91 protein-coding genes and 2 tRNA genes (1 of these 93 running past the window's edge) are annotated in these 115,343 nt (G+C 65.9%); 41 read left to right on the forward strand and 52 right to left on the reverse strand.

Annotated elements, in window-relative coordinates; translation table 11 throughout:
• Positions 1-14 precede the first annotated feature (14 nt).
• Together OIE68_RS26065 and OIE68_RS26070 are read right to left on the reverse strand one after the other, a co-directional pair.
• Positions 15-494, reverse strand: coding sequence for a MaoC/PaaZ C-terminal domain-containing protein (locus OIE68_RS26065; protein WP_327093719.1), 480 nt, complete (start codon positions 492-494; stop codon positions 15-17).
• A gap of 1 nt (position 495) precedes the next feature.
• Complete coding sequence (locus OIE68_RS26070; RefSeq protein ID WP_327093720.1) at positions 496-924, reverse strand: FAS1-like dehydratase domain-containing protein; 429 nt, start codon at positions 922-924, stop codon at positions 496-498.
• 590 nt (positions 925-1,514) lie between these two features.
• On the opposite strand from OIE68_RS26070, the gene OIE68_RS26075 reads away from it, so the two are divergent.
• The 6 genes from OIE68_RS26075 (at position 1,515) to OIE68_RS26100 (ending at position 5,495) form a co-directional block, all read left to right on the forward strand.
• Positions 1,515-1,883 (forward strand): hypothetical protein, encoded by a 369-nt coding sequence (locus OIE68_RS26075; protein WP_327093721.1) that lies wholly within the window; start codon positions 1,515-1,517, stop codon positions 1,881-1,883.
• A complete protein-coding gene (locus OIE68_RS26080; RefSeq protein WP_327093722.1) occupies positions 1,873-2,625 on the forward strand; it encodes a hypothetical protein in 753 nt (250 codons plus the stop codon). Before OIE68_RS26075 ends, OIE68_RS26080 begins: the two co-directional genes overlap by 11 nt.
• Positions 2,622-3,107, forward strand: a complete 486-nt coding sequence (locus OIE68_RS26085) for a roadblock/LC7 domain-containing protein (RefSeq protein WP_327093723.1) — start codon at positions 2,622-2,624, stop codon at positions 3,105-3,107. The genes OIE68_RS26080 and OIE68_RS26085 overlap by 4 nt, the downstream gene beginning before the upstream one ends.
• Positions 3,104-3,475 (forward strand): hypothetical protein, encoded by a 372-nt coding sequence (locus OIE68_RS26090; protein ID WP_327093724.1) that lies wholly within the window; start codon positions 3,104-3,106, stop codon positions 3,473-3,475. The genes OIE68_RS26085 and OIE68_RS26090 overlap by 4 nt, the downstream gene beginning before the upstream one ends.
• Before the next feature lie 151 nt (positions 3,476-3,626).
• Entirely contained in the window at positions 3,627-4,277 is a 651-nt protein-coding gene (locus OIE68_RS26095; protein ID WP_327093725.1) for a TetR/AcrR family transcriptional regulator, read from the forward strand.
• Between the two features lie 354 nt (positions 4,278-4,631).
• Positions 4,632-5,495 (forward strand): hypothetical protein, encoded by an 864-nt coding sequence (locus tag OIE68_RS26100; RefSeq protein WP_327093726.1) that lies wholly within the window; start codon positions 4,632-4,634, stop codon positions 5,493-5,495.
• Between the two features lie 122 nt (positions 5,496-5,617).
• Here the strand turns inward: OIE68_RS26100 and OIE68_RS26105 are convergent, their stop codons facing one another.
• Positions 5,618-6,169 carry a hypothetical protein gene (locus OIE68_RS26105; RefSeq protein WP_327093727.1) on the reverse strand — a complete coding sequence of 184 codons (552 nt, stop codon included), beginning with the start codon at positions 6,167-6,169 and terminating at the stop codon, positions 5,618-5,620.
• A gap of 312 nt (positions 6,170-6,481) precedes the next feature.
• On the opposite strand from OIE68_RS26105, the gene OIE68_RS26110 reads away from it, so the two are divergent.
• The 3 genes from OIE68_RS26110 to OIE68_RS26120 all read left to right on the forward strand — a co-directional run bounded on the left by OIE68_RS26110 (position 6,482) and on the right by OIE68_RS26120 (position 10,636).
• On the forward strand, positions 6,482-7,525 hold the full coding sequence (locus OIE68_RS26110; RefSeq protein ID WP_327093728.1) for a DUF2235 domain-containing protein: 1,044 nt from the start codon (positions 6,482-6,484) through the stop codon (positions 7,523-7,525).
• 62 nt (positions 7,526-7,587) lie between these two features.
• Positions 7,588-9,381 carry a hypothetical protein gene (locus OIE68_RS26115; RefSeq protein ID WP_327093729.1) on the forward strand — a complete coding sequence of 598 codons (1,794 nt, stop codon included), beginning with the start codon at positions 7,588-7,590 and terminating at the stop codon, positions 9,379-9,381.
• 7 nt (positions 9,382-9,388) lie between these two features.
• Positions 9,389-10,636 carry a hypothetical protein gene (locus tag OIE68_RS26120; RefSeq protein ID WP_327093730.1) on the forward strand — a complete coding sequence of 416 codons (1,248 nt, stop codon included), beginning with the start codon at positions 9,389-9,391 and terminating at the stop codon, positions 10,634-10,636.
• Here the strand turns inward: OIE68_RS26120 and OIE68_RS26125 are convergent.
• From OIE68_RS26125 to OIE68_RS47165, 3 genes are all read right to left on the reverse strand, one after another.
• Positions 10,626-11,288, reverse strand: a complete 663-nt coding sequence (locus tag OIE68_RS26125) for an MFS transporter (protein WP_327093731.1) — start codon at positions 11,286-11,288, stop codon at positions 10,626-10,628. The genes OIE68_RS26120 and OIE68_RS26125 overlap by 11 nt on opposite strands.
• A gap of 98 nt (positions 11,289-11,386) precedes the next feature.
• A complete protein-coding gene (locus OIE68_RS26130) occupies positions 11,387-12,622 on the reverse strand; it encodes a hypothetical protein (RefSeq protein ID WP_327093732.1) in 1,236 nt (411 codons plus the stop codon).
• Positions 12,623-12,694: 72 nt separating this feature from the next.
• Entirely contained in the window at positions 12,695-12,874 is a 180-nt protein-coding gene (locus OIE68_RS47165; RefSeq protein ID WP_419150563.1) for an MspA family porin, read from the reverse strand.
• Between OIE68_RS47165 and OIE68_RS47170 the strand changes: the two genes are divergently transcribed.
• Both OIE68_RS47170 and OIE68_RS26140 read left to right on the forward strand, forming a co-directional pair.
• Positions 12,833-13,570 (forward strand): hypothetical protein, encoded by a 738-nt coding sequence (locus OIE68_RS47170; RefSeq protein WP_419150564.1) that lies wholly within the window; start codon positions 12,833-12,835, stop codon positions 13,568-13,570. The genes OIE68_RS47165 and OIE68_RS47170 overlap by 42 nt on opposite strands.
• Before the next feature lie 447 nt (positions 13,571-14,017).
• Positions 14,018-14,698 carry a hypothetical protein gene (locus OIE68_RS26140; protein ID WP_327093734.1) on the forward strand — a complete coding sequence of 227 codons (681 nt, stop codon included), beginning with the start codon at positions 14,018-14,020 and terminating at the stop codon, positions 14,696-14,698.
• Positions 14,699-14,705: 7 nt separating this feature from the next.
• Here the strand turns inward: OIE68_RS26140 and OIE68_RS26145 are convergent, their stop codons facing one another.
• The 3 genes from OIE68_RS26145 to OIE68_RS26155 all read right to left on the reverse strand — a co-directional run bounded on the left by OIE68_RS26145 (position 14,706) and on the right by OIE68_RS26155 (position 34,163).
• A complete protein-coding gene (locus OIE68_RS26145; RefSeq protein WP_419150800.1) occupies positions 14,706-32,807 on the reverse strand; it encodes an amino acid adenylation domain-containing protein in 18,102 nt (6,033 codons plus the stop codon).
• A 130-nt stretch (positions 32,808-32,937) separates the two neighbouring features.
• A complete protein-coding gene (locus OIE68_RS26150; protein ID WP_327093735.1) occupies positions 32,938-33,234 on the reverse strand; it encodes a hypothetical protein in 297 nt (98 codons plus the stop codon).
• A gap of 521 nt (positions 33,235-33,755) precedes the next feature.
• Positions 33,756-34,163, reverse strand: a complete 408-nt coding sequence (locus OIE68_RS26155; protein ID WP_327093736.1) for a PaaI family thioesterase — start codon at positions 34,161-34,163, stop codon at positions 33,756-33,758.
• Between the two features lie 64 nt (positions 34,164-34,227).
• On the opposite strand from OIE68_RS26155, the gene OIE68_RS26160 reads away from it, so the two are divergent.
• Entirely contained in the window at positions 34,228-34,893 is a 666-nt protein-coding gene (locus OIE68_RS26160) for a TetR/AcrR family transcriptional regulator (protein ID WP_327093737.1), read from the forward strand.
• Positions 34,894-34,948: 55 nt separating this feature from the next.
• On the opposite strand, the gene OIE68_RS26165 is transcribed toward OIE68_RS26160, so the two are convergent.
• The 3 genes from OIE68_RS26165 to OIE68_RS26175 form a co-directional block, all read right to left on the reverse strand.
• A tRNA-Leu gene (locus tag OIE68_RS26165) sits at positions 34,949-35,022 on the reverse strand.
• Positions 35,023-35,120: 98 nt separating this feature from the next.
• Complete coding sequence (locus tag OIE68_RS26170; protein ID WP_419150565.1) at positions 35,121-36,644, reverse strand: amino acid permease; 1,524 nt, start codon at positions 36,642-36,644, stop codon at positions 35,121-35,123.
• 34 nt (positions 36,645-36,678) lie between these two features.
• Complete coding sequence (locus OIE68_RS26175; protein WP_327093739.1) at positions 36,679-38,145, reverse strand: peptide MFS transporter; 1,467 nt, start codon at positions 38,143-38,145, stop codon at positions 36,679-36,681.
• Positions 38,146-38,440: 295 nt separating this feature from the next.
• On the opposite strand from OIE68_RS26175, the gene OIE68_RS26180 reads away from it, so the two are divergent.
• Positions 38,441-39,253 carry a neutral zinc metallopeptidase gene (locus OIE68_RS26180; RefSeq protein WP_327093740.1) on the forward strand — a complete coding sequence of 271 codons (813 nt, stop codon included), beginning with the start codon at positions 38,441-38,443 and terminating at the stop codon, positions 39,251-39,253.
• Between the two features lie 6 nt (positions 39,254-39,259).
• On the opposite strand, the gene OIE68_RS26185 is transcribed toward OIE68_RS26180, so the two are convergent.
• The 9 genes from OIE68_RS26185 to OIE68_RS26225 all read right to left on the reverse strand — a co-directional run bounded on the left by OIE68_RS26185 (position 39,260) and on the right by OIE68_RS26225 (position 49,025).
• Positions 39,260-40,207 (reverse strand): Ppx/GppA phosphatase family protein, encoded by a 948-nt coding sequence (locus tag OIE68_RS26185; protein ID WP_327093741.1) that lies wholly within the window; start codon positions 40,205-40,207, stop codon positions 39,260-39,262.
• A 295-nt stretch (positions 40,208-40,502) separates the two neighbouring features.
• Entirely contained in the window at positions 40,503-41,033 is a 531-nt protein-coding gene (locus OIE68_RS26190; RefSeq protein WP_327093742.1) for a DUF501 domain-containing protein, read from the reverse strand.
• Entirely contained in the window at positions 41,030-41,671 is a 642-nt protein-coding gene (locus OIE68_RS26195; protein WP_327093743.1) for a septum formation initiator family protein, read from the reverse strand. Before OIE68_RS26195 ends, OIE68_RS26190 begins: the two co-directional genes overlap by 4 nt.
• A gap of 17 nt (positions 41,672-41,688) precedes the next feature.
• Positions 41,689-42,975 carry a phosphopyruvate hydratase gene (gene eno / locus OIE68_RS26200; protein WP_327093744.1) on the reverse strand — a complete coding sequence of 429 codons (1,287 nt, stop codon included), beginning with the start codon at positions 42,973-42,975 and terminating at the stop codon, positions 41,689-41,691.
• Between the two features lie 157 nt (positions 42,976-43,132).
• Positions 43,133-43,858 carry a lytic transglycosylase domain-containing protein gene (locus tag OIE68_RS26205; RefSeq protein ID WP_419150801.1) on the reverse strand — a complete coding sequence of 242 codons (726 nt, stop codon included), beginning with the start codon at positions 43,856-43,858 and terminating at the stop codon, positions 43,133-43,135.
• A gap of 211 nt (positions 43,859-44,069) precedes the next feature.
• Entirely contained in the window at positions 44,070-45,668 is a 1,599-nt protein-coding gene (locus OIE68_RS26210) for an ABC transporter ATP-binding protein (protein ID WP_327093745.1), read from the reverse strand.
• Complete coding sequence (locus OIE68_RS26215) at positions 45,665-46,540, reverse strand: ABC transporter permease subunit (protein ID WP_327093746.1); 876 nt, start codon at positions 46,538-46,540, stop codon at positions 45,665-45,667. The genes OIE68_RS26210 and OIE68_RS26215 overlap by 4 nt, the downstream gene beginning before the upstream one ends.
• 44 nt (positions 46,541-46,584) lie before the next feature.
• Positions 46,585-47,508, reverse strand: a complete 924-nt coding sequence (locus OIE68_RS26220) for an ABC transporter permease (RefSeq protein WP_040690878.1) — start codon at positions 47,506-47,508, stop codon at positions 46,585-46,587.
• Positions 47,508-49,025, reverse strand: coding sequence for an ABC transporter substrate-binding protein (locus OIE68_RS26225; protein WP_327093747.1), 1,518 nt, complete (start codon positions 49,023-49,025; stop codon positions 47,508-47,510). Before OIE68_RS26225 ends, OIE68_RS26220 begins: the two co-directional genes overlap by 1 nt.
• Before the next feature lie 315 nt (positions 49,026-49,340).
• Between OIE68_RS26225 and OIE68_RS26230 the strand changes: the two genes are divergently transcribed.
• The 6 genes from OIE68_RS26230 to OIE68_RS26255 all read left to right on the forward strand — a co-directional run bounded on the left by OIE68_RS26230 (position 49,341) and on the right by OIE68_RS26255 (position 56,651).
• Positions 49,341-50,534, forward strand: coding sequence for a TauD/TfdA family dioxygenase (locus OIE68_RS26230; protein ID WP_327093748.1), 1,194 nt, complete (start codon positions 49,341-49,343; stop codon positions 50,532-50,534).
• The gene (locus OIE68_RS26235) at positions 50,506-51,516 is read left to right on the forward strand and encodes an ornithine cyclodeaminase family protein (protein WP_327093749.1); all 1,011 of its coding nucleotides are present in this window, start codon (positions 50,506-50,508) and stop codon (positions 51,514-51,516) included. The genes OIE68_RS26230 and OIE68_RS26235 overlap by 29 nt, the downstream gene beginning before the upstream one ends.
• A 149-nt stretch (positions 51,517-51,665) precedes the next feature.
• A complete protein-coding gene (locus OIE68_RS26240) occupies positions 51,666-53,027 on the forward strand; it encodes an alanine racemase (protein ID WP_419150802.1) in 1,362 nt (453 codons plus the stop codon).
• Positions 53,028-53,080: 53 nt separating this feature from the next.
• A complete protein-coding gene (locus tag OIE68_RS26245; RefSeq protein ID WP_327093751.1) occupies positions 53,081-54,112 on the forward strand; it encodes a cysteine synthase family protein in 1,032 nt (343 codons plus the stop codon).
• A 151-nt stretch (positions 54,113-54,263) separates the two neighbouring features.
• Positions 54,264-55,670, forward strand: a complete 1,407-nt coding sequence (locus tag OIE68_RS26250; RefSeq protein ID WP_327093752.1) for an MATE family efflux transporter — start codon at positions 54,264-54,266, stop codon at positions 55,668-55,670.
• Positions 55,671-55,736: 66 nt separating this feature from the next.
• Positions 55,737-56,651, forward strand: a complete 915-nt coding sequence (locus OIE68_RS26255; RefSeq protein ID WP_327093753.1) for a putative PEP-binding protein — start codon at positions 55,737-55,739, stop codon at positions 56,649-56,651.
• Here the strand turns inward: OIE68_RS26255 and OIE68_RS26260 are convergent.
• The gene (locus tag OIE68_RS26260) at positions 56,633-57,208 is read right to left on the reverse strand and encodes a TerD family protein (RefSeq protein ID WP_327093754.1); all 576 of its coding nucleotides are present in this window, start codon (positions 57,206-57,208) and stop codon (positions 56,633-56,635) included. The genes OIE68_RS26255 and OIE68_RS26260 overlap by 19 nt on opposite strands.
• A 119-nt stretch (positions 57,209-57,327) precedes the next feature.
• Positions 57,328-57,804, reverse strand: a complete 477-nt coding sequence (locus OIE68_RS26265) for a hypothetical protein (RefSeq protein WP_327093755.1) — start codon at positions 57,802-57,804, stop codon at positions 57,328-57,330.
• 669 nt (positions 57,805-58,473) lie between these two features.
• Here OIE68_RS26265 and OIE68_RS26270 point away from each other — a divergent pair.
• Positions 58,474-59,925, forward strand: coding sequence for a stealth family protein (locus tag OIE68_RS26270; protein ID WP_419150803.1), 1,452 nt, complete (start codon positions 58,474-58,476; stop codon positions 59,923-59,925).
• Here OIE68_RS26270 and OIE68_RS26275 read toward each other — a convergent pair.
• The 6 genes from OIE68_RS26275 to OIE68_RS26300 form a co-directional block, all read right to left on the reverse strand.
• Positions 59,876-60,826 (reverse strand): phosphodiesterase, encoded by a 951-nt coding sequence (locus tag OIE68_RS26275; protein WP_327093756.1) that lies wholly within the window; start codon positions 60,824-60,826, stop codon positions 59,876-59,878. The genes OIE68_RS26270 and OIE68_RS26275 overlap by 50 nt on opposite strands.
• Before the next feature lie 255 nt (positions 60,827-61,081).
• Positions 61,082-62,173 carry a glycerol dehydrogenase gene (locus OIE68_RS26280; RefSeq protein WP_327093757.1) on the reverse strand — a complete coding sequence of 364 codons (1,092 nt, stop codon included), beginning with the start codon at positions 62,171-62,173 and terminating at the stop codon, positions 61,082-61,084.
• A gap of 131 nt (positions 62,174-62,304) precedes the next feature.
• Positions 62,305-62,937 carry a MazG family protein gene (locus OIE68_RS26285; protein WP_327101812.1) on the reverse strand — a complete coding sequence of 211 codons (633 nt, stop codon included), beginning with the start codon at positions 62,935-62,937 and terminating at the stop codon, positions 62,305-62,307.
• Between the two features lie 188 nt (positions 62,938-63,125).
• Positions 63,126-66,740: a transcription-repair coupling factor gene (gene mfd, locus OIE68_RS26290; protein WP_327093758.1), complete on the reverse strand. Its 3,615-nt coding sequence runs from the start codon at positions 66,738-66,740 to the stop codon at positions 63,126-63,128.
• A gap of 216 nt (positions 66,741-66,956) precedes the next feature.
• Entirely contained in the window at positions 66,957-67,604 is a 648-nt protein-coding gene (locus OIE68_RS26295; RefSeq protein WP_040695316.1) for a TetR/AcrR family transcriptional regulator, read from the reverse strand.
• 181 nt (positions 67,605-67,785) lie between these two features.
• Complete coding sequence (locus OIE68_RS26300) at positions 67,786-68,400, reverse strand: TetR/AcrR family transcriptional regulator (RefSeq protein ID WP_327101813.1); 615 nt, start codon at positions 68,398-68,400, stop codon at positions 67,786-67,788.
• A gap of 420 nt (positions 68,401-68,820) precedes the next feature.
• On the opposite strand from OIE68_RS26300, the gene OIE68_RS26305 reads away from it, so the two are divergent.
• From OIE68_RS26305 to OIE68_RS26335, 7 genes are all read left to right on the forward strand, one after another.
• Positions 68,821-68,891: transfer RNA gene (locus OIE68_RS26305), tRNA-Gln, on the forward strand.
• A 94-nt stretch (positions 68,892-68,985) separates the two neighbouring features.
• Positions 68,986-70,476, forward strand: coding sequence for a bifunctional UDP-N-acetylglucosamine diphosphorylase/glucosamine-1-phosphate N-acetyltransferase GlmU (gene glmU / locus OIE68_RS26310; protein ID WP_327093759.1), 1,491 nt, complete (start codon positions 68,986-68,988; stop codon positions 70,474-70,476).
• The gene (locus tag OIE68_RS26315; RefSeq protein ID WP_327093760.1) at positions 70,473-71,453 is read left to right on the forward strand and encodes a ribose-phosphate diphosphokinase; all 981 of its coding nucleotides are present in this window, start codon (positions 70,473-70,475) and stop codon (positions 71,451-71,453) included. The genes glmU and OIE68_RS26315 overlap by 4 nt, the downstream gene beginning before the upstream one ends.
• Positions 71,454-71,567: 114 nt before the next feature.
• Positions 71,568-72,143: a hypothetical protein gene (locus tag OIE68_RS26320; protein ID WP_327093761.1), complete on the forward strand. Its 576-nt coding sequence runs from the start codon at positions 71,568-71,570 to the stop codon at positions 72,141-72,143.
• A 57-nt stretch (positions 72,144-72,200) separates the two neighbouring features.
• The gene (locus OIE68_RS26325) at positions 72,201-72,461 is read left to right on the forward strand and encodes a hypothetical protein (protein ID WP_327093762.1); all 261 of its coding nucleotides are present in this window, start codon (positions 72,201-72,203) and stop codon (positions 72,459-72,461) included.
• Positions 72,462-72,488: 27 nt separating this feature from the next.
• Positions 72,489-73,097 carry a hypothetical protein gene (locus tag OIE68_RS26330; RefSeq protein ID WP_327093763.1) on the forward strand — a complete coding sequence of 203 codons (609 nt, stop codon included), beginning with the start codon at positions 72,489-72,491 and terminating at the stop codon, positions 73,095-73,097.
• A gap of 91 nt (positions 73,098-73,188) precedes the next feature.
• Positions 73,189-73,839 (forward strand): DUF2461 domain-containing protein, encoded by a 651-nt coding sequence (locus OIE68_RS26335; RefSeq protein ID WP_327093764.1) that lies wholly within the window; start codon positions 73,189-73,191, stop codon positions 73,837-73,839.
• On the opposite strand, the gene egtD is transcribed toward OIE68_RS26335, so the two are convergent.
• From egtD to egtA, 4 genes are read right to left on the reverse strand one after another with little or no spacing between them, the layout of a single operon-like run.
• Complete coding sequence (gene egtD, locus OIE68_RS26340; RefSeq protein ID WP_327093765.1) at positions 73,836-74,807, reverse strand: L-histidine N(alpha)-methyltransferase; 972 nt, start codon at positions 74,805-74,807, stop codon at positions 73,836-73,838. The two genes, OIE68_RS26335 and egtD, sit on opposite strands and share 4 nt — an antisense overlap.
• Positions 74,804-75,637, reverse strand: coding sequence for an ergothioneine biosynthesis protein EgtC (gene egtC, locus OIE68_RS26345; RefSeq protein WP_327093766.1), 834 nt, complete (start codon positions 75,635-75,637; stop codon positions 74,804-74,806). The genes egtD and egtC overlap by 4 nt, the downstream gene beginning before the upstream one ends.
• Before the next feature lie 28 nt (positions 75,638-75,665).
• Positions 75,666-77,006, reverse strand: coding sequence for an ergothioneine biosynthesis protein EgtB (gene egtB, locus OIE68_RS26350; RefSeq protein WP_327093767.1), 1,341 nt, complete (start codon positions 77,004-77,006; stop codon positions 75,666-75,668).
• A 55-nt stretch (positions 77,007-77,061) separates the two neighbouring features.
• Positions 77,062-78,393 carry an ergothioneine biosynthesis glutamate--cysteine ligase EgtA gene (gene egtA / locus OIE68_RS26355; protein WP_327093768.1) on the reverse strand — a complete coding sequence of 444 codons (1,332 nt, stop codon included), beginning with the start codon at positions 78,391-78,393 and terminating at the stop codon, positions 77,062-77,064.
• A gap of 268 nt (positions 78,394-78,661) precedes the next feature.
• Between egtA and OIE68_RS26360 the strand changes: the two genes are divergently transcribed.
• Together OIE68_RS26360 and OIE68_RS26365 are read left to right on the forward strand one after the other, a co-directional pair.
• Positions 78,662-79,840, forward strand: a complete 1,179-nt coding sequence (locus OIE68_RS26360) for an aminotransferase class V-fold PLP-dependent enzyme (protein ID WP_327093769.1) — start codon at positions 78,662-78,664, stop codon at positions 79,838-79,840.
• Positions 79,840-80,757 (forward strand): ribonuclease Z, encoded by a 918-nt coding sequence (locus OIE68_RS26365; protein ID WP_327093770.1) that lies wholly within the window; start codon positions 79,840-79,842, stop codon positions 80,755-80,757. The genes OIE68_RS26360 and OIE68_RS26365 overlap by 1 nt, the downstream gene beginning before the upstream one ends.
• A gap of 82 nt (positions 80,758-80,839) precedes the next feature.
• On the opposite strand, the gene OIE68_RS26370 is transcribed toward OIE68_RS26365, so the two are convergent.
• The gene (locus OIE68_RS26370) at positions 80,840-81,427 is read right to left on the reverse strand and encodes a TetR/AcrR family transcriptional regulator (RefSeq protein ID WP_327093771.1); all 588 of its coding nucleotides are present in this window, start codon (positions 81,425-81,427) and stop codon (positions 80,840-80,842) included.
• Between the two features lie 83 nt (positions 81,428-81,510).
• On the opposite strand from OIE68_RS26370, the gene OIE68_RS26375 reads away from it, so the two are divergent.
• Positions 81,511-82,221: a lysophospholipid acyltransferase family protein gene (locus OIE68_RS26375; RefSeq protein ID WP_327093772.1), complete on the forward strand. Its 711-nt coding sequence runs from the start codon at positions 81,511-81,513 to the stop codon at positions 82,219-82,221.
• Positions 82,222-82,344: 123 nt separating this feature from the next.
• Positions 82,345-83,982: a fatty acyl-AMP ligase gene (locus tag OIE68_RS26380; protein ID WP_327093773.1), complete on the forward strand. Its 1,638-nt coding sequence runs from the start codon at positions 82,345-82,347 to the stop codon at positions 83,980-83,982.
• 18 nt (positions 83,983-84,000) lie between these two features.
• Here the strand turns inward: OIE68_RS26380 and pth are convergent, their stop codons facing one another.
• Both pth and OIE68_RS26390 read right to left on the reverse strand, forming a co-directional pair.
• Positions 84,001-84,582, reverse strand: coding sequence for an aminoacyl-tRNA hydrolase (gene pth, locus OIE68_RS26385; RefSeq protein WP_327093774.1), 582 nt, complete (start codon positions 84,580-84,582; stop codon positions 84,001-84,003).
• Between the two features lie 24 nt (positions 84,583-84,606).
• Complete coding sequence (locus OIE68_RS26390; RefSeq protein ID WP_327093775.1) at positions 84,607-85,212, reverse strand: 50S ribosomal protein L25/general stress protein Ctc; 606 nt, start codon at positions 85,210-85,212, stop codon at positions 84,607-84,609.
• 301 nt (positions 85,213-85,513) lie between these two features.
• On the opposite strand from OIE68_RS26390, the gene OIE68_RS26395 reads away from it, so the two are divergent.
• Entirely contained in the window at positions 85,514-87,157 is a 1,644-nt protein-coding gene (locus OIE68_RS26395; RefSeq protein ID WP_419150566.1) for a peptide chain release factor 3, read from the forward strand.
• 10 nt (positions 87,158-87,167) lie between these two features.
• Here OIE68_RS26395 and OIE68_RS26400 read toward each other — a convergent pair whose 3' ends face one another.
• Together OIE68_RS26400 and OIE68_RS26405 are read right to left on the reverse strand one after the other, a co-directional pair.
• Positions 87,168-87,722 carry a nuclear transport factor 2 family protein gene (locus OIE68_RS26400; RefSeq protein WP_327093776.1) on the reverse strand — a complete coding sequence of 185 codons (555 nt, stop codon included), beginning with the start codon at positions 87,720-87,722 and terminating at the stop codon, positions 87,168-87,170.
• A 100-nt stretch (positions 87,723-87,822) separates the two neighbouring features.
• Positions 87,823-88,701: an Abi-alpha family protein gene (locus OIE68_RS26405; RefSeq protein WP_327093777.1), complete on the reverse strand. Its 879-nt coding sequence runs from the start codon at positions 88,699-88,701 to the stop codon at positions 87,823-87,825.
• Between the two features lie 331 nt (positions 88,702-89,032).
• On the opposite strand from OIE68_RS26405, the gene OIE68_RS26410 reads away from it, so the two are divergent.
• Together OIE68_RS26410 and OIE68_RS26415 are read left to right on the forward strand one after the other, a co-directional pair.
• Positions 89,033-90,355, forward strand: coding sequence for a hypothetical protein (locus OIE68_RS26410; RefSeq protein ID WP_327093778.1), 1,323 nt, complete (start codon positions 89,033-89,035; stop codon positions 90,353-90,355).
• On the forward strand, positions 90,352-91,275 hold the full coding sequence (locus OIE68_RS26415; protein ID WP_327093779.1) for an Abi-alpha family protein: 924 nt from the start codon (positions 90,352-90,354) through the stop codon (positions 91,273-91,275). The genes OIE68_RS26410 and OIE68_RS26415 overlap by 4 nt, the downstream gene beginning before the upstream one ends.
• A 134-nt stretch (positions 91,276-91,409) precedes the next feature.
• On the opposite strand, the gene OIE68_RS26420 is transcribed toward OIE68_RS26415, so the two are convergent.
• Positions 91,410-93,257 (reverse strand): ABC-F family ATP-binding cassette domain-containing protein, encoded by a 1,848-nt coding sequence (locus OIE68_RS26420; protein WP_327093780.1) that lies wholly within the window; start codon positions 93,255-93,257, stop codon positions 91,410-91,412.
• Positions 93,258-93,641: 384 nt separating this feature from the next.
• On the opposite strand from OIE68_RS26420, the gene OIE68_RS26425 reads away from it, so the two are divergent.
• The gene (locus OIE68_RS26425; RefSeq protein ID WP_327093781.1) at positions 93,642-94,490 is read left to right on the forward strand and encodes an LLM class flavin-dependent oxidoreductase; all 849 of its coding nucleotides are present in this window, start codon (positions 93,642-93,644) and stop codon (positions 94,488-94,490) included.
• An 11-nt stretch (positions 94,491-94,501) separates the two neighbouring features.
• On the opposite strand, the gene OIE68_RS26430 is transcribed toward OIE68_RS26425, so the two are convergent.
• Together OIE68_RS26430 and OIE68_RS26435 are read right to left on the reverse strand one after the other, a co-directional pair.
• Positions 94,502-95,437 (reverse strand): 4-(cytidine 5'-diphospho)-2-C-methyl-D-erythritol kinase, encoded by a 936-nt coding sequence (locus OIE68_RS26430; RefSeq protein WP_327093782.1) that lies wholly within the window; start codon positions 95,435-95,437, stop codon positions 94,502-94,504.
• Positions 95,438-95,513: 76 nt separating this feature from the next.
• Positions 95,514-96,284: an SDR family oxidoreductase gene (locus OIE68_RS26435; RefSeq protein ID WP_327093783.1), complete on the reverse strand. Its 771-nt coding sequence runs from the start codon at positions 96,282-96,284 to the stop codon at positions 95,514-95,516.
• A gap of 76 nt (positions 96,285-96,360) precedes the next feature.
• Here OIE68_RS26435 and OIE68_RS26440 point away from each other — a divergent pair, with 76 nt between their 5' ends.
• The 3 genes from OIE68_RS26440 to OIE68_RS26450 all read left to right on the forward strand — a co-directional run bounded on the left by OIE68_RS26440 (position 96,361) and on the right by OIE68_RS26450 (position 98,216).
• Positions 96,361-96,966 (forward strand): TetR/AcrR family transcriptional regulator, encoded by a 606-nt coding sequence (locus tag OIE68_RS26440; protein WP_327093784.1) that lies wholly within the window; start codon positions 96,361-96,363, stop codon positions 96,964-96,966.
• 147 nt (positions 96,967-97,113) lie between these two features.
• Positions 97,114-97,320 carry a copper ion binding protein gene (locus OIE68_RS26445; protein ID WP_327093785.1) on the forward strand — a complete coding sequence of 69 codons (207 nt, stop codon included), beginning with the start codon at positions 97,114-97,116 and terminating at the stop codon, positions 97,318-97,320.
• Entirely contained in the window at positions 97,320-98,216 is an 897-nt protein-coding gene (locus OIE68_RS26450; RefSeq protein WP_327093786.1) for a hypothetical protein, read from the forward strand. The genes OIE68_RS26445 and OIE68_RS26450 overlap by 1 nt, the downstream gene beginning before the upstream one ends.
• A gap of 424 nt (positions 98,217-98,640) precedes the next feature.
• On the opposite strand, the gene rsmA is transcribed toward OIE68_RS26450, so the two are convergent.
• From rsmA to OIE68_RS26465, 3 genes are all read right to left on the reverse strand, one after another.
• The gene (rsmA, locus tag OIE68_RS26455; RefSeq protein WP_327093787.1) at positions 98,641-99,522 is read right to left on the reverse strand and encodes a 16S rRNA (adenine(1518)-N(6)/adenine(1519)-N(6))-dimethyltransferase RsmA; all 882 of its coding nucleotides are present in this window, start codon (positions 99,520-99,522) and stop codon (positions 98,641-98,643) included.
• Positions 99,523-99,553: 31 nt separating this feature from the next.
• Complete coding sequence (locus tag OIE68_RS26460; protein WP_327093788.1) at positions 99,554-100,681, reverse strand: transglycosylase family protein; 1,128 nt, start codon at positions 100,679-100,681, stop codon at positions 99,554-99,556.
• Between the two features lie 205 nt (positions 100,682-100,886).
• Positions 100,887-101,732, reverse strand: coding sequence for a TatD family hydrolase (locus OIE68_RS26465; RefSeq protein WP_327093789.1), 846 nt, complete (start codon positions 101,730-101,732; stop codon positions 100,887-100,889).
• Positions 101,733-101,809: 77 nt separating this feature from the next.
• On the opposite strand from OIE68_RS26465, the gene metG reads away from it, so the two are divergent.
• Entirely contained in the window at positions 101,810-103,396 is a 1,587-nt protein-coding gene (gene metG / locus OIE68_RS26470) for a methionine--tRNA ligase (protein ID WP_327101815.1), read from the forward strand.
• 93 nt (positions 103,397-103,489) lie between these two features.
• Here metG and OIE68_RS26475 read toward each other — a convergent pair whose 3' ends face one another.
• Complete coding sequence (locus OIE68_RS26475) at positions 103,490-104,242, reverse strand: isocitrate lyase/phosphoenolpyruvate mutase family protein (protein WP_327093790.1); 753 nt, start codon at positions 104,240-104,242, stop codon at positions 103,490-103,492.
• 87 nt (positions 104,243-104,329) lie between these two features.
• Positions 104,330-105,187 carry a 16S rRNA (cytidine(1402)-2'-O)-methyltransferase gene (gene rsmI / locus OIE68_RS26480; RefSeq protein ID WP_327093791.1) on the reverse strand — a complete coding sequence of 286 codons (858 nt, stop codon included), beginning with the start codon at positions 105,185-105,187 and terminating at the stop codon, positions 104,330-104,332.
• A 308-nt stretch (positions 105,188-105,495) separates the two neighbouring features.
• Between rsmI and OIE68_RS26485 the strand changes: the two genes are divergently transcribed.
• On the forward strand, positions 105,496-107,097 hold the full coding sequence (locus OIE68_RS26485; RefSeq protein WP_327093792.1) for a dolichyl-phosphate-mannose--protein mannosyltransferase: 1,602 nt from the start codon (positions 105,496-105,498) through the stop codon (positions 107,095-107,097).
• A gap of 3 nt (positions 107,098-107,100) precedes the next feature.
• On the opposite strand, the gene OIE68_RS26490 is transcribed toward OIE68_RS26485, so the two are convergent.
• Positions 107,101-107,460 carry a GntR family transcriptional regulator gene (locus OIE68_RS26490; protein ID WP_040695379.1) on the reverse strand — a complete coding sequence of 120 codons (360 nt, stop codon included), beginning with the start codon at positions 107,458-107,460 and terminating at the stop codon, positions 107,101-107,103.
• A gap of 7 nt (positions 107,461-107,467) precedes the next feature.
• A complete protein-coding gene (gene arcA, locus OIE68_RS26495; protein ID WP_327093793.1) occupies positions 107,468-108,784 on the reverse strand; it encodes an arginine deiminase in 1,317 nt (438 codons plus the stop codon).
• Positions 108,785-108,893: 109 nt separating this feature from the next.
• On the opposite strand from arcA, the gene soxR reads away from it, so the two are divergent.
• A complete protein-coding gene (soxR, locus tag OIE68_RS26500) occupies positions 108,894-109,379 on the forward strand; it encodes a redox-sensitive transcriptional activator SoxR (protein ID WP_327093794.1) in 486 nt (161 codons plus the stop codon).
• On the opposite strand, the gene OIE68_RS26505 is transcribed toward soxR, so the two are convergent.
• The 4 genes from OIE68_RS26505 to OIE68_RS26520 all read right to left on the reverse strand — a co-directional run.
• On the reverse strand, positions 109,348-110,226 hold the full coding sequence (locus OIE68_RS26505; RefSeq protein WP_327093795.1) for an SDR family oxidoreductase: 879 nt from the start codon (positions 110,224-110,226) through the stop codon (positions 109,348-109,350). The two genes, soxR and OIE68_RS26505, sit on opposite strands and share 32 nt — an antisense overlap.
• A 103-nt stretch (positions 110,227-110,329) precedes the next feature.
• On the reverse strand, positions 110,330-111,457 hold the full coding sequence (locus OIE68_RS26510; RefSeq protein ID WP_327093796.1) for a glycosyltransferase: 1,128 nt from the start codon (positions 111,455-111,457) through the stop codon (positions 110,330-110,332).
• Between the two features lie 227 nt (positions 111,458-111,684).
• Positions 111,685-113,502 carry a putative bifunctional diguanylate cyclase/phosphodiesterase gene (locus OIE68_RS26515; protein WP_327101816.1) on the reverse strand — a complete coding sequence of 606 codons (1,818 nt, stop codon included), beginning with the start codon at positions 113,500-113,502 and terminating at the stop codon, positions 111,685-111,687.
• A 67-nt stretch (positions 113,503-113,569) separates the two neighbouring features.
• Positions 113,570-115,343: the 3' portion of an Rv1355c family protein gene (locus tag OIE68_RS26520; RefSeq protein WP_327093797.1), read on the reverse strand. The gene runs 374 nt beyond the window's last position; the window shows 1,774 of its 2,148 coding nt (coding positions 375-2,148); its start codon lies beyond the right edge, outside the window — the gene reads right to left on this strand; its stop codon occupies positions 113,570-113,572.

Below are 115,343 nucleotides of genomic sequence, written 5' to 3' on the forward strand. Positions count from 1 at the left end.
AATGCACTTGTGGCTCAGGCGAGTTGCACGATCGTCTTCGCATGACTGAGCACCTTGACGCCCTCGGAGGTCACGGTGAAATCCACCCGCACCCGTCGTTGCGGCAGCTGTGCCGCGACCACCGCGGCCACCACGATCCGTGCTCCGGCATCGTCATCGGGGACGAACACCGCGTCACGGCACCGGACGCTGGCCTCCAGTACCGCGCCCGGATCCCCGAGCCAGTCGGTGAGCACGCGGTTGGCCAGCCCCATGGTCAGCGCGCCCTGCATGATGACCTGCGGCAAACCACCCAGTCGCGCATACCGGTCGCTCCAGTGGATCGGATTGAAGTCACCGGACGCGCCCGCGTACCGGACCAGATCCGCACGAGTGACCGCAATCTCCCGTGGACCGATCTCGAAGCCGACCGGGATGTCATCGAACGACGGCACCGCGGTGGGCCGACGATCGGAGAGCGAATCGAAAAGCCAAGTGCTGGCTACCAATGCCATCTCAGGCCACCTCCGCGACTGCCGGCGTCTCGGCCCGCTGCACGAACGACGACGTCGCCACACATACCAATTCGTCATCGGCGGAATGTATTTCGGTGCGGAAACCGAAGACGCCGTGCCCGCCGAGATCGTCGACCTGGGTAACCGTCTGGGCGAGGGTCAGTGCGTCACCGGCATGGACCGGTCGCAGATGGGTGAAGTTGAGGTCGCGGTGCATCAGCCGGGCCCGCGCCAGCCCGAACTCCGGATCGGACATGGCCCGGTCGTCGGCCATCAGGGTCAAGGTGACCAGGAAGGTCGGAGGTGCGACAAGATCCGGATGGCCGAGCGCGCGTGCCGCGGCCACATCGTGATAGGCCGGATTGTCGTCACCGAGCGCCGAGGCGAATTCGCGAATCTTCTCGCGACTCACCTGGTATGCCCGGGTCACCGGGTAGACCCGGCCACCTCACACTCGCCGAACATCTGCACGAGCCCAGGACCGTCGAGGGTGCGACGGTCATGCCGCGACTGATCGCGCTGGCCCTGCAAAGCCTCGCGCCGCACTGAGTTTCGGCCTCCTCGCCGGAGCCGCCCCACCACCCCGACATCCGCGCGCCGGCTGCGCCCCGAATGCCGCCCGGGCTTCGTCGTCTCCCGGACAGCTCGGCCGCCTGGGTCGAGCGTTCGCCAGTCAGTAGCTATGCTGGACATATACGTTTGCTGATCGAAATGCCGGTTCCCCACCGCCGCAGCGACTCTCGCCAACTCGACACCAACAGTCGTTAATACCGAACGGTATTCGGCCGTCGGCAGCCGAGAAGTGAGGATTCCGTGCCACATTCACCTCGGCCGACATTTTGGATACCGAAAGGTATTGATACCGAAAGGTATTCTTATCCGCGTATCCGGCGGAAATGCCGCGCTCGGCCATAAATCTGAAGAATTCGCCTTCCATCACCTGTCCGCAGTGTGTAGCGTCTGGACCGCTGGAATCCCCGAAATGACAGGCCGGGCGCGGTGATCGGTATCGACGACTGCTTGAAACGCATCATGGACATTCCCGGTGCGCGCAGCGTGACGATGGTGGACAGCGCGAGCGGTCTGGCGATCGCCGCGGCAGGTCGGCACGACCACGTCGATCAACACGAGGACGCTGCTACCACGACTGATGTGGTCCGCACGGTGCTCGGCTGTCCGGCGCTGGCGACCGATCACGAGGACGACCTCACCGAGATCATCGTGTGCGGCACCCGCGGCTATCACCTGTTGAATCTGGTGCACGGCGACTTCGACGGTCGCCTTTTCGTACACGTGCTATTCGACGAGGACACCGGAAATCTGGCCATCGCGAGATTTCGACTCCACACAATTCTCGGCGAATTTGTCGAGGACGCTAATGGTCGTTGACGTCGCGACCGAACTGCGGCGACTGGAAAAGCAAAGATGCACCGGGGTACTGTGCGCGGGCGATGGCGCATTTCACCTCGCGGACGGTGCGATAACCGCGGCCGACTGCCTGCGCACCACCGATCTGGAACGGCTCGCGATCGCGGCCGGTGTAGCGACCGCAGCGGAATGGCAACGGGCTGTGTCCGGCGATCCAGGCCGTGTGCCGGTCCTACCACGACTGGAAACCCTGGCGTTGCTGTCGGTCTTCGACGCCGCCTACTTTCTACTCGCCACGCCGGTCGTTCCAGAATTCCGATCGGCGCCGCCGCACTGGTTGGCCCCGGTCTGCCAGATCCCGCCGCGGGTGCTGCTGCACGAATGCGCCCGGCGGGGTGATCCGGAGGCCGAACCATGGCCCGCGGAGCTGGTCGACCGCGCTCCCGTCGTGCCGGTGCGCCGTGTCCGGCGCAGACGCGTCGCACTCAGCGGCGGCCAGACCGAAGTACTCGCCGCCGTCGACAGCAGGCGCAGCATCACCGGCATCGCCCGCGACCTGGGCCGCACCAGCTACGGCGCGCTGGTCGCCGTGCGTGAGCTGACCGCGGCGGGCCTGATCGAGCCGCCCGATCTGGGCACCGAGCCGCGGCAATTTCTCCCGCGCCGGGTGCGCCGGGCCCCGGTCGCACACCCGCAGAGCTGGGAGCCGGTCGATCGCGATGTGCTCATCCGCCTCCGTGCGGCGTTGGAGGAGCTTGCGTGACCGCGCGGAAGAAACTGCTCGGCGAGTTGATGGGAAGGTTGACGAAGGTGGCGATGTCCGGACCCGAACCGAATGCGGCGGTGCTGGCGGAACTGAAGGCGCTACGTAATCGTCTGCCTCATCTGACCGGCACGCTCGTCGCCTCCAGCGACGGACTGCTCGTCGCACACGATCTGCCACCCGATATCGAGCCGACCCGCATGGCCGCGCTGGCCTCGGCCCATCTGTCGCTGTCGTATCAGCTGGCCGCCACCGCGTACGGCGGCGGATTCCACGAGGTCGTGGTGCACGGCACCGGCGGGCACGCGGTGATCTACGCGGCGGGCTGGGCCTCGCTGATGGTGCTCGCCGGACCCGAGGTGAATGTCGGCCGCCTGCACCTGGAATCGCGCCCGGTCGCTCGCAACATCGCCGATCACCTGACAGCCACCGACTCCGGAAAAGACCGGACCTGGAAAACCGATCGAAAGGAACCGATATGACGAATATGGATCTGGCGCTGAAGGACATGATGGGGATAGACGGCGCGATCGGCGCCGCCGTCGTCGACTACAGCAGCGGCATGGCCCTCGGCATGCTCGGCAGTTCCAAGGCGCTGGATCTGCAGGTCGCCGCGGCGGGTAATACCGAGGTGGTGCGCGCCAAGCTGCGGACCATCGAGCAGCTCCAGATCAAGGAGGATATCGAGGATGTCCTCATCACGCTGACCGGCCAGTACCACATCATCCGCCCGATGACCGGCCGCAAGTCCAAGGGGCTGTTCCTCTATATCGCCCTGGACCGTGGCCGGGCGAACCTCGCGCTGGCTAGGCACCGCCTCAAGTCCATCGAAGAGGACCTCGAGGTGTGACCTTGCGGTGCAACACCTTTCGCAGCCGGGCGGTGTGGACATCGACCGCACCGCCCGGCGTCGAGGTGAATCGCGTTGCGGGCAACGGAAACTAGCGCCGCAAGTTTTATCCGGCTGCTGCAAGAATGCGAGCACCGAGAGGAGGCGATACATGGCTCGACCCCGCCGACCGCTGCTCACCCACGAGCGCATCATCGAGACCGCATTGACCCTCGTCGATGCGGATGGGCTGGCTGCGGTTTCGACCCGCCGTCTCGCCGCCGAACTCGGCGTGCAGGGACCGTCGCTGTACAACCACGTCGGCACCAAGGACGAAATCATCGATGCGGTGGTCGATTCCGTGCTCGGCGAGGTGGATACCTCGATGTTCGGCGAGCTGTCGGCCGATAATCCGGACTGGCGATCGGCGCTGCGCCGCTGGGCCCATTCCTATCGGAGCGCGGTCGCCGCGCATCCCAATATCGTCCCGGCACTGGCCGGCGGACCCGGCCTCCGGCCCAATGCATTACGCATGGCCGATGCTGTATTCGGCGGTTTGGTCGCGGCGAATTGGCCGCGCCGGGAAGCCACGACCGTGGGCACGCTGATGCGCTACTTCCTCACCGGATCGTCGCTCGGTTCGTTCGTCGCAGGCTTTCCCGCCGACGCCGAGGTTTATGCCGAGGAGTACCCGCACCTGAACGAGGCACATCTGCTCGCCGAGCGGCAGCAGCGGATCGATCAGGACGCATTCGAGGTCGGTCTCGAATCGCTGCTGGATGGGCTCGAGGGGCGCTACCGGTTGCTGCCGCGCACTCGTTAGTTCGATCCCGGTGCGCTGGTAGGCATCCCGAGGCGGCTGTCTATCGGGTCACAGTCGGCGCGGTTGTCGGTACCGCACCGGCGCGGCTGCCCGTGCAATTTGCCGACCGCGAAAACACCTACAAGAGAGCAAGTTTCATCGAATTCATCCTCCTCAGCGGCGCTCGTATCACGGCCGTTTCACAAGTTTCGTGTGCATGGGGTCACGTTGCCCCGCCGACCACAGAGTCCTAACGTAACTTCTTGTTAACAGACGATGTCGTCTGTACCAATTCCTATTATTCGTCCCAGGAGGACATGCCCCGCAGCGTCCGCTTCCTCGAAACCGGAAGTGGCACAGCAGGTGTGGTTAGAAATGGCACACACAACGCCTTGGCAAGAAAACAATGTTCAGCTCGGTCGCCCCGAGAACGATGACGATCTCATCGGCGAGGTGACCGTACAGCGTTTCGATCTACGGTCCGACTGGGGTTATCTGTGTGCCCCGGGTCTGGGTCTGGTCACCTTCCTACTGCTTTTCCAGCCCTGGATTTCGGCAACCGGACCCAACGGCACCGTCACCTCCAATGCATTCGGCCGGATCGACGGATTCACCACCGGCTCATTCCAATCCGTGGTGAGCATCAGCAGCACCTGGGCCGTCCTCACCACCCTGGCGGTCGCCGGTGCGGTCGTCGCGACCGTAATGTATTTCCGGCTCCGTAGTCGGCTGCTTTCATATCTGGTGCTTGGCTGCAGCATTGCCGCCGCCCTTTTCGTACTCGCCGCCTTGTCCTACCTCAACGGCAAAGCGCCGGAGTTACGCGAAATCACCGAATCCGCAAACCAGACCGGACTTTTCGGCTGGCTCTTCGGTAACAATTCGGCGACCGACCTCGGGGGTGAGCACCGAATCGCCAGCGCCGGTCTCGATTCCGCCGCCACGCTCAGCGCCGTCACCGCATGCGGTGCCGCACTGGCCGCCGGTGCCATGAGCCTGCGCAAGCAAGGCTTCACAGTTCGACTGATCTCGGCTCCCCAGCCGAATGTCGCTGCGGCGGAAAGCACGCCGGAGCAGTCCGCCCAGAAAGCATCGGACACCAACGTATTCCTCTGGGAACAGCTGGCTTTCGACGATGACCTGGCCGTTTACGACCCCCAGGTCCGCCGCCGGATGGTTCGTCGAACCAAGACAGCCGATCGCCGCCCGCCCGCGCGCGAAACGGCACTGTCCAGGTAACGCCCGCAACGAAAGACCCGCATATCGGTGCCGATATGCGGGTCTTGGCAAAAGAGGGCCGGGCGGCCGATAGGCGCCCGGCCCGCTTGCATTGTGTTCGATTACCTCCGATGCGTGACCTATCACGGGAACGGCGAGAAGAAGCCGATCGCCGCACCGATCGCTGCGCCGATCGCGCATCCGAAGATCGCGCCGACCAGGAAGAACCAGATACCGATCGCGACGCCGACCAAGCAACCGATGGTTGCGCCGACAGCGATCGAAATCGGTCCCCAGGCCTGGTGCACGCCGGGCATATTCTGGGAGTTGACGGCCTCAGTTGTCGGTCCGCCGACCGGCGTGAGGGTCAATTGCGTGCTGGTCCTGTCCAGCGACGGTGTCACCGCGAGGCTCTGTCCGGCTTCGGTACGCAGGGTTGTCGGGATGCTGCCGACTACCGCACCATTGTCCGCGAGGACCGTGACGGCATCGGGTGTGACGACGAATCTGCCGGAGGCCAGGCTCACCAGAGCACTTGTGTGATCGGCTGCGAGAGTCGTTGTGTAGGCGATCGGGCCGTCCGCGGCGTTGAGGCTGACATCGGTCAGCATCCCCTCACCATGTGCGGTGGCAGTGGCTATGCCGGTCGCCGCGACGGCCATAAAGGCGGTCGCTATCAATTTCTTGAAGAACATTGGACTTCCAATCATTTCCGCTTTCTCTTGACGTTCCCCGACAAACGGCACCGGATAGCTATAATGATGCTCCGCGTATTTGATTGAGTCGACAACTTATTTGCGGAATGACAGTCGGTTTTGCTCCCCTAGGGGATAGGAAATCGGATTCCGATCGAATAACATCGAGAGGTCGATTCGATTTCTCCGCCGAGCGCATCGTCGAACTACGCACAGCGCCACCGAACGCGGAAAGTCGATCGCCGATCGGGGGCGAAATTCGGGTACCGCACTACTCGATACTTCGCGGCTCGACGGGCCCACACTCATTGCGTGTCCACCGGTAAGAACATCGTCATCTGTCTCGACGGAACAGGCAATCAGGTCCGCGCCAGCGGTAGCACCAATGTGGTCCGCCTGTTCGAGATGCTGGACCTGAGCGATGCCACGAAACAGATCGCCTACTACGACCCGGGTGTCGGTACCTTCAGCTCTCAGGGCGCATGGACGCCACCGGCCCGGTGGTTCTCGCGAGTGCTGGGCCTGGCGGTCGGCCGCGGGCTGCGTTCGAATCTCGCCGAGGCATACTCCTACTTGATAGCGCACTGGCAGGCGGGCGACCGGGTGTTCATATTCGGATTCAGCCGCGGCGCGTATACCGCGCGAGCGCTGGCTGGATTACTGCATGAGCCCGGCCTGCTGCGTCCGGGTAGTGAGAATCTCGTCCAGTACGTCGTCAGCGCCTACACCCGCAAGACCACGAACTGGCCGGAACTTCGCCGATACGCGCGCACCTTCTGCTCGAAGTCCTCGGACGGCGACTTCTCGATTCCCATCGAATTCCTCGGCGTATGGGACACGGTCAAAGCGGCCGGGCTGCTGCGCTGGGAACTGAAATGGCCCTACACCAGGCAGGTGCCCAATGTGGTGAAGGCACACCACGCTGTTTCGATCGATGAGAAGCGCCGTCCGTACGAGGAATATCTGGTCACTCCGAAGGGAAACCGGCCGGTGCTCACCGAGGCCTGGTTCGCCGGTGTCCACTCCGACGTCGGCGGTACCTTCGAGGACGATCCGAAGCTGGCCGAAATCGCGCTCAAGTGGATCACCGACGCTGCGCTCGAGGCCGGATTGCTGCTGCGCGCCGGGACGTACGTGGACGCCTGCGCGATAAGCCCCGAGCATGCGAATGGCAGCGTGCACCGAATGGGCTGGATCTGGGCGCTGCTCACCTACCGCCGACGGAAGGTTCCGGCGGGTGCTCGGGTGCACGCGAGCGTGCGCTCACGGTGCGAGAGCGACACGACGTATGGAAAACGAATCCCCCCGGATGTCATGTGGGAAGACGAGCAATGGACGAAACTGCGAATTCAGTAGAGTACGCGAGCGGAATCTGTCCACCGGCCCGGCGCAGACTGCGTACCTTCGCATTCGACCCGATGTCGACGCGGCTGTCCGGCCAGTTCCTCACACTGGATATCCCGTTCGAACACATCCGGGGACCGGGCCCCGACGGCGCACTCGTGCAGGTGGTCGACTTCGACGCCAGCCGCAATGCCTGGTACGAGCCGGTCGACCTCGACGATCCATTTGTCTTGGCGCAGGACGGAATTCGACCGACAGAAACCGATCCCCGTGCGCATCAACAGATCGTCTATGCGGTCGCGATGAGCGTCATCGAGCGATTCGAACGGTTCATGGGACGTCGATTCCGGTGGCACCGAGACCAGATCCTGCGTCTGGTCCCGCACGCTTTCGAGGGGCAGAACGCCTATTTCGATCCGCGGCGCCGCGCCTTGCTGTTCGGCTATTACCAAGCCGATGCCGAGAATCCGGGCGCCAATCTCCCCGGACAGGTCATCTTCACCTGCCTGTCGAGCGACATTATCGCGCACGAAGTGACACATGCGATCGTGCATCGAATCCGGCGGCTGTACAACGAATCCACAAACCGGGATGTCTTTGCCTGGCACGAGTCCGTCGCCGACTTGATCGCGCTGTTCCAGCATTTCGCCCACCGAGACCTAGTGCTCGACGCAATCGCGACCACGTCGGGAGTACTCGAGAAAAGCGCCGGGCTGCTGGACCTGGCCAGGGAGTTCGGTGAGTCCACCGGACGCGGCGCGGCCTTGCGTTCAGCGATAAAGGACCGCAGCCGCACACCCGAACGATTTCGCGCGGCACAGGAGCCGCACGAACGCGGTGCGTGTTTCGTGGCGGCGGTATTCGACGCGTACTTGGACGCCTACCAAAGCGCGATCGCGGATCTGCTGCGGATCGCCAGTGGCGGCACCGGAGTGCTGCCGCCCGGTCGCCTGCACCCGGATCTGGTATCTCGGATCGCCGACGAGGCGGTCAAGACCGCGGACCGAATGCTCGGGATGGTCGTTCGGAGTTTCGACTATCTCCCGGTATTGGACGTCACATTCGGCGATGTCGTCCGGGCGATCGTCACCGCGGATCGCGGTCTTTATCCGGAGGATCGGCAACACCTGCGCAGCACGCTCGTGGAGGCGCTGCGGCGGCGCGGCATCTGGCCGGTAAGCGTCACTTCGCTGACCGATGAAGCGCTGGTCTGGCAGCGGCCGGACACCCGGCTGAACCTCGGCGACGGCGATCACCCGGTGGATTTGTCCCGGGTCATCCTGTCCGCATCGAAGGATCTCGACCCGATCGGTACTCCGGGTGAATTGCGTACACCCGCCGTACCCGACGGCAACGGCACCTCCGGTCTGGACAGTTCTTCGACCCGACATTCCGTTTTCGAGCAGGTGGCCCAGGAGCTCATCGGATGGGCCAACGCGAACGCCGCCCGAATCGGACTGGATCCGAACTTCAAAATCAGCTGCGAGGGAATCCACGTCTCGTACCGAATGGCGGGTGATCGGTTGCCGCGTCCCGAATTGGCCATCCAGTTGCTGCAGCGTCGCGCGGATCTCGAAGATGCGGGGCAAGGGAAGCAACAACCGGTGATCCGCGCCGGTACCGCGCTCGTCGTCAGCGCCGACGGGAGCGTGGACTATGTGATCGCCAAGCCGCTGCCGTTCAGCGACGAGTCGTCGGCGGCTGACGACACTTCCATCGCGTTCCACCGGGCGGGCAAGCTGCGGCTGGCCGCGATGCGGGAATGGTTCGACCGACTGGAAGCCGACGACGCGCTGAGCGCATGGACGGCCGAGCACGCAATCCACCGCCTCGACTTCGCGGCGATCCACGCGCTAACAGCTGAGTAGGTACGAAATGTCAACGCCGACAACGATTGCCGTCCGGATGTACAACGTCGGATTCGGCGACGCGTTCACCGTGACGGTGCGGCGCAAGAACGAAACCTGGCGCATGTTGGTCGACTGCGGCGTACACAGCCAGGGCCGGGCACGCCCGATCCGCGACTCCGTACAGGCCATCATCGCCGACCTCACCGAGGCCGATCCGCACCACCGACCGCACCTTGACATCGTGGTCGCCACCCATCACCACGCCGATCACATCACCGGATTCGCCTGCCGGGAATGGGAACAGGTGACCGTGGACGAGGTGTGGGTGCCATTCGTCGAGGACGCCGACGACGAAGACGCACGACGGATCCGCAGCGGGCAGGTCGATGCCGCGAACGGTCTGCTCGCGCTGATCGAGCGGCGCGGCAACGGGCGTCGCATGTCGGCGACCGTCGAACAGGCACAGGCATTCGCGGTGAACTCGCAGGGCAATGCCGCCGCGACCGATCGACTCCTCGGCCGCAATTTCAGCGGATTCGCCGCACCCCACCGGGTGCGGTACCTGCCGAGCAAGGACGAAACCGAGAATACGATCGCCGTGGATCGCGTCGGGCTCGTCGCACATATCCTCGGGCCGCCGCGCGATGCCCGATTCCTGAAGCGCATGGATCCGCCTGCGAAGCAATCGTGGCCCTTGGTGCGCGCGAGCGCGTCCGCGGAGAGCGACGGCAGGCCGACGCCGCTGTTCAATCGGCGCTATATCGCGCGGAATACCCTGCCGGACCGCCTGCTTCAGGCGAAGGCGGATCTGGACCTGGACGAACTCGTCGACGATGACGATCGACTGCTGCGCGCCGCCTCGATTCTCGAGAACGCGGTCAACAACACCAGCGTCTTCTTCGTGCTGGATATCGCCGGAACCCGGTTGCTATTTCCGGGAGACGCGCAGCAGGGTGCATGGGAGCACGTCCTGTCCGATCCGCGGAATGTCGATCTCGTGTCCCGCCTGGCCTTCTACAAGGTCGGACATCACGGTTCGCACAATGCCACACCCCGGCGTTTCGTCGAAAAAGATTGGCAGACAGAAGGTTACGCAATGATTCCGTTCGGACTCGTCAAGCGCTGGGCGAAGACCATTCCGAAGAAATCGCTGGTCGATTCGCTGGTGAGTCACGATCACACCGTCATCCGAGCCGACACGGCTCCCGATGTCGTCCCCGGCAAGATTGCCGTGAACGGTGACCTGTGGTCCGAGGTAACGCTCACCGCCTGATCCTCATCCCTGATAGCTGATCGCATCCTCGAGATCGCGGATACGAGTGATGCGAGCAGCGATCAGCCAGCACGGCCAAGGGTGCCGTCAGCAGCTGGACGAGCCAACCGGCCAGGGCCGGACCCGCTACCTGTGACACCGATTGGCTCGCCTCCATCGCCGCCTGACCGGCTGTCAGTCGACCGCGCGGCACGACCATGGGTACCAGCGACAACATGGCGATATCGGCGAAAACCGCGAATGCCCCGGTCACGAACGCCACCGCCGACAACAGCGCGAACGTCAGCAGGCCCATCGCATCGGCCAACGGCACCACCGACAGCGTCAATGCCTGACCGATGGCACAGACCAGGCAAACCTGCCGCCGCGGCAGCCGGTCGATCCACACCCCGGCGGGCAGCCCCACGAACAGGTAGGGCGCACGGCCATAAGCGACCAGCACTCCCATCTGCCATGCACTCGCCCCCAGCGTGATCACGGCGATCAGCGGAAGCGCGAGAATAGTGACCTGCGAGCCGACCAATGAGACGCTGTGGCCCGACCAGAGCAGCACAAAAAATCGGTTCCGCCGTAGCGGCGTCTCGCTGCTATCGGTCAACGCGGCGACGCCGGTCGAGCGTGGATCGCCAGGGGCCGAACCGTCATCGCGCACCACCGACACCGTAGTGCCGCGAGCGGTGCCGATAAGAGCGATGGGGTTCCGACCGATTCAGCCAGACTTGGCGAGATGAGGCGTTGCGGTCGCCGGCGTTAGCCGCCGCGCAGCCAGCGTTCCTTCAACATCCAGTGGTTGGCCCACCAGGCGCGTACGACTTCGGGATCTGCGTTCAGCGGTGGTGGTGGGGACTCACCGGGAAAGAGCCAGTTGCCGTCCGGCGCGCCGACGGTGGTCGGAGTCGGTGCGGTCGATGTCGGCGCTTCGGTCGTGGTCGAGCCGGGTTCGGTCAGGGGTGCTGAGCCGGGCGTCGTCTCCGTTGCGGGTGCGGCGCCGGGTTCGGTCGTCCGCGTTGTCGGTGCGGAGGCGGTTGCGGGCGGGGTGCGGCGTGCCGGTGGCCGTGTGGGTGCGATCGGCGAGATCTGTTGCGGCGGCGGTTCGATGGCGATCGGGGTAGTGCGCGGTGCGGATTCGATGGTGATCGGCGCGGATGGGATGGCGGCTGCGGGCGTGCTCGGTAGCAGCGATTCGGCTGCTCGGCCGATGGCCTCGCTCGAGGGGTCGTCGAGGATCTGCGCCACAGCGATGCCAGACGCACCCAGTACCGTCGCAACGGCGGCGGCGCCCAGCAGTAGTCGTCGTTTCCGACGGCCGTTGCTCGGCACCGCCACCGGTAGCTCACGCAGCCGCTCGGCGGCAATCAGTGCCGCCCCGCGGGCCGCGCCATCGGCGTGATCCGGAACCACGATCACCGGCGCCTCGAATCCGAGTTGCAGCACGGGCGCGATATCGGGATCGCCCGCCCCCGAACCGCAGACAGCGACGGCGTCCACGTCGACAGATTCCAGGATCGGCAATATCCGGCCGATCATGTGGCCCGCGGAATCGGCGTCGACTGTGCCGGAAGTCCAAGAGTCGGCTGCCGATACCGCGTCGCGCGCCGGACCGACGATCACGAACGATATCTGGCCGTCCACAAGCTCCAACATGAGCACAGTGCCGAATTCGTCGAGTCCGCGCTCCTCCCTGGCCAGCACAGCCAGCGCCGAACGATCCGAGACCAGCGACGACGACGCCCACTTCCCGGCCGCCAGCTGCGATACGATCGCCCGCCGCTCGGCCACCGACCGGTACACGATGGCAACGTCCTCGACCCCGGTTTCGTCACCCAACTCCTCGGCCACACCGTCCAGCACACCGCTGATCGCAGCACCGACCGCACCCCCGCGCAGACGTCGCTGTATTGAACGCAAAACAACCCCCGGCGGCCCCGCCGCCAGCACAACCCCGCGCACCACCGACTGCTCCACCGATATACCGACTGTGGCCATACCGAACACCCCTACTCGGAGACAACTCTCCTCTGTCATTCGCGACCGACACGTCAACCGATTTGAATCGGATCAGAAGATGAACTGGCTGCCGTAGGCGGTGGTCTGCGCAATTCCCACCGGAGTACCCACCGAGGCGGTGATGAAGGGGACGGCCGATACCGGTGAGGCACACTGGCCGACGTTCAACGCGGCGTTGTTGAAAATGAAGTGGTACGGGAACACGGTCTTTTCGTCCAGGTTGGCCGTCACTGTCGTGACGGTGGTGATCTGGCCCGGTGCCAAAGTGGCTTCCAGGAGCTCTGTCAGGCCCAGGGTCCCGCCGACAGTCGGTCCGAGGCTCGCGCTGGGCGGGCTGGCCGAGGCACTCGGGGATGTGGTTTCGATACTCGGCGAGGTGGTGGCGGCGCTTTCGGAAGTGGTGGCAGCGCTTTCGGAAGTGGTAGCAGCACTTTGGGAAGTGGTAGCAGCACTTTGCGAAGTGGTAGCAGCACTTTGCGAAGTGGTAGCAGCACTTTGCGAAGTGGTAGCAGCACTTTGCGAAGTGGTAGCAGCACTTTGCGAAGTGGTAGCAGCACTTTGCGAAGTGGTGGCGGGACTCCGGGAAGTGGTGGCGGCACTAGGTGTTGTGGGCACCGGCGCGGACGTCACACTTGGCAGGCGGGCGGCAACGTTCGACTGGCTGAATTCGGGGGAAATGCTGGCCAACAACCCCTGATTGGGATCTATTCCGACGGTGAAGCCATTATCCAGACTGATCGCGCAGCCGACGACGAACCCCGCGACGGCCTGGCCGGACGTCACCCCACCGCCCTCCACGCTCAGCGAGTAGTCGCCGGACAACTGCGCGGCATGCGCGAATGTCATGAGGTAGTTCGGAGTCCGGTCGCCGGCCGGGTCCACTCTGACGTCGTGCACCGCTGCCGTCAGATGAATCCCGGCACCTGATACGTCCGCACCGGGCGGCGGTTGGGCTCGGCTCAGCTCGATGCCACCGGGCCGCAGCACCACGACAGCCAGGACGGTCGCGACCACACCGGTCGCGACAACGATGAATGGAGGTCGCATACCTGATCCTGTTTCGAATCGGATGTACACCAATGGCGGCGAAATCGCTTGAACAGACCCACTTGGCTAACGACTGGCAAGCATAGCGGGATTGCGGCCCGGCACATTGAGATAGAGGGCGTGTCGCGCATCCGCAGCGCGCAGCCACAGATTTGCTGGATGATTCGAAAATTAACCCGACCCGGCCGTGCGCGCCGCTTAAGCTAACTGCGCCGCAACATGCGACAAACACTCAGGTCGACAAAATCTACGTGGTAGACGTCCAGGAGGTACGGAATGCCGAAAGCCGGTCATTGGCGTGGATCACGACCGATATTGATTGCGAGCATGTTGCCGCTTGCGGTCGTTCTCGGAACCGGAGTAGCGAACGCATCCCCGGATGACACCGCGCTGGCGCCTGCCATCCCATCGACGACAGCGGACTGGCTATCCCTGACGCAGCATGAGCCGGGGCACGGTCCTTCCCCGTTGCCGAGCCTGTTCGCTCTACTCGGCCGGTCGCCGGTCGACCTCGTACCTCCGCTCGACAGCCGCCGCGGCGATCGAGCTGTCGGCCCAGCGAATCCGCTCGTCGCCGACAGTTGGACCCGAGTCGAGACGGTGGACGCGCCGGAAACGCCGCCGGCCGTGGATCAGCAGCCGATCCAGGCCTTCTGCGAGCGCGTCCCGGTAGATCCCGACAGATGCACCGTCACCGCCGTCGACGCGGGCGTCGGTGCGGCGATCGGTGCAGGCATCGCCGCGGGAGTGTCCGCGCCCGTCGCGATAGCCGCCGGAATGGTCGGCGCGGCCGCCGGGTTCGTCGCCGGTATCCCGTTCATGCCGACCGGCTTGGTTGTCGGCCCGCTCCTCGGCGCGGCCGTCGGCGTCGCCGTCGTAGCCGGACCTGCCGCCCTGCTCGGCGCGGCGCTCGGGGCGTCGGTCGGGGCGATAGTGGGCATCACCACGCCTCTCCCGCAAGACGGCCGAACCGATGGATCCGGCGCGGCCACCACCTCGCCGAGATAAAACGCGGTCATCGATCCAGTTGTGCGTTGAGGATCCGGGCGATCTGGGCAACCGCACCCGGTTCGGTCATTGCGAGGTGGGCCGCATCGATGTCGAAAGTCGAAATCTGCCCGCGGACCACCTGCGCCCATCCCTCGTGACCCGCAGCATCGGATCGCCTTTCACGTGTCGCGGTGAAGTAGAGCATGTCGCTGTCGAATACCGCGGGCCGCCAGACGCCGGCCGCCCGGATCGCCAGGTTGTAGGCGTCGGTCAGGCGCTCGATCGTTGCGGCGTCGATGCCGAGGCTGTCCCCCAGGTGCCGTTCGATCAGGTCGGCGGCCTCCTCGGCGGTCGCATCGGGGCGCACGAAATCGACGCCCATGACCGGGCCGAGATTGCTGATCAGTTCGCCGGCCGTGACGGCGGAGAGCGTCGACTCGTCGACACCGCCCACCTCGGCGTCCAACAGTGCCAGTAGCGCAACCTGTTCACCGGCGGCGCGCATCTCGACGGCAATGGCATGGGCGATCACACCACCCAGCGACCAGCCGAGGAGGTGATAGGGGCCGTGTGGCTGAACCGCGCGAATCTCGTCGAAGTAGCGTTCGGCCATTTCTTCGATCGACGTCGGACCGGGCACCTCGCCGCCGATTTGTGGCGCCTGAAGGCCGTAGATCGGTCGACCGTCGGAGAGGTAACGGTCGAGTGTGCGGTAACACCACGACAGGCCGACGGCCGGGTGGATACAGAACAGTGGTGGTCGTTCACCGCCGGTCCGGATCGGCAGCAGCACGTCGAAGCCGACAGTCCGGTCGACGGTGGGCCCGGAGCGCATTCCGGATTCGATCCGCTTTGCCAGGTCGGCCGGGCAGGGATCCGACAGCATCCAGCTGATCGGAACCTCGTAGTCGAGTTCTTTGCGCAACTCGCTCACCACTTGCACCGACTTCAGCGAGTTACCACCCAATGTGTAGAAGTCGTCGTCGGCGCCCACCCGATCCATGCCGAGTACCGCTCCGAAGGCCCGTGCAACCTCCGCCTCCAGCCACGACGAGGGCTCCCTGAATTCCCTTAGCGCGAGCACCGGCTCCGGTAACCGCGTGCGGTCCAGCTTGCCCGACGCGGTGAGGGGCACCGTATCGAGCACCATCACCGTGGTGGGCACCATGTAGTCGGGCAGTTCGGTTGCCGCGTGCGCCATGACCACCGCGGTGTCGACAGTGGCGCCGGCGGCAGGCACCAGGTAGCCGACGAGGTGGTCCACCGCACCGGTGGAGTGCACCACAGCGATCGCCCGGGCGACGCTCGGGTGCTCGGCGAGCACTGCCTCGACTTCACCGAGTTCGATACGCAGGCCGCGCAGCTTCACCTGGAAATCGGTGCGTCCCAGGTATTCCAATTCGCCGGTGTGGCGCCAGCGCACCAAGTCGCCGGTGCGGTACAGGCGCCTGCCGTCACCGTACGGGTCGGGCACGAACCGTTCCGCGGTCAGGCCCGGACGTGACCGATAGCCGCGCGCGAGCTGGGCGCCCGCCAAGTACAGCTCCCCGGCAACACCGGGCGGTACCGGATGTAGCCGGTTGTCGAGCACATACGCCCGCGAGTTCCATACCGGTGTGCCTATCGGCATGCTCCCGCTGTCGGCCTCGGTCACCCGATGCGCGGTCGCGCACACGGTGAACTCGGTCGGCCCGTACAGATTGTGCAACTCGATCCCGGGCACTATTCGCTCCACCGCGGCCACCACCTCGGGGCCGAATGCCTCACCGCCCACCAGGAGCGTCCGCATCGACTCCAGCGACTCCGCAGGCACCGCGTCCGCAAGAACCGCCAGCATCGACGGAACGAACGCGGCGATCGTGACCCGTTGGGTGGCAATGGTTTCGGCGAGATAGGCCGGGTCGGTATGCCCGTCGGCTCGGGCGATCACCATCCGCGCCCCCATCGCCAGTGTCGCGAACAGCTCCCACACCGACATGTCGAACGTGGCCGGGGACTTCTGCAGCACCACGTCATTCGGCGTCAGTGCGTAGCTCTCGTTGACCCACCGCAGCTGGTTCACCACCGAACTATGCAATACCGCAACACCTTTCGGTCGCCCGGTCGACCCCGAAGTGAAGAGCACGTACGCGATGTTGTGCGGTCGCAGCGGTGCGAGCCGATCGGCGTCGGTGACCGGCGCGTCATCGAATCCGGACAGCTCCAGCCCATCGAGGGACGACAGCTCCAGCACCGGCGCGGCGACCGACAGCAGGTACGCGATGCGGTCGGCCGGAAGGTCCGGATCGATCGGCACGTACCCACCGCCGGCAGCGTGCACTGCGTACATGGCGGTGACTTGGTCCAGTGAACGCCGCATCCGCAGCGCCACCAACGACTCCGGCCCCACTCCACGGGAGATCAACCACCGCGCCAACCGGTATACGCGAGACGCGAATTCCGCATAGGTCAGCGACTGTTCGCCGAATGTCACCGCGGGCCGGTCCGCATGCGCCTGCACGGAGTGGGCGAAGACCGAGGCGAGCGTCTCGCCGGGAGGGAGCCCGCGATCGGTCGAATTCCACTGCACCAGAACGGCTTCCCGCTCATCGGCACCGAGCAGATCCACCTCGTGCACCGGCTGTGCCGCATCGGTGACCAGTGCGCCGAGCAACCGCAGCAGGCGATCGACGATCGTGGTCACCGTCGTCGCGTCGAAGAGGTCGCTCGCATAGGTCACCGCGCCGCTGATGCCGGCCGGGGCACCGGCGGAGTCGTAGGAATCCGATACCGCGATCTGCAGATCGAACAGTGCGGTGTCGGTGTCGGCCGTCATTGCCGACACCGAGAGCCCCGGAAGTTCGAACTGGGCCCCGCCGATGTTCTGGAATGCCAGCATCACCTGGAACAGTGGATGGTGGGCGTGCGACCGCACCGGGTTCAGCTCCTGCACCAGCCGCTCGAACGGAACATCGGCGTGCCCGAACGCGGCCAGATCGGTTCCGCGCACATGCTCGAGCAGCTGGGTGAACGTCATCCCCGGGGTCAACCGGGTCCGCAACACCAGGGTGTTGACGAACATCCCGACCAGATCGTCGAGCTCCGGCTCGCCGCGTCCCGCATACGGAGTGCCGATCGCGATGTCGTCGGTATCGGCCAGCCGGGCCAACGTGGCCGCCAGCGCGGCGTGGAAGACCATAAACAGTGTCGTGTTGTGTGCCCGCGCGACCCGCTGCAATCCCGCGTGCAGATCGGCGCCGACGGTTATCGGTACGCTCGCGCCCGTGTGGGTCTGCACGGGCGGGCGCGGTCGGTCGGTCGGCAGCTCGAGCAAAACCGGAAGTTCCGCCAATTCGACTGTCCAGTAGTCGATCTGGGCGCGTAGCAGCGAGTCGGGATCGTCTTCGGTCCCCAGCACGGTCCGCTGCCAGATCGCGTAGTCGGCGTACTGCACCGGCAGCGGCGGCCGGCTCGGTGTCTCCCCGACAAGGTGTGCCGTGTACGCGGCCATCATGTCCTGTGCCAGCGGGCCGAGCGATGCCCCGTCGCAGGAGATGTGATGCACCACCACGGCCAGGATCCACTCGTTCGGCCCGAGCTCGAACAACCGGAGTCGCACCGGCGCCTCGACAGTCACATCGAACACTGTCGAGACGAACGCCGACAACGCTTCGGCCAGTTCATATTCCGCGACCGAAGTCACGGTCACCGGCGCGATCGCCTCGGCGGTGGGAAGGACAACCTGCGACGGCTCGCCCTCCCCATACGGGTATACGGTCCGCAGTACCTCGTGCCGGGTCAGCACATCCTCGACGGCCGCGCGCAGCGCGTCGAGATTCAGCTTTCCGGACAGCCGTAGCACGATCGGAATGCTGTAGGCCGCCGAGCCGGGGTCGAGCCGGTTCAGGAACCACATTCGCTGCTGTGCGTACGACAGGGGAATTCGCTGCGTCCGTTGCTGTGCGGTCAGCGCCACCCGACCGGTGTCGGCCCGCGATTCGGCGCGCGCGGCCAACCGCGCGACCGTCGGCGCCTCGAAAATCATCGACGCCGGGATGGTCGCGTCGAGGGCGGCACCGATCCGCGCGGCTAGGCGGGTGGCCACCAGGCTGTTGCCGCCCAGTTCGAAGAAGTCGTCGTCGGCGCCTACCGGACTATCGATGCCGAGGACCTCGGCGAATACGCCGGCCACTATTTCCTGCACCGGCGATGCCGGGGCCCGGAATCGCTTGGCCTCGACGACGGGTGCGGGCAGGGCCGCGCGGTCGAGTTTTCCATTCGGCGACAGGGGGATCGTGTCCAGGATCATCACCGCGGCGGGCACCAGGTACGACGGCAACACCTCGGCCAACGACGCCCGCAATTGTTCGCCCGACAAGCTCACCCCCGCTTCCGGCACCGCATAGGACACCAATAGCACCGAACCGGTGTCCTCCCGCCGCGCCACGGTGACCGCGTATGCGACATCCGCCCGCGCGCTCAACACCGCGTCGATCTCGCCGAGCTCGATACGGTAACCGCGGATCTTTACCTGGGAATCGTTGCGCCCCAAAAATTCCAGGGCACCGTCGGTATTCCAGCGCACCACATCACCCGTGCGATACATGCGATGTCCCGGTTCCCCGAACGGGTGCGCCACGAACCGCGCCGCGTTCGTCGCAGCCCTGTTCAGGTACCCGCGCGCCAGCGCAGGACCCGCCAGATACAGCTCTCCGGCCACCCCCACCGGCGTCGGCTGCAACCGGGCATCCAAAACCAGCGTCTGTACTCCCGGCAGCGGGGTACCGATCGTCGGCCGGTCGGCCGGTCGCAGCGCACCCGTCGCCGTGGCGGCGATCGTGGCCTCGGTCGGCCCGTACAGCACCTGGAACTTCCTGGCGCCCGCGATGTCGGTGCCCGCCCATCGGCTCACCAGATCCGCCGGGACCTCCTCACCACCGGACATCACCAGCCGCAAGTCGTCCAGCCCGGCCGGATCCACCGAGGCGAGCGCGGCCGGGGTCAGAAAGGCGTGGGTGACTCGCTGTACGCGCATGAGCTCGGCCAGCTCGCCGCCGCCGTAGATCCCTGTCGGCGCCACGACCAGTACAGCGGCCCGGCTGACCGCGATCAGGATCTCCATCAGTGCGGCGTCGAACGACGGCGACGCGAAGTGCAAGACCCTGGACGTGTGCCGAAGCTCGCGGTCGGCGCGCCACGCCGAGACGAAGTCCGCGATGCCGGAATGTGTGACGGCGACGCCCTTCGGCACGCCGGTCGATCCGGAGGTGAAGATCACGTAAGCGACATCTGAGGCCCGCAGTGGCCGCGGCCGCTCGTCATCGCCGATCGGGCCGCTGGCCGACGCGTCGATCCGCGCGGCGACGGCCGGGTCGTCGAGCACGATCCAGTTCACCGAATTGGGCACCTTGGCACGCGCCGACGACACCGTAATTCCCAGCGTCGCATCGGAATCCGAGACCATCTGCTCGATCCGGCTCGCGGGATAGCCCGGGTCCACCGGCACGTACGCCGCGCCCGTCTTGACCACCGCCCACCACGCGACGACGGATTCCAGCGACCGCGCTGCCGCCACCAGCACCGGATGTTCCGGTCCGGCGCCACGGCGGATCAGTACCCTCGCCAGCCGGCTGGACCGCTCGTCCAGCTGCGCGTACGACAACGTGACATCCCCCGCGACGACGGCGATACCGTCGCCACTGTCCCGCACGGCCGAGGCGAACACGTCCGGCAGCAATCCGGAGGGCTCCCGCGCCGCCACGGTATGCGCGCCCACCCGCGACGTGAGCGCCGAGCGCTCGTCGGCTTCCAGCCAGTCGATATCCCCGATCACTACGGCCGGATCGTCGGCGACGGCTTCCAGCACCCGCACCAACCGTCGGACGATCGCCGCCGCGGTCGCCTCGTCGAACAGATCCCGCGCATAGGTCATCGTTCCCGAGATGCCCTGCACCACACCGGCATTGCCGTACGAATCGGACAGCACCAGTTGCAGATCGAACTGGGTCGCCCCGGTATCCACATCCACTCGGGTGACCCGGACACCGGGCAGCGTGATATCGGCCGTCGACACGTTCTGGAACGCGAGGGCCACTTGGAACAACGGATGCCGCGCCGCCGATCGTTCCGGGCTCAACGCCTCCACGACCTGCTCGAACGGCACGTCCGTGTGCTCGAACGCAAGCAGGTCCGTCTCGCGAGTGCGCATCAGCAACTCGGCGAACGGCTCGCCCGTATCCACCCGGGTCCGCAATGCGAGGGTGTTCACGAACATGCCCACCAGATCGTCCAGAGCGGGCTCGCCGCGCCCTGCGACCGGCGTGCCGATCACTACATCATCGCTGTCACCGAGACGCCCCAATACCGTTGCCAGCGCCGCATGCATCACCATGAACAGCGACGACCCGCGCGACCGTGCCACCGCGAGCAACCGCTCGTGCAGCCTGGCATCGATCTCCACCGGAACCCGGCTTCCCGACAGCGATGCGACGGCCGGGCGTGATCGGTCCGCGGGCAGTTCCAGCCGGTCCGGTGCACCCGCGAGTGTCGAGCGCCAGAACTCCAGCTGCGCGGACATCAACGACTCCGGATCGTCCTCGGTCCCCAGCATCTGCCGTTGCCACCACGCGAAATCCGCGTACTGCACGGCGAGCGGCTCCCATTCCGGCGCACGCCCGGCCAGTCGCGCGGCATACGCCGCCATCACGTCACGGGCCAGCGGCCGCATCGACTGACCATCGCCTGCGATGTGATGGACCACCAGCACCAGCAGGAATTCTCCTGTGTCACCGTCGAGCTCGAACAATCCCACTCGCATCGGCACTGCGGCCGTCACATCGAATCCGCGCCGCACGAACTCACCCACCACATCCGGGACCGAATCCGCGGGCACCCGCACCGGCTCGACCGGCACCGCGGGCTCGTCGAGGACGACCTGCCGCGGCTCACCGGAGACTTCCGGATATATCGTCCGCAGTACCTCGTGACGTGTCATCACATCCGCGAGTGCGGCCGCCAGCGCCGTGGTGTCCAGCCGTCCCGACAGCCGCAGCATCACCGGGATGTTGTATGCCGCAGAGTCCGGCTCGAACCGGTTCAGGAACCACATCCGCTGCTGTGCCAGCGACAGCGGCACGGGGTCGGGGTGCACTCCGGGCAGCAGGGGCAACCGGCCCCCACCGCTGAGTGTCCTCGCGAGCGCGGCCAATTCGCCGACGGTCGGCGCCTCGAACACCGACCGCACCGGCACGCGCACGTCCATGGCCGCACCTATGCGTGCCACCACCAGCGAGGCGCTCAGCGAATCGCCGCCCAGCGCGAAGAAGTCGTCGTCGACTCCCACCTGGTCCACGTCGAGTACCTGCTCGAATGTCCGCGCGACCAACTCTTCCAACCCCGGCGATGGCGCCCGGAATTCGCGGGCGACCGCAACCGGTTCGGGCAACCGCTCGCGATCCAGCTTCCCGTTGGCGGTCAGCGGCACCTCGTCCAGCACCACCACCGCGGACGGCACCATGTACCGGGGCAACGCCTCGGCCAGCGCCGCACGCAACTCCTCGCCCGATACCTCCGCCCCGGGCGCGGGCACGACATAGGACACCAGCAGCACCGGTCGTCCCTCATCGCTCCGCGGCACGGTGACGGCGTATGCCACATCCGCACGCGCACCCAGCACCGCGTCGATCTCCCCCAGCTCGATCCTGGTGCCGCGCACCTTCACCTGAAAATCGTTGCGCCCCAAGAACTCCATCTCACCATCAGCTGTGCGACGCACCATGTCACCGGTCGCGTACATGCGCTGACCCGGCTCCCCGAACGGGCATGCAACGAACCGCGCCGCAGTCAACCCCATCCTGGCGACGTACCCATGGGCCAGGCCGGGGCCGAACAGGTACAGCTCGCCCGCGACACCGGCTGGGACGGGCCGCAACCAGGTATCCAGGACCACGGCCGCGACCGGGCCGACCGGCCTGCCGATCGTGATCGCGGAACCCGGTGCCAGAGCGTCGGAGGTAGCCCAGATAGTGCATTCCGTCGGCCCGTAGACATTGACCATGGCGCGATGCGGCGCCCACCGCTCGACCAGTTCCGGTCCGACCGGCTCGCCGGCCGCTGCCAGCACGCGCAGCCCGTCGAGACCATCGCACGGGACTGTCGCCAGCGCTGACGGGGTCACTATGGCATGCGAAATACCTTCTCGCCGGATCAGATTCGCCAGCTCGGGACCGGCGTAGACATCGGCAGGCGAGACGACGAGCCGACCGCCCGAGCCGTGCGCCATCAACAGCTCGAACACCGAGGCGTCGAAGCTGGGCGAGGCGACCTGCAGCACCACCGACGTCGGGTCGACGCCGAGTACTCGCCGCTGAGCCGCGACGATATCGACCAAGCCGCGATGGCTGACGAGAACGCCTTTGGGCGTTCCGGTCGACCCGGAGGTGTAACTCACGTACGCGGTCTGATCCCGCCGAATCGGCCCGCCGCGTTCGGCATCGGTGATCGGCGCGGCAGGGACCGAGTCCAGGGCGCCGAGCGTCTGCTCCGTGTCGAGGATCAGCCAGTCGGTGCCATCCGGAAGGTGCTTCCTGGTGGACGTATCGGTAAGCCCGAGGATGGTTTTCGAGTCCGATAGCAGAAATTCGATGCGGTCCGATGGCAGGGCCGGATCAATCGGCAGGAAGGCGGCGCCCGTCTTGGCCACGGCCCACAGTGCCACCGTCGCCGCAAGGGATCGCGGAAGCACAGATGCGACGACCTGTCCCCGCCGGGCGCCGTGCCGCAGCAGGACCCGAGCCAGACGTGCAGAGCGCTCGTCGAGCTGCCGGTAGGTCATGGCGGCCGTACCGCACCGCACCGCGATCGCGTCGAGTTCGGCGGCAGCGGACGCGGTGAGTATGCGGTCCAACGTGTCCGGAATCGCAACTTCCGCGACCGAATCCGGCCACAACGGCCCCGGTTCCTCGTCGAGCGGCAGCTCGCCCAGCCGCACATCCGCGTTCGCGGCGATCCGGCACAGCAACTCGACGAAGCGGTCGAGGATGCGACGCGCCGAGGCGGTGTCGAATGCACGCTCGTGGAATCGGAGGATGATCCGCAGCCCCTGTGCCTCGCCGTCCTCGGACTGCTTCGGTTCCACAGCCAGGATCAGCGGGTACGGCGTCGCGTCCACACCACTGAGTTCGTCCACCCGCAGGCCCGCCGAATCGACGAGTTCCTGCAGCGCCGTCCGGTCGACGGGGAACGACTGGAAAGTGATCGCGGTATCGAAGAGTTCGGGCAGGCCGACGCTGCGGTGAATCTCGGGCAGGCCGATATGGTGATGCTCCAGCATGCGCGCGTGCCGCGCTTGAATGCCGGTCAGCAACTCACGCACCGTCATGGTGGGTTCGAGCGGGACTCGCACCGGAACCGTGGTCAGGAACATGCCGAGCGTCTGATCGACTTGCGGCAACTCCGGGGGCCGGCCCGACACCGCGGCGCCGAAGATCACATCGGTCTCACCGGTCGATACGCGCAGATTCAAGGCCCAGGCCGCGGCCACCGCCGTATTGATGGTGACGGCCGCTTCCGCCGCCACTCGACGGAGTTCTGCGAAACGATCCGCGGTGAGTTCGGCCGCGACCTCGGCGGCGGATACGGAGCCCGCCGCAGCGGCTTCGCGGGACACCCGGGTGGGTGCGTCGACATCCGAAAAGGCTTGCGCCCATGCCGCTTTGGACGCAGCGCTGTCCTGTCGACCCAGCCAGGACAGATATTCGCGGTAGGAGGGAGCGGGCCCGGCGGAGTCGATATGTGCGGGAGATCCGTAGTAGTCGAGCAGTTCTCGCATCAGCAACGGCATCGACCAGCCATCCAGGATCACATGGTGATTCGTCACGAGCAGCCGGAAAGAGCCCGCATCGAGGCGGATCAGCGTCAAGCGCAGGAGCGGAGGAGCCGACAGGTCGAATCCCGCCGCCGCGTCCGCTGCCGCAATGGATCCCGGGTCGGCGGGGGATTCCGGATCGCCACCACCGGCGAGATCGATCTCCCGGAACGGGATTTCGGCATGGTCCAGCACGATCTGGCACGGCCCTGCGGCCGTCTCCACAAAGGCGGCCCGCAGGATATCGTGCCGGTCGACCACGGCCTGGGCAGCACGTCGCAGGCGCTTACCGTCGACCGCGCCGGATAATCTGATCATCGTCTGGACGGTGTAGTTGTCCCCGGCATCCGGGTCGAACGTCGAGTCGAAGTGCATCCCGGATTGCATGGGCGACAACGGCCAAATGTCGGACAGGCCGCCGTACTGCCGTTCGAGCCGATCGATCTCCTGTTCTGTCAGCGCGACGAGCGGATAATCCGAGGTGCGATCCGTCGTCGGGCGTCGCGGGGGTTCCTCGATGGTCACCGGAGCCGTATCGCGGCCCGCCAGTGCGGCGAGGGCGGCAACCGTCTTGCCTTCGAACACATCTCGCGGCGTGAACGTGAGCCCGGCGGATCTCGCCAGCGCCACCAGCCGCATCGAGACGATGCTGTCCCCGCCGAGCGCGAAGAAGTTGCTGTCGGCGGACACCGTGTCGAGATGGAGCACATCGGCGAAGAGTTGCGCCACGACCTGCTCCGTAGGCGTCGACGGTGGCCTGCCGCCCGCGGCGTCGAGATCGAAGGTGCGCTGCCGCAATGCTTTCCGATCGATCTTTCCCGTTGGCGTGCACGGCATCTCCTCGAGCTGCACGATCGCCGCGGGATTCAGATAACGGGGTAGCCTGCCCGCGAGATCGCCACCGAGTGCCGCCACATCCACGGCAGCGCCCGGCGCGGCGACGACATAGGACACCAGAACCGGTTCGCCCGCAGGCCCTTGCACCGCAACGGTGGCGGCGCTCGCCACGTCCGGGTGCCGGGCCAGGAGGGCATCGATTTCCCCCGGCTCGATCCGCAGGCCGTGAATCTTGACCTGTTGATCGCAGCGGCCCAGGTATTCCAATGCCAACCCGGCGCGTCCGCGCACCCAGCGCACGGAATCACCGGTGCGGTAGATCCGCTCGCCACGGGTGGATCGCGGATCCGCAACGAAGCGCGACGCGGTCACGCCCGGTCGATCTATGTACCCGCGGGCAAGTCCGGGCCCACCGATATAGAGTTCGCCCGCGACACCGATCGGAACCGGTCGCAGCCACGTGTCGAGAACCATCGCGGACGCGCCTCGGATCGGGCCACCGATCGTCACCGGCTCGCCGGATGCGAGGGCATCCGACCCCGTCGCCCAGATCGTGCACTCGGTCGGTCCGTAATGATTCATCAGCCGTCGCCCAGGGGCCCACCGGTGCACGGTGTCCGGCCCGGTCGCTTCGCCGACGACCGCGAGCGTTGTCAACGACGGCGTCCGGGACGGATCCATGGTGTTCAACACGGACGGGGTGATGATCGCGTGCGAAACCTGCTGCGACCGAATCAATTCCTCGAGGTCGGTCCCCGCGTACACCTCTGGTGGCGCCACCACGAGACATGCGCCGCTGCTGTGCGCCAACAGCAACTCCGACAGGCAGGCGTCGAATCCTGGCGACGCGACCTGCAACACCACCGAATCCGTACCCACACCGAAGGCGTCGACTTGCGCCGCGACCAGGTCGGCCATGCCTCGATGGCTGAGGTGGACCGCCTTCGGTTTGCCGGTCGATCCGGACGTGTAGATCACGTATGCCGCATTGTCGGCCGACAGCCTGTCGGCCCCGGCCGGACGAGGTAGACCCGCATGAGCGTCCGAAGCCGAAGCGTCCAGCATCAACCAGTCGACAGTGTCCGGAAGCTGCGGCGCCACAGCGCTGGTCGTCACGCCCAGGGTGGTCCGCGAGTCGGACAACAACTCCCCGATCCGCGCGGCGGGATTGCCGGGATCCAACGGCAGGAAGGCGGCGCCTGTTTTCGCCACCGCCCAGATCGCGACGACCAGTTCGGCCGAACGGGGAACGGCCAACGCGACGATCGACTCGGCGCGAGCACCATGGCCGGCCAGCAGGCGAGCGAACCCGTCGGCGCGACGCTCCAACTCGCGATAGGTCCACGTGGTGTCACCGCACCGGACAGCAACGGCATCCGGATACCTGCGCGCGGTCCCCGACAGGATGTCGCGCAGCACGAGCTCCGCGGACGGCTCCTCGCTGACGACCGAAAGCAGTTCCGCGCGTTCGGAATCCCGGCAAGCGGAGATCTCGGCGACCTTCCGGGCGGGATCCATGACGATCTGCGTGAGCAGCAGTTCGAATCGTTCGAGCAGCGTGCGGGCATCGTCCGAATCGAATCGGTCGGTGGCGAATTTCAGCGTCACCGTGTAGGTGCCGGGCTCGTCGGCGTCCGGTCTCCCGCCGCGACTCGACCGCGGCGGGGTCACTTGCAAACTCAGCGGATATGGCGTCGCATCGTGTGCGTCGATCTCGACGAGCCGCAATCCGGCGTCGGAGAGATTGCGTGCCAACAGTTCCCGGTCGAGCGGATAGGACTCGAGCACCGTCGCGGTGTCGAACATATCGGTGATACCGGTGGCCCGTTGCAGCTCCGCCAAGCCGATGTGCTGGTGATCCAGCATTGCGGCCTGCTCGGATTGCACGCGGACGAGCAGGTCGCCGACGGTTTCGTCGGGTTCGAGCCGGACTCGGACCGGCAGCGTGTTGACGAGGAGCCCGACCAGGCGCTCGACATCCGGAATCTGCGGCGGGCGGTGCGAGAGCGTATTGCCGAACACCACGTCCGACCGTCCGGTCAAGACGGCCACCAGCAATGCCCACGCCGCTTGCAGGGCTGTGTTGGCAGTGACGCCGTGCGAACGGCCCAGATCGAGAATCGCGGCGGTGGTCGCGGCGTCCAGGTTCAGGCCGACTTCGCCCGCGTGCGCGATGACGGTCCGACCCGGCCCGCTCGTGACCCGCGTCGGACTGTCGATTCCGGCGAGCATCTCCCGCCACGCGGCGGTTGCGGCGTCGCGATCCTGAGCCTGTAGCCACTGCAGATACTCGCGGTACGAACGAGGGAGCGCGAGCTCGGCGGTATCGCAATCGGATATATACAACGAGAGCAACTCGTGGATCAGCAGGGGCATCGACCAGCCGTCCAGCACGAGGTGGTGGTTGGTGACCAGCAACTGGAACATATCGACGCCGGTGCGCACGAGGTGGAAACGCACCAGCGGCGGTCGGGCGGGGTCGAACGGAGCCGCAGCCGCCGTCGCGAGTCGACGAAGTGCTTCTGCCTGCCGGCCGGCATCGGTGATACTCGACTCGTCCCAATCGACCTCGGTGTCGCGCAACACGATCTGACGTGGCCCGTCGGCAGTCTCGACGAACGCGGTACGCAGGCTGTCGTGCCGGTCGATGAGCACCTGCGCGGCCCGCCGCATCCGCTCCCCGTCCACCTGCCCGGCAAACGTCAGCGCCGCCTGCACGATGTAGCCGTCGTTGCCGTCCCGGTCGTAGATCGTGTGGAACAGCAGCCCGGACTGCAGGGCGGTGAGTGGCCACACATCGGTCATCGACGGGTATTCCCGCAGCCAGTGGTCGACATCGTCCTGCGATACCGCGATGAGCGGGAAGTCGGATGGGGTGAAGCCGGGTGTGGTGTCGGATCGGACGTGATCGGCGAGCGCCCCCAGGGCTCGAGCCCACAGCCCGGCGAGTTCGTCGACCTCCTCGTCACTCAACACCTGCGAAGCGAACTCCCAGGTCGCGTCGAGTTCGAGCCCGTCGCGACCTTCCTCGGCGATCGCATTGATATCGAGCACGGCGGACAGCGCCATCTCTGGATCGCTCGTCGCGGTCAGTGCGGTGAATTCGGTGGTGGGTGCCCAGGGCCCCGAGCGTTCACCGACACCCACCCGCCCGAGGTAGTTGAAACTGATCTGAGGTTCGGGCAGGTCTGCGAGCTCGGCGCTTCCCCGGGAATCGAGATAACGCAGCATCTGATAGCCGATGCCGTTGCCGGGCACCGCGCGCAGTTGCTCCTTCACCTGCTTTATCGCCAGTCCCGCACCCTTGCCGCCGGCCAGCGCATCATCGAGGTCGACATTCTCCCATTCGATCCGGACCGGAAAGCGTGTGGTGAACCAGCCCACGGTGCCGCTGAGATCGGCGCCGGGTACGGCCCGCTCCTCGCGGCCGTGCCCCTCCAGCGAGATCAACTCTCCGGCGGCCGCCGCACTACCGCGCCTGCGCCGCCACTCACCGAGTGCCAGTACCAGGGCCGCCAGCAGCGGATCGTTGGCACTGCAGTGAAAGCGGTCCGGAATGGTGGTGAGAACCGCCTCGGCAACCGCTGCCGGAATGCGCTGATGTACCCGGCCCGCCGTGGCCCCGACGTCCCGACCCGGGACCAGGCGGCGCGATCCGAGTAGCTGATCGCCGGGCTCGAGTACGTCTTTCCACAGGTCGAGCTCCGCCGAGCACCTGCCCGGCGCCTGTTCGACCAAGCCGTGCACCCATCGCCGGAACGAGGTGGTGACCGGGCCGAAGTGCGGTTCGCCGCCGTCGGAAACCTGCGACCAGGCCTGTGCGAGGTCGGCGAGAATGATGCGCCACGAGACCGCGTCGACGGCGAGATGGTGGATCACCAGCCACATCAGGTCGGGCCCGGAGCCATTGCGATCCTGAATCCAGACGGCCTGAACGAGCACACCGTTGCCCGGGTCCAAGCGATCCGCGGCTTTGTGCAGGTGCCGGTCGACTTCGGCAGCGTCACGTCGATCGAACCGAACATCGACGAGCGCGGCGTCCGGGTCGACCGCTTCCCGATCGAGTACTTCGACGTGCCACCGATCAGCCGAATCGCCACCGTGCAGTACCGCACGCAGCATGTCGTGGCGGTCCAGCAGGGATCGCAGCGCGCGCACAAGACCCGCTCGATCGACCCCGTCGGGCAGCTGAACGAGCGCGGCCTGCGCAAATCGGTCGTAATGACCCCGATCGAGCATTGCGCGCATGATCGGCGACAACGGCATCGGCCCTGTGCCGTCACCGGGCAACTCGGCCAACTCGGGGGTATCGCCGGCTTCCGTCGCCGTGGCCGCCAAGCCCGCGACGGTCTTGTGCACGAACACATCCTGTGTGGAGAAACTCAGGCCCTCGGCCTTGGCACGCGCCACCAGCCGGATCGACAGAATGCTGTCGCCGCCGAGGGCAAAGAAGCTGTCGTCCGCCCCGACGCGAGGCACGCCGAGCACCTCGGCGAACAGCCTTGCGACCGTCTCCTCCCGGCCTGTTTCCGGCGCCCGGCCGACCGGCGCGGTCCCGAATTCGGGCTTCGGCAATGCGCGGCGATCGAGCTTGCCGAAGGCGTTCACCGGGAGGCTGTCCAACGCGAGGACCACCGCCGGGACCATATGCGGCGGCAACGAATCGCGGGCGAAGCGCTGGAGCTCGAACGGATCGATCCGACGGCCACTGACCGGGACTACATAGGACGCCAGCACGGTCGTACCGGCATTGTTCTGCACCGGCACCGTGACGGAAAGATCCACGTCCTCGTGTGTGGAGAGCGCGGCGTCGATTTCACCCGGTTCGATCCGGTATCCGCGGATCTTGACCTGGAAGTCGCTGCGCCCCAGCATTTCCAGCGTCATTTCGCCGTTGTCGCCGGTCCAGCGCGCGTTGTCACCGGTGCGGTACATCCGCTCGCCGACATCGCCGTACGGATCGGCGACGAACCGGGCGGCGGTTTCGACGGACAGATGGCTGTATCCACGGGCCAATCCCGGCCCGGCGAGATACAACTCGCCCGCTGTGCCCTTGGGCACCGGTTGGAGCGTTCGGTCCAGCACCATCGCCGAGAAGCCACGGATGGGGCCACCGACCGTATGCGCACGGCCGGGTCGCAGCATGGCACCGACGGCGGTCACGGTGGTTTCGGTGGGACCGTATTCGTTGTACATGGACAACGACGGTGTCCACCGCTCGATGACGTGCGGTGGGCATACGTCACCACCGACCACGACCACCCGCAAGTCGGTCATCGGACGCGGGTCCACAGTTGCCAGCATCGCGGGCGTCAACGTCAGGTGGGTCACATGCTCGTCGGCCAGCAGTTGCGTGAGCGGCTCACCGCCGGTCACCTCGGGCGGCACGATCACCAGCGTGGATCCGTTCGCGAAGCAGGTCAGAAACTGCTCCAGGGAGGCGTCGAAACTGGGCGAGAGGGCATAGGACACGCGGGATGTCGTGTCGATGCCATACGTGGCGGCGCGGTCGGCAACGAGATTCGCGAGGCCGGTGTGGGTGACCTGGACACCTTTCGGCGTTCCGGTGGATCCCGAGGTGTAGGTCATATAGGCGACATGGGATGGCCGTAGTGGTCGGATCCGGTCATCGTCGGAAATCGGCCCGCCCGCGGCCTCTGATTCCCACCGGGTCGCGGGGCCGTCGAGAACCACATGGTGTATCTCCTGCGGGAGCCGCCCGCGCAGGGCATCGACCGTGATCGCCACAGCTGCGCCGCTGTCGGCGACCATATGTGTTATCCGCTTCGACGGGTACTCGGGGGCCAACTGGACAAACGCGGCCCCGCATTTCGCGACCGCCCACGTCGCCACGACCGATTCGACCGAGCGTCGCAGCATGATCGCCACCGCCGTGTCCGGCCCACAGCCCAGCGTGATCAGATGCCGGGCCAGCTGGGAAGATCTGGTGTCGAGCTCGCCATACGTCATCGTCTGCCCGGCCGAAGCGATCGCGCACGCACTTCGATTCCGGCGCGCGCTCTCGCTCAGCATCTCCGGAAGCAGCCGTGTTTCGACCCCGCTGGGCCCCCGCACCGGCAGCAGCGCAGATCGTTCCTGTACTTCGAGCAGCGGCAGTCTACTGACCGGACATCCCGCTCCCCCGGCGAGGAACTCGTGCAGAAACATGAGGAACCGGCGGTGGTGCCCGCCGAGTTCCTCAGGGCTGTAGGCATTCGGATTCCCCTGGAAGTCGATATGTGTACTGGCCTTGCCCGCGCCCGGGTAGATATTGACGAAAAGGTCGGCGGTAGGGCCTGAGGTGAGGACGTGCAGGCGGCCTGTCGTGTTGCCCAGCACAACCTCGTTCTCGATCATCATGAGGTTCACGGCCGGTCCGAAGGATGCCGCCTCGTCGCGCGCAATCCCCATATCGTGGAATAGGTCTTCTTGGCGGTAGCGCTGCCGCCGAAGGGCACTCGTCAACTCGCCCTGCACAGCGGCGATCAGTTCACCGACGGTGCGGCCCGCGACCTGCACTCGCAGCGGGACCACATTTGCCACCATCCCCCCGGAACGGCGCAGCACGGCAGAGTGCCGACCCGAAACCGGCAGGCTCAGCAATACTTCATCGCTTCCGGTCATCCGCGCGAGATACGCGGCAAACGCCGCGACGATGGTCGCAGTCGCGCTCTGGCCATGCTCGGGCGCGACACTGCCCAGCAGCTGCGCGGTGGCGTCCGGCAGCTCTGTGCTGACCAGCGCCGGATGAATGGTGGGCTTGCCCACCCGCCCGGCCAGGCTGACGACCGGAGGCGCGCCTGCCAGGTGCTCCAGCCAGTATCCGCGGTCGTTGTCGAAACGCGCCGAACCCTGGTACGCCAGATCCTGCTCGACGACGGCCCTCAGATCCTGCGCCGCGCACGGTGCCGGTACCTCGGACTTCAGCCAAGCGTTGTACAACTCCGTTATCCGGTGCAGCATTGTTACCGCGGCAAATCCGTCGAGCGCAATATGGTGCGCGCGCTGATACCACAGGAAATGGTCCGCGCCGACCTGGAACACAGTGCTCGTCATGAGGTTGTCGTTCATCAAGTCCAGCGGAGCAGAATAATCCTGAACCATAATTCTGTGCGCAGTCGCAACCGGATCGGAGTGCCGGCGCAAGTCCATAACCGACACCTGAGCGCCATGTTCCTCGTCGACGAACTGGCATGGCTCTCCGTCGACCTCGATCAGGCGCATATGTCCGGATCCGAACTCGCGACTGGCGGTTCTGCATGCCTCGGCAAGCAATTCCGCGTCCAACTCGCCTTCGATCTCGACGTATTGGGCCACGGATATCGGCGACGACTCCGCGAGATGCTGGGCAAACCAGATTCCCCGCTGCGCCGCGGTCAGCGGAAGAATGTCGAATGACGACGGCCGCGCGTCTCCATTACTGTTGGCGCGCGCGCCGGAACCGATACCAGAATCCGGGTTTCCGGAAGAGCGGAATGGGCCGGTTTGCAACGATTCAGACCGGTTCGGACTGCTATCGGTACCACTCTTCGACTGGTCCACTTCGACCTCCGCTTATATCGTTCGTTTCAGGAACTCAATAAGCGCGAGCACCGGCTGCCGATACGGTGTCGCGCGCCGGACCGACGAACAAGAACAAGGTCTGGCCGTCCACGATCTCCAACACGCGCACGGTCTCGAATAGTTCGAGTCCGCGCTCCTCCCTGGCCAGCGCAGCCAGCTCCGAACGATCCGAGACCTGCGACGACGACGCCCACTTCCCCGCCGTCAGCTGCGATACGATCGCCCGCCGCTCGGATACCGCCTGGTACACGATGGCATCGTCGCCGCCCCCGACATCGTTACCCGATTCGTCGGCCACACCGTCCAGCACACCGGTGATCGCAGCGCCGACCGCACCCCCGCACGGAGGTCGCTGTAACGAATGCAAAACAATCCCCGGCGGCCCCGCCGCCAGAACAACCCCCCGAACTGCCGATATACCGACTGTGGACATACCGGACATCCCCTACTCGAAAACAACTTGTCCTGTGGGATTCGCAACGGACACGTCAACCGATTGCATCCCGACCGATTTGCCGCAGTTGTGAGCAAAGCGTTCGCACCGCATATGGCGGCAAATGCGTTGTCGGGTTCAGCGTGAATTCAGGGTATAAGCACTCAACGAGCTCGCGGATGCGTTTTTCATCGAGGGGCGCTCGTCCGATCGAGGCAAGGGCGAGATACCCCACGATGCGATAGACAATCGTCCCCGACGATACGCGCACTGCCAGATCACCGGTGCCATGCGCGGAATACAGCGGAATACAGCGGAATACAGACGTTCGATGATCAGCCGATTGACCGGATCGGTAAGGATGCGATTCCCCGGGCCGGCCACGATGTTCCGGTGTCTCACCCAGCAGCGGCCGGACCGCGTGTCTGCACCGTTTGGATCACATGGACGCACAGCTCGCCGGATTCGTCGACGATCTTTACCTCGACCACCACAGCGGTGCGGCTGGCGCGCATCGGCTCGGCGACCGCGTGCGCCAGCCCGTGGATCGGACGCAGGAAGTGCGTTGTCGAATCGGTCGTCGCGGGCAGTGCTCCCGGCGCGGCGTTGAGAACCGCGCACACCGCGGCCGCGGCATCGGCCAACCCCATCAGTGCGCCGCCGTGCAAACCTCCCCCGGTTGTCGACAGCTCGACGGCGTGGTGCAGGCGGGCAGCTACCACAGCCGATGTGAGTTCGGTGAACTCCACGCCGAGGGTACGCACGAACGGAGCAAGTTTGTAAACGTCTTCGGAAGTGATGGTCATGGTCGCTCTCTCATCATTGTAGAGATCTCACTCTACAATTTTCTAGAGAGTAATCTCTACACCCGTGGTGAGATTCGTACATGACACCGCGGCGATTCTCGACGCCGCAGCGCGACTGCTGGCTGCCGATGGCGTGGCCGGCGTCACGATGGCTGGCGTGATCCGGGAATCGGGCGCGCCGAGCGGATCGGTATACCACCGCTTTCCCGACCGTCCCTCCTTGCTGGCTGCCCTGTGGAACAGGGCCGTCGGGCGCTTGCACCACGACGCTTACGTCTTGTTCGGCGAGGACGATCCCGTCGAGGCCGCAGCCGCGGTCGCCGGCCATGTCGTGACGTGGTGCCGGAGCAATCCACTCGATGCGCAGGTGCTGCTGGCAGGAGTCCACAGCTTTGCTCACCAGAGCTGGCCCGGCGCTGCCTGCGAGGAGCGCGACAACGAATCCGCTCGGTGGGACACCGCGATCCGCGGGCTCGTCCACGCGTTACGTGCCGAAACCGGACTGTCCACGGCCACGATCGCCCTCGCCGTGATCGACCTGCCCTATGCCGCGGTGCGGCGATATCTTACGACCAGCCGGCCGATACCCGCCGAACTCGACGACCAGGTGCCCAGCATCGTGCGCACGTTGCTGCACAGCTTGCCGACCGCAGACGAGGACCGCTCCACTGACCCCGCCCTGTCCGGACAGCCGCCCGCAAGCAAGCGGCATCCCGGCCCCGCACGGTAGCCTCAGCGCTGCATGAGGTCGCGAATGCCAGCAGCTCGCCAAGAGATGCTGTACGTGCCCCCAGTCGGACTCGAACCGACACTTTGCAGATTTTAAGTCTGCTGCCTCTGCCAATTGGGCTATAGGGGCGCCCGGTCAGCGTACCGACTCGTACTGCCGTACCGGAATTCTGTTCTGCAGGCTAGTGCATCTCCGGTGGTGGCCAGAGTAATGCCGCCATTGCGCAGTCAGGTGCCGTCGTGGGCGGCTACCGATGCGGTGCCGTCGGAGGAATTCGCATCTGGCCGGTTGGCGAGGACGGAGTGGCGGCGGCCGTAGGCGAAGTAGACGATCAGGCCGAGGGCCATCCAGACGAGGAAGCGCAGCCAGGTTTCCACCGAGAGGTTGAGCATCAGCCATAGGCAGGCGAGGACGGCGAGGACGGGGACGAGCGGGACCAAGGGCACGCGGAAGCCGCGCGGGAGTTCGGGGCGGGTGCGGCGCAGGATGAGGACGCCGATGGCGACCAGGACGAAGGCGAAGAGGGTGCCGATATTGACCATCTCCTCGAGGGTGCCGAAATCCACGAAACCGGCGAGCGCGGCGCAGACGACGCCGACCACGATGGTCAGCCGAACCGGAGTGCCGTTCTTGCCGGTGTGTGCGAGCTGACGCGGCATCAGTCCGTCGCGCGACATGGCGAACAGCACGCGGGTCTGTCCGAGGAACATCACCATGACGACCGTGGTGAGTCCGGCGAGCGCGCCGACGGAGATGATGTTCTTGGTCCAGGTGGCGCCGTGCTGCGCGAAAGCCGTTGCGAGCGTTGCGCGGTCACCGGACAGCGCGGTGTAGGGCACCATTCCGGTGAGGATCAGCGATACCGCGACATAGAGAATCGTGACGATCACCAGCGAGCCGAGAATGCCGCGCGGCACCGAGCGCTGCGGATCCTTCGTCTCCTCCGCCGTGGTCGCGACGACATCGAAACCGATGAACGCGAAGAACACCAGACTGGCCGCGGCGAGCAGGCCGTACCAGCCGAAAGTGCTGTGACCGGCACCGGTGAAGTAGGAGAACAGCGACTGGTGCAGCCCCTCCCCTTCCGCGCCGGACTGCGACGGCGGGATGTAGGGCGTCAGGTTCGACTTGTCGAAATAGGTGGCGCCGACAACGAGAACCACCGCGATAACGCTCAGCTTGATGGCGACGGCCACCGCCGAAACCCGCGACGACACCTTGGTGCCGACCGCCAGCAGCACACCCAGAACCGAGATGAGAAGTACCGCACCCCAGTCGAAGTCGATCGGACCCAGATGCACGATCGGCGAATGCGATCCCATCACCTCTCCGAGGTATTGCGACCACCCCTTGGCGACCACCGACACCGCGAGCGCGAACTCCAGGATCAGATCCCAGCCGATGATCCACGCGACGAGCTCGCCGAAGGTGGCGTAGGAGAACGTGTACGCGCTGCCGGCAACCGGAACCGTCGAGGCGAATTCGGCGTAGCACAGCGCGGTCAGCCCGCAGGCGATGGCGGCGAAGACGAAGGCGAGGGAAACCGAAGGTCCGGCAACATTGCCCGCCGTCCGTGCGGTGAGCGTGAAGATGCCCGCACCGACGACCACGGCGACACCGAAGACGGTGAGATCCCAGGCGGTCAGCTCCTTACGCAGTTTCGAATCGGGTTCGTCGGTGTCCCGGATGGACTGCTCGACCGATTTGGTGCGGAACAGACCGCCCCATCGAGTTCCTGGGGTCGCCAACACTGTCTCCTTGCCGTCGTCGACGGGTTCTCCGTCTCTAGTGCACACCGGCCATATGTCGGCTCACCCATGGTGTGAGTGCGACGACGATCAGACCGGCACAGATCGCTACTGCTCCGGTGATGCCGAAGTACGCGAATTCGTGGTCCGCGTCATAGAACCGAGCCAAAGTACCGGACATCGAGGTTCCAATGCCAACGGAGAAGAAGTACAGCGCCATCATCTGAGCCCGGAACGCCTCGGGCGCCAACTGCGTGGTGACCGAGAGGCCGATCGGGGAAAGCAGCAGTTCGGAGACCGCGAATGCGCCCATGATGAGCAGTACCGCCAGCGCAGGCACCGATTTGCCGCTGCTCCCCGAGAACAGCACGAATAACCAGAACGCCAGCCCCATGCCGATGACGCCGAGGGCGAATTTGCGCGGTGTGCTCGGCGCGCGATTGCCCAGCTTGGTCCACATCAGCGCGAACAGCGGCGACAGGCAGATGATCCACACCGGCTCGACCGAACCGATCCAGTTCGACGGCGCGGTCCAGCCGAAGATGGTCCACCGCATCCGCTCATCGGAGTACACCGCGAGGACGGTGAAAATCTGCTGGAACAGCGACCAGAAAACCGCATTCGCGATGAACAGCGGAATGAAGGCGCGGACCCGGCTGCGCTCGACGGGCGTCACCTTGGCGCTGGTCAGCATGAGTACGAAGTAGGCGAGCGAGGCCGCGATGATGACGACGGTGGTGACCTCGGAGAGGTTGTCCAGATTCACCAGGCCGGTGATCAATGCCAGCGCGACCACGATGGCCGCACCGGCCACGATGCCGAGGATCGGCCCGGCGGCGTTGCGCGGCAACGGGTTGGGCACATGCCTGCCCGCGGTACCGAGGTTGCGCCGGAACACCACGTACTGCGTCAGCCCCAGCGCCATGCCGACGGCGGCCGCACCGAAACCGTAGTGAAAGCCCCAATTCCGTTGCAGCAGACCGGTGAGCAGCGGACCGACGAACGCACCGAGGTTGATGCCCAGATAGAACAGCGTGAAGCCGCCGTCGAAGCGCGGATCACCCGGCCGGTAGAGGGTGCCGAGCAGCGAGGACGCATTGGCCTTCAGTCCGCCGCTGCCGAGCGCGACCAGCACCAGGCCAACTCCGACACCACTCAGTCCGGGCAGAATCGCCAGCGCGATATGCCCGGCCACCACCACGACGCCGCCGTAGAAGACGGTGCGCTCCATGCCGATCAACCGGTCTGCGATCCACCCGCCGAGCACCGTGGACAGATACACCAGCCCGCCGTACGCGCCGACGATCCCGACGCCGGTGCTCTGCGATAGACCAAGTCCGCCCTCGGTCGTCGAGTAATAGAGGTAGTACCCGAGGATGGTGAGCATTCCGTAGAACGAGAAGCGCTCCCAGAGTTCGACTCCGAAGAGGTTGGCCAACCCGATGGGATGACCGAACAGGCTCGGCTCCCGAACCGGTTGCTCCGCCATTGCTGCGTCGGACATGCTCAGACCATCCCATATAGGCAGGGAATTCCCGGCATCCTGAACAAAGTTTCCCTGCTCAAGGCCTATATACCTGGGCATGCCAGAGCGGCCGCAGGAGCAATCCACCAACCGGCACGTCCATCTTGGAAATACTGCTTCAGTGCGCCTCGCCAGCGAATTCGAGGCAACGTCGAATATTCGTCGACCGCGATCGGTGACGCACAGCACTCGACAAGAAAACCGGAGAATTCCCCGGTAAAGTTCGCCTCGCTGGACGGGGAAACCTCGTTTGTTGGCTGGACGGGGGAACCTGATGAAGCGCTCGAGCGCCCATGCGGCGCTGCTGCTCGCCGTGATCGGCGCGCTGGTGTCGCTGCTCGGCACCGGGTGCGCGTCGGTATCCGCGGTGGACGCCGAGCCCGTCGTCGGCGCGCTGCAGGAACCTCCGCTGACGGCCAATACGCTGCACGCCGAGCTGCGCCTGCCCCTGCTGCGGTGTCAGCTGCCGGCGATCGAGATGAGCGCGGCGGGCCAGCGGCAATTCGTGCAGACCGAGCTGGACTGCCTGACCAAGGCCTGGGATCCTGCCCTGCGCGCCGCGGGTATGAGCCTCGCGCCGCTGCAACTCGTCGTGGTCGACAACGTGACGACCGGCTGCTCGAAACAGGTCCAGTCCACGGATCCCGCGTTCTATTGCGGCGGCAATGTGTACTGGCCGACCGACGATCCGATCCATCGGGGTTGGGGTTCGCAACTCGGGCAGTACCTGATGTTCGTAGTGATGCACGAATACGGCCACCACCTGCAGTCCTCCACCGGCATCCTGCGTAGCGCCGATCGGGATATCGATACCGCGGGCGAGAAGTCGCCGCTCGGACTGGAACTCAGCCGACGCATCGAACTCCAGGCCCAGTGCCTGGCCGGAGTGATGCTGGCGGCAGCGCAGGCCGGCGGCATGCTGACCCCGGCCGAGGCCGTGGATCTGATCGATATCCAATCCGATACCGAGGAGGATCCGACCCATGGCACCGGCGTGAACAGCCGACGCTGGGTCGAAGCCGGTTACCGCGGCGCTTCGACGTCATCGTGCAATACCTGGGCTGCCGCGCTCGACGAGGTGGAGTGACCAGCCTCAGGCTATGGACAGGGCGATGCCGTCGAGGATGTCGTGTTCGCTGACGATGAGGGCGGAAATGTCGGCGCGGCGGGACAGTTCGTAGGCGAGTACCTCGGTGATGACGGCGCCGCCGCCGATCACATCGACGCGGCCGGGATGCATGGGACCGAGTGCGGCGCGTTCGTCGTGGTTCATGCCGATCAGGCGATCGCAGACCTCGCGTACCTGGTCCAGGGTGAGGCTGGTGAGATGGACTCGCGCCGAATCGTATTCGGGCAGATCGAGGGCGACGGCGGCGATCGTGGTCATGGTGCCCGCAACGCCGACCCAGGTGTGCGCGCCGTCGACGGGAACCTTGGCGAAGGCCTCATCCAGTCGTTCGGTGGCGAATTCCCGTGCGGCGGCGACCTGTTCGGCGGTCGGCGGATTGCCGGGCAGGCACCGTTCGGTAATGCGGACGCAGCCGATATCGGCGGAGAATGCGGCCCGCACACCATTGCTGTCGCCGACGACTAGTTCGGTGGAACCGCCGCCGAGATCGACGACAACGAAAGGCCCTGCCTCGCTGGCCAATTCGCCGACCGCACCGGCGAAGGACAGCCGCGCCTCCTCGTCACCGGTGATCACCTCGGCCTCCGCACCCGCCACCACGGTGCCGAGTTCGGCACGGGCCATGGCGAAGAAATCCTCGCGGTTGGCGGCATCGCGCGTCGCGGAGGTCGCGACCATCCGCACCCGACCTACCCCCGCCTCCCGCATCAGCGCGACATAATCGGCGAGCGCAACCCTGGTGCGCTCGATCGCCTCCGGCGCAAGCGCCCCCGTCGCATCCACCCCCTGCCCCAGCCGCACAATGCGCATCTCCCGATGCAGATCCGCCAACCTCCCGTCGCCGAGCACCTCGGCGATCAATAGTCGAATCGAATTCGTCCCGCAATCAACAGCCGCTACCCGATCATTCATGCTCAGCTCCGCTCATCTCAGCCCCGGCCAATTTCCCACTCACGCTCACCGGCGCGCCCGGTCATCCCAGTTCCTACGCCGCCCGCAGCGCCCCCGCGCATTTCGGCACCACGCTCATTCCAGCGCCCACGCTCATCTCAGCGCCCACGCTCATTCCAGCGCCCACGCTCATTCCAGCGCCCACGCTCATTTCAGCGCCCATGCTCATCCGCCTGCGCTCATCTCAGCGCCCGCACTCAACCCAGCGCGCACGTTCTCCCCAGCGCCCGTGATCAATTCAAGCGCCGCGCGCACGTCATTGCCCGTCGGTCGGAGCGAGCGGCGGCTCGTATTTCGGCCAGTCGGCGGGGATTGCGGTGCCGCGGAGGCCGTGGTCGGCGGCCATGGCTACTGCTTCGTCGCCGAAGGGGTTGACGCCTGGGCCCTTGGCGAGGGCGTGGGCGATCAGGACGTGCAGGCATTTCACTCGTTCGGGCATGCCGCCGCCGGTGAAATCGGTGCCGAGCGATTCGATTTCATTGCGCTCGGCCAGATAGCTCTCGTGGGCGGCGCGGTAGGCGGCGGCCAATTCCGGGTCGGTGGCGAGGCGTTCGGTCATTTCCCGCATGACGCCCGCGGATTCCTGCCTGCTCGCCTCTGCGGTGAGGCGGGGATCGGTCAGGTAGTAGAGGGTCGGGAAGGGGGTGCCGTCGGGCAGCCGCGGCGCGGTCTTGACCACCGCGGGCAGCCCGTCCGGGGTGCGGTAAGCGACGGCGAGTACGCCGCGCGGTTCGCGTCCCAGCTGCTTGGCGATGATCTCGAGATCGCGGTCGTTCGGTGCGGTCACCTGGGTCCTTCCGGTGCTGGCTGCGGCGCGGCGGGCGGCCCGGCCGGTGCGGCCGCCGGGGCCTGCTGCGGTTGCGAAATACTGCGCCACAGTTCGGTGTACCAGGGCTCGGGCGCCTTCGACTGGGTCGGTGCGGCGGGCGGCGCGGGAGCTTCGATACCCGGCACCTGGACGATATAGGGCGTCTCACCCGGCATGACCAGCCGCAACCGGTCCCTGGCCTCGGAGCGGACGTAGGCCGGATCCTGTTGCTGCGCACGGCGATCCCGCAACTTGGCGAGATCGGCCTCGAGTTCGATGCGCTCCTGCGCCAGGTGCGCGGCCTCGGCGCGCTGGGTGAAATAGGTGCGCAGCGGCACGGCCAGCGTCAGCGCGAGTGCGCCCACGACAATGGCCAGGATGACCGCTTTACCAGTGGACAGGCCCAGGATCGTGCGATCATGCCTGTCCTCGTGCCCGCCGGAGCGCAGCCCAATCTTCTGTGACTTGGCCTTCTCTGCGGATTCGGACCGCCTGCGGGTCGTCCGCTTCGGTGCGGCCGCCGGCGATTCGGCGGCCGGGCGCGATCTGGCAGAGCGCGACGTGCGGCGGTTCCCGCGTCCGGCCGGACTGGATCCACGCGCACGTCGCTCTGTCATACCGCTCCCCTAGCTGACTAGCCTTCGAACGCGAACCGCGGGAACGCGACGTCACCCGCGTACCGTGCGGAATCGCCGAGCGCATCCTCGATGCGCAGCAGCTGGTTGTACTTGGCGACACGCTCGCTGCGCGCCGGGGCGCCGGTCTTGATCTGACCGCTGCCGACCGCGACAGCCAGGTCGGCGATAGTGGTGTCCTCGGTCTCGCCGGAGCGGTGGCTCATCATCGTCTTGTAGCCGTTGCGGTGTGCGAGCTCGACGGCATCCAAAGTCTCGGTGAGCGTGCCGATCTGGTTGACCTTCACCAGCAGCGCATTGGCTGCGCCCTTGGTGATGCCCTCCTCCAGGCGCTCCGGGTTGGTGACGAACAGGTCGTCGCCGACCAGCTGCACCTTGTCGCCGATCTGGTCGGTCAGCGCGACCCAGCCGTCCCAGTCGTCCTCCGACAGCGGGTCCTCGATGGAGACCAGCGGGTAGGCGGTGAGCAGTTCGGCGTAGAACTGCGCCATGTCGGCGGCCGAGCGGACGCCACCCTCGAACTTGTAACCACTGCCCGCGGTGTAGAACTCGGTGGCCGCGACATCGAGCGCGAGCGCGACATCGGTGCCCAGCTTCAGGCCGGTCTTCGCGATGGCGACACCGATCAGGTCGAGCGCTTCCTTGGTGCCCGCGACGGACGGCGCGAAACCACCCTCGTCGCCGAGACCGGTGGACAGGCCCTTGGACTTCAGCACCGACTTCAGCGCGTGGTACACCTCGGTGCCCCAGCGCAGCGACTCCTTGAAGGTGGTCGCGCCGATCGGGGCGACCATGAACTCCTGGACATCGACGCCGCTGTCCGCGTGTGCGCCACCGTTGAGGATGTTCATCATCGGCACCGGGAGCACATGTGCGTTCGGACCGCCCAGGTACCGGAACAGCTCCAGGCCCGAGGATTCGGCGGCGGCGCGGGCCACCGCGAGCGAGACGCCGAGCAGGGCGTTCGCACCGAGGCGGGACTTGTCCGGAGTGCCGTCCAGATCCAGCAGGACCTGGTCGACGGTGCGCTGCTCGACCGCGTCCAGGCCGATGACGGCGGGCGCGATCTCGTCGAGCACACCCTCGACGGCCTTCTGCACACCCTTGCCGCCGTAGCGCTCGCCACCGTCGCGCAGTTCGACGGCCTCGTGTTCACCGGTGGAGGCACCGGAGGGCACGGCAGCACGGGTCAGGGTGCCGTCGTCGAGGGCGATCTCGACCTCGACAGTGGGGTTTCCGCGGGAATCCAGGATCTCGCGAGCTCCGACCTGTTCGATGATGGCCACGAAAACGACACTCCTTCGGCTGTTGGCACGGTAGGTCTGACGGGAAGGGCCGTGCGTCTGCGAGCCTAGCGTCCTCGCGCATTCCGCAGTAACCGGCACTCCGACGAATCGCTTCGCACTGTCGCGGTAAGCACCCGTTGTTTCCTCCGAGGGGTGCTCATGCCCGACGCCCGACGCTGTACGCAGCGGCGCGATCGCGGACGGTCAATAGATAGGCATTCGACTGGTTGTAGGTCAACAGAGCCTGCTGCCAGCCGCGCTCGGAGGTCAGATCGCCGCCGCTCGCGCACAGGTAGCGGGCCGCGGTGAGAGCGGCGTCATCGATATTCTGCGGATCGGCGACGCCGTCGCCATTGGCGTCGACACCCCAGCGCTTCCAGGTCTCCGGAATGAATTGCAGTGGGCCCAGCGCCCTGTCGAACTCCGGGTCGCCGTCGAGCTTGCCGCCGTCGGTGTCCTTGACCAGTGCCACGCCCGGCGCACCGTCCAGCGGGATGCCGATGATCGGCGGGCGCACGGTGCCATCCGCATCGACCTCCGAACCGCGATGGGTCCCGTGCTTACTCTCCACACTGGCGATCCCCGCGATGGTGGTCCAGGCGATCCCGCAGTCCGGCCGAGACCGGCCCAGGATCGCCGCGGCATAGCCGTACGCCTCCAGCGAGACACTCGGAATGCCGAGTTTGTCGGATTGCTCGTCGGCCCAGTCGCGTAATTGCACGGCGGTGCGGCCGGGCGCATCCAGATCGATCAGCGGTAGCGGAGTACCGGGACCGGGCGGGATGCCCTCGGGAATGGGCGGAAGATTACGTTCGGTGCCGCAACCGGCGAGTACAAGGATCACCATTGCGGCGACCAACACGCCGGTCAGCTTCGCGAGCATTCCGTCATCATCCAGATCCGAACGACCACCCACGCGATGCACGCGTCGCGGCAAACCCAGCGCCATGTGTCCCTCCCCCTGCAGACCCCGCATGCCTGGTGGTCACGCGCTCCGTGTTCCGAGATTACCGAGCAGATCGCCGATAACGCAGCCGCCGATTCGTCCGCACAGAACTACCGTGCGTCACGCACAAGCTGTGTGCGGGAAACGCCTAGCCGAGAAGTTCGCGGGTCGCGGTGTGCGCCGGGGCGGTGAGGACCGCTGTCGCCGAGCCGGATTCGACAATGCGGCCGTGGTCGAGGACGACGAGTTGGGAGCAGTGTCCGGTGACCAGCGTCATGTCGTGGGTGATGACGAGCAGACCGGTGTCGTGTTCGGCGCGGATGCGGTCCAGCAGGGTCATGATCGAGACGGCGGTGTTGTGGTCCAGGGCCGAGGTGATCTCGTCACAGACCAGCACGGCTGGTTCGGCCGCGAGCGCTCTGGCGAGTGCCACCCGCTGGCGTTGGCCGCCGGAGAGTTCGTGCGGGTAGCGGACGGCGAGCTCCGATGCGAGTTCGACCGAGTGGAGTAAGTCGGTAATGCCCTGCGCCAGTTGTCGTTTCGGTACACCGCCGATTCGGCGCAGCGGACGGCCGAGCGTCTGGGCGACGGTACGACGGGGATTGAGCGCGGACCGCGGGTTCTGCGTGACCAACTGAATACCATTGCGGCCGTTGCGGGCTCGTCGACGGGGGCCGATCGGGATCGACTCACTTCGCAGTTCCAGCGATCCGGTCGCTTCCCGGTGCAGACCGGCGATAACCCGCGCGAGAGTGGTCTTTCCAGCTCCTGACGCCCCCACTATGGCCAGTGCCGCGCCGCCCGGCAGCACGAAATCGATATCCGCCAATACCTCGTGCCCGTCGATCGAGGCACCGATGTCCTGGCCGCGCAGGACGGGTTCCGCGACCGGCTCGACCGTCCTGGAGCGCACAGCTACCGCACCCTGTCCTTCGATGGGCTGCAGAGCCGAGTCCCCGGTGTCGGCCGCTCGGCCGAGTGGCATCTCCGGAGCCATCGCCACCCGCACGATCGACGCGGCACCCCCGTTCGATCGCGGTGAATTCGATATACCCGAAAGAGTCGGCACAGGTGTGCGGCTGATTACATCGGTATGCACCGCACCCAACTCGACCACATCATCGGCGATCGCATGAATAGTCGCGGTGTCGTGCCCGGACAGCAAGATTGCGGCAGAGCGCTGCGCGGCGATATCGGCCAGCAGACGGGCGATATCGGTGCGGAGGGAACCGTGCAGCCCGGCGAGGGGCTCGTCGAGAATGAGGATCCCGGTGTGACGAACCAGCGCACGCGCAAGGGCCACTCGGCGCTGTTGACCGCCGGAGAGTTCGCCGGGTCGGCGGCGCAGGTGTTCGTCGGATAGGCCGACCAGCTCCAGGGCTTCGGGCACGGCGGTGGCGGGGTGGCGAACCTCGTTCAGCAGGGAACGCACACGCATCAACGGATTGAGGGCCGAACCAGGATCCTGTCCGACATAGGCGATGTGGTCCCGCCGGAACCGTTGCAGTGCGCCAGGATTCAACGCGAATACGTCCTGCCCCGCAACCACGGCCGAACCCGCGGATCGCCGGGCTCCCGTTGGCAGATGCCCGAGCAGTGCCCGCATCAACGTGGTCTTGCCCGACCCCGACGGACCGGTCAGGGCGGTGACCTTACCCGCCGCGACGCTGAAACTGGTGGGCTCGAACAACTCCTGACCATTCGATCCGCACACGGTCAGCGCATCGACGACTACAGACGCATTCATCCCCGCTCCTCCAACGCATTGCCTGCGACCGGCGACTCCGCGCCGGCCGGTCCCAGCGGCTCGGAACCGCGCGCCCTTCGTACAGCCCAGCGGCGCGGACGGTGCTGATCGAACGAGGTCACCGCGAGATTCACACTGACCGCGACCACCGCGATCGCCAGGCTCGGAGCCAGCACGGACCAGGGGTTGAGAAGCATGCCGGAGGAGTTCTCGCGCACCATGACCGCCCAGTTGCTCGCGCCGAGCGTGGTCGGCAGTTGGAGGAACGATGCGGTGCTGACCACATACACGCCCTCTACGAAGCGAAGACCGAGTTGCGCGGCCAAGACCTCGCGCAGATTCGGAATCACCTCACGGAATACCAAGTGCGGCAGAGTTTCGCCGCTCGCTTGGGCGGCCTCGACATAGCCGCTCGCAGCGACTCCCGCCGCGGCCGCCGCGAAAACTCGTGCACAGTACGGAGTTCCGAAGAGCAGAGCCACCACAACGAGCCCGTAGACGCCCGCATCCGGCCAGGCCGTCAGCACCAGCAGGATCCCGAGTACGGCCGGAAGCAGGATCGCGAAATCGGCGACGCCCTCGATCATCGCACCGACCCGAGGACGCAGTGCCGCGATCGCGCCGAGCACGCACGACAACCCGGTCACCGCGACCGCGATCACACCCGCCAGCAACAGCAGACCCCAACCGCCGTAGAGCAGTTGAGCCAGCACATCCCGTCCGAGTCGGTCCGTGCCCAATAAGGTGTCCGCGCCCGGCCGCCCGAATGGTATCCCGGCCGCCTCCTCAGCAGGCCGAGTCGCCGAACTCGGCCCGAGCGCGGCAGCGATAACCACCACCAGCGCAGGCAATACCGTGAGGAATCTCTTCACCTGCGACCTTCCGATCCGAGCCGCCGGATTCCGCTGCACATCGGTCATATTCGCCCCCGCAATGCCCAGGCCCGAATCCCGTCCGCCATGGCCAGCATGGCCATGATGACGATTCCGGTCAGCGCGACCACCGCGGCGATCAAGGAGGTGTCCCGATCGGCGACCGACCCCGCGAGCACCGCACCGAGTCCCGGGTAGTTGAAGATGGTCTCCACCACCAGCGCACCACCGAGCAGCATGCCGACCGTGGTCGCGAAACTCGCCACAATCGTCGGCAGCGCGAACGGCAGCACATGCCTGGTCAGCACCGTGGTGGTCGAAAGTCCGTCCAGCACCGCACTTTCCACATGCGGCGAGCGCGCGGAGTCGAGCAGGGCCGCGCGCACCACCCGGGTGTTCCAGCCGGTCTGCGGTATCGCCAGTGCGAGTACGGGCAGCACCAGCATGTCCGGACTGGCCGGAAATCCGGAGCGCCCGGTAATGGTGACGGCGGGTAACCAACCGGCGCCCAAGGAGAACACCAGGATCAACAAGGTCGCGATGACGAACTCCGGAATCGCCGCCGCCGCAGTGGTAGTCGGCTGCAGGAACCGAGTAGCCGCACCCCGCCGTGTCGCCCACCAGCCGCCGAGCAGCAGCGACGCGACCACGGTCACCAGGAAGGCGAGCCCGCCGAGCAGCAGCGTCGGCGGAAACTTGTCGGCCAGCAGCTCATTGATCGATCGCCCACGCGCGGTGCGGCCGAAATCACCGGTCGCCACACCGGATATCCACTCGACGAACCGCACCGGCAGCGGCCGGTCCAGGCCCAGTTCGTGTTCCTTCGCCGCGATCTGCTCCGCGGTGGCGTCGCGGCCGAGCACCGCGCGGGCGGAATTGCCCGGCAGCAGATCGACGGCCGCGAACACCGTCGCCAGCAGCGCGACCAGCAGGAGGACGCGCCGGATGAGGAGTCGGGCGAAGGACATCACTCCGCGAGCCAGGCCCGTTCCAACTGCACCCTGGCGAAGCCGCCCAGGGTCGGCACATCGCGCACCCGGGATGTCGCGATATCGATACCGTCGGCCATGCCCCACACCAGGTAGCCGCCGCGGGCGTACTGGATCCGCTGTACGTCACGGCAGGCCGCCGCGTATTCCGAGTCACCGGGCGCGGCAAGGGCTTTCGCGGTGGCCGCATCGAATTCGGCATCCTTGAAGGCGGTTTCGTTGCGATTCGATGTCGAGGACATCAGCTTGGTCGCGAAGAACAGCGCGGAATCATTGGTGCCCCAGGAGACCGTGTAAAACGGCGCCTTCAACCAGGTCTGGTCGTAGAAGGTATTCGACTCCTGCGTCACGACATCGAGGCGCAGCCCGATATCGGCCAGCTGGGTGGCGATCACCTTCGCCGATTCGACCTCGCCAGGGGCCTCGGCCTTGGTGAGGAACTGGTAGCTGCGCCCGGTATCGAATCCGGCATCGCGCAGCAGCGTCTTCGCCCGGTCCACATCGCGGGTGCGCTGCGCAATGGTGTTGTCGTACAACGGATCACCGGTACCGAGGATGTCGTTCGCGACGGTGCCGTACCCCGAATGCACCTGATTCACCAGGGCCTTGCGATCGATGCCCAACCGGATAGCCCCGCGCACCCGCACATCGGCGAACGGTCCGTCGGAGGTCCGCATCGCGACCCCGACCATGGTGTCGTTCGACCGCCGCACCACCCGCAGATCACCGCGCCCCTCGGCGGTACGTCCCGCGATCGCACCGACATTCGAGGCCAGGTCGATCTGCCCGCCGAGCACCGCATTGCCCAATGCCGTCACGCTGTCGAACATGGTGACCTCGATGGCATCCAGCAGTGGCGCCGGACCGTACCACCGATCGTTGCGCACCAGCCGGGCATTGCCACCCTGATAGGACTCCAACCGGAACGGCCCGGTGCCGATGGCCTTTGTGAAATCGGTGGTGTCCTTCTTGACGGTGAAGGTCATCAACCGAACCAGTAGCGGTAGTTGCGAATTCGGTTCGGGCAGCGCGATCACCACCCGGTTCGGACCGTCCGGGGTGATGTCCTCAACGGCGGCAGGCATTTTCGACGCACCGCCGACGGTCCGCAGGCGACGCAGCGACCACACCACATCATCGGAGGTGACCGGGGTTCCGTCGTGGAAGGTCGCGCCGTCGGCGATGGTGAAACTCCAGCGGCGCCGCTGAGCGTCGGCTTCCCACCGACTGGAAAGGCGCGCAGCAACATTCGGGTTCGCGCCCGGTACCGTGAGCGCGTCGTACACCAGCGAGGTGATGAGGAAGTCGCTGTCATTGCTGAGATTCGCATGCGGATCGCGTTCGATTCGCGCCGCACTGCCGAGCGCACCGACCCGCAGGGTGCCACCGCGCCGAGCCGGGCCGTCCGAATTGCCGCCGTCCGAACATGCGGCGACCAACAGCACCGCGCCGACACCGAGTCCCGATCGCAGGAGTTGTCGTCGATTCCATTCCATGATGCTGCCTTCCTCGAGCCTTAACGAGTTACCCACGCGCGACCGCGAACCCTAGCGAATCTAGCTAGGACAGGCTAGCCTAATAGGGTTCCGGCCGTTGAGTTTTGCCGCACCACAGCTACCAGTCACCACCCCGAAGGCAATGCCGCAGATTAGCTACAGCTAGCTGCGGCAGGCTTCGACCCCAGTCATACGCGCTCGTTATTTTTATGACTCGCTTAGGTAAGCCTTGCTTAACGCGGCCGGACCCACTAGCTTCGCAGATCGAATCGTCATACCCCCGCTTTTCGACCCGATGCGAAGAAGGGACTCCTGGTGAAAGGCGTTCTCTCCGAATGTAAGACGCTTCACCCACTAGATATCGAACGGCGCGAGCTGCCGACCACCGCCGGTCATGCGGTGCGTACTCTCGCCCATGAGATATGTGTCACAGTCGATGCCCGGCCGGATGGCACCGCCGATATCGCGCGCACGCTGACCGATCCGGCATTGCTCGAGCAAATCGATGCCCGCGTCGGCGAGTTGCCCGACGCGGTACGCGTCGCCCTGCGACCGCCCGCCACCGCGGCCGGTGCCACCATCGTCGGCAAACTGCCTTTGACCGATGCCGAATTCGGCCCGACCCCGCCGAGCTGGGTCGAGGCGGCCCGCTGGAGTGGTGAAATCGACCGCCGCGCGAGCTCATTCGAACTCGATATCGCAATGCTGCTGCTCGCCCGCAGCGCGGGTGAGCCGTTCGGCTGGCAGGGCCAGCAGGGCGGGCGACTGGTCAACAACATCGTGCCCTCGCCCGGTCACGAACACGAACAGTCAGGCGCGAGTAGCAAAACCCTGCTCAGCCCGCATACCGAGGACGCCTTCCACCCGGACCGGGCAAACCTGTTGTTGTTGGCGTGTCTGCGCAATCCGGACGGCGTCGGCACCACCGTGTCCTCGGTGCGTCGGACCGAGCTCTCCGATGACGAGCGCCGACTGCTGGGCACGCCGACCCTGCCGATCCTGCCCGACGTCTCCTACGGCACCGGTCACGAGCGCTATTCCGCACTTCCGTTGCCGACGCTGTGGAGCGCCGAATCAGCTGGCGACACAGCAGATTTGACGCTTCGTTACGATCCGGCATACACCCCGCTCGACGATGCCGGTACCGAATTCCGGCTGGCATACGCGCGCCTCACCACGGAGCTCGAACGCGTCTGCATCACCGCCGCACTGGCCCCCGGCGAGCTATTGCTGGTGGACAATGACGTGGCCGTGCACGGTCGGGTACCGTTCACCGCGCGCTACGACGGCACCGACCGCTGGCTCAAGCGCGTCAATGTCCGCCTGCCCGAACGCCGACGGCGGGCCGCCGAGGCCGACGAAAATGGTTATGGGCAACGGATCGTCGCCCCGTTCCGAGCGACAAGCAACCCGCTCGCGATCGACGGTGCACCGGCCCGGGCTACCACCCGGACCGCAGTAAGGCTGGATACGACACAACATGATCGAGGAACCGTTGAGCACTCGTGACCGGAGCACACCACTGCGTGTGCTGAGCCGCAGCGATCTCGCCGACGTGCCAATCACGCCCGCCGATGTGGTGCGCGCGGTAGAGGAAGCGTATCTCGCCTTCGCCGCGGGTGATTCGGATAATCCGCGCAAACTCAGCGTCGCGAATCCGGACGGCTGGTCGGTGGCTTACGCCATGCTCGGGCGCGACGGCCGTCGCCGGGTGGTCGCGATGAAGACCTCCTACAAATTCGATCCCGGCCACGACCGCAGCACCAAGCGCTACTACACGACCATCACGCTCTACGACGACAGCACCGGCGCGCCGATCGCCATGATGGACTGCGCCAGGGTCGGCGCGCTGCGCACCCCGGCGGTGTCGGCGCTGCTGGTGCGCGAGACCGCACGGCGCGGCGCGGAGAGCGTGCTGCTGATCGGCACCGGCACCCAGGGCCGAAATGCCCTGCCGCACTTGCTTGCCGCCAATCCGCAGCTGCGCAAGTTGATGCTGTACGGCACCCATCCGGAGGGTCTGGCGGCGGTGCGCGACTACCTCGCCGAATACAACCCGCACGCATTGCTGGAGACCGTCGACGATCCGCGCGCGGCCGCCGGTACCGCCGATGTGGTGTTGGCGACGGCCGGACCGGGTACCGAGGTCGGGATCGAATCCGAGGATCTCGCACCGGGATCCACCGTGGTGCTCGTCGGCTACGGTTTGGCGCCGTCCACGCTGGTCGACGCCGATCGCGTAATCGCAACCAGCGCCGAGCAAATGGCGCTGACCGGCACCGATATGGCCGGTCCCGACGGCAGACTGCGGACCGTCGATGCCGAACTGCCACAGATCCTGAGCCGTCGCGCGATCGCCAGGCGCTCCGACGACGAGCGGATCTTCGTCTACAACAGCGGGTTGGTGCTGACCGATATCGCCGTCGCGCACGCACTCGCCGAACGAGCCATTGCCGAGGGCCGCGGCACGGAGGTGCCCCTGTGGGACTAGACATCGGCGCCGTCGAGTTCGACAAGAAGGCGCCCGCCCCCGGCACCGCCGAACCCGACGGCACGCTGCTGTTCGACGATGGCTCGACCCGCGACAAGGTCAAACTCGGCGATCATCGGTCGAGTACCGAAACTGCCCCCGATCCCGCTGTGCTGGCGGCAGTGCAGGGGCTGCTGAGCATCTGCGCGCCTGCCCTGCCCGCTCACACCGACGACTGGGAGCGCAGGCTCCTCGCCGATCCGAATCTGCTCGGCGATATCGCCTTTGCGATCGGCGGGCCGTTCCATGTGATGTATCCGTCACGGGTCGCGGTGAATATCAATGGATTTCAGCGGGCGTTCGAGCAGGCCGGTGTGGATGGGGTTGTCTACTTCGGCAAGAAGGCCAACAAGGCGGCCTGCGTTGCTCGTGCCTGCGCCGAAAATGGTGCGGGCGTCGATGTTTCCAGTGTGGGCGAGCTGAATGCCGCACTGTCACAGGGTGTCCGCGGTGACGAGCTGATGGTCACCGGTCCCGCCAAATCCGACGATCTCCTTTGGCTTGCCGTGCGGCACCGCGCACTGATCGCCGTGGACAGTCTCGACGAGCTCGACCGATTGGCCGCATTCACCACCCCGGCCGCCGCGGCCCGCGTACTACTTCGCGTGCTGCCCAACGGATCCGCGAGCCGATTCGGCATGACCGCCGGGGAATTGGACCGCGCGATTTCGGTGATCGGCGCATCCGGCACGGTCGGTCACGAATCGATTCGATTGCACGGCTTCAGCTTCCACCTGTCCGGCTACGATGCCGTCGCGCGCGCCGAACAGGCTGACAAATTGATCACCCGCTGCCTGGATGCGCGCACACTGGGCCATCCGGCCGGCACCATCTCCATCGGCGGTGGATTCGGCGTCGACTATGTGCCCGCGAGCGCCTGGTCGGAGTTCAGCGATCACGCGAACGGTCAGTGGTTCCACGCCGGGAAGTCCTTCGATTCGTACTACCCCTACCACTTCCCGGCACCCGGCCCGGCCATGCTCACGACCGTCCTCGAGCACAACGCCCTAGCGGAACGGTTGCGCGACAACGATATCCGGCTCGCCGTCGAACCCGGCCGGGCACTGCTCGACCGCGCCGGATCCAGCGTCTTCCGGGTGCAGGGCAGCAAGACCCGCCATATCGACGGTCACCCCTACCGACTGCTCACCGTCGACGGCACCAGCCTGAGCCTGTCCGAGCAGTGGTTCGACAGTGAATACCTCCCCGATCCGATGCTGTGGCCGCCGCGCCCCGGCGAGCTCACCCCGACCTGCGTCGGTGCGGCCAGCTGTCTGGAGTCCGACATGCTCAGCTGGCGGCGCATCCCGTTACCGAGACGGGCCGAGGTCGGCGATCTGCTGATCTATCCGAATACCGCCGGTTACCAAATGGATTCGAACGAATCAGCCTTTCACGAACTGCCGATTCCGCCGAAGGTGGTGCTGCACGACACCGGTGATCGACTCCGCTGGACGCTCGACGCCGGATGATCCGGCACCCCTATCGACCAATACCCCTTACGGCCCCGAACGAGGAGACCTCCATGCCGCTCGTCACGCGCGTGACGGATCTGATCGGTCGCACCCCGCTATTCGAACTGGCGACCACTGCGACCGGCACCCGGCTGCTGCTCAAACTCGAGCAGTTCAATCCGACGGGTGCGGCCAAGATCAGGATGGCGCGCGCGATGATCGACGATGCGGAGCGTCGGGGTTTGCTGCGCGATGGCGGGCATATTATCGAGTCGACATCCGGGAATACCGGGCTCGGCCTCGCGGTAGTAGCTGCCGAACGTGGGTATCGCTTCACCGCAGTGGTCGATCACCACGCATGTAAGGACAAGCTGCGCGCGATGCGAGCAATGGGTGCGGAATTGGTATTCGTCGCCGATGACGGTGACGACAACCTGGCCACCTCGGCGCGGGAAGACCTGGCCGAGGCGATGGCGGCCGGACAGTCGGACGCATACTTCACCGAACAGCACAACAACGACGCGAACGCGGTCGGCTACTACGCCGTGGCCGAAGAATTGCTGGAAGACGTGGAGCGCGTCGATATCCTGCTCTCCGCGGTGGGCACCGGCGGTTCGCTGTTCGGCACCGCGACCCGACTGCGCCAACTCGGCTGCACGCCACGGGTCATCGGCGTGGAGCCCGTCGGATCGATCGCCTTCGGCGGGCCGGGCGGCCCGTACTGGCAGTCCGGTACCGGCACCCCGCCCGGTGCCACCATCGGCACCGCCGTGGACTATTCGCTGCTCGATGAGGGCGTCAAGGTTTCCGATGTCGCGGCCTTCGCCGCCGCTCGCGCGGTCGCGGCCAAGCTGGGCCTGATGATCGGCGGCTCCGCGGGCGGCTCGGTACACGCCGCGCTCACCCGCCTCGAGGAATTCCCGCCCGGCTCGACCGTGGTCACCCTCGTCTGTGATGGCGGCGAGAAGTATCTCGATACGGTCTTCGACGACGAGTGGATGCGCGAACGCGATCTTCTCGACGCCGCCACCGAACGCGATGTGCACGCCATGCTCGACCGCTACGCTCCCACCCGACGTGACCAACTCGTGGAAGCGCGATGAAGCACGCGCGCGCTTTCGATCACCGTTGCGCGACACCTCATATGTCTGAAATGATCACCTCGTTAGGGTTGCCTAACCCATATGAAGCTCAGCGACGAGTTGGGACGAGGCTCATGGCGATCGATTTCGGGATTCGACCGGTGGAGGTGCGATGGTGAATCTGTCCACCTTCCGTGCCGATGGCCGACAGCTCACCGCGCTGGCGGCACCGATCGCACTCACCCAACTCGCACAGATCGCGGTATCCACTACCAATATCGCCCTGATGGGCACGCTCGGTGTACGCGAGGTCGCCGCGGGCGGGCTGGCGATGGTGCTGTTCAACCAGATTCGCACCATGTGCGTCGGGCTGATCACCGGGACCGGGAATCAGATCGCTTCCTCGGTGAGTGCGGCAGATAAACGTGGTGAGTCCGCGGCCGGGGAGGTCCGCGATATCGTCCGCTCGAGTTTCCTGATCGCCACCTTCGCCGGAATCATCGGCGGCGCAGTGCTGATCGGACTCGGCTGGGCCCTGCAATGGCTCGGCCAGGACGCGGGCGTACTCGCCGACGCGCGACCGCTCATGCTCGCCCTCGCGCCCGGACTGCTGCCCTGCCTGTGGTTCCAAGTACTGCGGCAGTACACCGTCGGTATGCAGCGTCCGCAGGCCCTGCTGCTGGTCACCCTCGGCTCGGTGGCGCTGAATCTCGTACTGGCCCTTACCTTCATGCACGGCTGGGTCGGACTGCCCGTACTGGGACTGACCGGCGTCGGCGTCGCGACCTCACTGGTCTTCCTGATCACCTTCGGCGTCTTCTTCGCGATGGTGCGCGCCGATGCGGCACTCGGCGCCACTCTGCCGCTGCGTCCGTGGCCGGTGCACATGCCGACCATCCGAGCCGAGCTCAAACTCGGTGCGCCGATCGCGCTCACCTATGGTTCGGAAGCGGGCATGTTTTCCGTGCTCGCCCTGGTGATGGGCAGTATCGGACCGGCCGCGCTGGCCGCGCACAATGTGGTCTACCAGATCATCTACATCGTCTTCCAGGTCGCGATCGGCCTGTCGCACGGCGCGTCCATCCTGGTCAGCCATGCCGTCGCGCGTGACGAATACGGCCACGCCCGTGCGCTGGCCTGGTTGGCGCTGCAGCATGCGGGCATCGTTGCCGCGGTCACCGGCGTGGTTTATGTCGCCGCGCCGAAACTCGTGCTGAGCCCCTTCCTCGAACCGGGCGACACCGCGACGATCGAACTGGCCCGCTCGCTGCTGCTCATCGGCATCGTGCTCCAATTCTTCGATGCCGCACAGAACATCGGCACCGGCCTGCTGCGTGGTCTGAAGGAAACCAAGGCGGGCTTCCGCCTGTCCCTGGTCGGCTACTGGCTCGTCGGCCTGCCCACAGCCTTGCTGCTGGCCTTCCCGCTCGGCCTAGGCGCCGCGGGCGTCTGGTGGGGTCTTACCGCGGGTCTGGCCAGCACGGCCGTTCTCATGCTCCGCCGCTACTTCGCCCTGCTCGACGCCGCCGCCTCCACCCACCCCCATCCCCTCCCACAATCCCTACCCACCCCTTCCTGACCTCGTAAAATCCGGACCTAATGGGCGGCGGAAAGTGTTGTGCAGCAACCTGATAGCGTGCGGGGAATGCGGCAGAGCCTGGCATTGAGTTGTGAGCGGATCTCCGCTGAACTGCTCGACCACTTCGACGGGGTCGGGATGGTGCGCGGCGAGTACGTGTTCCGCGCGGCCGGGAAATATCCGACACCCGAATCGGTTTCGGGTTATCTCGTGCCATATCTGCGCCATATTGCGAAGCGGGCCGGCGGAACGATCTGGTATCGCACCATGGAAGCCGATACCGCCGAATGCAATATCCTCGACGGCGTCGAAGAGATCATCGACGAGCCGCATAAACTGCTCGGCCTGCGCGGTATTCGACGAGCGCGTCGCTTTCCCGACGCATTCGTCGCCGAACTCGAGGGCATTGCGCAGGTGCGTGACGAGGGCGCGGATATCGGCGTGCTTTTCCCGTTCGTCACCTATGTCGACGAATTGCAGTGGGCCATCGAGCAAACCAGGGCAGTGATCGGCGACTGCCCGATCGCAACCATGATCGAGATCCCGTCGCTGCTGCTCGAGGTCGACCGGGTCGTGACCACCGGGGTGTCACGGGTGGTGATCGGCTGCAACGATCTGTCCTCGCTGCTGCTCGGCCAGGCGCGCGCCAGCCTACGCCCGGTTCGCCCGGTTCCGCCGCTGCTGCGCGCGATCGAGCGCGTCACCATGGTGGCCGCCGCCGCGGGCGTGCGGACCGCGGTCGCGGGTTATCTGCATCCGGACCTGCTCGCGGCGTGTGCGAACCTCGGCGTCGACGAATGCGTGCTGCACTACTCCGATCTGCCCGAAGTGCTGGGTGAGCAGTTCGCGGACCTGCCGGATCTCGATGTGCTGCAAGCGATCAAGCGTAAGACGCGTGCCGCGATCGCGATATACGAGGCAGAGCGGGCGGCCGGGTCCGATCCCGACCACCCGCACGCCCATCAGACGTTGACGCCGTAATCGCGGGCGATACCCGCGAGCCCGGAGGCATAGCCCTGACCGATGGCACGGAACTTCCATTCGTTGCCGTACCGGTACAACTCCCCGAACACCATGGCGGTCTCGGTCGACGCATCCTCGGTGAGGTCATAACGGGCCAGCTCGGCGCCCGTGGTCGCGTCGACCACGCGGATGTAGGCGTTGCGGATCTGGCCGAACGACTGTCCGCGCGCATCGGCATCGTGAATGGAGACCGGGAAGAAGATATTGGTGATCGTCGGCGGCGTCGCCGCCAGATCGACATTGATCACCTCGTCATCGCCTTCGCCCTCACCGGTGAGATTGTCACCGGTATGTTCGATCGTGCCCTCGGGCGAGCGCAGATTGTTGTAGAACACGAAGTGCTGATCGGACAGCACGCGCTGATTCGTCCCGGTGGCGAGCGCACTCGCATCGAGGTCGTAATCGGCCCCGGTGGTCGTTCGCACATCCCAACCGAGCCCCACCGCAACCTTGGTGAGGTTGGCGGCCTGCTTCGACAGCGAGACATTTCCGCCTTTGGCCAATGTGACGCTCATGATCCCCTTCCATTCGACGCGTTCGCGCCGCCTTTCATCACGATTATTACTCTGTACCGGACAGCTTGTGCCGGTTCAGTTCTCGATGCCGACCTTTTCGAGCGACCTGCAAGCAGTCGCTAGCGGCTCCACGCGCGCAGTGTCTGCACGCGCCCTTCGAGCGCATGCAATTCGCTCGCGTCGAGGACGGTGCGCTCGATTCCGTGCGCCACCGCGAAGGCCGACTGCCGGTGGTCATCGATGACTTCGACATCGATCTGGACCGCGACATAGTCTGTCGCACCGGGCATTTCCTCGGCGATAACCCTCGCCTGCCCGCGCGCACACAGCGCGACATTGCCACCGCCGAGAATCAGCAGTGCGACATCGGGCCGTTCGCGCAAGCGGGCCAGCGAACCGCGATCGAATTTCAGGCTGAGCAGAATCCGCCGATCATCCGCGCGCACCGGCCAGGACACCGGAATCGCATGCGGCGCTGGGTCGGTGGTGACCAGCACCGCGATCGTCTCCTGGGGCCATTCCGGGAGTACGTCCAGTTCGGGATGATCGGCCGTAGAGTGGTCTTGACGTTGCACGGGGCTCGCTCCGGCTGCCATGTTCGTCACCTCTTGATCGCTGCAACGCGGCGGGCTGTGCCACGTTGCCTGCAAGTCTAAGGTGCTGTGGCCCTTGTTCGCTGGCGCTGCGACCTTTGTCCGAAGTGCTCACAGGCACCTCTCAGGACACCGATACGGCGTCGCTGGTGATGGGCGGCGCTCTGGCCGAGTCGCGGGCCATCTCCTCGCTCGGGCATTATGCGGTAAGGCTACCCTTATTTCAATCGGACAAGTTGGCGAATCTCCTGTCCGGGACACCCCTCGGCTGTCCGGATTGACGGGTCGGCACAGTCGATGCATCATTGCTGATAGCACCCTGCTCAGCAGGGCTTCTCCATTCGCCGGCCGATGTCTGTCCGGCCCGCGTGCTGCTCTCGGTACCGCTCGGCCGCCGCGCCTTGCCGCGCCGACAGCACTACCCCAAGAAGACGCGCTGGCGTCCGGCCGTGAGTGAGGTGAGAACGATGATGTACCGATCGTCTGAGACCCGGCTGATCACTTCGTTCCTGCACTACGGCATCGTCCCGAATTTCTGAATTCAGCCGCGCCGGGCACGGCAACCGCAGACGACGTCCGTCGACGTCGTCCGCGGCGGTGCCCGGGTTGTAGCGCGGCACCACGGGACATTTCGGCACACATACGGACGTGGGGAGCAGACACATGGTTGATATGCGGGCAAGGAATTCCGGCGCGGTCGATATGGTGGCGTGGCCGACGGCAGGCAATCTCGTCGTCTCGGCCGCGATACTGGACGACCTGGGCTATCTGCGCGGCGAGTTGGCGGCCGCGGAGGTGCCGTTCCTACTGATTCGCGATGGCGGACATCGGCTGGCACTGGCCGCGGATGCCGCGCACCAGACGATGGTGCGTCGGGTGACTGCCACCGTGATTGCCGCGGGTTTCGCATGTGCCGAGGTGCAACACAATGTTTTTCGGCTGAGTCGCGATGCCGATCCGGCGCATTACGTGGATCTGGAGCTCTGGGAGTACCACGGCGACATCGTCGAATGCCCGCGGCCGAATGCGTTCACCCGCAATGTCTTCGACCTCGCCGATGTCGAGCACACGGAAGTTCGCCTGTTCGACCGCAATTGGCCGACATTGACGGATATGTTCGCGCCACAGCCGACCGATGTCGGCTTCGATATCGATCTGGTGTTCTCCTGGGTCGATGGCACCGATCCCGAATTCCGTGCCCGCCGTGCGGGAATGCTGGCCCAGGTCGTGGTCGGCGAGGGCGATGACGCGGATGCTCGGATCCGCCAAATCGACGAACTGAAGTACGCACTGCGCTCGGTGGACAAGAACGCGCCGTGGATTCGGCGGATCTTCATCGCGACCGATTCCGCGGTGCCGGAATGGCTCGACGAACATCCGCGGGTGACGGTGGTGCGCGCGGTCGATCACTTCAGCGATATCAGCGGGCTGCCCACCTTCAATTCCCATGCGGTGGAATGCCAACTGCAACATATCGATGGGCTCAGCGAGCATTTCCTGTACTCGAACGACGATATGTTCTTCGCCCGGCCGGTGCGTCCGTCGATGTTCTTCAGCCCGGCCGGGGTCAGCCGGTTCATCGAGGCAGGCACCCGGATCGGACCGGGTCGAAATAACGAGCGGCGCAGTGGTTTCGAGAATGCGGCGCGGGTGAACCGGGAATTGCTGGCCGGGCGGTTCGGACATGTCATCACCCGGCATCTGGAACACACCCCGGTTCCGTTGCGGCGCAGCGTATTACTCGAGATGGAGCAGGAGTTCGCGACCGACTTCGCACGGACCAGGGCGAGCAGATTCCGTGCGGCCACCGATATTTCGGTGACGAATTCGCTGTACCACTACTACGCCATGCTCACCGGACGCGCGGTGCCGCAGGAGATGGCGCGGATGCGCTATGTCGACACCACGAGTCAACGCGGGCTCGCACTGCTCGACGTCCTCGCCGTACATCGTGATGTCGACTTCTTCTGCCTGAACGACGGCAGTTTCCCCGAGGTCGCGGAGGCCGACCGGGTGCGCGCGGTGTCGGAGTTCCTGTCCGCCTACTTCCCGGACCGCGCGCCATGGGAGCGGATCAGTGCACGGCCTCGTCATCTTCCGGAGTCTGCGCCGGGCGCCGCATGACCCGTGGGATGCGCGCGGCGGGCGGGATCACTATGCCCTCCTCGGCCAGCACGCGCGCCGCCTCTTCCGGGGTGGACGGAGCGCCGACGGTCGGGCCGCGATCGATCGGGACCACCGAGTGGACGATGGTGTCCGGATAGATGTGCACGTAGTTGAAGGCCTGCGCGCCGTCGCGGCCGCGCAGGCCGCCCTCGGCGACGGCCAGATCCTGGCTGTAGCAGGTCGCCGAGGCGACCGAGACCGGGATGCCCGCGAAGGTGGCGCTGGTCGAAAAGTGCAGGTGCCCAGCAAGAATCGCGCGCACGTCGGTGCCGTCGAGCACATCGGCCAGCCTGCGCTGATCACGCAGTTCGACGGTCACCGCGAGATCGAGCACGCACGGCACCGGCGGGTGGTGCATCGCCAGAATCGTGCCGAACGGGGCGGGTTCGGCGAGTACCGATCGCAGCCAGGCCAGCTGTTCGTCGCGGATTTCGCCGTAGTGGTGGCCGGGGACGCTGGTGTCCAGGGCGATGATGCGCAGGCCGTCGATCATGTGCACCCGATCCAGTGGCTTCGTCGACGGGCGCTCGCCGAGCAGCGTCCGGCGCAGTTCGCCGCGATCGTCGTGATTGCCGGTGACCCATACGATCGGCGCGCGCAATCGGCGCGCGAACGGCTCCACCATGGCGCGGAGCTTCTCGTATGCGTCCGGCTCGCCCCTATCGGTGAGGTCACCGGTGAAGACGATCGCCGTCGGGCGGATGCCGCTGGCCGCGGCCTGGTCGAGCAACTGTCGAAGACGCAGATCCGCGTCCACGTCGCCGTACAACTCGCCGTCGCCAGCGATCAAATGGGTATCGCTGAAATGGAACAGCACATGATTCGGTCGCGGGTGCTCCGCGACTCTGCTGGTGGGCACCGGACCGAACGTCCTCCCCGGCGGATTCGCCCGCCATTGGCTTCGGGTTCCATCGCCAGGATAGCGAAGCCGTATTGACAGACTGCCTGCCCCACGGTGACAAACTGCTTGCGGGTAGGTGAGAGTTCGGTGTCATCGGAGTTTCGTCGTCGATCACTGGGATTCATCGGCACGCTCGAGGCCGAACCGGATCCAGCCCTGCCATACCAAACTGCTTCCGCGAGCCTGCACCGTCGCCGCCAGGAGACTTCGCGCTCACTTCGTACCGAGGGCGTCGGCGGTGCGGAGGGCGTCGAGGACCATGGGGGTGTCGACGGTGAAGGGTTCGTTGTGGATTGTTTCGCCGGGGGCGGTGGCGCGTTCGGCGATGGCGATCAGGGTTCGGTTGTCGGGGTCGGTCAGCCCGAGTGCGGCGAAGGTAGTCGGTAGGCCGACCGACGTGCAGAACTCGAGGACCGTTGAAATCTCTTCGGTGGGAGCGCCTTCCAGTACCAGCTGGGTGAGGACGCCGAAGGCTACCTTTTCGCCGTGCAGGTATGGGTGGGTTCGGGGAGCGGCGGTCAGGCCGTTGTGGATGGCGTGGGCGGCGGCGAGACCGGAGGATTCGAAGCCTAAACCGGACAGCAGGGTGTTGGCTTCGACGATGCGTTCGAGGGCCGGGGTGACGGTGTGGTTGCGGACTGCGGCGAGGGCGTGGGTTCCGTCGGCAAGCAGGGTGTTGTAGCAGAGTTCGGCCAATGCGGTGGCACTGCGGGTGGAGGCGCCGCCGCGCATATTCCGGACCCGCGCGACACTGCAGGTCCGAGCCTCGAACCAGGTCGCGAGCGCATCGCCCATCCCCGCGGTGAGCAGCCGCGCCGGAGCCTGCGCGATAGCGGACGTATCGACCAGCACCAACGCCGGATTCCGCCGCACCAGCTGATAGGCCTCGAATTCCCCGGCGTCCGTATAGATCACCGACAACGCACTGCACGGCGCGTCACTGGACGCCGTCGTAGGACAACTGATCATCGGCAGTTCCAGATCATCGGCCACCGCCCGAGCCGTATCGAGCACCTTGCCGCCACCGGCCCCCAACACCACCGTGCTCCCGCTCTCCTGCACAGCCGCGGTCACCCGCCCGATCTCCGCCCGGCTGCACTCACCCCCGGACCGATGCACCGAATACTCGATCTTCGCCTCGGTAAGCGACTCCTGCCACGTCTGCGCCAACAACCGATGCGCACTGGCCCCCGCCACAATCATCACCGGCCCCGCGATCCCCAACCGCGTCATCTCCGCCCCGAGCGCCCCCGTCGCATCCCGCCCCTGCACATAATGCCCCGGCGAAGAAAACACACTCAGCATCTGCCACCTCCCGATCGCGGGCACCGCCGATGCGCCCAAACCACCGCTACCCGACCGCCGACTCCGTATCGCAAACGCTACGCGCCCCCGAGTGAGCCATCAGGTTTATTCGAAGCTTGCCGAACGCCCGGCTACTGCGGCCAGTACTTGCGCCAATCGGCGGCCGATAACGGGACACGTTCGCCGCGGGCGGCTTCGGCGGCGTCTTCGGTGGCGCGGATTTCCGATGCGAAGGACAAGGTGGCCTTGCGGAGGCTTTCTTCGGCGCTATCTTCGCCGCCCAGGTGGACGGTGCGGAGGGTGTCGGGGATCAGGTCTTCGGGCAGGCCTGCTCTGAGGCTGCGGGAGCGGATCTTCTCGGCCAGGGCTAGGGCGGGTTGGGCCATGGCTATGCCGTCGAGGCAGGAGCGGCGGGACTTTTCGGCGGATTTGCGTTCCTCCCAGGCTTTTTCCTGGGCGGCGATCTTTTCCGCGACGGTGGCCGACGGGTCGATGGGTTCGTCGGCGAGGTGCGGGCTGCGGTTGACGAGTTTGGCGACCAGTGCGGCGGCTACCTCGTCGACGGTGAATTCGCCTGCGGCCTGGGCGATTCGGGAGTGGAACAGTACCTGCAGCAGCAGGTCGCCGAGTTCTTCCTTGATGGTTTCGGCGTCGTTGTGCTGGATGGCGTCGAGGAGTTCGTAGGTTTCCTCCAGCAGATAGGGACGCAGCGAGTCGTGGGTTTGCGTCACCTCCCAGCCGCCGAAGTTCCACAGCCGGTCCATCACCTCGACGGCGTCGGCTAACCCCGCCGCCACCAGGGCGGCATCGGTTCGGCTGGATTCGCCCGCGGCCCGCCCAGGATCATCGGCGATCGCTTCGGGCACCGCGTGATCGTGGGCACCATTGGCCCGCCCCGCCTCCGCTGCCGCATGCCTGGCGGCTCGCAGAACGGCTTCGTCGCGGTCCGAACTCATCGAGCCGCCGTGGCTTCTGTGGCGACCCGCAGCTCTACGAAGCCCTTCGGCTTGCCATCCAACTGCAGCAACAGGTCGGCAACGAATTGCAACAGGACGACGTCGCGCACCCGGTCGGCGCCGACACTGTCCTCCACCCGGGGCAGCGGCAGTTGCACCACCCCACTCGCCGCGCGATAGCCCGCGCTCGGGTACAGGCGCTTCAACCGCGTCTGCTTGGAATCGGGCAGGCTCATCGGCGAAACCTTCAATGTGGTTCCGGTGACCGCGATTTCGGTGACATCGTATTCGCGAGCCAGCAGGCGCAGTTTCGCCACCGACACCAACCTGCCGACCTCGACGGGCAGCGGCCCGTACCGGTCGACCAGCTCCTCGACAACCGATTCCAACCCCGGACCATCTTGCGCCGCAGCAAGTTTGCGGTAGGCCTCCAACCGGAGCCGATCGCTGGTGATGTAGTCGGGCGGAATATGCGCGTCCACCGGGAGGTCGATACGGACCTCCTTGGCCTCCTCGGTCGTAATCGGCTTACCGTCGGCGGCGGCCCGATACGCCTCCACCGCCTCACCGACCAGCCGCACATACAGGTCGAAGCCGACACCGGCCACGTGCCCGGACTGCTCGGCACCCAGCACATTTCCGGCACCACGGATCTCGAGGTCCTTCATGGCCACCGCCATACCCGCACCGAGATCCGAATTCTGCGAAATGGTGGCGAGCCGGTCGTAGGCCGTCTCGGTGAGCGGCTTCTCCGGCGGGTAGAGGAAGTACGCGTACCCGCGTTCACGACTACGGCCGACGCGTCCACGCAACTGGTGCAGCTGCGAAAGACCGAGAGCGTCCGCGCGTTCCACGATCAACGTATTCGCATTGGAAATATCGAGCCCGGTCTCGATGATGGTGGTACAGACCAGCACATCGAATTCACGCTCCCAGAATCCCTGCACGGTCTGCTCGAGCATGTCCTCGTGCATCTGACCGTGCGCGACCACCACCCGCGCCTCGGGCACCAGATCCCGAATCCGCTTGGCGGCCTTATCGATCGACGAAACCCGGTTGTGCACGTAGAAGACCTGGCCGTCGCGCAGCAGCTCACGCCGAATGGCCGCGGTGACCTGCTTGTCGTTGTACCCGCCGACATAGGTGAGCACGGGATGCCGCTCCTCCGGCGGCGTGAGGATGGTCGACATCTCGCGAATGCCCGCCAGGCTCATCTCCAAGGTGCGCGGAATCGGCGTCGCGGACATGGTCAACACGTCGACGTGCGTGCGCAGCGCCTTGATGTGCTCCTTGTGTTCGACACCGAAACGCTGTTCCTCGTCCACGACGACCAGGCCCAGGTCTTTCCACCGCACACCGGTCTGCAGCAGCCGGTGCGTACCGACCACGATATCGACGGCGCCGTCCGCCATCCCCTCCAGCACGGCGCGGGATTCGGCCGGATCGGTGAAGCGGGACAGCCCCTTCACGGTCACCGGGAATCCGCCGACGCGCTCGGTGAAGGTCTGCAGATGCTGTTGCGCCAGCAGGGTTGTCGGCACCAGCACAACGACCTGTTTACCGTCCTGCACCGCCTTGAACGCAGCGCGCACGGCGATCTCGGTCTTGCCGTAGCCGACATCACCACAGACCACGCGGTCCATCGGGACCGCCTTCTCCATATCGGCCTTCACCTCGGCGATGGCGGTCATCTGGTCGACGGTCTCGGTGAACGCGAACGCGTCCTCCATCTCCTTCTGCCACGGACTGTCCGGACCGAACGCATGTCCGGGCGCGGCCTGGCGCGCCGCGTACAGCTGCACCAGCTCACCGGCGATCTCGCGAACCGCCTTGCGCGCCTTGCGTTTCGTATTCGCCCAGTCGGATCCGCCGAGCTTGGACAGACTCGGCATCTCACCGCCGACATAGCGCGAGAGCTGATCCAGCGACTCCATCGGCACGAACAGCCGGTCGCCTGGCTGACCGCGCTTACCGGGCGCATATTCGATGACCAGGTATTCCCGCCGCGCCCCGCCGACGGTGCGTTCGATCATCTCGACGAACCGGCCGATGCCGTGTTGATCGTGCACCACCATATCGCCGGCGTTCAGCGCCAGCGGGTCGACTTGGTTGCGGCGCTTTGCCGGTAGCCGCTTCCCCTCCGCCGGTGCGGTGACCCGGTTGCCGGTGAGGTCGGATTCGGCGACGACCACCAGACCGGCGTCATCGAAGACCAACCCGTCGTGCAGCGAACCGCACAGCACACCGACCAGTCCGGGCGTCGGCTCGGCACCGGCTGTCAAAGCAGCTGCGGGCACTTCGGCATCCGAGAGCCGTTCCAGAATGCGTTGCGCCGTACCGTGACCAGCCACGACCACGACCGCACGTCCACCGGTCAGCACATGCGCGCGCAGCGACGCGAATATCGTCGCCACCAGCTCATCGGATCCACGCGCCACCGGACCGGCCAGCACCGGCAGCACGACCTCGGCGGGATCACCGGAGGTCAGCGGGCTCAAACTCCACCACGGCAGACCGTGTGCATTTGCGCTGTCATGGATTTCGGGCAGCGCGCGGTAACCGGAGGCGGCCAGATCGAGTCCGTGTCCGCCCAGCGGCGCGGCACCGCCGAACGAGGCGGCGGTCCACGATGCCTCCAGGAACTCCTCGCCGGTGCGCACCAGATCGGCTGCGCGCGTGCGGATCTTCTCCGGATCGCACAGCAGCAATTGGGTGCCCTCCGGCAAAACCTCGGTGAGCAGCCGCAATTCGCCGGGCTGCAGCACCGGCAGCAGCGCCTCCATCCCCTCGACCGGAATGCCCTCGGCGAGCTTCTCCAACATCTCGACCAGCGCCGCATCGGCGGCGTTCGCCACCGCGACCTCGGCGGCGCGCTCGCGAACAGCCTGGGTGAGCAACAGTTCTCGACACGGCGTCGCGACGACGACATCCGCCGTCAGATCGGTCAGCGAGCGCTGGTCGGCGACCGCGAAGGGCCGCAGCTCGGTCACCTCGTCGCCCCAGAACTCCACGCGCACCGGATGATCGGCGGTCGGCGGGAACAGATCGAGGATGCCGCCGCGCACCGCGAACTCACCGCGTTTGCCGACCATATCGACGCGGGTGTAGGCGAATTCGATCAGGCGCAAGAGCAATTCGTCGAAATCGAACTCGGCGCCGACGCGCAGCACGATCGGTTCGATATCGCCGAGGCTCGCAGCCATCGGCTGCATCAGGGAGCGAACGGTCGTCACCACGACCCGCAGCGGTTCCGGGAATACCGGATCTTCCGGATGCGCCAGCCGCCGCAGCACCTCGAGCCTGCGCCCCACGGTGTCGGCACCCGGCGACAGCCGCTCATGCGGCAGCGTCTCCCAGGACGGGAACTGTGCGATCGCCGCGCCGAGGATTTCCTCCAGCTCGACCGTCAGATCGTCGGCTTCGCGCCCAGTCGCCGTCACCACCACCAGCGGCCGCTGGGCGGCGATCGTCGCCGCGACGAACGGCCGCACCGCCGACGGCCCGACCAACTCGACCGGCGACTTCCCGACCAGGTCAGCGACGGTCCGCAAGGCCGAATCGGCCCCGGCCACCGCGGCCAGTCCGGCAAGAGGTGGACGGTGGGTGGACATCGAACACTCCTGAGCTCAGGCGGGGTTTAGGACGGCCAACCGAGTCTAGGCTCCCCCGCCACCCCGAGTCATTTGCCGGTCGTCAGGTGCCACCACACAGTCGTAGCGGGCCGGCGGCCGAGCGGGAGGTCGAGTTCTGGGCGTACCCGATGAGTTACCCATGTGCTCACGAGATCAGTCGACACGTCACAACCTACCAACGCGCTGTGACACGTTTTACGGCACGTAGCGGCGTAGGCGGCGGGCGGCGAATTCCCGGAAGTACGAGAGCTTCTCCGGGGGCACGATCGCCGGGAGCAGGAAGTACCAGGCCCGTTCCATCCGGGTCGCCATCTGATCGATCGAATCGGTGCCGACCGCCGTGATATGCACGCCCGCGGTCATTTCCTGCAGTAGCAGACCGATCACCTCGGCGTCCAGATCGGCCTCGAGGTCGCCCTGGGCGATGGCCCGCTCGGATAGTACGCGGTAGGTATCGCCCCAGGTCTTGGCGATATTGTCGCCCTGGGCGCCGCGGTAGTCGCCGATCTGATGGGTCAGCTTGAGCATCGCGCCGACCATCGGATCGTTCATGGATAGGTCCGCGACGACATAGGTGATCCCGATACATGCCTCGAGCGCGGGCACTCTCGGATCGAAGAAACCCTGGCACGAACTGACCAGACGTTCATTGCCCTGGTCGACCACGGCGCGCGCTAGCTCTTCCTTCGAACCGAAGTGAAAGTACAAGGCGCCCTTGGTCACGTTCGACTGCGCGATGATCTCGCTCAGGCTCGCATTCGCATATCCCAAGCGCAGAAAGACATCGGCAGCGCCCGCCAGAACGGAATCGCGGGTGATCTCCGCGCGCGCTTGCCTAGCCATCAGATCCGCCTGTCATCCTTAAAACCAGCCATCCTGAAGTAGACCGACATCCCGAAGTAGACCGACTTACCGCTCGAACAGCACCCTGAGGATGGGTGAACCGTACCACCAGGTGAGCGCGCGCCAGCGAATTCGAGCATTCGGACGGGCATACTGCGCAATTTGCTGGCTACCACTGCGGTCAATCCCCCCGACCGGCGCGCCATTCCGAGCTCAGCTGCGGTTCGGCTTCCAAATGACTGAGGCCATTCCAGCACAGGTTCACCAGATGTGCCGCCACAACCTCTTTCGACGGTGTGCGTTCGTCCAGCCACCAGGTCGCGGCGGTCGAGACCATGCCCACCAATGCCTGCGCGTACAAACCGGTCAGACTGGTATCGAAGCCGCGGCGCTCGAAATCGCCGCCGAGAATATGCGCGACCTGGTTGGTGGCCTCGTTGAGCAGGCTCGAGTAGCGGCCCTCCGCGGTAGCTGCGGGCTGGTCGCGCACCAGGATTCGAAATCCGTCGGTGCGTTCCTCGATATAGGTCAGCAGTGCGAGCGCGACCTGTTCGAGCCGAATTCTGGACCGATTCTGGGTGAGCGAGGAGGTGATCATATCCAGCAGCATCGACATCTCGCGGTCCACGACCACGGCGTAGAGCCCCTCCTTGCCGCCGAAGTGTTCGTACACCACGGGTTTGGAGACCTGGGCCCGCTGTGCGATCTCCTCGATCGAGGTCGCGTCGTAGCCGCGCTCGGCGAATATTGCGCGACCGATCTCGATCAACTGCTGCCGCCGCTGAGTACCCGTCATCCGCGGCCGGGACACCCTGGGCGGCTCACCCGAAGACACCGTCCCGCCTCCTCGCGCATGCCAATAGTCGTCGGCCCCAACTGTTCCAGACAGCTCTAGCTCCCCTACCGTCACCCCTGTCCGGCCAGAGCGACAACTGATCTCGGACGCACATGGGTAACTCGTCGGGTACGCCCAGAATCCAGCCCCGACCTGGCCGCCAGCCCGCGACGGAAGCGGTCGAAGCACCCAACGGCCGGCAAAGGTTCCGGGGAGGCGGGGGAGTATTTGCCCAGATAATGCGAACGGTGCGGACAGATCGGGGCGATGGGTACCCCCTAATTCGGCGAAGCAGTTCGACGAACGGGAGGTCTTCATGCGAGGATTCATGCCGTGCCGCTGGCGCAGTGGCGGGTTTCGCAGATCCCGCCGGTGTGACAATCCGCCGTAGTGTAATGGCAGCACCTCTGATTTTGGTTCAGATAGTTCAGGTTCGAGTCCTGGCGGCGGAGCACATCGGCACGATGGCTTATCGTTGGCCGCGCACATCGCTGACCAAGCACGACGACAGCCCCAAGCACGATGACAGGCAGCCGAGGGAGATCCATGCCACAGCAGACCGCCGTCGTCGTTCTCGCAGCCGGTGCCGGGACGCGAATGCGGTCGAAGACTCCTAAAGTGCTGCATTCGCTGGCCGGTCGAAGCATGCTCGCGCACGCGCTGCATGCGGCCAACGAGATCGACCCCGCGTTCCTCATCACCGTGGTAGGACACGATCGGGAACAAGTCGGCGCCGCGGTCGCCGCCGTCGCCGCCGACCTCGGCCGCGACATCACCACCGCCATTCAGGAAGAACAGCTCGGAACCGGCCACGCGGTGCAATGCGCGCTCGCGGCGGTTCCCGAGGATTTCACCGGTGACCTGCTGGTCACCTCCGCGGACGTGCCGCTGCTGGACGGGCACACCCTGTCCGCACTGCTCGACGAACACCGCAGCTACGCCGAACGTTCCGCGGTCACGGTGCTGACCTTCGAACCGGACGACCCGAACGGCTACGGCCGCATCGTCCGCAATGCCGACGGCCAGGTCACCGAAATCGTCGAACATGCCGATGCCACCCCGGTGCAATCGGCGATCACCGAGGTCAACTCGGGTGTCTACGCTTTCGACGCGACCGTGCTGCGCACCATGATCGGGCGCCTGTCCACCGCCAACGCCCAGCACGAGCTGTACCTGACCGACGTGCTGCGGCTGGCTCGCGAGGCCGGACATCCGGTGCACGGCGCACGGCTGCTCGACTCGGCCAAGGTCACCGGCGTCAACGACCGGGTGCAAATGTCCGAGGCCGCGCGCACCCTCAACCGCTACATCCTCGAGCGGCATATGCGCGCCGGGGTCACGATCATCGATCCCGCGACCACCTGGGTGGACGCGAACGTGAAAATCGCCAGGGACGCCGAAATCCGGCCGGGTGTGCAGTTACTCGGCGGCACCGTCATCGGTGAGGACGCCGTGATCGGACCGGATTCCACGCTCACCGATGTCATCGTCGGCAACGGCGCGCACGTCGTTCGCACCCACGGTGATCAGGCCGTGATCGGTTCCGGTGCGAATATCGGGCCGTTCAGCTATCTGCGCCCCGGCACCGTTGTCGGCGATTCCGGAAAGCTGGGCGCATTCGTCGAAACCAAGAACGCATCGATCGGCGCGCACTCCAAAGTGCCGCACCTCACTTATGTCGGCGATGCCACCATCGGTGAGCACAGCAACATCGGCGCCTCCAGCGTTTTCGTCAATTACGACGGTGTGAAAAAGCACCACACCGTGGTCGGCTCGCATGTGCGGACCGGCAGCGACACCATGTTCGTCGCGCCGGTGACGGTGGGTGACGGCGCTTATACGGCGGCGGGTACTGTGCTGCGTAGAAGCGTTCCGCCGGGGGCACTCGCGGTTTCAGGTGGGCCACAGAAAAACATTGAGGGCTGGGTGCAGCGCAACCGTCCGGGGACGGACGCGGCACGGGCGGCGGCGGAAGCCATCGCGAGCAAAGAGATGTCGGGTCAGGCAATCGAGCAAAAGGATGGCAAACAGCAGTGACCGCGTCATGGATCGACAACCAGAAGAACCTGATGCTCTTCTCGGGACGCGCCCATCCTGAGCTGGCCGAGCAGGTGGCCAAGGAACTCGACGTCCACGTCACCCCGCAGACTGCGCGCGACTTCGCCAACGGCGAGATCTTCGTCCGGTTCGAGGAGTCCGTGCGCGGATCGGATGCCTTTGTGCTGCAGAGCTTTCCGGCTCCGCTGAACCAATGGCTGATGGAACAGCTCATCATGATCGACGCGCTCAAGCGCGGTTCGGCCAAGCGGATCACCGCGGTGCTGCCGTTCTACCCGTACGCCCGTCAGGACAAGAAGCACCGCGGCCGCGAGCCCATCTCCGCCCGCCTGGTCGCCGACCTGCTCAAGACCGCAGGCGCGGACCGCATCATCACCGTCGACCTGCACACCGATCAGATCCAGGGCTTCTTCGACGGCCCGGTCGATCACATGCACGCCCAGCTGCAGCTGGCCGAGTACGTGCGCAACAACTACAGCCTCGAGCACATCACCGTGGTCTCCCCTGATTCCGGTCGCGTGCGCGTCGCGGAGAAGTGGGCCGACTCGCTGGGCGGCTCGCCGCTGGCGTTCATCCACAAGACCCGCGACCCGCTGGTGCCGAACCAGATCAAGGCCAACCGTGTGGTCGGTGAGGTCGAGGGCCGCACCTGCATCCTGATCGACGACATGATCGACACCGGCGGCACCATCGCGGGCGCGGTCAAGGTGCTCAAGGAGGCCGGCGCCGGTGATGTGGTCATCGCCGCGACCCACGGCGTGCTCAGCGATCCGGCTGCAGAGCGCCTGGCCAATTGTGGTGCCAAGGAGGTCGTGGTCACCAATACGCTGCCGCTCAGCGAGGACAGGAAGTTCCCGCAGCTGACCGTGCTGTCGATCGCGCCGCTGCTGGCTCGCACGATTCGCGAGGTCTTCGAGAACGGTTCGGTCACCGGACTTTTCAACGGCAACGCGTAGCGCTGACACTTCGTCGCGGCTCGGACTCGGGTCCGGGCCGCGACATTTCTGTTTGTAAGGCTCGCTTCGGCGTGGTACCCATGGCGGGTAAGGATGACAAACAGGGGGCGCGCCATGTCGGATTCGGAACCGAATATCAATCTCGGGAAGTCGCAGGCCCCACCGCCTGCCGAGCCGCCGCAGGACAACGTGGACGCGACCAAGGTCTGGTCACCGGAGCCGGGTGTCGATCCGACGATGGCTTATCAACCGGGACAACAGTTTTCGCCGGAAACCGCCCCACCGTACACCCCGCCCGCGGGTTATCAGCAGCCCACCGCATATCCGCCGCCACCATATCCGCCGAGCTACCCGCAAGCCGGTCCGTACGTCGGACAACCCGGCTATCCGCAAGCGCCCGGCGCTTATCCCGGTTACCCGTACCAGCCCTATACGCCACCTCGGCAATCCGATGTCCCGATCTTCTCGATCATCAGCTTCTCCTGCCTGGCGGCGACCGCACTGTCGGTGGTGATGTTCTGTGGCCTGCCCATCGTGATCACCGGACCGGCGGGCATCGTCCTGGGCATCATCGGCCACAACAAAGGCGAATCGCTCGGCAAATGGGCGGCCATCGCCAACGGCGCGGTACTGGCGATCGCGGTCGTCCTGGTCATCGCCTTAGTCGGGTTCCTCGGGGCCTTCAGCTGACGGATTCGCACGCGTCGGATCCCGTTTGCCCCTGATGCCGAGGGGGATACTGGGAGTATGGACCGTGACCCGCTTGATATGGACATGGGGGACGACAAGCAGGAAGACGAGATCCGCGCATACCGGCGAAATGTCGAGGATCCGCCAACTGACCTGCGCATTCGCTATCGCGAAAATGAGGATGACGGCCGACTCGGCATCGGCGAAGAACTCGAACAGGAGTGGACCCGTCATCGTAAGGCCGCCGAACTCGCCGAGGAGGACGAGCGCCCCGCCGAGGTCGCCGCGATGGAGATCGTCAACGATACCGACCTATAGCCCGCTCCCCGCCGACAGGAGAGTTCGATGAGCACGCCGCAGCAGGGACCCGAGCGAGGCGATACGTCGCCCGAGAAACCGGTCGGCGAATCCGAGTCGGCCGAATCCTCGGATGCGGCTCGGGCCACTCCGGCCGCCGACGGAACGTCGGAGTCGCAACCCGTCGAGCCCGCCGCGCAGACACCGGCCCAGCGAGCGGCCGCCGAAACGGCACCGGATCTCGTCGCACAACCGCAGCCGTCGCCGGAGTCCGCGCAACCGGAATCGTGGAATGCCACCGCCGCGGGACGCTACGACCAAGACCGGCCCGGCACCGTCTATCCGCCGATCACCGACGCCACCCCGGAAACCCCATACGGTGGCTCTCCCGGCTATACCCCACGGCCGTACACCACGCCGGGACCGCCGTCGGGTTCGCAGACGCTGTCGATCATCGGCTTCGTCTGTGCGGGCATCTCATTGCTGTTCTGCCCCTACCTATTCGGCCCGGTCGGCATCATTCTCGGCATCATCGGCCACAAAAAGGGCGAATCCCTCGGCAAATGGGCCGCCCTCGTATCCGCCATTTCCCTGGTCATCGGGCTCATCCTGGTCTATGCCGTCTTCAGCGGCAGCATGATCCCGGACTCCAACTGACCGTGCGCTGGACTCGCGTCGTCGGGTGGGTGAGTCTAGGGGGATGGCAGCCGGCGGAGCTGGCGGGGTGGGTAAGGCTAGCGTGGTCAGCATGAGTCGATTCGGTGGTTTCCCACTCGCGGGGCTGGACTTTTACGAGGATTTGGAAGCCGATAACTCGAAGGCCTTCTGGACCGCGCACAAGGATGTCTACGAGGAGTCGGTCAAGGCGCCGATGGTCGCGCTGACCGCGGAGTTGGAGGCGGACTTCGGGACCGCCAAGATTTTCCGGCCGTACCGGGACGTGCGTTTCTCCAAGGACAAGGTGCCCTACAAGACGGCGCAGGGCGCGGTGGTCAGCGTTGCGCCGGGTACGGGCTGGTATGTGCAGATCAGCGCGGCCGGACTCTTCGTCGGCGGCGGATTCTATGCGGGCTCCCCCGCGCAGATCGCCCAGTTGCGCACAACCATCGATGACCAGGTCCGCGGCCCGGAGCTGGAGGCCATCCTGGCGAAGCTCACCAAGGCCGGATTCACCATCGGCGGCGAGCGGCTCAAGACCAAGCCGAAGGGGTACGACGCCGACCATCCGCGCATCGATCTGCTGCGGCACAAATCGCTGACCTGCAGTAAGGAATACGGCGCACCGGCCTGGTTGGACAAACCCCGCGCCGCGAAGGAGGTCCGCACCGCCTGGGAGACGATGCGGCCCTTCATCGAATGGCTGGGCGCGGTGGTCAGTGGTGCGCCGGCTCGGACCTAACAGCGAGCGGCGAGGACGAGGGCGAAGCGGTTGTCCGGATCGGTCCAGACCTGTTCGGTCTCGAATCCCGCTGCGGCCAGTTCGGCGTCCAATCCGTCGATACGGAATTTGGCCGAGATTTCGGTGCGCATCTGCTCGCCGCGCGTGAACTGGAGGGTGAGGTCCAGTTCACGGACCGTCACGGTCATGTCTTCGGTGGCCTCCAGCCGCATTTCGATCCACTCGTCTTCGGTTTCCCAAGTGGCGACGTGGGCGAACTTATCCGGCTCGAAGTCGGCGTCGAGGCGACTGTTCAAGACATGCAAGACATTTCGGTTGAATTCGGCGGTGACACCGGCCGCGTCGTCATAGGCGGGGACCAGTACGGCGGGGTCGATCACCAGGCCCGCGCCAAGTAGCAGCTGCTCCCCCGGCTCCAGCACCTCGCGGATGCTGGACAGGAATTCGGCCCGTTCGGCGGGGACCAGGTTGCCGATGGTGCCGCCGAGGAAGGCGATCATGCGGCGGCCGCCGCGCGGCAGATTGTGCAGGGTGTCGGTGAAATCGCTGACCACGCCGTGCACCGCGAGGCCCGGGAACTCGGTAGCGATCTCCGCGGCGGCGGCCCGCAGCGCCGAGGACGAGACATCCTGCGGAACATAGGTTTTCAGCGGTCCCTCGGCGGTCAGTGCGGACAGCAGCAGCCTGGTCTTCGCGGCCGATCCCGCTCCGAGTTCGACCAGGACCTCGGCCTGCGCGGTGCGGGCGATCTCGCCGACTACCCGCTCCAGCAGCGCGCGTTCGGTGCGAGTCGGGTAGTACTCGGGGAGTTCGGTGATCTGCTCGAACAGTTCACTGCCGCGGGCGTCGTAGAACCACTTGGGTGGCAACCACTTCGGGTCCGCGGTGAGGCCGAGTCTGGCATCCGCGCGCAACGCCGAGGTGAGGTCGTCATCGGATAGGTAGATCTCCAGCGTCGGTGCGGTCATAGGAGCGAGCCTTTCGTGCTTGGAACGTCTACTAGCGGTGTGACGGACAGCGCGCCTGGGCGGGCGCTGACCAGCTGGCGATCCGGAATCGGCTGCCAGCGCGGGTCGTCGTCGAAGGGTTCCGAGGACAGGATGGCGAAATCATCGGTCACCAGGGCGGATAGCGAGTGGTAGACGGTGGTCGCCCACAGCTGCCTGCCATCACCGAGCAGGAAATTCAGTCGGGCGCCCGGGGATTGGGCCAGCACGGCCGAGACCAGCAGACTCAATGCCGCCGGCGCCGCCGCCCACGAACCGTCGGGAGTGTCGGTCGAGAGCAGACTGCGCAGCATCACCCAGAGCGTCGCCGCATCGGTCGCGGATTCGGCCTCCAGCAACTGCACCGGCTCGAACAGCGGCCCCGCGCCCAGTTCGGTTGCGGTGGAGCCGAATTCTTCGGCGACCGCGCTGAGGGCCCGCCGCCAATCGGGCACCATGCCGTTATGGCTGAACGCCCACCGGCCATGTGTGAACGGTGCACAGGCATTCCGCTCGACCGGCATACCCACAGTCGCCGAGCGAACCGCCGCCAATACCGCCCACGACTCCAGTTGCGGCAGGACCTCTTCCACCGCCGGATCGGTCCAGATGGGCGCCGAGTTGCGATACCGACTGACGGTCACGCCGTCGTCGTCACGCCACCAGGCCACCCCGAACCCATCCGCATTGATCGTCCCGCCTCCGCGCATATCCTTGGGCGCCCACGCCTGGGTCCGCAGGGAATGCGAACCGAGCGTCAACATGTCGCCCACGCGTACCGGCGGACCGACGTAACCGAGTTGACGACACATCAGCGCCGCCCTTCCGCCGTCGAGACCCTCACTCGCCCTCGCCTTTTCGCAGGTCGCGGGCCAGGCGGAAGCCAGCGAAGATCTGGCGGCGGACGGGGTGGTCCCAGTTGCGGAAGGTGCCGCGGCAAGCGACCGGATCGGTGCCGAAGGAGCCGCCGCGCAGGACTCGGTAGTCACCGCCGAAGAACACATCGGAGTATTCGGCGTAAGGGAAGGCGCGGAAGCCCGGATAAGCCTCGAAACCCGAGGCGGTCCACTCCCATACGTCGCCGATGAGCTGATGCACACCGGCCGGGGAGACACCGGCCGGATATGCGCCGACCTCAGCGGGTTCCAGGTGCCGCTGACCGAGATTGGCGGTGACGGAATCGGGTTCGGCATCACCCCACGGGTAGCGGCGGGACGTGCCGGTCTCCGGATCGAAACGCGCCGCCTTCTCCCATTCGGCCTCGGTGGGTAGACGCTTACCAGCCCAAGCGGCATACGCCTCGGCCTCGAACCAGCAGACGTGCACCACCGGCTGCTGCGGGCGCACCGGCGTCATCACGCCGAATCCCCGGCGCCACCAGTGCCCGGCCGGATCGCACTCCCAGAACTGCGGCGCCACCAGACCCGCCTCCTGCCGGTGCGCCCAACCGCGTTCGGACCACAGCTCGGGCCGCTCGTAGCCGCCGTCGGCAATGAAGGCCTGGTACTGCGCGTTGGTGATCGGTGCGACGTCGATGGCGAAGGCGGGCACATGCACCGGATGCGCCGGACGCTCATTGTCCAGTGCCCACGCGTCGGTCGACGCGCCCATGACGAATTCGCCTGCGGGAATGACGACTTCGCCACCGACAGGAGCAGTCGCCGTCGGTGCGGCGGGTGCGGACAGCACGACCGGGCCGGTGCGCAATTGATGGGTGGCGAGCATGGTTTCGTCGTGCTGCTGCTCGTGCTGGGCGATCATGCCGAATGCGAAGCCGCCGTCGACCAGTGGATCACCATGTAAAGCGCTGGTTTCCAACACATCCCACACCTTGTCGCGCACGGTGCCGACATAGCCGCGGGCCTGGGTGGGGTTGAGCAGGGGCAGTTCGGGGCGATTGGCGCGGGCGTGTTTGAAGGCGTCGTACAGCTCGTCGATATCGGCGCGCACCGCGTCGCGTCGGCCGACATCGCGCACCAGCCAGAGCTCTTCCTGATTGCCGATATGGGCGAGATCCCAGACGAGCGGGCTCATCAGTCGCGAATGCTGGGCGACCAGCTCCGCTTCATCGAGCGTGGTGAGGCCGGTGGTGCGATCCCTTGCGCGGGTGAGCACTTCGGCGATCCGGTCACGCAATTGTTCGGTGCCGGAATTATCCGTTGCGGGGTACTGAATGGTCACGATGGGTATCTCCCGAACTCGTTCTGGTCGGCGACTCGAGGCTGCGGCGCCACGGTCACGAATGCTCCTCGGGCTGATCCGCACTGCGCGAAACGAGTTCATCGGTCGGGGTGCGACCGCTGCGACATCGTTCGGCGGCGGATTCGATCTCGCGCGCCGCCGCCGGACTCGCCGCATGTGCCGCGGCCAGGATCAGCAACTCGACCGCGACGCCACGGATCTCCGGATCGACCAACCCGCAGCGCGCCGCGTCGAGCCAACGGCCCGCGAGTGGCGCGGCGAGCGCCGTCGCCTCGGCGACAACCGCCGGAGTCGACAGCAGGGCGTCGAAGACATGGATCGGGACGGTCCAGTCGTTATCGGGCTGCGCATCCAGATAGCGGACCTCGAGATGTCCGGAGGCTCGTACCGGTGGGAACAGCGTGGTCAGGTGATAGTCGAGATCGCCGACATCGGGACGTCGGCCGATCTCGTCGTCCAACGCACCGGACAACCAGTCCGCAAAGGTCGCCTCCGGCGGCGCTGACCAGCCGATATCGCCGCCGTTGCCGGATACGCCATCGGGGCGGCGAACGCACAGCAGCGGGACATCCAGGGCCCAACGCGCATAGCCGGCGATCGGGTCGGGCCAGGCCTCCACCGCGGGACGGGTACGAGCGTGGTCGAGACGCAACCAGGTCCGCATGCGCTGGGATGCCCACACGCCCACCGGTGCACCGTGTAATTCGGGCGAGCAGGCGAAGGCCGCGAGTAGCGCGGGACCGATTGTGTACAGCGCATTCCACCGTGCGGTGACCTCGTCGCGGTCCGCACCGGCATCGACGCTGACCTGCGTAGCGGCGGTATTGCACATCATCAATTTGCCGAAGGGGCCGATACCGCTGAAGGACTCTTCCATGGCGCGATAGCGCGGTAACCGCAGGACCCGTTTCGGGCGGCGGTCCGCATCGGCGGCGGCGGAGACGGTGCGGATGGATCGGGATCCGAGTAGATCCCGCAGCATCCGAGCATCGGCGTGCAAACCCTCGCACAACTGCGCGGCAGCGGCGAACGGGGCACTGGAGAGTTCGATCTGACCGCCGGGTTCGATGGTGACCCGGCTACCCCCTGGCAGCGGAAGTGCCGGTGAATCGGGGGCGATGGACCGCGGTGCATAGGGTCCGAGTGCATCTGCGAATGCAGCCAGTTGCGGGCGGGGGGCGGCCGATGGGCCGGACGACGAACACTCACCCTGCACGGTGAGCCATTCCAGTTCGGCGCCGATGAGCGTTGGTGGCCCCAGCTTGAAACAGATTTTTTCGAGATACGCCTCGGCCGCGGCCCGCGAGGAGAGCTCGCCATTTTCCAGCGCAATGACCCGCTTCGGATGCTCGAGCGTGACCGCCATACCAACCTCCACCATGTGAAACCAGGTAACCGTGGCTGTGCCGCGTGTGTGCTGCCGACAGTTGTTCAGGTAGTTCTGTATCGCATCGGGCGCCGTTCGTATTCCGGTGCGCCGACCCAAACCAGCGTAGCGAGGGGCACCGACAAGAAATGTGACAAGAATCTGAATTCGTGGTCATGCACAGCGGGGCGCCCGCGCACGGTGGCCCGGACCTGCGTCGACTCGTGCGACGGCCCAATGCCACGATTTCGGCGATACTGTCGAGGCCATGCTCGACGAGAATCGCGTACGCGCCGACATACCGGCCTACGGCGCCGGATCCGATCTGGTCTTCCTCGACAGCGCGGGCTCCTCGTTACCGCCCCGAGTCGTCGTCGATACCGTTGTGGCGCATCTGCGACGCGAGGCCGAAATCGGCGGCTATCGCGCGGCGAACGAGCGACTCGACGATCTCGCCGCGGTGAAAACCGATATCGGCCGACTCATCAACGCCGATCCGACCGGCATCGCGCTCAGCGATAGCGCGACCCGCGCGTGGGCCGACTTCTTCTATTCGGTCCCACTCGCTCCCGGCGACCGCATCCTCATCTCCGGCGCCGACTATGCGAGCAATGCCATTGCGGCGCTGCAGCGGGCCAAGGCGACCGGCGCAGTGGTCGAACAGATTCCCAGCGACGGCAGCGGCCAGCTCGACCTCGACGCGCTCGCCGACATGGTCGACGAACGGGTCCAGCTGGTGTCGGTGCTCCACGCCCCGACCAATGGCGGTCTGGTCAACCCGGCCGCCGACGCCACGCGGATCGCGCATTCGGTCGGCGCGCTGGTACTGCTCGATGCCTGCCAGTCGGCCGGACAGCTGCCGATCGATGTGGCCGAACTCGACGTCGACGCGCTCTCGGTCACCGGGCGCAAATGGCTGCGCGGACCGCGTGGTACCGGATTCCTTTATGTGCGACCAGGATTGGCAGCGTCGATGGAGCCACAGCGGCTGGATCTACACAGCGCGCAGTGGACCGGCCCTCAGGAGTACGCCCTGGTGCCCGATGCGAGGCGCTTCGAATTCTGGGAATGCGATGTCGCGGCCCGACTCGGTCTCGGTGCGGCTGTGCGGTATCTGCTCGAACTGGGGCCCGATGACGTCTACGACGCCATCGCGGTCCGGGCGGAACATCTGCGCAAATCGCTGCCGGAAATCGACGGAGTCACGGTGCGCGACATCGGGATTCGACACAGCGGCATCGTTTCGTTCACCGTCGAAGGGAAATCCGCCGTCGAGGTGCGCGATCGCCTTGCGGCGCAGAATATTACGGTGACGGCCAGCCATGCCAGTTCTACGCTGCTGGATATGACCGCCCGTGGCCTGGATTCGGTGGTGCGCGCCTCGCCGCACTGCTTCGTGAGTTTCGAGGAGCTGGACCGGTTCGTCGGCGCGGTCGCGACGCTCTGATGTCACCTCGCGAACTGGTCGTCCTCGGCACCGCGAGTCAGGTTCCGACCAAGCAGCGCAACCACAATGGGTATCTGCTGCGCTGGGGCGACGAGGGCATCCTCTTCGATCCGGGCGAGGGCACCCAGCGGCAGATGACGTACGCGGGCGTGTCGGTCACCGACATCACCCGGATCGCGGTGACGCATTTCCACGGCGACCACTGCCTCGGACTACCCGGCATCATCCAGCGGATCAATCTGGACAAGGTCGCCCATCCGGTCGATGTGTACTACCCCGCCTCTGGTGAGGCGTTCTTCGATCGGCTGAGCAATGCCAGCTCGTTCTATCGCACCGTCGAGCTCCGGGCGCATCCGATCGCCGATCCGGGTGCGCTGGACGCGCCTGGTGCACCGTTCGTCCTCGAAGCGGTCGCGCTATCGCATCCGGTCGACACCTTCGGCTACCGCCTCACCGAACCGAGCGGTGTGCGCATCCTGCCGGAGCGGCTCGCCGTATTCGGCCTGCACGGCCCGGCGGTCGGACAACTGCAGCGCACGGGCAGTATCGAATTAGCCGGGCGCACAATCACGCTGGCCGATGTCAGCGAGCCGAGGCCGGGCCAGAGCTTCGCATTCGTGATGGACACCCGCCTATGCCCGGGCGTGCTGTCCCTCGCCTCGGGCGTGGACATGCTGGTGATCGAGGCGACCTTCCTGGACGTCGATGCGCAGCTCGCCGAGGAATACGGCCACCTGACCGCGGGCCAAGCCGCCCGAGTCGCCGCCGAAGCCGGTGTGCGCACCCTGGTTCTGACCCACTTCTCCCAGCGCTACCGCGACCTCGACGCCCACCTCGCCGAGGCAGCCCTGCACTTCACGGGCGAGATCGTCATCGCCACAGACCTCGCGAGAATCCCCCTCCCGCCCCGCCACTGAGCACCACCCGAACGGCCGCATAAGTAGTGGCTATGTCGCACAAGGTCATTCGGTCGGCGAGGTAGTCAGAGGTCGTGCTCGGTCAGCCGATGTGTAGGTCGATTGCGTGGGTTGCGAGGGTGCGGGCGTTGGCGGTGGGAGCCACCAGGCGGAGGCTGCGGTTGACCTGGAGGGCGGCGATGCCATGGAGGCTGGTCCACAGGGCGATCGCGCGCTTTTCTGGGCCGGCCGATGGTGGGGCGGCTTCGCGAACCAGCGCCGCAAAGCGCTCGAAGAGCGGCAGGGTGATCCCGCGGAGATTCTCGCCGGAGCCCTCGAGTAGGTCGTGGCGGAACATCAGCGTGAACATCTCCGGGCGCTCGCCGGCGAATTCGACGTACTCGGCGGCCATCCGTTCCAGATGTTCCCTCGGCGTGCTCGCGCCTACCTCCACCTTCGCGAACCGCTCGATGAGATCGGCGAAACCGCGCGCGGCGATGGCGGCCAAGAGTGCGCGGTGCGTCGGAAAGTGCCTGCGTGGCGCACCGTGGGACACCCCGGCCGCGCGGGTAATCGCACGCAGGCCCAACTGGGCCGCGCCGACCTCCTCGAGCATGTCGACCCCGGCGCCGACCAATCGTTCCCGCAACGGTTCGCTTCCGACCATGAAGACATTGTCTACGGCGCTCATCGAATCACTCCCTCCGACTTCGTCACATAAGTAGAAATCCGCTACCGATGATCGTAGACAGTGTCTACGATCATTGGTAGACATTGTCTACGGCAACTTTCTCGGAGGCTCATGTGTGGTACCGGTTGTTCAAGTACGTCCTGCTCGGCCCCCTGCTGCGGCTGCTCGGCCGCCCCGAGGTGGAAGGGCTGCGGCACGTACCCCGCACCGGACCGGTGATCATCGCGGCCAACCATCTCGCGATGCTCGACTCGATGTATCTCGCGCTGGCCCTGCCGCGCCGGGTCACCTTCCTGGCCAAGCAGGAGTACTTCACCGGGACCGGATTCAAGGGCCGGTTCCAACGCTGGTTCTTCACCGTCGCGGGTCAGGTCCCGGTGAACCGCACCGGCGGCACCGCCGCCGCGGACGCACTGACCGCCGCAACGAAAATCCTCGAATCCGGCGACGTCTGGGCCATCCATCCGGAGGGCACCCGCTCCCCGGACGGCCGCATCTATCGCGGCCGCACCGGCGCATTGCGCGTCGCCATGGCCACCGGCGCTCCGGTCATCCCGGTCGTGCTGGCGGGCACCGACAAGGTGAATCCGCGCGGCCATCGGCTGCCGCGCTTCGGCAAGGTGCACATCAGCTTCGGCACGCCGCGCTACTACCCACAGCTCACTCCGACCCACCCGGCACCGGACACCTGTCAGGTCCGCGCCGCGACCGACGAACTGATGCGGGAATTGGCCGCCCGATCCGGCCGGCGCTACGTCGATCGCTACGCGGCAACTTTCTCGAATCGCCCATAACGCCACCGCGACACGGGCATGTCCTCGGAATGGTTAACGCGGGGACGAATTGGCGGGATAGTTGGGGAGCAGGCCGTTCACCCATGTCCGGCCACCGCATCGGGGTGACAAGGGAGTTGGACTTTGAGCAGGTTCACCGACGAGATGTACGCAACGGCACAAACCTCGAGTCGCGGATTGGTGACCGGGGAGCCCAACGCGCCGTTTCGGCAAACCTGGGGTGAGATCCATCGAATCGCACGACAGATGGCGGGCGGACTCGCCGAAGCCGGCATCAGACACGGTGACGCGGTCGGCGTGCTGGCCGGGATGCCGGTCGATATCGCACCGGCCTGTCAGGGCATCTGGATGCGCGGCGCGTCGATCACCATGTTGCACCAGCCGACGCCGCGCACGGATCTGGTGGTCTGGGCCCGCGATACCGAGACCGTGCTGTCGATGATCGAGGCGCGCGCGGTGGTACTCGGCGCGCCCTTCGAGGCCGCCGAACCACTGCTGCGCGAGCGCGGCATCAGCGTGGTGCGCATCGATCAGCTGCGCGAGAGCCCGGAGACCGATCCGGTGCCGACCGTCGAGACGGATATCGCGTTGCAGCAGTTGACATCCGGTTCGACCGGATCGCCGAAGGCGGTGCGGATCACGCACGGGAACTTCTATACCAACGCCTACGCCATGTTCGACCGGGTGAAGTTCCAGCTCGACGACGATGTGATGATCAGCTGGCTGCCCCTGTTCCACGATATGGGGATGGTCGGATTCCTCAGCGTCCCGATGCAATTCGGCGCCGAAGTCGTCTGTGTGACGCCGATCGACTTCCTGATGCGTCCACTGCTGTGGGCCGAGCTGATCGATAAGTACCGTGGCACCGTCACGGCGGCACCGAATTTCGCGTACTCACTGCTGGCTCGCCGGCTCAAGCAGGCCGAGGACGGCGCCTACGATCTCAGCAGCGTCCGATACATGTGGAACGGCGCCGAACCCGTCGATCCAGACACCATGGAGAACCTCGCCGCGGCCGGCAAACGCTTCCGACTCAATCCGATGGCGCTCACCCCGGTCTACGGCATGGCCGAAACCACACTGGCCGTATCGGTTCCGGATCCCGGACACGGACAGGTCCTCGACATCATCGATGCCGATCTACTCGAAGCGATCGGCAAGGCCGTGCCGGCCCACGATCACCACGGCAATGTCCGCCGCATGCCCACGCTCGGCTATCTGGTCGACAATCTCGAGGGTCGGGTCGTCGACGCGGAGCGCCAGTCGCTGCCGACCCGTTCCGTCGGCGTGATCGAACTCCGCGGTCCCGCGGTCACTTCGGGCTATGTCACGGTCAACGGGTTCCGCCCGGCACAGGATGCGGACGGCTGGCTCGATACCGGCGATATCGGCTACTTCACCGATGAGGGCCTGATCGTGGTGTGCGGCCGGATCAAGGACGTCATCATCATGGGCGGTCGCAATATCTACCCGACCGATATCGAGCGTGCCGCCATGCGCGTGCCGGGGGTGCGTCCCGGGAATGCCGTCGCGGTCCGCCTGGACGCGGGCGAGAAACGCGAAAGCTTCGCCGTTGTGGTGGAAAGCAACGACCATCAGAACGCCGACGAGGTCAAGCGCATCGAACGCGAAATCGTGCATGCGGTGTTCTCCGAAGTCGGCGCTCGCCCGCGCACCGTCGCCGTGCTCGGCCCCGGTGCCCTCCCGAAAACCTCCTCGGGCAAACTGCGCCGCTCCGCCACCGCGATCCACCTGCGCTGAGCCGCAGTCGAACTCGGCCTAGTGCAGTTGGTTCTGGGCCGGTTCGAGCCCGACGCGCAGTAGCAGTTCGACCGCGTCCGCGGCCTGTTCGACGATCACCGGCACTTCCTTGCGCTCCATCGACGAAAACGGTTTGAGCACGTAGTCCGCCGGGTCCTGGCGACCCGGCGGGCGGCCGATGCCGATGCGGGCGCGCAGATAGTCCTTGGTGGTCAGGGCATTGGAAACCGAACGCAATCCGTTGTGCCCGCCCTCACCGCCGCCGCGCTTGAGCCGGACCTGACCGAACGGCAGATCCAATTCGTCGTGCACGACGATCACCTCGGTCGGCGGCACCGAGAAGAATTTCGCCAACGCCGCGACCGGGCGCCCGGACAGATTCATGAACGAGCGCGGCTTGGCGATCAATACCTGACGCCCGTCCAGCCTGGCCTGCAACAGATCCGCACCGGACTTCTTGTGCACAGCAAAACGGCCGCCGACGCGCTGCGCGAGCACGTCGGCGACCAGAAAGCCGATATTGTGCCGGGTGCGCTCGTACTCGGAACCTGGGTTGCCAAGTCCGACCACGAGCGCGGGCCCGGTCGAGGATTCGGTCATTCGGATAACCGACCCGGGGAGTTCTTACTCGGCGCTCTCGGACTCCACGGCGGCCGCGGCAGCCTCTTCGGTCTCCTGCGCGGAAGCCGGGGCCGCGATGATGTTGACGATCAGGGCCTCCGGGTCACCGGCCAGGGTGACACCCTTCGGCAGCTCGATCTCGCCCGCGGTGATCTGGGTGCCCGCCTCGACGCCTTCGATCGAGACCTCGATGGACTCCGGAATGTTCAGCGCGTCGGCCTCGATGGACAGCGTGGTGACGTCCTGGGTGACCAGGGTGGCCGCGGCGGCCTCACCGATCAGCGCGATGTTCACATCGGCGGTGACCTTCTCGCCGCGCTTGACGATCAGCAGATCGGCGTGCTCGATGTAACGGCGAATCGGGTGCACCACAACGGATTTGGTCAGCGCAAGCTGCTTCTTGCCATCGATGACGAGGTTCAGCACCGCATTGGTGCCGTGCTCGCGCAGGATGGCGGCGAAGGCTTGAGCGTTGAGCGAGAGGTGCTGCGGGTCGGCGGCGTGGCCGTACAGCACGGCGGGAACGTTGCCCGCGCGACGGGTGCGGCGGGCGGCGCCCTTGCCGAACTCCGTGCGGACGGCGGCTTCGAGAAGGTTGGCGTCAGACATGACTGGATCTACTCCCTACGGCTCTTCCGGGCTGTCAACAGTGCGCCAGGGACTGTTATCCCCCCTGGCAAAGGTTGGTCTACTCGTCGGGCGAAGACCGAACGAGGACGGCCGAGAGCCGAGCCGCGTCGATCACGGTGAACGCATTACGTCTGCGGTCACCCTCGCCGAGACAACCCGAACACCATAGCGCAAGTGTTTATGTCCAGCTGAATCGGGTGGTCGGACTGGCCGGATTGTCGTCACCCCGGTCGCGTACGCTGGAGCGGTTGCCGATCGGCCGTCTGAAAGGTTGTTGCAGTTGACCGCCTCCACTGAGGGTGTCGTCACGCCCGCCCCGCGTGGGTTGCCCGCCGAGGTCGCCCGGCGACGCACATTCGCGGTGATCTCCCACCCCGACGCGGGCAAGTCGACGCTCACCGAGGCGCTGGCGTTGCACGCCAGGATGATCTCCGAGGCGGGCGCCATCCACGGCAAGGCCGGACGCAAGTCCACCGTGTCGGACTGGATGGAGATGGAGAAGGCGCGCGGCATCTCGGTGAGTTCGACCGCGCTGCAATTCAACTACCGCGCCGCGGGCTCCGATATCGATAACGTCATCAACCTGGTCGACACCCCCGGCCACTCGGATTTCTCCGAGGACACCTACCGCGTGCTCACCGCCGTCGACGCCGCCGTCATGCTCATCGACGCCGCCAAGGGTTTGGAGCCGCAGACACTGAAGTTGTTCCAGGTGTGTCGCCATCGCGGTATCCCGGTCGTCACCGTGATCAACAAGTGGGACCGTCCGGGCCGCGCGCCGCTGGAACTGCTCGACGAGATCAGCGAGCGGATCGGCCTCACCCCGACGCCGCTGTTCCTGCCGGTCGGCATCGCTGGTGACTTCCGCGGTCTGCTACGGCGCGGCCCCGAGGGCGCGGCCGTCGAATACATCCACTTCACTCGGACCGCGGGTGGCGCGACCATCGCGCCGGAGGAATCGATAGATCCGAAATCGGCCGAGACCCGCGAGGGTGAGGCGTGGACGACCGCCGCCGAGGAGAGCGAACTGCTCTCGGCCACCGGGCAGGACCACGATCAGGAAATGTTCCTGGCCGGGCAGACCTCCCCTGTCATCTACGCCTCCGCGATGCTGAATTTCGGTGTGCGGCAACTGTTGGAGACCCTGGTCGCGCTGGCACCGGCGCCCGGCTCGCGCGCCGATGTCGGCGGCACGCCGCGCGACACCACCGATCCGTTCAGCGCGGTCGTATTCAAGGTGCAGGCCGGAATGGATGCGGCACACCGGGATCGGCTCGCATTCATGCGGATCGTGTCCGGCGAATTCGAGCGCGGGATGGTCGTCACGCACGCGCAGACCGGTCGGCCGTTCGCGACCAAATACGCGCTCACCGTTTTCGGGCGGGAGCGCTCGACCGTCGACACGGCCTACCCGGGCGACGTGGTCGGCCTCGTGAATGCCACCGCACTGGCGCCGGGGCACACACTGTTCGTGGACAAGAAGGTCGAGTTCCCGCCGATCCCGTCCTTCGCGCCGGAGCATTTCGCGGTGCTGCGGGCGCAGAGCGCGGGTAAGTACAAGCAGTTCCGCAAAGCCATCGACCAGCTCGATTCCGAAGGCGTGGTGCAGGTCCTGCGCAATGACGCGCGCGGTGATGCCTCACCCGTGCTCGCGGCGGTCGGTCCGATGCAGTTCGAAGTGGTCACAGCGCGGATGCTCGCGGAGTTCAATGTCGAGACGCATATGGAGCACCTGCCCTACACGCTTGCCCGGCGCACCGATGCGGAGTCGATGGCCGAACTCGATCGGCAGCGCGGGGTCGAGGTGTTCACCCGCTCCGACGGGGCGTTGCTGGCATTGTTCAGCGATAAGTGGCGGTTGCAGTACATCGAGAAGGAGCATCCGAAGCTCACGCTCGAGCCGCTGGTCGCCGCGGCGGATTAGGAATTGCCGTTCACCCGGCCTCAGGCTCCGCCGCCTCCGGCGCGGTCTCCCGCCGCAGCGGGGTGGCGCCGGGCTCGCGCTCGACCGACGCGATGCCGTCCTCGCGCGTGATCAGCCCCCATCGACTCGATGTCAGGCGCAGGCTCGGCAGATCGCTGAGCGAGAGCACCACCTCATAGGTGCGCTCATATCCGGTATGCGCGATGCGCCAGCGACCGTCATTGCAGCGGACGTAGCGATCGGTGTAGAACGCCGCGCCGCGCAACAGCATGTTGTGCGCCGGTATCAGCACCGTATCGGCGAGATACCAAGTGCCGGTAGCGGTGTCGCCGTCGACATCGATCTCCGGATGGTCGCATCGATGCTCGGTGATGACGTGCGGACCGAGGGTGTTGCGCATGAACGCCAGGAACGCATCCCGCGACTCGAACTGCAGGTATTCGCTGTAGGTAGCGGTCGCCTCCGGGATCATGGTGTCCGCAAATTCGTCCCACGACTTGGTGTCGAGGGTGCGCAGATACCTGAACTTCAGGCGACTGATCGCTGACACAGCATCCTGGTCCATAACTCAACAATCCCATTCGAAGTCGCCGCGCTACGGAGATTGGGAGATTTGTATCAGATTGCTATCAGTTCGAGCTGAAATCGGCGGTCTACCGCACGGGTCAGTTCCCGATGGTGAAGCAGGTGTTGCAGAAATCGCTGCCGAATTCGGTCAGCCGCAGACTCTTGCGCACGATCTTGGGGGCGCGTCCGGCCTTCTTCAGCGCCGCCTCGACCACGGGCTGCACCTCGAGCACCATGTACCGGCTGAGCACCACCGGGTCATCGGAAACCTGGGTCAGGCCGAGACGGTTGAGGTTGATCAGATAGGTGCGGGCACGGTCCGGATAACGGACACCGGCCTGTTCCGGAACCGAGGTGAGATCACCGGTTACCAACTCCGAGCCGATGCCGAGCGGACGGTTGGTGCGCACATCGACCGACGGCTGCGGACCGTTCAATGCCATGAACCGCAGAATGCGCGCCTCGTCCGGAGCCAACTCGTCGAGGATCCGGTCATAGGCGGGGTGTACGTCGTCGGTGAAGTAGACATCGGCCGAGCGGGCGAGCAGCGCATCGCCGCGGCGGCGTAACTCTTCGCTGCTCGCCGAGCGCAGCGGCGCGCCGATACCGACCGGCGCCGGCTGCGGCGCACCGTTGGAAGTCGGTACGTAGCTGACGATTTCGCGCACCGACCCCTCGGTGACGCCGAGCGCGCTGCGCGCGATGGAGCGCAATGCATTACCGGTGCGCTCGGCGATATCCGCCGACGACTCACCGTCGAGCGCGGCCTGGGTGATCTCCTTGGTCACCTCATAGGTCGTCTCGACGGCCCACTGGCTGCCGCGCACCATGGTGCCCGCCGCGAGCCCGGCCGCTCGGAACACACCGCGAATCAGCCGCGCCTCATTGCTGATCTGCCGCTGTTCGACATCCGAGCTGCGTTCCACCGAGCGGGAACCGGCCCGGGCTACGTCCTGTCCGGTCCTGTCGTCTGTCACGTTCTCTCCGATGTATTGCCAAGTGAACGAATACGCCCACAGATTATTGCCCGCCAGCCTTCCAGGTATGCCTTACCGCGAGCCGAGTGGGCCAGCAAACACGCCGACCCCTGCTGTCGGACGCGTGATCGTCGCCATTGTCTCCGCCGCCGGTTGACACTACGACATTCTGGACACACAGTGTGACTGATGTCTCAGACAATCTGCTGTGGCCCGGGACACTCGCGATGGACCGGCGTCTCGAACTCACAGTAGGGTCCGTCTGCCGACTGGGTGCTAGTTTGGGTTGCCGGTGAGGCGGCGGTCACCGGTATATCGGCAGGAGGGTGTCGTGTTGGAGAGTGTTTTCGGGGTGCATCCGACGGTCCTCCTGGAGTTAGTGACTATCCCCCTTTTCACTGGCATCATCGGATACATCACCAACTGGACCGGCATCCTGATGTTGTTCAAGCCGGTCGCCTTCCACGGTATTCGTTTACCCGGATTGCGCGCACTGTTTCCCTTCCTGCCCAAGCGAATTCAGGTGCTGCCGCTGCTGAGCTACGACGGCCGAATCGGCTGGCAGGGCATTGTGCCCTCGCGCGCGGACAAAATGGCGAGCATCGCGGTCGACAAGGGGCTGGCGAAACTCGGTAGCGTCGCCGACTTCTACCGCGAGCTGGAGCCGGACAAGCTCGCCGAACATCTCGCCACTATCGCCGACGCGCAGATCAAGGACATAGTCGAAGAAATCCTGCGCCGCGAACATCCGCAACTCTGGTACAACCTGCCGACCGGGGTGCGCGACATGATTCACGCGCGGGTCCGCCAGCAGCTGCCCGATATTCTGCGCGAGTTGACCGAGGAATTGGGCGCCAATATCGATCAGCTGCTGGACGTCAAGCAGATGGTCATCCGTTATTTCCAGGCGCGTCCACATCTGCTCAACACCCTTTTCCAGGTGCTCGGCGCCAAGGAACTGCGCTTCATGCAGAACTTCGGTTTCTACTTCGGCGCGCCGATGGGTGTGGTGCTGGTCGCCGTATTGCATGTGACCGGCTGGTCGTCGCTGGTGGTGCTGCCGATCGGCGGTGTCGTCATCGGCTGGGTGGTCAACTGGATCGGCCTGAATATGATCTTCGCGCCCGCGTACCCGAAGTGGTGGTGCCCGTGGCGGCAGGGTCTGCTGATCAAGCGGCAGCTCGAAATCACCGACGGCTACGCGGAATTGGTGTCCAGTCAGGTGATGACCGTCGCCAACATCGGTGACGAGTTGCTGAACGGCCCGCGCTCGGACCGGACCATGCAGATGCTCGAGGACACGCTGCGCCCGGCCGCGGACCGGGCGCTCGGACCTGCCCGACCGGCGGTGAAGTTCATGCTCGGCAGCCGGGAGTACGACTCGCTGCAGTCGACGCTGACCACCGAGGCGATGACCATCGCGCCGATCGCCTTCGCGGATCCGGACTTCAACATCCAGCAGGGTAGACAAATCAACGACTACATCGCCAAACAGATGTCGGCGCTATCGCCCCCCGACTTCGTGGATATGCTGCGAGCGGCCATCAAACAGGACGAATGGCTCCTTTTTCTGCATGGCGGCGTGTTGGGGCTCTTCGCCGGATACGCTCACATCCTGATCTTCGGAACGGGAGTGGCGACAACATGGCTATGACGGAAGCTGGCGGCGACGATCTGCGGGCCACCGGGCAGGGCTCCGAGCGAACAGAGCAGTCCGAAGTGGCCGAAACCGCAAGAACTTCCGAGTCGTCGACCTCCGGGCAATCGACGGAGATCGCGCGCCTGCCCGTTGGCGCGGTCGAGCCGAAACAGCAGGTCAGCTCGGTGCGGAAGACCGTTCGCGCGACCACCGGGGTTGCCAGGGTCGCGGTGAGCGCGGCGGCCGAGGTGACCGCGTGGGGCATCGACACCGCCCTCGGTGTCGGGGCCACCGTGGTGCGCGGCAGTATCGCGGGAACTCCCCCGCGTGAGGTGCTCGCGGAGGCGGAGGCCGAGGTTCGTGACGCGGTGCGGCGTGCGTTGCGTCTGCCCGCCACGCCCGAACAGCCCACGTCCGATGCCGTTCCCACTTTGCGTGAGCAGGGGGCCGCGCTGCTGCGGCTGTCGGCGAGCACGCAGGGCGAACACCACGAAACCCACCCGGCCTTCGCGCGCATGCTCGAGGAGCTGACCCCCGATGAGGCGCGCATCCTGCGCTTCCTGCACCTCGACGGCCCGCAGCCCTCGATCGATATCCGCGCAGGACGGCCGCGCGGGATCGGTGTCGAGCGAATCATCTCCGGACTCAACCTGATCGGTGAGCACGCGGGCCTGCGCTTCCCCAACCGGATCCAGCAGTACCTGCCGAACCTGCGCCGCCTCGGCCTGATCGAATTCGTCAAGGAACCGGTGGGCAATCCGAACCGCTACCAACTCCTCGAAGCCCAATCCCCGGTCCGAGAAGTGTTGAAGCGCTCTGGTTTCGGTACCAAGGTCTACTACCGCAGCATCGCACTCACCGGCTTCGGCGCGGACTTCGTGCAAACCTGCCTGCCGGTCGTGGTCCAGGACGGGCGCGTCTCCGGCACCAGCTAGACCGGCGCCGTCGAGGCGAGTCGAACTCACCTCGACTGGCTGTGGTTGCGTTCTCGAGAGTTGTCGAGGGTAGTCGAACGGTGGTTGTGGGTGGTGCGTGGAGCGACCATTCGACTACCACCGATGGGCGGGGATCAGGTGGTGTCGGCCAGTTCCAGCCAGCGTTCCTCGGCGGATTCTTTTTCGGCCAGGACCTGTTTCAGTTCGGTGCCCAGGGTGATGAGTTTATCGGGGTTGGTGGCGGCGTCGGCGAGAGCGGTGTGGAGGCGCTGTTCGCGTTCGGTGAGTTTGTCGATGGCACGCTCTAGTTTGGCCAATTCCTTGCGGGCGGCGCGGTAGGCGGCCGAGTCGGTGGAGGGAGCTTCAGCAGACTTGGAGTCGGTGGCTCGCGTTGCGGCCGAACTCGATGCGGCGCGCTTTTTCAGGTATTCGTCGATGCCGCCGGGCAGATTGGTGAGTTTTCCATCGCCGAACAGGGCCCAGGTGGAGTCGCAGATGCGCTCGATCAAATAGCGGTCGTGGCTGATCACGACCAGCGTGCCCGCCCAATTGTCGAGCAGGTCTTCCAGTTGTTGCAGGGTGTCGATGTCCAGGTCGTTGGTCGGCTCGTCGAGGAGCAGAACATTCGGTTCGGCCATCAGGATCCGGGTGAGTTGTAGCCTGCGGCGCTCGCCACCGGATAGGTCACCGACCGGGGTGCGCTGACGGGCCGGGGTGAAGCCCAGGCGCTCGGCCAGCTGGCCCGCGGAAATTTCCTTATCGCCCAGCATGATTCGCTGCGCGATCTGCTGTACCGCCTCCAGCACCCGCAGATCGGTCGGTAGGTCGTCGAGTTCCTGACGTAGCCAACCGATCTGAACCGTCTGGCCCTGAATGCGTTTGCCCGCGGCGGGTTCGGCGGCACCGGCCAGCGTGCGTAGCAGGGTCGTCTTGCCGGAGCCGTTCACACCGACCAGGCCGACTCGCTCCCCCGGCGCCAGGCGCCAGGTCAGGTCGCGCACCAACTCGCGGCCGTCCGGGGTGGTGAGGGTGGTGTCCTCGAGTTCGATGACGACGCGGCCCAGGCGCTTTCGCGCGAATGCGGCCAGCGAGACGCTGTCGCGCGGCGGCGGCACATCGGCGATCAGTACCTCGGCCGCCTCCACCCGATAGCGTGGCTTGGAGGTGCGGGCCTTCGCACCGCGCCGCAACCAGGCCAACTCCTTGCGCGCCAGATTCGCGCGCCTGGCCTCGGAGGCATCGGCCTGCCGCGCCCGCTCGGCGCGCGCGAAAATCCAGTCGCCGTAACCGCCTTCATAGCTTTCGACCTTGCCGCCGACGACCTCCCAGGTGTCGGTGGCGACGGTGTCGAGGAACCAGCGATCGTGGGTCACGACCACCAGCGCGCTGCGACGCTCCAGCAGATGTTGCGCCAGCCACTGCACGCCCTCGACATCGAGGTGGTTGGTCGGCTCGTCGAGGACGAGCAGATCGAGGTCGCGGACCAGCGCGGCGGCCAGTGCGACGCGACGGCGCTCGCCACCGGAGAGATTGTCGACGGAAGTATCCAGACCGAGGCCCTCGATCCCGATACCCTCCATCACCGAACGGATGCGCGGATTCGAGGCCCATTCGTGTTCGGCCATGCCGTATTGATCTCGGCGCTCCTCGGGCCCTCCGTGGTCACGCAAGCTGCCGCCTCCGTGCCCGTTCATCGCGTCATCGGCCAGTCCCGCCAGCACCACGGATCCGACGGTCGCGCCCACGGGAAGTACACCGCGCTGGGTCACCACCGCCATGCGCAGCCCGCCGACCCGGCTCACGCGGCCGCTGTCGGGCGGCTCGAGACCGGTCAGCACCTCCAACAGGGTGGTCTTGCCGCCGCCGTTCAGTCCGACGACACCGATCCGCTCGCCCGCGTGGATACCGAGTGAAACATTGTCCAGGAGCGGTTTGATACCGAAACTCTTGGAGACCTGTTCGAGATTGATCAGGTTGGACATGGATCCTTCCGAGTCATGCGCGGGGCGAGTACTCGCCCCGCGCAAGCGTACCGAGCATCCCGAACCACCCGCCGCCCCACCGACCGCCCCAGCGTCCATCCTGGTGTCGCGGCCCGGGACCACTGCACGCCGCCTGGTTCTCCGCTCCGACGGCCTCGTCCGATCCTGATCAGCGCAGTCGTCCGCGACGGTGCCACCCTCGGTAACTGTCGGGTTTCGCCAGACTTGCGCGACGAACGGCGTTCGTTTAGAGTCAGCTGTAGCGAACAGCGTTCGTTACGAACGATGTTACGGCGCTCCTGAGACACAGCCGCAGAATGGGAGCCCCGCCTCGAGATCGAGGTGAGTGGGGCGGCACGGTTTCAACTACCCCTGGAGGTTTTCATGCACGTCGGACTCGGGCTGCCCATTTCCGATCCCGCCGCCCTGCTCGACTGGGCCCGCCGCGCCGATGCGGGTCCGTTCTCCACGCTTGGTCTGCTCGACCGGCTCGTCTATGACAATCCCGAACCACTGGTCGCCCTCGGCATGATCGCCGGTGCCACCAGCCGCATCAAGGTACAGACCGAGGTGCTCATCGCACCGCTGCGCGAGCCGACACTGCTCGCCAAGCAGGCCGCCACCCTCGACCGCATGTCCGGCGGCCGCCTGGTGCTCGGCCTCGGCGTCGGCGGTCGCGAGGACGATCACATCGCCTCCGGCACCGAGCTGCGCTCCCGCGGCCGTCGCCTGGACGAACAACTCGAGATCATGCGCCGCCTGTGGTCCGGCCGGCCGTACGGCACCGACTGCGGACCGATCGGTCCCGCGCCGCTGCGTCCCGAGGGACCCGAACTGCTCTTCGGCGGGTTCCAGCCCGCCGCTATCGATCGCGTCGGCCGTTGGGGTGGCGGCTTTCTCGCCGCCGCCGCACCGTCGTGGGCCGGTGGCCTGTTCGACACCGCCCGCCGCTCGTGGAAGGAACACGGCCGCGACGGCAAGCCTCGCATTGTCGCCCAGGTCAATGTCGCGCTCGGCGCACCCGATCTGATCGAAGACGCCCGCACCTCGATGGGCGCCTACTACGAATTCAGCGGTCGCGCCGACTTCATGCTCGCCGGAATGCTCACCACACCTGACGAGATCCGCACGGCTATCAGCCAATTCGAGGATCTCGGCGCAGATGAGGTCATGCTCTACTGCTACGGTCGCGACGCCGACCAAGTGGACCGGCTCGCCGACGTCATCGCATAACAAGCGAAACGTCAGCGCTTGCCTGGCGTGTCGCTGCTGATCACGCGAGCGCCGGGCACCGGTCCGCTGGCCGTGCGCACGCTACGGCACACACCGGCCCCCGCGAGCTCGGCCGCGACCGCCACCGCGCTGTCCTCGCTGTCACACAGGAATGCGCAGGTCGGGCCGGAGCCCGAGACCAGCCCGGCAAGCGCCCCGGCACCGACGCCGGCGCGCAACGTCCGTCGCAACTCGGGCTTCAGTGACAGCGCGGCGGCCTGCAGATCGTTACCCAGCAGGGGCGCAAGCTGTTTCGGGTCACCGGAGGCCAATGCCTGCATCAGCGCCTGCGGCTCGCCGAGCCGGGGCGGGGTGCCGTTCTCGCGTAGTCGGTCGAGTTCGGTGAAGACCGCGGGTGTCGACAATCCCCCCTTGGCCAGGGCAAGCACCCAGTGAAAGGTATTGCGGGACAACACCGGAAGCAGCCGCTCGCCTCGACCGGTGCCGAGCGCCGTTCCGCCGTGCAACGCGAACGGCACATCGCTGCCGAGTTCGGTTGCCACCGCGAACAATTCATCGCGAGTCAGCCCGACATCCCAAAGTTCGTTCAGGCCCACCAGCGCCGCGGCCGCATCCGCGCTGCCGCCCGCCATTCCACCCGCCACCGGAATGCCCTTGTTGATGGCGATTTCCACCAGTGGTGCGCGGCCGGCCAGATGGGCGACGCGCACGGCGGCTTTCCACACCAGATTGGTGCGATCGGTCGGCACATCGTCGGCGCCCTCGCCGCTGACCCGCACGGTCAGCGAGGCGGCGGGTGCGAGTTCCAGATCGTCGCTGAGCGAGAGGGCTTGGAACACCGTGGTCAGATCGTGATAGCCGTCCGCGCGCACGTCACCGACGCCTAGGTGGAGGTTCACCTTGGACGGCGCGCGCACGATGACCGGACTTGGCACAACTGACAACACGGTGCTCAAGCCTATCCCGTGGGTACGACAGGTGCTCAGCTCGAGATGAGACATTCACCGCCCATGTGTCGGACGGTTACAACAGCGCCCCGCCGGTGGCATCGATCCACTGTCCGGTGACCCACCGCGAATCATCCGAGGCGAGGAATGCGGTGATATCCGCGATATCACCGGGCTGGCCGACTCGATTCAACGGCGACCATCCGGCCACCAACGCCTCGGTCTCGGCATTGCGCAACCAGTTCGCGTTCATATCGGTATCGATCACACCCGGCGCGACGGCATTCACCGTGATGCCGCGGGCGCCGAGTTCCTTTGCCAGCGTTTGGGTGAAGGTATCGATCGCACCCTTGGTCATCGTGTAGGCGATCAGCTGCGGCATTCTCGACCCGTGCGTGAGGCCGGTGGAGACGTTGACGATGCGGCCGCCGTCGCGCAGCCGATTCAGCCCGAGCTTGGTGACGAAGAACGGCGCCTTCGCATTGACGGCGAAGACTCGGTCGAAGGCGGCCTCATCGGTGGCGCCGATCGGTTCGCGGATGCCATCGATGCCCGCGTTGTTGACGATGACGTCCACGCCGTCGGCATGTGCGTCGAATGCGGACCACAGCGCCGCGGCATCTCCGGGTACGCCGAGTTCGGCCTTGATCGCGAAGGCCGAACCGCCCGCCGCCTCGATGGCGACGACGGTTTCCTTCGCCGCCTGCTCATTGCCGTTGTAGTGCACGGCGACCCGCGCCCCCTCCCGGCCGAGCCGCTCCGCGATGGCCCGGCCGATGCCGCGGCTCGCGCCGGTGACCAGCGCGGTCTTGCCGTCTAGCCGGCCGGTTTGCAGCGGTGCACCCATGACGGGTTCCTTTCTCTAGCGGTCACTACAGAAAGGACGTTAGCACATTCTCTAGCGATCGCTATAAAATGCAGACATGAGTGCACCGACCAGGGGACGCCCCCGCTCGTTCGATCGGGACGCCGCACTGGAAAAGGCGTTGCGGCTGTTCTGGGCGCGCGGTTACGAGGCCACCTCGATCGGCGATCTGACCGCGGCGATGGGCATCGGCGCGCCGAGCCTGTACGCCGCATTCGGCGATAAGGCGACGCTGTTCAACGAGGTGGTGCAGGTCTTCGGCGCGCGCTACGGCAGCTTCATCCCGCGCGCCCTCGCCGAGGAGCCGACCGCCGAGGCGTTGGTGCGCCGCATCCTGCGCGAGGCGGCGACGGAGTACACCCGACCCGATCGCCCGCACGGCTGCCTGGTGATCAGCGCCGGACTCAATACCACCAGCACCGAGATCGCCGACATGCTGCGCGCGCTTCGCAACCGAAATGTGGAGGCCTTCGCCGCGCGCATCCAGACGGATATCGATGCGGGTCTATTGCCGCCGAAGGCCGATGCGGCCACGCTCGCGCGGTATGTCGGCACCGTCATGCAGGGCATGTCGCAGGCGGCCCGGGATGGCGCGAGCGCCGCGGAACTGGAGCGGGTCGCCGAAATGGCCATGCACGGTTGGTCTTCCGCCGTTCAAGGCTGATTCGGGAACTATCCAGACCTCTGCAGCGACTAATCGACGGAACCTCGGCGTAACCCACCCTTGCGTTCAATACCCTCCGGGGGTATGTTGATTTGCGTCGGGGATACCCCCGCACCGTATGATCGAATGTGAGCGAAGGAGTCGGAAATGGCCACGAGCACCTACACCGTCACGGGGATGACCTGCGGACATTGCGTCAGCTCGGTCAAGACGGAGATCGGCAAGATCGATGGCGTGACCAGCGTGGACGTCGACCTCGCCAGCGGTGCGGTCCGGGTGGACAGCACCGCACCGCTCGCCGACGCCGATATCGCCGCCGCCGTTGACGAGGCGGGATACGAGGTCGCCGTCTGATGCAGGCCCGGCTGAGATTCGCCGCGGTCGGCGGCGGTCTCGTCGCGCTGTTCGGTGTCGCACTCGGTATCGGCGCCCTCGTGGGAGATCCGACCGGGTCGACACCGGACCACGGCGCGATGGCACACACCGAACAGGACACCGGGCTGTCGGATTCGCGATCCGGCTACGCCCTGACCGACCTGAGCGCACCCGCTGACCCGAATCGAGCCGGGGCCCTGCGTTTTCGGATCACCGGACCGGACGGAGTTCCGGTCACGAGATTCACCACCCAGCACGACAAGAAGCTGCACCTGATCGTGGTCCGCTCGGATACCACCGGATATCGGCACGTGCACCCGACCATGGACGACACGGGCACCTGGTCGATCGATTGGAATTGGACAGCGCCCGGCACCTATCGCGTCTTCGCCGATTTCGTTCCCGAGCAGGGGCCCGGCGATCTGGTCCTGAGCCGCACCGTCACGGTCGCGGGACCGGCTGAGCTCCAGCCACTTCCACCCGAGTCCCGGTCGGCAACGGTGGACGGTTACCAGATCCGCATGGCGGGCGATCTGAGCACCGCGGGCAGCGAACTTCGTTTCACCGTGACCCGCGACGGCGTCCCGGTGACAGACCTCGAGCCGTATCTCGGCGCGTACGCGCATCTAGTGGTCCTGCGCGCCAATGACCTTGCCTACCTGCACGTCCATCCGCAGGGCGAAATCGGCCGCACCCCAGCGGGTCCGGAGGTCGGCTTCCATGCCCAGACCCCGAGTGCGGGCGCATTTCGGTTGTATCTAGACTTCTCCCACGGCGGTGTCGTACATACCGCCGAGTTCACCGCGCGCGTCGAATCATCCACAGCGCCATCCACATCCGATGGTGGACACCATTCGGGTGGCGGTCACCCCTGACCGCATGCGCTGACCACCGCGTGCTCGAGCTGACATTCAGCGCGATGACCTGCGCTTTCCGTACGGCACGCGGAGTGTGGCGACACGCGTGAATTGATTGCCGCGGGGCATGAATCCGGTTTCGCGACCAACAAGGCAAAAGTTGGTTATCCACAATCTGTTTCGCTTGTGGCGATGCCCCAGCAAGCGAGCCGAGTGGATAACGCGGCGCATTGTCCGCCTCACCTGTCACAGAAACCGACCAGTCCGGCATAACAGCAGATCATCCACCGCGGCGGGACAGGCCGATATCCGATGGCAGCCAGGCGACACTCGTCCGGACGAAGTTACGCCGGGTAGCAAGCAATCCGCGGTGTAGAGATCACCGCGGCGGGTCGATATCCGATACCAACCAGGCGAAATCACGCGGCGCCGCCGACGCGGGTTACGCCTGGGCGGCGAGGCGGACGAAGGCTGCGGTGTCCAGGGTTTCGCCGCGGGCGGTCGGGTTGATACCAGCGGCGACCAGGCGGCGTTCGGCTTCGGCCGGCGAACCGGCCCAGTTGCCCAGTGCGGCGCGGAGGGTTTTGCGGCGCTGGGCGAAGGCGGCGTCGACTGCCTCGAAGACGCGGCGGCGGTGTGCTTCGTCCATCGGCCACGGCGGTTCGGCGTAACGCTCGATGCGGACCAGGCCGGAGTCGACGCGTGGCACCGGCCAGAACACCTGGGTGCCCACCGCGCCCGCGCGGCGCACAGTGCCGAAGAAGCCCGCCTTGACGCTCGGGACGCCGTAGACGCGGCTGCCGGGCTCAGCGGCGAGACGGTCCGCGACCTCGGCCTGCACCATCACCAACGAGGTTGTGATGCTGGGCAATTCGGCGAGCAGGTGCAGCAGCACCGGCACGGCGACGTTGTAGGGCAGATTCGCCACCAGCGCCGACGGTGCCGCAGGGAGTTTGTCCGAACGGACCCGCAGCGCATCGGCCTCCACGACGGTCAACTGCCCGGCCAGTTCCGGCGCGCGATCCGCGACGGTCACCGGAAGATGTTTCGCCAGTACGGGATCGATCTCGACGGCGATGACCGAATCCACCACATCGAGCAGGGCCAATGTCAGCGAGCCGAGACCCGGCCCGACCTCGAGCACCGTATCCCCACGCCCGACCCCCGCCGCCGCGACAATCCGCCGCACCGTATTCGCGTCGTGCACGAAATTCTGTCCGAGCTGCTTGGTCGGCCGCACACCGAGTCGCTCGGCCAGCGCCCGCACCTCGGCGGGCCCGAGCAGCGCAGCACTCCCACGGGCGGAAATATCGGGTTCGGACACGTCCGACAACGTATCAACCCGCCCGCTGTGCTCAGCCGATACCCAGGCGACTGGTGCAGGCGGGCCAGGCGCCCCACCCCTGGCGGGCGCGGGTGACTTCGGCGATGGCGATCTGTTCTTCGCGGGTGGCCAGGTCGGCGCGCGGGGCGTACTTGAGACCGCCCTGGCGCTCCCAGGTGCCCTGGTCGAATTGGATGCCGCCGTAGTAGCCGTTGCCGGTATTGATGCCCCAGTTACCGGTGGACTCGCAGCGGGCCAGCGCATCCCAGATAGCACCGTCACGCACCGGCGGCACCTCGGTACCGGGCTTGGCCCCCTTGCGGACGGTCTTCGGCTGAGCCGTCACCTTCACATTGGAAGCGATCGGCCGCCGACTGACCTCCTGGCCATTGACCATGGTCACCGCGAACGTCACGTCCTGCACGCCGGGCGCACCCGCGCTCTCCACCACGGTCCGGCTCATATTCATGGTCGGATCCTCGATCACATTCTCCGGCGGATCCAGTGGCACCGTCTCGACCTTGTTCTCGACGCGCTGGCGGGTCACCACGATCCGCAACCCATCGGTGAGCGGCGTGGTCGCCGCGGGCTCGACGGCGTCCTGCTCGATCAGCGGAATGCCCGCCGCGGTGAGGAATTCACCAACGGTCGGCGCGGCCAGTCGAACATCGACCGGATTGCCGATGCCGTCGAGCAGCGATACCGAACGCGGGCTGGCGATCTGCAGCGCGGCGCCCTCGAGCGGCAGCTTCTCGTCGCGGGCAGGGGAAACGAATACCTCGCGAGGCAGGTGCAGTTGGTCGACCACATCGCCCGCGGTCAGACCGGTCGACCACACCTTCTCGGCCTTGCCGTCCAGCGACACCGCGACCTCACGCGCCCGGTTGTAGGTGATGGTCGCGCCATCGGTGATCGCCGCGGCCAGTGCGGGCCGGACCAGGTCGCGGTCGTTCACGTCGAACCCCGCGGCCTTCAAAACCCCGCTGACGTTTCGCGACATGGTGGTCTGCGTCATCTGCTGACCGTCCACGACGACCGTGACCGTCTTGCGGTTCACGATCGCCATCGCGGCACCGACGATCAGCGTCACCAGCAACGCCGCAACCGCCGCGTACAGCAGCGGCGAGCGGGACTGGTTGATCCTCGTGAATGGAGACATGGTCACAGTACGATAACGAAGGGGTCAGCGGTCTACAACCGTAGTGTTACGAGCGGCCGGTATCAATATCACAAACCGATCTCGACGCCGCAGGTAAATCACAAAACGTACCGACCGAAGTGACCTAGGACACACTTACCCGTCCGAATGTGAAACAAGATCAGGTGAAATTGGGCGCCACTCGCGATTCCACCTGATCTCGAATTCAGATGCCGTAGATACGGCGGGCGTTGGCGGTGGTGATTTTGGCGAGGGCCACGGGATCCTGTTCGCGCAATTCCGCTAGGGCGCGCACGGTGTAGGGAAGGCAATACGATTCGTTGGGTGCGCCACGGAATGGATGCGGCGTGAGATATGGCGCATCGGTTTCGACCAAGATGTGGTCATCGGGCACCACCTTGGCGGCCTCACGCAATTCATGCGCGTTCTTGAAACTCACCGTGCCGGAGAAGCTGAGGATGTACCCCTCGGCGACACACGACATCGCCATATTGGTGTCCGAGGAAAAGCAATGGAAGATCACGGTTTCCGGAGCGCCCTCGTCCAGCAATACCGCCAGCAGATCGTGGTCTGCCTCGCGGTTGTGGATCATCAGCGGTTTGCGCAGACGTTTGGCCAGGTCGATATGCCAGCGGAAGCCCTCGACCTGCTCCTCGATATCGGCGCAACCCTCCAACTTGCCCGGCCAGTAGTAATCCAGACCGGTTTCGCCGATCGCGACCACGCGCGGGTCGGCGGCCAACCGCTCCAGTTCGGCCTTGGTCGCATCGTCCAGCGCATTCGCCCGCGTCGGATGCAGCGCCACGGCGGCGAACACCCTCCGATCCCAGTTCGCGGCCTTTACGGCCCACTGCGCAGCGGCCAGATCATCGGCGACCGTGACCACCTGGCCGACCCCGACCGAGGCCGCGCGGTCCACGATCACCGCCGTCGACTCCGCATCGGTCGCCCCGCAGGCATCCAGATGCGTATGCGCGTCGACCAGCGGCGCGAGCGGTTCCGGCAGCTCGGGCGCGGCCCGTTTGGCGCTGTCTTTTGTTCGCTCGCTCATCGGCAAACTCCGGCACACCAGAACGCGGGCGCGGGACAGCGGTCATTGCCTCGGGGGATATTCACGTGAGCGTCGGAATCCACGCGCATTACAGTAGATGCACCATGACCGCAGCTGACCGCCCCGCCTTCTACATCACAACGGCCATCGCATACCCGAACGGTGCGCCGCACATCGGGCATGCGTACGAGTACATCTCGGCCGACGCCCTCGCCCGCTTCAAGCGGCTCGACGGTTATGACGTCTTCTTCATGACCGGGACCGATGAGCACGGGCAGAAGATGCAGCAGACCGCGGTCGCCGAGGGGGTGCCGGTGGAGGAGCTCGCCGCGCGCAACTCGGATGTGTTCGAGGCGATGGACAAGGCGCTCGACATCTCCTACGACCGCTTCATCCGCACCACCGATGACGACCACCAGGTGGCCAGCGCCGCGATCTGGGAGCGGATGCTCGTCAACGGCGATATCTACCTGGACAACTACTCGGGTTGGTACTCGGTGCGCGACGAGGCGTTCTACACCGAGGAAGAAACGACGCTGCTCGAGGACGGCACCCGGATCTCGACCGAATCGAAGACGCCGGTCACCTGGACCGAGGAGTCGAACTACTTCTTCCGGCTGTCGAACTACCAGGACAAGCTGCTAGCGCTCTACGACGAACATCCCGAATTCATCGCGCCCGCAACGGCTCGCAACGAGATGGTGAGTTATGTGAAGGCGGGTCTGAAAGACCTGTCCATTTCGCGCACCACCTTCGACTGGGGCGTGCCCGTGCCCGGACATCCCGATCATGTGATGTACGTGTGGGTGGACGCGCTCACCAACTACATCACCGGCGTCGGCTTCCCGGATACGGAATCCGTTGCGTTCCAGCGGTTCTGGCCCGCCGACGTGCACATCATCGGTAAGGACATCACCCGGTTCCACACCGTGTACTGGCCCGCGTTCCTGATGTCGGCCGGGATCGAGTTGCCGAAGCGCGTTTTCGTGCACGGGTTCCTGTACAACAAGGGCGAGAAGATGTCCAAGTCGGTCGGCAATGTCGTCGACCCGCTGGCGCTGGTCGACGAGTACGGCGTGGACGCGGTGCGCTTCTTCCTGCTGCGCGAGATCTCCTACGGTCAGGACGGCAGCTACAGCCACGAGGCGATCGTCGGACGGATCAATACGGATCTGGCCAATGAATTCGGCAATCTGGTGCAGCGCAGCCTGAAGCTGGTCGCCCGCGACTGCGGTGGTGTGGTGCCGACCCCGGGCGAATTCACCGATGCCGATCGCGCCCTGCTCGACCGTGCGAACGAGCTACTGGAGCGCTGCCGCACCGAATTCGATGCCCAGCAAATGCATTTGGCGTTGGAGGCGATCTGGCTGACGCTCGGTGAGGCCAACCGCTACTTCTCCGCGGAAGCGCCGTGGGCGCTGGCCAAGACCGGCACCGAGGAGTCGCTGGCCCGCGAGGCGACGGTGCTCTACGTGACCATCGAACTGCTACGCATCGTCGCCATCCTGGTCCAGCCGGTCATGCCCGAATCCGCCGGCAAGATCCTCGATCTGCTGGCCAGCCAGAACCGTACCTTCGCCGATATCGCGACCCGGCTGGTCGCCGGCACCCCATTGCCGGAGCCCGAAGCCGTCTACCCGCGCTACGTGGAGCCGAAGAAGTAATCAGCGGCCGACTACGCGAAGATCACTGCATTACTGAAGCGCTACCGCTCGATAAAGCGGTAGCGCTTCGGTTCGGCCGAACCTCTGGGAGGGCTACTTCCAGCGGTCGAGCAGCCGATTGATCTCGGCGGTCAGCGCCCACTGCAGCATGGGGCCGAAGGTGATGCGCCCGACGCCCTGCTCGGCGAAGACGGCCTTATCCGACTTATCGGGCAGCCCGACAGCACTGATCGGCAGCGGCAATTCGCCGGTCAGTCGGCGCATATCGGTATCGGAGTGCCGACCCGCCGGGAACAGCGAATCCGCACCCGCCGCGGCGGCCAGCCGCAGGCGCGCGATGGCGCGATCGACGCGGTCGCTCGCGTCACCGTCCTCGCGCATGAACAGGTCGGTGCGGGCATTGATGACCACGTGCACACCTGCGGCATCGGCGAACTGACGCAGGCCGTGCACAAGATCGGCGTGCTCGTGGGCGCCGCGCAACCGGCCGCCCTCGCTGTGCACCGTGTCCTCGATATTGAGGCCGATCGCGCCCGCTTCCAGCACTCCCTCGATCAGCTGCGCGGGCTCGAGGCCGTAACCGGATTCGATATCGACGGAGACCGGAACATCGACCGCGCCGGTGATCTGCCGGACGCGGGTCAACAGCTCCGCGAACGTCATCCCTTCCTTATCGCTGCGCCCGACCGAATCGGCGACCGGATGACTACCGAGGGTCAGCGCCGAAAATCCCGCCGCGACAGCGACATTCGCCGACCACGCATCCCATACCGTCGGAAAGACACCGGGATCGCCCGGGACATGCAATTCGAGAAACGCCTTCGCCTTGCTTTCCAAAGAGGTCATGACACCGATCATCGTCTCGCCCGTGATCGATAGCACTATGACACTCCCCATCCGGCAGCCCGGGAGTGTCGGCGATGGCGAGTCGCGCTATGAACTATCGCCACCGTTGCGCCGCGCGGTCAGTACCGCGTCGTACAGTTCGCGGCGGGAAACGCCGGTCTCGGCGGCCACCTGGGCGCAAGCGTCCTTGAGACGAATACCCTCGGCGGTCAACGATTCGACCTCGTCGACCAGATCGGCGGGATCGGCCGCGACGGGTTGTGCGCCTTCGAGGACGACGGTGATTTCACCACGCGCCCCTTCAAACGCCCAGGCGGCTAGTTCGCCGAGATTGCCGCGGACGACCTCCTCGTAGGTCTTGGTCAGTTCCCGGCAGACCGCGGCCCGCCGGTCGGCACCGAGCACCTCGACCGCGTCGGCCAGACAGTCGGCGAGCCGGTGCGGCGCTTCGAAAAATACGCAGGCGCGCGGCTCGTTAAGCAAGGTGCGCAACCATTCTCGACGCTGGCCGGATTTGCGCGGCGCGAATCCGTCGAAGCAGAAGCGTTCCACCGGGAGCGCGGACAATGCCAGGGCGGTGGTCACCGCCGACGGTCCCGGCAGGCAGGTGACCGGCAGCTGACGCTCGACACAGGCCACCACCATGCGATAGCCCGGATCGCTCACCGACGGCATGCCCGCATCGGTAACCAGCAGGACCGTGCTGCCGCCCTCGATCTCATCGAGCAGCGCCGGAATCTTGGCGGACTCCACGTGGTCGTCGAACCGCAGCACCCGCCCGGTGATTTCCACCTCCAGGGCCTTGGCGAGGAAGCGGGTGCGCCGGGTGTCCTCGGCCGCGACGATCTCGGCGGATCCGAGCGCCTCGCGTAGCCGCTGTGAGGCATCGCCGATCTCGCCCATCGGCGTCGCCGCCAGCACCAATCGCCCCACCTGGTCCGCCACCACGCTCCTCCGCCTCCCCGGGCCTTTTGCCGGTCGTCAGCGCCTCGAGACTTAGTCGCCGGACCGGCGGTTGGGGGCGCGACGAGTTCTGGGCGTACCCGATGAGTTACCCATGTCCTCACGAAATCAGTCGTTACCTTCGCTGGAGAAAGATTCTCTCACCATACGAAAACGAATCTCGTGCTGGGTAATCACGCCGACGTCGATACTCATCTCGTGAAACCTGGCCCGCTGCTCAGGGTGTGATTCGCGCGGCGGCGCGCTCACCGGTGCGGGTCACGGTGGCGCGCACAGCATACGATCGGGGCGTGACCCAGGTGACCGACAAGCGCGCGACCCTAGCCAAGGCCGTGCCCTCTTGGTCGAGCCCCGCGCCCCTGCGTCCATCGCCCGACTTCGGGCCGCTCGACAAGCTCCAGGGGTGGGTGGTCACCGCGGTACTCACCGCGATCGCGGCGTTGACGCGGTTCATCCTGTTGGACTATCCGACCGACGCCTACACCCCGGTCTTCGACGAGAAGCATTACGCGCCACAGGCCTGGCAGATCCTCACCGGCGGCGGCGTCGAGGACAATCCCGCATACGGGTTGGTGGTGCATCCCCCGATCGGCAAACAGCTCATCGCGGTGGGTGAGTGGATGTTCGGCTACAACGGCTGGGGTTGGCGATTCAGCGCGGCGCTGGCGGGCACGATCCTGGTGCTGCTGGTCATCCGGATCGTGCGCCGGATGGCGCGGTCCACCCTGGTCGGCGCGATCGCGGGCATTCTGCTGATCGCCGACGGACTCACCTTCGTCTCCTCGCGCATCGGCATGCTCGACATCTTCATGGGTGTGCTGGTCACCGCGGCATTCGGCTGTCTGATCGTGGACCGCGACGAGGTGCGCGCCCGAATCGCCAAGGCGGACTACGAGGGTCGAATCGATGCGAGCGAATGGGGTCCGCGACTAGGAGTGCGCTGGTGGCGCTTCGGCGCCGGTGTACTGCTCGGACTGTCCTGCGGCACAAAGTGGTCCGGGATGTACTTCATCCTCGCGTTCGGGCTGATGAGCGTCTATTTCGACGTCTCCGCGCGGCGCGCCTACGGTGTGCGTCGGCCCTGGGTCGGCACGGCGGTGCGTGATGTCGGGCCCGCGCTGTACTCGTTGGTGCTGATTCCGCTCGGGGTGTACCTGGCCAGCTACTGGGCCTGGTTCGCCAGTGAGGACGGCGTCTTCCGCTATTCGGTCGGCAATCAGGTCGGTCGCGATGGACCGTGGTCGTGGCTGCCGAATGCACTGCGCTCGCTGTGGTACTACAGCGGCGAAACGCTGCGCTTCCACGAAGGTCTGACCAATTCGGCCGGTAACCATCACCCCTGGGAATCCAAGCCGTGGACCTGGTCGATGGGGCTGCGGCCGATGCTCTACTACTACGCCGACACCGGTGTCACCGGGTGCGGTCAGACCCAGTGCGTGAAGGCCGTGATGCTCATCGGCACCCCGGCGATCTGGTGGATCGCATTCCCGGTGCTGGGCTGGATGCTGTGGCGCAGTGTGGTCCGTCGGGACTGGCGCTATGCGGCGGTGCTCACCGGATACGGCGCCGGACTCATTCCCTGGTTCTTCACCCTCGATCGGCAGATGTACTACTTCTACGCCGTGCCGCTGGCCCCGTTCCTGGTGATGGGGATCGCTCTGGTGTGCGGCGATATTCTCGGCCCGGCCCGATCGGTGCACATACCGCGAAGTCCGGCGGGCACCTATCTGCCCGCGCTGCCCAGTGAACGGCGCAGTCTCGGACTGCTCGCGGTCTGCATCTACCTCGGCCTGGTGATCGCCAATTTCATCTGGCTCTGGCCGATTCTGACCGCGTTGCCGATTACGCCCGGTAACTGGCACGACCATCTCTGGCTGCCCAGTTGGCGCTGAGGACTAACTCTCCAGAGCCGCCCTGACGTACTTCAGGGCCGCCTCGTCATCGAGACCGAGCCGTCGAATGGTGGCGACGTAATCAGTTGCGGCGCGCCCTGCCAGATCTTTCGTCGGGTCACCCGAGGACGCGATGAAAGATCCTTGCCTGCCCCGGGTTTCGACGACCCCATCGGCCTCGAGTTCCCGATAGGCACGAGCGACCGTATTCGGCGCCAGCCCGAGTTGCGCGGCCAGAGCTCGCACCGTCGGGATCTTCGTTCCCGCCGTCAACTCCCCCGAACGCACCTGCGCGATGACACCCAGCCGCAACTGCTCGTAGGGCGGAATCGACGAATCGTGGGTCACGGTAATAGTGAACATCGCACGCTCACACGTCATCTCGGGACAGCGGGCAGGACATGCACCGCGGTCCGCCACGGCCGGAACCCAATTCGGAGCCCGGGATGCGCAGCACCTCGATGCCCGCGTCCTCGAGCCGCGCATTGGTCATATCGTTGCGCTCGTAGGCGACGACCACGCCGGGCGCGAGCGCCAGCGTGTTGTTGCCGTCGTCCCACTGCTCACGTTCGGCGGTGACCACATCGAGCCCGGTATCGATGACCCGCAGCTTGCCGATGCCCATCGCATCCGCGGCCGCCGGCAGGAACGGATCGGGGCCGCGCATGCTGACCCGGGCCTGGTCGTTGCGTCCGCCGCCGAAATAGGCATCGGGCCCAGCGTCCTCGCGATGAATCGTGAACGCGCACAGCGAATCCCGGACCGCGGGATACATCACGACGGCATCGGTGTCGACCATGGTGCAAACCGTGTCCAGGTGCATGGTCGCGCGATTCTGCGCGATCGGGACGACCAGCACCGTGTGGGCGAGATCGTCGTCGAACAGACTGCGCGCCAACGCTTCCGCGCCCGCGGGCGAGGTGCGCTCGCCGACCCCGACCGCGACCACGCCGTGCGCGAGCAACAGCACATCACCGCCCTCGATCGGCGCGGTATGCGATTCGTAGGCCCGCCGCACGCCGAGGAAGCGCGGATGGAATGCGTAGATGAGATCGGTCAGCGAGGTCTCGCGCATCCGGGCGGGCAGGGCGAGTGAGGTGATCGCCACCCTCGGGCCGACCCAGAAGGACGAATCCCTGGTGAACAGCAGATTCGGCAGCGGATCGATGACGAAATCCGCACCGTGGTGCATGCGCCGTACCAGCGAGGTGTTGTCCCCCTCGAAGGGCAGTTCGTCGAAGGTCATCCCGGCCATCAGGATATTGGCCAGATCCCTGGCCCGGACGCCGCGCAGGAAGGCCGCGAGCTCGTCGGCCAGCATATGTCCGAGTTTGCGTGCGTCGACCGCGCCGGAGATGCCCTGGATGCGGGCCGCGCCGCTGACCGAGAGCGTTTCGGCGAGCAGATCGGCGAGCAGCAGCACCTCGACTCCGCGTTCGCGCAGCACCCCGGAGAAGATGTCGTGCTCCTGCTGGGCCCGCTCGACCCAGGGAATGCCGTCGAAGAGCAATTGATCGTTATTGCGCGGGGTCAGCCGCCGCAATTCGTCGCCGGGCCGGTGCAGCAGCACCGTGCGCAGGGTCCCGACCTCCGAGCTGACCGCTAGCCGACCGCCCGGATCGCCGACACCGTCCAACTCATCGTCCGCACCGCCATCGTGCCCCGCCCGCACCACGTCTGCTCCCATGATCCGACCGTAGTTCGCCGAGGGCGTAAGAGCACGCAATTGGGTGTCTCCGATTCCGACCCCAGCACACCCTAACCTGAAGTATTGTTTAGGTGAATGGAGGAGCGTGATGTCGACAACCGATTGGCGAGCGAAGGAGCTGACCCCCGGGCAGCTGTCCGAGCGTAGCGGAGTAGCGGTCTCCGCGTTGCACTTCTACGAACGCGAGGGTCTCATTTCGAGTCGTCGCACGAGTGGAAATCAACGCAGATACGCGCGCGAAACGCTGCGTCGCGTCGCCTTCATCCGCATCTCCCAGCGGGTCGGCATTCCATTGAGCGAAATCCGCGCCGCACTGGACAAACTCCCAGAAGGCCGCACCCCGACCCGGCGCGACTGGGAGACCCTGTCCACCACATGGCAGGCCGACCTCGACGACCGCATCACCCAGCTGACTCGCCTGCGCGACAACCTGACCGGCTGCATCGGCTGCGGCTGCCTGTCGCTCGGCAGCTGCCGACTGGTCAACGAACACGACCGCCTCGGCGAACAGGGACCGGGCGCCCGCGTGCTCGATGTGACGCTCAACTGCCCATCGAAGCCAGCAGCCTGCTGAACCGATCGCTGGTGCGGCGAATCACGAATTCGTAGGGGTAGGCGAATTTGCGGGCCCACCAATAGCCGAAGCGGATATCGAAAGAGGTATAGACGAGGAACCGATTGCGCTCGATACCGCGAAGGATCGCAGCCGCAACATGTTCCGGCGATGCGGCATGCTTGGTGAACGCGGTGGTGAGTCGCTTTATCCTCGGGTCTTCCCTGTCCACGCCGACCAGCTCGACGCTCTGCACCAGCGGTGTGTTCACCGCGCCGGGCACCACCAGATGCACCGAAATATCGTGGCGCCGTAGGTCGAATCGCAGAACCTCGGAAACACCGCGGATGCCGAATTTGCCCGCGCTGTAGGCGGCGTGCCATGGCAGCGCGAGGATTCCGGCCGCCGAGGAGACATTCACGAGTGCCCCACCGCGTTTCGCCCGGACCATCGGCGGCACGAAGTTCTCGATCACATGGATGGGGCCCATCAGGTTGACGTCCACCATCTTGCGCCAGTGGCGGTGCTCGAAGTTCTCGACGGTGCCCCAGATGGAGGTGCCCGCGATATTCATGACGATATCGAGGCTGCCGAATTCGGCATGCACGTCGGTGGCGAAGGCGGTGACCGCGTCGTAGTCGGTGATATCCAGGGCACGCGCGGCGAGCACGGTGCCGCCCGCCTCCTTGATGGTGCGAACCGTATCCTCGAGGCCCTCGGCATTGATATCGGTCAGCACCAGTTCGGCACCCCCGGCCGCGGATGCCACGGCGGTCGCCCGGCCTATCCCGCTCGCCGCCCCGGTGACGAGCACCTTCGCATCCCGCACTGTCTTCCTGCGCCCAAAGCCAAGCACACCGGATCCCATCTCGAATATCCCCAATCGGTTGCACGCAGGGTACGCGGCAACCGTCACGTTCCGACGTTCATACGGCCGAAGCGGGTCGGGTAGTTCGAATCGGGACGGCAGGTTACCGCCCGAGCACCGCCAGCATCCCCGCGACAGCCCGCGGCCATGTGAACTGCTCAGCCCGGCTGCGCGCTGCCTTCCGGCGACCGGCGGTCGGCATCGCGAGCACATCGGTGACCGCCTCGGCGAAGGCGGATGGGCGATCGGCGGCGACCGCGCCGCATTCGGCGGTGACGATATCGGCGAGCGCTGAGGATCGGCTGGCGACGACCGGCGTACCTGCGGCCAATGCCTCTAGTGCGGCGAGTCCGAAGGTTTCGTGCGGTCCCGGTGCCAGCGAAACATCGGCGGTAGCAAGTAGTTTCGCCACCATTGCCCGATCGGTGATGAATCCGGTGAAGTGCACCGCAGGCAGACCGCCGGTCAGCGGCGGCAAAGAACGGGCCCGACGCTCCAGGGCTTCCCGCCGCGGCCCCTCCCCCGCCACGACCAGCCGGGCCTCGATACCCGCCTTGCGCAGCGCGCCGATGGCTTCGATGCTGCGATCCACCCGCTTCTCCACCGACAATCTGCCGCAGTGCACCAGCAGCGGATGCCCTGGCACGCCTAGATCGGCGCGCAAGCGATAGTCGCGGCGACGCGGGCTGAACAGCTCCAGATCCACTCCGAGCGGCACCAGTTCGACATTGGGCGCGTCGATGCGCAGGAACTCCGCGCGCGCGAATTCCGTTGTGCAGACCACGATGTCGTAGTCATCCGCAGTCCGCCGATTGGCGATATCGGCGCATCGGCGAGCCACCGGGCCGGGCATGACCTGGCCGAGCAGTCGGTCCAGACGCTCGTGCGAGATCATTACGCTCGCCACGTCGCGGGTCCGCGCCCAGCGTCCGAATCCCCGCAGCGTCAGCCGGTCCGAAACCTCGAGCACGTCCGGCCGCAACCCGGCCAGCACATCGGCCACCCGGCGCGGATCCGCCGCCCGATAGCCTCCGGTCCACGGAATCGCCAAGGCCGGCAGGGTGATCCGCACCGCACCGGTCGGCAGGATCTCCTCGGCCCGGCGCGGTCCGGGCACGATCAGCACCACTTCGTGCCCGGCGGCAACATAGCCCTCGCCCAAGTGGTGCAAAGCGGTGCGCAGCCCACCCGACCGCGGACCGTAGAAGTTCGCCAGCTGCACGATGCGCACATCGCCGATCGTGCAGCGAATCGGGTTCCCCCCGGAACCGATGCGCCCAACACCGCATGAACACCCGTGAAAGACCCTGCTAACGGGTATCGGGTTCGCACCACACTCGGATGCACTTCCGAGATTTCGCGCACCCAATCCCTGGTGCGATCACCATCCGCGACCCAGCGTCGGCTCCTGGTCATGGCCGAGCGTTTCGATCAGCAGTCACGGACCGGGTGTGCCGGTCACGCGCGCGTGGTGCCCCGGCCCGCCCTGGGCAGATCGAGATCCAGCGGGATGCGCCCGACGGCCAGATGCGCCTCGACCTCGTCGGCGGGCATCGGCCGCGCGATCAGAAACCCTTGCGCCCGATAGCAACCCAGCCCGACCAGGGTCCGCGCGGCCACCGGCGTCTCGACGCCTTCCCCGACCACACCGAGTCCGAACGACCCGGCCAACCCGATAATGGATTTCACGATCGCCAGATCATCGGTGCTCGCGCCGAGGCGCTGCACGAAGCCGCGGTCGATCTTCACCGCGTCGACCGGAAGCGCCTTCAGATGCGAGAGCGAGCTGTATCCGGTGCCGAAATCGTCGATGGCGATCTGCACGCCCATTCGCTTGAGTCCGCGCAGCGTGACCTGGGTGCGCGCCAGATCCTGCACGACCACGTGTTCGGTGATCTCCAGACAGACCGAACTGCCGTCGATCCCGAACAGCCGCAGAATATCCTCGATCCGCTCCACGAAATCCAGGCTGACCAGCTGAACCGGCGAAACATTGATCCGCATCACCACATTCGCCGCCAGCCCCCGCCTGCGCCATTCGGCGAATTGAGCACAGGCCGAGCGGATCACCCAGCGCCCCAGCTCACCCGCGAGATTGGTGGCCTCGGCAACTGTGACGAACGCACCGGGCGGCAGCAGTCCCCTGGTCGGATGTAACCAGCGCACCAGCGCCTCCAGCGCCACCACCCGGCCGGTGCGCAGATCGACCTCGGGCTGATAGTGCAGCAGCAGCGAGCCGTCGGAGACCGCGCCACGCAGATTCAGCTCCACATCGTCCTGCAGTTCGAACTGCGCGCGCATGGCGTCGGTGAAGACCGCGACACCGTTGCCGCCGCCCGATTTCGCCGACAGCAGCGCGTGATCGGCCCGGCGCAGCACATCCGCGACCGTGGTCTCCCCCGGAACACCCACCGCGACACCGACGCTGGCGCCGCGGCTGACCGATTCCCCGCCGACGGTCACCCGCCGTCCGATGAGCTGCTGAATCCGCGTCGCCTCCAATTCGGCCGCCACCGCATCCATCGGTTTGGCCGGCACGATGACGAATTCGTCGCCGCCGAGTCGGGCGATCATGTCATTGGAATCGAGATTCTCCCGCAATCGCGAGGAGAGCGTGCGAATGAAGTTGTCCCCCGCGGTATGTCCGAGAAAATCGTTGAGCGCTTTGAGCCGGTCGAGATCGAGGAAGAAGGCGGCAACCGGGCCGGGACTTCCCTGTCTGAGCCGCTCCTCCATATGTTCGAGCAGCGCCCGCCGGTTCGCCAACCCGGTCAGATCGTCGTGCAGGGCGATATAGCGCAATCGTTCCTCGGCCACGACGCGCGCCTGCAACTGGGCGAAGAGTGCGGCGATCGCCTTGAGCACGTTCAGTTCCCGGGTGCTCCAGTCGCGATCGCCCTGTTTGATGAATCCCAGCACGCCGGTCGACTCGCCGCGCGACAACAGCGGCACCGCAGCCATCGCGACCTGCGGAATACCCGACGAACGCCGGATAGTCTCCTGATAATCGGCGGATTGCTGGGACGGCCGCACAATGATCGGCTCGGTCGCGTGTTCCAATTCCCGGAATACCGAGTCGGCGTGCTCGAAATGCACGATCTTCAGCGGGTCCGGATCCGGTATGTCACCACGGTGCGGCCACTCCGCGATGAGCACGGTCGCCCGCTGCTCTCTATCGGTATGGCGTAGATAGCTGAAATCGACATCGAAATGCTCGACCAACCTGGCCAGCACGCGTTCACTCGCCGCCACCATCGTTGTGGCGTCGACGCCCATCAACTCGGAGGCGACCTGGGTCACCAATGAGTCGAGCGTTCGCCGAGGCACCCTATCTCCGATCGCGCTAGCTGCGGTTGCCCGCGCCCGGCACTGGAAGCCGCCTGCTGCGGACCGTGGCTGCTGCCGCATAGCTCAGGCGAAGCACCAATGCCATGATCTCATGCCCAGGCACTCCCAGCAGGTCCAGGAAACGGCCCTGAAGTGACGTAAGTGTATCCGCGAAATCCGGTGAAATCCCTTTCAGCTCGTCGGGGTGCCGCGCATAAAGGAACAAAGGCGAGACCGGTTGCACCGCAAGACCGAGCCGTTGCGCCGCGATCCAGACCCGCTGCACGGCCGCGCCGCCGCCGGCGTAGTCGGCAAGTGATACCGACTCTGCTCCGGATCGACGCGGAAAAGTTATCGCGAGCAGCGCCGAACTCGACAGCACGCGATCGCGGCTGTACTCGCCGAGCGCGGTCCCGCCGGACCATTCGCGCAGCCGATCCATGACATCCGAGCGCTGCCCGATCTGAATTTTGGCCTGCTCGTCGGCGGCCAATTCCATACTCCGGATATCGATCCCGGTGCGCGGATCCTCGCCGGGCCAGCGCAGTTCGCCGAACATCTCCTGATGCAGACGTGGAGTCAGATAGCGAATGCGATCGGATTCGCCCACCAGCGCGGCCGCGGCGGCGAGCTCATCGGGTGCGGTGATGGCATGGACCGCCGCATCAGTGGCGGCCGCGTCCAGGGCAGGTAGGACATGATCGGCTAGCGGCGCGCCCGCGCCGAGGTGTCGGTTCGTCTCGCGGGTCAGCGTGGCCGGATAGTCCGCGGCCAGTGCGGCATCGGTGCCGTTGCCGAGGTGTAGCACCGCTGAAAATGGGGTGGAGTTGTTCTCGATGAACTCGTGCGCGCCGAGTATGCCGTGCGCGGCGGCCGCGGCGCGGGCGTTGTAGAGCGCCGCGCCGATCGATACCGCGCTGGCGCGATAGCCGATATCCAGTGCCGACGAGCGGGTTCGGACGAGATCGATGCGCAGCTCGTCGCCATCGACCCGCAGGTACCACGGTTGGGTATTGCCGCCCGACGGCGCCCGCTGCGCGGATTCGAGGACCTTCTCGACGGCGGACCCGTGCGGGTCCGGAACACCGCCTTCGGGCACCGGAAATTCGTCGGACACCTTCTCGCACACCGGCTCCGGTTCGGCCAGCTCGTCGAGACCACGCTCCAGATCGAACCGGGTCCGGCCCGAGGACAACTTGTGCCCGAGCCCGACCCGGCGCACCGCCGCCGCCACGATGGCCGCGCCCAGCTGTACGTCACCGCCGAGTTGCGGCCAGGTGGTCACGGTTTCGTCGATCTCGACCAGACTCGCCGCCATCCGCGCGGATAGCTCTTTCGGGTCGAGAATCCGCATGACGTGCGGCGCCTTGTCCTTGGTGGACAACCCGCGCAGATCCGCGCCTACCGTCGCGCCGAGCAGACCGTGGAACGTCGGACGGTCCGGTTCCAGGTCGTAGCGCTCGACATCGAGCAGGCCGCGATCGCTGGTATCCATCAACAGCGGAAGGCGGTGTCGGCGTGCACCTTCCCGGACGGCGAACTTGATATCGAGCGAATCGCATTCCTCGACGACCAGCGACAACCCGTGCAGGAATGCGTCGACGCTGTCCTCGTCCACGCCCGCGGTGGCGACCTCGACCGGCAGATACGGATCGAGTTCGGCGATCCGACGTGCGGTCACGATGGATTTGTTCACACCGATATCGAAGATCCCGCCGGGCACCCGATTCAGATTCGACAGCTCGATATCGTCGAAATCAGCCAGGCGCAATAAGCCGCAGGTGCCTTCC

The organism is Nocardia vinacea (genome assembly GCF_035920345.1).
In the GTDB taxonomy this organism is placed as follows: Bacteria; Actinomycetota; Actinomycetes; order Mycobacteriales; family Mycobacteriaceae; genus Nocardia; species Nocardia vinacea_A.

Coding starts and splice junctions, on each gene's coding strand:
- OIE68_RS26065 (WP_327093719.1), bottom strand. CDS start 494: ATGGCATTGGTAGCCAGCACTTGGCTTTTCGATTCGCTCTCCGATCGT.
- OIE68_RS26080 (WP_327093722.1), top strand. CDS start 1,873: ATGGTCGTTGACGTCGCGACCGAACTGCGGCGACTGGAAAAGCAAAGA.
- OIE68_RS26090 (WP_327093724.1), top strand. CDS start 3,104: ATGACGAATATGGATCTGGCGCTGAAGGACATGATGGGGATAGACGGC.
- OIE68_RS26095 (WP_327093725.1), top strand. CDS start 3,627: ATGGCTCGACCCCGCCGACCGCTGCTCACCCACGAGCGCATCATCGAG.
- OIE68_RS26100 (WP_327093726.1), top strand. CDS start 4,632: ATGGCACACACAACGCCTTGGCAAGAAAACAATGTTCAGCTCGGTCGC.
- OIE68_RS26105 (WP_327093727.1), bottom strand. CDS start 6,169: ATGTTCTTCAAGAAATTGATAGCGACCGCCTTTATGGCCGTCGCGGCG.
- OIE68_RS26115 (WP_327093729.1), top strand. CDS start 7,588: ATGTCGACGCGGCTGTCCGGCCAGTTCCTCACACTGGATATCCCGTTC.
- OIE68_RS26120 (WP_327093730.1), top strand. CDS start 9,389: ATGTCAACGCCGACAACGATTGCCGTCCGGATGTACAACGTCGGATTC.
- OIE68_RS26130 (WP_327093732.1), bottom strand. CDS start 12,622: ATGGCCACAGTCGGTATATCGGTGGAGCAGTCGGTGGTGCGCGGGGTT.
- OIE68_RS26140 (WP_327093734.1), top strand. CDS start 14,018: ATGTTGCCGCTTGCGGTCGTTCTCGGAACCGGAGTAGCGAACGCATCC.
- OIE68_RS26155 (WP_327093736.1), bottom strand. CDS start 34,163: ATGACCATCACTTCCGAAGACGTTTACAAACTTGCTCCGTTCGTGCGT.
- OIE68_RS26175 (WP_327093739.1), bottom strand. CDS start 38,145: ATGTCCGACGCAGCAATGGCGGAGCAACCGGTTCGGGAGCCGAGCCTG.
- OIE68_RS26180 (WP_327093740.1), top strand. CDS start 38,441: ATGAAGCGCTCGAGCGCCCATGCGGCGCTGCTGCTCGCCGTGATCGGC.
- OIE68_RS26185 (WP_327093741.1), bottom strand. CDS start 40,207: ATGAATGATCGGGTAGCGGCTGTTGATTGCGGGACGAATTCGATTCGA.
- OIE68_RS26195 (WP_327093743.1), bottom strand. CDS start 41,671: ATGACAGAGCGACGTGCGCGTGGATCCAGTCCGGCCGGACGCGGGAAC.
- OIE68_RS26205 (WP_419150801.1), bottom strand. CDS start 43,858: ATGCTCGCGAAGCTGACCGGCGTGTTGGTCGCCGCAATGGTGATCCTT.
- OIE68_RS26210 (WP_327093745.1), bottom strand. CDS start 45,668: ATGAATGCGTCTGTAGTCGTCGATGCGCTGACCGTGTGCGGATCGAAT.
- OIE68_RS26220 (WP_040690878.1), bottom strand. CDS start 47,508: ATGTCCTTCGCCCGACTCCTCATCCGGCGCGTCCTCCTGCTGGTCGCG.
- OIE68_RS26225 (WP_327093747.1), bottom strand. CDS start 49,025: ATGGAATGGAATCGACGACAACTCCTGCGATCGGGACTCGGTGTCGGC.
- OIE68_RS26235 (WP_327093749.1), top strand. CDS start 50,506: ATGATCGAGGAACCGTTGAGCACTCGTGACCGGAGCACACCACTGCGT.
- OIE68_RS26245 (WP_327093751.1), top strand. CDS start 53,081: ATGCCGCTCGTCACGCGCGTGACGGATCTGATCGGTCGCACCCCGCTA.
- OIE68_RS26250 (WP_327093752.1), top strand. CDS start 54,264: ATGGTGAATCTGTCCACCTTCCGTGCCGATGGCCGACAGCTCACCGCG.
- OIE68_RS26255 (WP_327093753.1), top strand. CDS start 55,737: ATGCGGCAGAGCCTGGCATTGAGTTGTGAGCGGATCTCCGCTGAACTG.
- OIE68_RS26260 (WP_327093754.1), bottom strand. CDS start 57,208: ATGAGCGTCACATTGGCCAAAGGCGGAAATGTCTCGCTGTCGAAGCAG.
- OIE68_RS26265 (WP_327093755.1), bottom strand. CDS start 57,804: ATGGCAGCCGGAGCGAGCCCCGTGCAACGTCAAGACCACTCTACGGCC.
- OIE68_RS26270 (WP_419150803.1), top strand. CDS start 58,474: ATGCGGGCAAGGAATTCCGGCGCGGTCGATATGGTGGCGTGGCCGACG.
- OIE68_RS26280 (WP_327093757.1), bottom strand. CDS start 62,173: ATGCTGAGTGTGTTTTCTTCGCCGGGGCATTATGTGCAGGGGCGGGAT.
- OIE68_RS26285 (WP_327101812.1), bottom strand. CDS start 62,937: ATGGACCGGCTGTGGAACTTCGGCGGCTGGGAGGTGACGCAAACCCAC.
- mfd (WP_327093758.1), bottom strand. CDS start 66,740: ATGTCCACCCACCGTCCACCTCTTGCCGGACTGGCCGCGGTGGCCGGG.
- OIE68_RS26295 (WP_040695316.1), bottom strand. CDS start 67,604: ATGGCTAGGCAAGCGCGCGCGGAGATCACCCGCGATTCCGTTCTGGCG.
- OIE68_RS26300 (WP_327101813.1), bottom strand. CDS start 68,400: ATGACGGGTACTCAGCGGCGGCAGCAGTTGATCGAGATCGGTCGCGCA.
- glmU (WP_327093759.1), top strand. CDS start 68,986: ATGCCACAGCAGACCGCCGTCGTCGTTCTCGCAGCCGGTGCCGGGACG.
- OIE68_RS26320 (WP_327093761.1), top strand. CDS start 71,568: ATGTCGGATTCGGAACCGAATATCAATCTCGGGAAGTCGCAGGCCCCA.
- OIE68_RS26325 (WP_327093762.1), top strand. CDS start 72,201: ATGGACCGTGACCCGCTTGATATGGACATGGGGGACGACAAGCAGGAA.
- OIE68_RS26330 (WP_327093763.1), top strand. CDS start 72,489: ATGAGCACGCCGCAGCAGGGACCCGAGCGAGGCGATACGTCGCCCGAG.
- OIE68_RS26335 (WP_327093764.1), top strand. CDS start 73,189: ATGAGTCGATTCGGTGGTTTCCCACTCGCGGGGCTGGACTTTTACGAG.
- egtD (WP_327093765.1), bottom strand. CDS start 74,807: ATGACCGCACCGACGCTGGAGATCTACCTATCCGATGACGACCTCACC.
- egtC (WP_327093766.1), bottom strand. CDS start 75,637: ATGTGTCGTCAACTCGGTTACGTCGGTCCGCCGGTACGCGTGGGCGAC.
- egtA (WP_327093768.1), bottom strand. CDS start 78,393: ATGGCGGTCACGCTCGAGCATCCGAAGCGGGTCATTGCGCTGGAAAAT.
- OIE68_RS26360 (WP_327093769.1), top strand. CDS start 78,662: ATGCTCGACGAGAATCGCGTACGCGCCGACATACCGGCCTACGGCGCC.
- OIE68_RS26365 (WP_327093770.1), top strand. CDS start 79,840: ATGTCACCTCGCGAACTGGTCGTCCTCGGCACCGCGAGTCAGGTTCCG.
- OIE68_RS26370 (WP_327093771.1), bottom strand. CDS start 81,427: ATGAGCGCCGTAGACAATGTCTTCATGGTCGGAAGCGAACCGTTGCGG.
- pth (WP_327093774.1), bottom strand. CDS start 84,582: ATGACCGAATCCTCGACCGGGCCCGCGCTCGTGGTCGGACTTGGCAAC.
- OIE68_RS26390 (WP_327093775.1), bottom strand. CDS start 85,212: ATGTCTGACGCCAACCTTCTCGAAGCCGCCGTCCGCACGGAGTTCGGC.
- OIE68_RS26400 (WP_327093776.1), bottom strand. CDS start 87,722: ATGGACCAGGATGCTGTGTCAGCGATCAGTCGCCTGAAGTTCAGGTAT.
- OIE68_RS26415 (WP_327093779.1), top strand. CDS start 90,352: ATGACGGAAGCTGGCGGCGACGATCTGCGGGCCACCGGGCAGGGCTCC.
- OIE68_RS26420 (WP_327093780.1), bottom strand. CDS start 93,257: ATGTCCAACCTGATCAATCTCGAACAGGTCTCCAAGAGTTTCGGTATC.
- OIE68_RS26425 (WP_327093781.1), top strand. CDS start 93,642: ATGCACGTCGGACTCGGGCTGCCCATTTCCGATCCCGCCGCCCTGCTC.
- OIE68_RS26435 (WP_327093783.1), bottom strand. CDS start 96,284: ATGGGTGCACCGCTGCAAACCGGCCGGCTAGACGGCAAGACCGCGCTG.
- OIE68_RS26440 (WP_327093784.1), top strand. CDS start 96,361: ATGAGTGCACCGACCAGGGGACGCCCCCGCTCGTTCGATCGGGACGCC.
- OIE68_RS26445 (WP_327093785.1), top strand. CDS start 97,114: ATGGCCACGAGCACCTACACCGTCACGGGGATGACCTGCGGACATTGC.
- OIE68_RS26450 (WP_327093786.1), top strand. CDS start 97,320: ATGCAGGCCCGGCTGAGATTCGCCGCGGTCGGCGGCGGTCTCGTCGCG.
- OIE68_RS26460 (WP_327093788.1), bottom strand. CDS start 100,681: ATGTCTCCATTCACGAGGATCAACCAGTCCCGCTCGCCGCTGCTGTAC.
- OIE68_RS26465 (WP_327093789.1), bottom strand. CDS start 101,732: ATGAGCGAGCGAACAAAAGACAGCGCCAAACGGGCCGCGCCCGAGCTG.
- OIE68_RS26475 (WP_327093790.1), bottom strand. CDS start 104,242: ATGACCTCTTTGGAAAGCAAGGCGAAGGCGTTTCTCGAATTGCATGTC.
- OIE68_RS26490 (WP_040695379.1), bottom strand. CDS start 107,460: ATGTTCACTATTACCGTGACCCACGATTCGTCGATTCCGCCCTACGAG.
- arcA (WP_327093793.1), bottom strand. CDS start 108,784: ATGGGAGCAGACGTGGTGCGGGCGGGGCACGATGGCGGTGCGGACGAT.
- soxR (WP_327093794.1), top strand. CDS start 108,894: ATGTCGACAACCGATTGGCGAGCGAAGGAGCTGACCCCCGGGCAGCTG.
- OIE68_RS26505 (WP_327093795.1), bottom strand. CDS start 110,226: ATGGGATCCGGTGTGCTTGGCTTTGGGCGCAGGAAGACAGTGCGGGAT.
- OIE68_RS26515 (WP_327101816.1), bottom strand. CDS start 113,502: ATGGGCGTCGACGCCACAACGATGGTGGCGGCGAGTGAACGCGTGCTG.